Genomic DNA, 115343 nt, shown 5'->3' with positions numbered 1-115343 from the left:
GCATTCAAGGAATACGGTCCATTATTGATAACATCTTGCAATTGGGTCAAGGCATTGGCCCATTCAGATTGGTACAAATATGTTTTACCCAAAAAGGCTGTTGCCGCCCATGAAGTTGGTCTTCCAACATCTGTCTGGGAATCTGGCAGATTGCCAGCTGCATATTGAAAATCAGCTTCAATCTGATCCCATATAGGTCCTGGATTGGGCTGATTAAATTCCGTGGCAGCATAGTTCTCTTCAGAAATGTAAGCAGGGTTACCGAACATTTTTTGAAGTTCAAAATTGAAATAGCCTCTCAAAAATCTAGCTTCAGCCAATTTCTCAGTAAAATCACCTTCTGTAATAGTTGCAATCAACGCAATAACCGCATTTGATCTATTAACTCCGGCGTACAAAGCCAACCATCTACCCAATACATAAGGGTTACTTGTTTGAATATCATATGTTTCCAACTGAAACAATTCGACCTGATCACTATCAGTACTTCCTTTGTGAGCATCATCAGACATTACATCCAACCACCAGTTATCTGGGCTATATGAAAACCCGTTCCCTGTTTGGTTGAGGCGAACTCCATCCAAAGCGGAATAAGCCCCTGTCAGCAATAAATCTATACCCGTTTCATTGGCTATGGCATCATCTGTTAAAGCTCCTACAGCCGGTTGGACGGTAAATTCCTCATTACACGACAATGTTAGTGCCAAAAATACTATTAGACTTAATATTTTCTTTTTCATCTCTTAAAATTTAAAATTAGTGCCAAAGGTGAAAATCTGTGTCAATGGAGTAGCAGAAACATCTACGCCTTGAGTAAGGTTATCCACAGCGCCATTCCTAATAATAATTGGAATTTCAGGGTCTAGCCCATTATAGTCAGTAATAGTAAACAAATTAGAGGCTTGCACATAAAGCCTAATATTGTCCACACCTATTTTTTCCAAAATGGAATCTGGTAAAGTGTAACCAATCTGTATATTCTTCAACCTTAAATAAGAAGCATCTTCAACAAAATAAGAATTGGGAGATGTTTCGTTATTGACAATGGTTGAACTTAAGGCAGGTAATATGGCATCCGTATTGTTCGGTGTCCAAGAATCTAAAACCCGCGTACTCCTATTGGCATTAAAAAAAGTAGGGAAATCCTGGAAAATTTTACTGTAGTTATAAGCATCTTTTCCTGAAACTCCTGAAAGGAATGCTGAAAAATCCCAGTTTCTGTACCCTAAGTTCAAATTGATCCCATAAGTGAAATCTGGGTGGGGAGAACCTATAAATGTTCGGTCATCATCATTGATTTGATCATCCCCATTAACATCCCTATATCTAAAACGGCCCACACCATCAGCAGCGGTTTCAAAACCTTGATCTGGAGCACTACTGACCTCAGACTCGCTAGAGAAAATACCATCTACCTGTAGTCCGAAAAAGGAAGATATAGGTCGGCCCACTTCTGTTCGAGTCATAGCTCCACCTCTAAACCTTGTATCCCCAACTTGGAAATCCGAACTCAGATTGGTGACCTCATTTTTATACGTTGAAACATTTACATCTATTCCATAAGAAAAACCTGAATCGGTTTGATTCTGATATCCCAAAGTAATATCAAAACCAGTATTTTCAATATTCCCTAAGTTTACAAATGGTGCATTGGCATCAATTGCAGTAGTGCTTATTACACTTAAATCTTGTGCAATCAAGTCATTGGTCGTGATTTTAAAGTATTCAATCCCAAAACTTAAAGCGCTATCTAAAAAGCCAAACTCCGCTCCTATATTTGTAGATTCTGAAGTTTCCCATCTTAAATCTGGATTACCTATTGCGCCTACTATGGCACCGGTAGTGGGTCCTGAACCATCAAATGCATAATTTGATTGTGCAGGATTAATATTTGACACATTGATGGTTGGATTTGCGGCAGGCACAGCCTGATTACCCAATTCACCCCAAGATGCCTTTAATTTGAAGCGGTTAATAATTCCATCTGTATTGAACCAATCTTCAGCACTTACCAACCACCCGGCACTTACAGCAGGGAAAATATCGCTTCTATTATCCCCTAAAAAATTCGATGATGAATCCCTTCTCAAGGTAGCTGTCATTAAATACTTGTTGTCAAAAGAATAGTTTAGGCTTCCAAACACCGAAAACAAAGAGTTTGTAACGTCCCCAACAAATCCAAAGTTGGGAGTTCCAGAACCTCTATCCAATAGATAGAAATCAGGATCCTCGAACAAAAAGCCAGTAACATTAATGGTTTTTTGTTTTACTCTGGTCTCAACAGCTTCCAAACCAGCCAACACATTTACAGAATGTTTTCCGTAAGTTTTATTGAAGTTAAGTGTATTGGTCCAAATCCAATTATAAGAATCATAATCAAATTCGGTGAGGGTATTAGTGGTCCTAGGCTCTCCATGTTCAGGGTTGGTTGCCAAAAACTGTCTGGAATTCTGCAATTCCAAATCACCCCCTATAGAAGTCTTAAAGGTTAAGCCGTCCAAAAATTCATATGAGGCATAAATATCCCCTAATATTCTAATTGTCTTGTAAAAATCATCGGATGCGCGAGTCAAATCAGCAACCGGATTTGTGGGGTTTGACAACCCTAATGCGTTCGAATAAGTTCCGGCAAAACTACCATCATCAGCCCTAACAGGAAGCAATGGACTGCTTCTTTGCGCCAATGATAGTGGGTTACCTCCTAAATCAGCATTACGAAATTTTGGGGTGCTGCTATTTGCAAATGAAACATTTAAGTGCTCACCAACTCGTATTTTATTGCCTACTTTAAACTCAGAATTGGCTCTTAGCAACCCTCTTCTAAAGAATGATTTCAACTGAGCACCTTCCCTGTTCAAATAACTTAAGGAAACGTTGTATTTGGCTCTTTCTGTTCCATTATCCATACTCATTGAAATGTTTTGGGTAGGAGCATTTCCAAACACATCATCCAACCAGTTGCCACTTGTCCGTGTAGTCACTGGCACTGGTGCGCCTATTATACTAGATGGTACCACAGGTGTTGGCCCGTCCCCATACTGAGGATGACTTGGAGTAAGACCGTCATTAGTCAAACTTTCAAAAATCATTTCGCCATGTTGCTGTGCATTTAAAACGCTAGGCAGATTGGAAGCTCGAGAAAAACCAACATACATATCCAATGAAATGTTAGCTGAATCTTGATTGTATCCTCCATTTTTGGTGGCAATTATAACTACACCATTGGAGGCTCTTGCACCATAAATGGATGCGGCTCCATCTTTCAAAACATTCATCTGGGCTATATCTTCCGGATTTATGGCATTAAGAATAGAGGCATCTGTTGTTTGTACACCGTCAATAATAAAAAGTGGGCCATTGGCATTTGTGGACCCAAAACCCCTGACCCTAATTGTAGGTGCAGTACCTGGGTCACCTGAGTTGATTACCGAGACACCTGTTACACGACCTTCAAGTGCTTCAGCGGCATTTACCAACGGTGCTTTTGTAGCTTCGGACAAGTCTACTGAAGCAACAGAACCTGTCAAATCTCCTCTTGTCTGTGTTGAATATCCCAGAACAACCACTTCTTCCAAAAGACTCGCATCTTCCATCAACGTAACATTTACAGTTGTCTGCCCATTTACCGGAATCTCTTTTGCGGCAAATCCAACATAACTGAACATTAAAACAGCATTAGAACCAACCGATATGGTATAATTTCCATCAAAATCTGTTTGGGTTCCATTGGTTGTTCCTTTTTCAATCACGTTTGCTCCAGGAAGCGGGTCTCCATTTTCATCGGTTACCGTACCACTTATACTGACTTGTTCAACTTTTACAGAATTGTCTTCCGACTGAATCTGTTTCTCTGTTTTTTTTACAACAACCACCTGACGGTCGTCAATTTTATAACTTAAATCGGTACTGCTAAATGCCTTTCTTAGTATTTGTGACAGTTTCGCATTTTTCAAATCCAGTGAAACCCTTTCATTTGGGTTAATAATATCATCTTTATAAAAAAAGATGTATTCACTTTTAGATTGAATCTCTTTAAAAAGATCTTCTAGGGTAACATCATTGACGTAAATGTCAATTTTTGTTTGTGCATAGTTTGAATTAGCGTAAACTGAACTAAGACCTATGGCAATAAATAGAAGAAAAATTCTCATAATGGTCCAGAAATATGACCTCAAGGATATAATTCTCCCTAAAGGCTTAGGGTTAGTCATTTTATTCATAATTTAGTAGTTTAATTAGTTAATATTGCTGACAATCAGTCTTCAGCAATGTTTTTTGTACCACCAGAAGATGTTGGCGCATCTTCTGGTTTTTTGTTTTCGTGCTTTATATCATATGTGTTAGGTTTTAATGAATGATTAATTGGTTATCGTTAAAATTATAATCAAATTCTGTTGTTTTTTGTATCGTCCCAACCACACTTTCCACATCTTCCTTTAAATCCAAGTATCCTGAAAATGTCTGGGATTTTAGTTCTTTGTTCTCTACTGATATTTTTACATTGTAATACCTTGAGAGTTTTTTCATGATGTAGCCCAAATCATCATTTTTAAAAATCAATACCCCTTCACGCCATGAAAAGTATTTGTTCACATCAACCTTATTAGAAAATATTTTGGTGGAATTTTTATCATAAACCGTTCGAACACCCGGTGAAACCTTCATAACTTCTTTGTTCTTAAAAAAGGAATCGCTCTTATATCTAATTTGGACACTACCACTCTTTAATGTAGTACTGATGCTTGCATCATCTAAATAGTTGCTCACATTAAAAACAGTACCAAGAACTTCAACTTCATGGTTTTCGGACTTTACAATAAAGGGCTGCTCTTTGTTATGGGCCACCTCAAAAATGCCCTCTCCTTCTAAATAAACCTCTCTTCTTTCTTCTTGGAACGATACAGGATAAACCAACTTTGATCCTGAGTTTAGCCAAACCTTACTCCCGTCAGATAGTTGTATCTGTGCCCTTCTTCCATATGGAACCATCAGGGTATTAAAAACAATTTCACTGTTTTTTGTGTTGGATTGGGCCAATTCCCCATTTGTACCAATCTTGACTTTTTGCCCATTTTGGGAGTATGAAATGCTAGAGTTTTCTTCATCAAGATTAACACTCTTATTCTTTTCTAAAATCAAGGTAACATCTTCTGAGGCATCTACAACAACATTCGACGTAGCCTCTACATAATTCTCAATTGAAGAAGATTCCGAATAGTAGAAATACACTCCTATCGACAGTATAAAGACAACTGAAGCCATAGCTAATCCAATACCGCGTCGCATATTTACCCTACGACGTCGATATTTAAAAATCGAAGCTGAAATTCTTTTTTTCAAATGTTCCCGTTCCTTTGTATTCAACCTATCCTCTAAAGATTTTTTCTTCATTTTCTATGTTTTCTGATTGAATTACGCTTCCTAAAAAGAAATTTTATGCCAAAATCCAAGATAGGTCCGTAATATATAAAGCAGCTCAATTTTGTTTTATAGACAATTTTTTATGATTTTTTTTCACAAACATCAATTTTATCCTTAAAATATTGTCATTTTAGAATTGTGCAACAAAAACATTTAGCACCCAAAAACTCTTCTGACGAGTTTTTGCATGTACTTTTAACTATTGGCAAATGTTGCTATCCTATAAGAAATTCCATGAGAATTTTACCCAAGACCATAGTGGGTAGAATCATATTCTCCCTTAATGATTTAATGGCCCGGTATATAATTGTTCTTGAGGTCTCAACGGAAACATCCATGATTTCCGCAATTTCTTCATAAGGTCTTCCTTCCTTAAACCTGAGAATGATACCTTTTTGTTGTGTTTTGGTTAAAAACACTGTGGCTTTTTGCCAAATATTAGTCTTCTGGGCATCATTTTCAAAGGCTACCAAAACCTCTTCTGGAGATAAGTCTTGTCGTAATAGGGCATATTGGGCCTCAAAAGTTTCTTTGGAACAATGTACCAGTTTTTCCTTGTGCCTTCTATTGATTTTTCTTTTGATTGATCTTATCAAGTAATACTCAATATTGTCAACTTCAGAAAGTCTTCCCCTATACTTATAAAGATCTAAAAAAAGATCGTGTATACAGTCCATGGTGTACCCTTTGTCTTTGGATAATTGAAATCCATAGGAAAAAAGAGTATCTACATATAGGTCATATACCTTACCAAGGGCATTGACATCTCCTTGTATCATTTGGGACCACAGTAATTGCTTATTATTTTTTTGAGAGCTCAAAATCAATACATTTTTTGTTCAACAATAGCTGTAGATAGGCAAGTTGTCTTTTTCAAAGCACCGCCCATTATCGTGTTTCAATGACTTCCGAAAAATCATTTCAGAACAATCAATTGAAATTAGATGTTTCCAATTTGGATACGATTTACTATGGAGAAGAAATCAATATTTGATAGAGGTTCTCTTGATTAGCTATCATTTGATGAGTTTTGAATGTTGTTAGTTTTCAGATGCAATTGCATTGATAAAATGCACTGTATTAGGTTAAAATTATGTAAAAAATCAATAAATATTATTTGTTTTTTGTTAAAATATTAACAAGTAGATACTTAATGGATATGAAGAGTACTTCAGAAATGGTATGTTTTTGTGCTTTCTGTTCAAAAAATCGTTCAAGTCGGTAAGTAGGAAATTTTACAATTAACCATTCAATATGGCAATTGAAGGTTATAGGTATTTGAATTACTAGTTAAAAACAACCAGACATGTGATTTAACCAAAATATGTTGCTAAAGTTTTTCCTTTCTCAAGCAAACGCAAAAGCTTTTCGATATGTAGTTCGAGTAGAAAGTAGCTCTGAATTGTTTCAGAAATCCATCGTAGAATCCTTTAAGTAATCAGATTCCCATCTTCATCCCATTCGGCAACAATATTGCGCTTGCTTTGATCCACACATTTAGCCAACCATTCTTCTTCGTAAGCAACACCGTGTTGCTTCAAAACATCTTCTGGAACCCCATCCCAAACATTCGGCATGTTGCCTTTGTACCCTAATTCTTCTATTCCAATTTTTGAAGTATAGAATCCGGTCAGCGTCAAGTTTCTGACCAAGGAAAAGAAATTGACAGGGGCTGTCCTTTCTTCTTCAGGAACATCTGGGTCATAATATGCAATGTCATCTAAAATGGCATGATGTTGTTCTTGCTCCAAGGCCTTGAACTCTAAACCAAACCTTGAATTGGATTCGTGGTCCAACCACATAAGACCTCCTCGCAAATCTATTTGCATTTCAGGTAAATCTTTGGCCATGAATTCTATAAAACTGGGAACCTCTGCATCGGTTGCACTTTTAAACTGCTCGCTCTTTGGAAGAATTAAATCACAAAGCACCGTTAATGTAGCCATCTCATGCTCGCTGAAGAACTGCTCTTCTTGCAATTCTTGATCAAATTTTTTCTCTTCTGGTGTTCTTCCATAAAACACCTCAGCCTTTCCAACAACTTCTTCTACTTGTTCCTCTCCGGGTTTACATCCGTGTATGGCCAAACCACTTGCAACGGTACCCAAAACCATGGATTTTATACTTTTTCTTCTATCCATTTCTAAAGATTTTGTTTTTTCAATTGATCTACGATATAATCAGAAGCCCTCCAAGAGAGTGCTAGAATGGTCCATGTACAGTTTTTATCTGCTTGCGATACAAACGGACCTGCATCCACAACAAATACGTTATCTACATCATGCAACTGTTGATATTTATTGGTCACAGATGTTTTAGGGTCATCCCCCATTCGGGTAGTACCTACTTCATGAATAATCCTTCCGGGAGCCAACAAGCCATAGTCTTGGTCTTTCCCAGGCATATCACCCAAAGGTGTACCCCCCATATTGTGAATGATTTCCTCAAAGGTAGTTTGCATATGTCTGGCCTGATTCCTTTCCAAATCTGACCATTTATAATGAAAACGCAAGACTGGAATACCCCATTGGTCGACCGTTGTGGGGTCTATTTCGCAATAATTTTCTTTTCGAGCTATGGATTCTCCTCTTCCGCTCATTCCAACCAAGGCGCCGTAGTATTTTTTTACATCACTTCTTAGAACATCTCCATAGCCACCCACTTTAGTCCCAAAGAATTTATTGAATTCACTCACATTGAAGCCAAAACCATAACTTGGCATTCCCATACCTCCCCACATTTCTATGTGATATCCCCTAGGGAAGTCCAATTTGGAATTATCACCCCACCAAGGAGAATATACGTGCATCCCTCCTACACCATCTTCGTTGTAAGAGACTTTACGGTTCATGAGGTCTGGAATAAATCCTACCCTACCACCTCCAGTGGAATCGTGTAAGTATTTTCCAATATGGTCGCTGCTATTTCCTAAACCATTGGGGTGTTGAGGGCTTTTTGAATTCATCAATATTCGAGCAGAACTACAGGCCGAAGCACCAAGCACCACTACTTTACCCTTTAATTTATATTCTTTTCTATCTTCTTTGTTGATATATGACACACCAGTAGCCCGGCCTTCTTCATCAGTAGTCACCTCCCGTACCACACAATTGACAAAAAGGTCAACCTGTCCTCTACTTTTTTGTGCTGGGAAAATCAAACAAGTACCTGCTGAGAAATCAGCATAAACCTGACAAGCTCTGCTGCATTGTCCACAATAAAAACAAACACCACGCTCATTATTGATTCTTTTGGTCAACATGGACATTCGTGATGGGTAAACCGGCACATTACTTTTTCTTGCTCCTTTGATATAGAACAACTCATGCAAACGAGGTTTTGGCGGCGGCAAGAAGAAACCATCAGGATCGTTGGGTAATCCCTCATTGGTTCCAAAAACCCCAATGAGTTTATCCACCTTATCGTAATATGGTTTTACATCTTCATAACCAATAGGCCAATTATCACCATAACCATCCACGTCCTTATGCTTAAAATCCATTGGTCCAAAACGAAGCGAAATACGCCCCCAGTGGTTGGTTCTACCCCCTAGCATGTGGGATCTGAACCAATCGAATTTTGTGCCGTCTTTATGAGTATAGGGTTCTCCTTCTATTTCCCAACCACCGTAGGCAGCATCAAAATCACCAAAAGGACGAATTGTGGACGCACCCCTTCTTGGACTCTCCCAAGGCCATTTTAATTGAGTTTGTTGTTTTGGGTCTGCTGGGTCGAAGAATGGTCCCGCCTCTACAACAGCAACATTAAGACCTGCATCTGCAAGAACTTTTGTAGCCATTCCACCACCAGCCCCTGACCCTACAATTATCGCGTCATAGACTTTAGAATCTTCTATTATTTGCATAGTATTTTCAGTGTTCGTTTGGTTAGTCAATTTTAAAGCTTACTTCAATTCTATATTTTTGCTAGAGTTACTTAGCCATACAAATTACAGTTTTACAGGCAGTAACACTAGATTTTTTGGAAGATTGTTTCGTATAGTTTCCATAAAATTTTGAATACGTTCTTTTTAGCATTCAAAAAATTCCATAGTAAAGCCAGCTGATAACATTCTTGAACTTTAGTTCAATTTGAATTCCAATCGTTTCGCCTTTACCAACTCTTGATGCGTCACAAAAGGTTTTTTCAGTTTTTTACCATCCACCATAATATCTATACCGTTCTCACCATTACCTACCCCTATTTTTGATCTGACAATCTCTAATTTTTCATTGCCGTGATAATCCGCATCAAAATGCAGGGTCACCTTTTCAAAAATCGGAGAAGTCAATGTATATATTGGCTCTGCAGGGCTCACAGGGTATATGCCCATCATGGAAAATACTGCCCAGGCACTCATAGTTCCTGTATCATCATTCCCTGGCAGACCATCAGGCGAATTCCTGAAATATTTTTTGAGCAGTTCATCCACTGTCTTTTGGGTACGCCATTCTTCCCCTTTAACATAGTTAAAAAGATAGGGATAACCAATATCCGGCTCATTGGCCATATCAAACTGTTGTTTATCAAAAACATCCTGCAACTTTTGGGTGAAAGGTTTTGGTCCTCCCATGAGCTTCATCAAACCCTTTGTGTCATGGGCCACCATAAAGGTGTATTGCCAAGCATTGCCCTCAATGAAACCCAAGTTCTTGACAAAATTCGCCCCGGTTTCAGGATTATAGGGCGTTAACCATGAACCGTCGTCATTTTTGGGTCGCAATAGATTGAATTCTCTATCGAACAATTTCCGATAGGAGATGGATCGCTTTGAAAAGCGTTTGTAATCTTCTTTTCTGTTCAAGGCCTTTGCTAATTGGGCAATGGCAAAATCTGAAATATTGTATTCTTGGGTTGTAGAAACGGAACCACTATTCGTGGTTTTTGTGGTCAAATAACCTTTATCCAAGTAATCCTGGATACCGGGTCGCAATGGATTATCCTTCAATTGATCCGCACTTTTTACCATACCTTCGTATGCTTTTTCCACATCAAAATCACGGATGCCCCTCATATAGGTATCCGCTATGACAATACCTGCTGGATCGCCCACCATGGTCGTGGTCTCTGTTGCATTTAATTCCCATTTAGGCAGCCAACCAGATTCATCATAAATCTGCAACATGCTCTTGACCATATTAGATTGTTGCTTAGGGTACACCAAACTCATCAATTGATGATAATTTCTGTACGTATCCCAAAGGGAGAAAACTGTATATCGTGTACCCCCTGTCGTCAGGGTTTCCCGAGTTCGCATCTTTGGATATTCCCCATTGCCATCGTTCAAAGTACTGGGATGAATCAAGGTGTGATAAAGGGCGGTGTAAAAAATGGTCTTATCTTCTTCTGAACCTCCTTCAACTTCAATTTTAGAAAGATAATTGTTCCACTCGGACCTTGTTGCGGCAACAATTTCATCAAAAGACTTATTGGAAACTTCCCTTTTTAGATTTTCACGTGCATTTTCAATACTGACATAGGAAATTCCAACCTTTACCTCAACTGTAGATGATTTTTTAAAATCGTATTGCATGTAAGCCCCAATACTATCACCTACAACTTCTTTTGTGAATCCTTCCTTAATTCGAGGCTTTCCATTGTAGCCCATCCATTGCCCTTCAACGCCCTTATAGGTTGTAGGTTGTTTCCAAATTCCAAAGTTGGTAGCAGGCTCTGAAAATTGGGCCACAAAATAAACTGGATAACTTTCTTCAGGTTTGTAATAACAGAAGGCTCCAACTGTTCTGAATCCTTCAATTTCAGTTGGCGAAACCACTTTTACCTGTGCTCCCTGCTCATTCGTCAAGCCTAAGCCCAGATTCAACAATATATTGGCCTTTCCCTTTGGGAAAGTATATTTACTGACACCAACTCGAGTTGTTGCGGTGGCCTCAACCTTGATGTCATAGTTGTCCAACGTATTGGAATAATAACCCGCTTTGGATTCTTCATTTGAATATGAAGTGCCATATTGTAAATGGTCCGTCACTAATTCCCCAGTTGTTGGCATGGTGATGATTACTCCAAGCTCCGGGCATCCCACGCCGCTTAAATTTACGTGACTAAATCCAGTTAAAAATGTATTTTCATGTACATAAGGTGTGGACAACCATCTGCTATCTTTTTCTAAAGGAAGGTTTTCTGGGCCTGCCACATTAAATGGTGACACATTGGCCATGCCTCTTACCGCTACTGGACCAGGATTAGTCGTTCCAAAATTGGAAGACCCAATAAAAGGATTCACATAATCTACCGGTTTCTGTTGTGCCGATATGCCCAGAACAACAAAGAAGAAAAAGAAATATTGCAGTTTATTTTTCATTGGAAAGAGAATAAGGAATAGAAGTTTCTGAAACGCCCCAGTTGGTATTGGGTTCCGGCCCCATTTCAAAAGTTAAAGCACCTCCATTTTGAACAGCTTCAGTAGTAATATATGTTGCATCCCAAACTTGTTCATTTAAATGGGCATTTTGAATGTAGGGTTCGTTAGCACCATTATCTTTTGCCTTGATGGTAAAAGTGTTGCCGTTCTGCAAATGCAATTTAACTTCATTAAACAAAGGACTACCGATTACATATTGATTTGTAGCTGGAGCTACTGGATAGAAGCCCAATGCGCTGTACACATACCAAGCGGAGGTCTGTCCGTTATCCTCATCGCCACAATAACCATCTGGAGTAGGTTGGTACAATTTGGTCAGCACTTCTCTTACCTTTTTCTGTGCTTTCCATGGTTGTTTTCCATAATTGTACAGATAAATCATGTGTTGAATAGGTTGGTTTCCATGAGCATAATTCCCCATATTCATAATTTGCATTTCACGAATTTCATGGATAGTAAATCCGTAGTACGAATCATCGTATTCTGGGGGCATTCCGAAAACACCGTCCAACATGTTCACAAATTGGTTCTCGCCTCCCATAAGGTCGATAAGCCCCTGCACATCGTGAAAAACGGACCAGGTATAGTGCAGACTATTCCCCTCAGTGAAGGCATCTCCCCATTTTAAAGGATTAAAAGGTGCTTGAAATGTACCATCCTTATTCTTGCCCCGCATCAATTTGGTTTCTGGGTCGAACAGTTTTTTATAGTTCAAGGATTTTTGATAATATTCATCTGCAATATCATCCTTGCCCAAGGACTTGGCCATTTGGGCTATAGTAAAATCCGCATAGGCGTATTCCAAAGTACGCGCCGCATTTTCATTGACCCCAATATCATAAGGCACATAGCCCAATTTATTATAATAATCCAATCCTGCGCGGCCCACACTACTGACCGGTCTTCCATCGGCTACGGTAGCATTTTTGAGCATGGCCTCCAACAATAATTCCTTATCAAACCCATCAATTCCACTCAAATGGGCATCTGCAATAATCGGTGCAGAATTGGAACCGATCATACAATCCCGGTGTCCTGGACTGGCCCATTCTGGCAACCAACCGGATTCTTTGTAGGTATTGGCCAAGCCTTCCATGATTTCAGCATTCAAATCAGGATACATCATATTGAAAAAGGGGAAAACCGCTCGGAATGTATCCCAAAAACCATTATCCGTGAACATATACCCCGGAAGCACCTGACCATTATAAGGACTGTAATGCACTACATTGTTGTCCGCATCCAATTCATAAAATTTCCGTGGGAACAGCAATACACGATATAGACAAGAGTAAAAAGTACGTAGATGGTCCAAATTATTTGAAGTGACCTCTATTCTGGACAATTCATTTTCCCAAGCCTTTGAGGCTTTGTTTCTTGTTTCATCAAAGCTTTGTTCCCCTATTTCCCGATCCAAGTTTAATTGGGCCTGTTCTGGACTTATGAATGATGAGGCAACCTTTACGTGAACCTTTTCTCCTCTTTTTGTTTTGAAACCAATTATGGCCCCCACATGTTCGCCTTGGTTCCCCAAGGAGTTTTCTTTCAGGTTCCAGTTGTCTCCCCAAGTATGTTGCACCTCAAAAGGTTTATCAAACTCGGCCACAAAGTAGTTATGGAAATTTTCTGGGACTCCTCCACTATTATTTCTGCAGTACCCTACAATCTTGTTCTCTTCTGGAATAATCTTTACCATTGAGCCTTTGAAAAAAGCATCCAAAAGAATATAGGCATTATCCGCTTCAGGAAAAGTGAACCTAAAATGCGCTGCCCTATCAGTAGGTGTCACCTCAGCAATCACATCATAATCTGCTAAGTAAACCGAATAGTAGTCTGGTTTAACAGTCTCCGCTTTATGGGAAAAATGTGCAGCTCTTTCGTCTTCCTTATATTTCAACTCGCCAGTAACGGGCATTAAGGAAAAAGCGGCATAATCGTTTATCCAAGGACTGGGTTGGTGGGTTTGTTTAATACCTCGAATGGTATAATCATCATATTTATAAGTCCATCCATCTCCCATTTTGGAGGTCATGGGGGTCCAAAAATTCATGCCCCACGGTGCAGCTATTGCCGGATAAGTGTTTCCATTGGACAGACTGAAATCTGAATCCGTTCCCATCAGTGGATTTACGTATTCCAATAAAGAACTCTGTTCTTCCTGAGTGGTCCCCAATTCTTCTTTTTTTCCTTCTGAACAGCCTATTGCAATTGCTAAAAGGACTATTCCCAATAGCTTGTTAGTATTGATATTTATTTTTTTACACCACATTATTATTGATAAATTTTATTTGGATCTGGAAGTTCGTACCCTTCCTTTTCAATTTGGTCTGGGTCATGGGTCATCTTAAAAACCAGATGCCCTCCCTGCATTATTTCTTTATAGGTGATGAATCGGCGATTCAATGGTTTTCCGTTGAGAGTTACTTCCTCTACATACGGATTTGTATCACTGAAATTTTCAGTTTCTATTGTGAAGGATTTACCTTTAGGTAATTGGATGACTGCTTGTTCAAACATGGGCGCTCCCAAATCAAAAATACCTTGTGCTGGATTCACGGGGTATATGCCCAAAGCACTTAAAATAAACCACGAAGACATTTGACCGCAATCTTCATTGCCACAATGGCCGTTAGGTTCGTTTTTGTATTGTTCTGCCCTTATTTTTTTGACCAATTCCTGCGTTTTTTGAGGTTGACCCACATAATTGTACAAATAGGCAACATGATGACTTGGCTCATTGCCATGGGCGTATTGCCCAATCATTCCTGTACTGAAAATGGGCAATTTATCCCCTTCAACCGGATTTAACGTAAACATCGAATCCAATTTTTGTTCAAAACGGATTGGACCACCTGTTGCCGCTATCAATCCTGGAATATCTTGCTGTACCGACCAATAGTACTGCCATGCATTGCTCTCGCAGTAGTAGGGCGAGTATTCCTTCGGAGCAAAAGGGAAAACAAACTGCCCTTCTGGATTTTTTGGTTGCAACCACGAATTTTTGGAATTGTACAAGTTTTTCCAATTCTGGGAACGTTTTAGGAAGTACTCGTAATCCTCTTGTTTTCCCAAATCTTTTGCAAACATGGCAATGCACCAATCATCATAGGCATATTCCAACGTTTTGGAAACCGACCAATTTTCATGGTGTTCATCGATGGCTATATAACCTTCATTTTTATACTCCCCAATATTGCGTTCATCGACCATGGCAGATTGCTTGCATGCTTGATAGGCCAATTCGGCATCAAAATCAAATCCTTTAAAATAAGCATCCACGATAACCGGAACGGCATGATAGCCAATCATCATATTGGTTTCACTGCCCTGCATGGACCATACGGGTAAAATCCCTGTTTCCAAGTAATGGGCCAACAGGGATTTGACCATATCGGGGACTCTTTCAGTTTGTATCAAAGTATACAAGGGATGGGCCGCCCGATAAGTATCCCAAAGGGAAAAAGTATCGTATCTATCAAAATTTTTAACTTTGGCAATAGTATCCACATCCAACCTATATGCACCACTGGCATCATTGGCCGCTTTGTATGCGCCATTGCTATCGCTATAAAGTGTAGGAGCCAACATGGATTGATACATCATTGTGTAAAAAACACTTTTCTCATTTACATCCTCAGTACTGATCTTGATTTTTTGAAGCTCTTTTTCCCACGTTTTTTCTGCTGCTTCGCGAAGTTCATCAAAACTACCTTTTGCTTCAGCATCGATAGCCTTGCTTGCTCCATCAAAACTCGCAGAAGACAATCCCGTCTTTATCATAATTTGCTCCCCCTCTTCAGTAGCGAAATCCAAAATCACTTTTGAAACCCCACTTTTACTTTGAGATAAGTGAAAATCATTGAAAGCTTTGGAAAACCGCATTTCAAAATAAAGACGCTGATTTCTGGCCCAACCTGTGGACATTCGATATCCCCTGATGACGGAGTCATCCACAATTTCGATGTGTGTATCGATGGGTTTGTCCCAATTGAGGGTATACTCTAAATCCACATGAATTTGCGATGCCACATCTTTAGGAAATGTATATCGATGAACCCCTACTCGGGCCGTGGCCGTTAGTTCGGCCTTGATGTCATAATCCAACAAATCGACCCCATAATATCCAGGCAAAGCCCCTTCCCTATCATGATCAAAATGGGAGAAAGGTTTGAAATTGTTAGCCACTATCCTTTCTGAAAAACGGCTATTGGTGGGCATCACCAAGATATCATACAAATCTCCTGCGCCAGTCCCCGTTAAGTGGGTATGAGAAAATCCTGTGATGATGGAATCTGGGTAATAATAACCTGCAATCCTGTCCCAACCGGGAATTCCTATGTCTGGACTCAGTTGCACCATGCCAAAAGGAACGGTTGCTCCTGGATACGTATTCCCAGGTCCATCCGTCCCAATAAAAGGGTTGACAAAATTAGTCAGTTTTTCTACTGCATCTTCTCTCTTAGTCTTCTCGACACACGAAAGGGCCGAGAAAAAAAGCAAAACATATACTACTTTCATTCTTCCGGCCAACTTGTCCATTTCCTTACAGGCTATTTTCTTTGGTAAACTCTACAATTTCGGACAACTTCCCGTAAGCTAATGCGGTTACTGTATCCGCCGCGCCATAATAGACGGCCACTTTATCTTCTTCCGAAGAATGAAGTGCTGCACATGGAAAAATCACATTGGGTACGTCTCCAATACATTCATATTGGGTTTCGGGTGTCAATAAATAAGGTTGTGTTCTGTATTTTACTTGGTCTGGATTGTCTTTGTCCAAAATTGCAGATCCCATAGCATATCTGAATCCGTTGCAGGTATTGATCACCCCATGATAGAACATCAACCAACCTTCATCCACAAGAATTGGAATAGGTCCAGCTCCTATCTTGGTGCATTGCCATGCACTGTCCACAAAAGCGGTGGCCTTCATCACGCATCTATGCTCTCCCCAGTATTTCATATCTGGGCTATAGCTTATATAAATATCTCCAAAAGGAGTATGGCCATTATCACTAGGCCGGCTTAACATTGCATATTTTCCATTGATTTTTTCAGGAAACAAAACCCCATTTCTGTTGAAGGGCAAAAAGGCATTTTCGCACTGAAAAAACTCTTTAAAATCAAATGTATACCCAATTCCGATGGTAGGGCCATGATAGCCATTACACCAAGTAATCCAATATCTGTCTTCTATAAAGGTTACCCTTGGGTCATATTTATAATCGGACTCGATCATTTGGGTATTACCTTCTTTAAATTGTATGGGTTTATGTTCAATATCCCAGTCCAGTCCGTTCTTACTAAAACCGGCAAAAATGTTCATTTGAACGGCTTTATTATCGCAACGAAAGACACCGGCATACCCATCTTCAAAAGGAACCACAGCGCTATTGAAAATACTATTGGAGGTAGGAATCGCATTCCGCTCAATAATAGGATTTTCAGTATGTCTCCACATGACCTCTGTATGTCCATTAGGTCTATCTTGCCAAGGTATCTGTATTTTCTTCTCCAAAATATTCTCGCTCATTTTACATCTAAGTTTTTTAGTTGGGTATTTTCTTTACTCTATCTAACCAAGTGTATTTTAATATTATAGTTGTGATTAAAAAGACTATTAAAGCATAAATGGTTCGTGGATAATCCCTTACCAAAAGATATATTGGCATAAGAATCATACTGGATTGCCAGACAATACCAATCCCACAGTTTAACATATCGAGCCAAAAATCATTATTATGCTCAAATGAATTGTCTTCTTCTTTGATTTTACTATAAACAGGCTTCCACCAACCCCAAGGTTTTACATTTTTATAAAATGATTTCAGCACTTCCATATGTGTAGGTTGTGTGAAATACGTTCCCAAAAATGACCCCAATAGTGAGAAACCAAATATGATGGGAAAGAGATAAATGGCATGCATATGGGATAATTCATAAAGCCATGAATCTTGGGAAATCCCAGCTTTGTTATGGTCCAGAATGAACTGAAAAGTAGCTATAAGCAATCCCGCAAGCATACCCCAGAAGTAACCCCAGCCATTAAATCGCCACCACACCCATTTTAAAAAGTTGGCCGCAACATAGCCTCCGTATAATGCGCTGGTTATCCAGAGCGTAAGTGAGTTAATGGATTCTGCAAAAAAGCCCATAAAAACTCCGAGACCAACCACTAAAAAAGAAGCTATATGACTCGCTTTAATGTAGTGCTTACTTGAAGCTTCTGGTTTGAAATATTTCTTGTAAATATCATTGACGATATATGCCGGTCCTGAGTTTACAAATGCAGAGAAAGTGGACATAAACGCTGCCAACAAACCTGCCAACAGTAACCCTTTTATCCCTATCGGAATATGGTTGTTTATCACCTTTGGCAATATAACTTCCAAATCATTTCCGGTCAATGCAGGGTTTTGACTCATAACGGGGCCCAATACCACCAATGCAATAACTACAATACCAGCTATCAATAAATATCTTGGGATATAGAGTACCAAATTGGTAAACCCACTCATGTAAGCCGATTCCTTAACTGTTCTTGTAGATAATATCCGTTGAAAATCGAAACTTGGAACAGGGCCTGCAATACTTGCAAAAAAGCCTTTGAACAATGACATTCCTATAAAGGCACCAAACATCTTGTAACCTTCGGAATCAATCAAATCATTAAATGCCTGGTATTTTTCGCTCCAATGCGTGCCCAATTGACTTCCAAAGAAAATATTTCGCCATTCTTCAGAGATTATGGCATTGATTTCAATATCACTAATGGTTACAAATGCATACCCCGCCACAAGGATTCCTGCGATTACCATAATCACATATTGCAACACTTCCGTAGCCACTACGGAAAACATCCCTCCTTTTATCGTATAAATAGTGGTTAGAAATATGATGATCAAAGCATATGACTGTTCTGAGGTCAACAACAATACTTCACCAAACTGCAAAGGAATTCCCCATGGTAAAATAATGGCCATAAACTTGCCTACGCCTTCAAAAAAATAGGCGATAAACCCTACTGTGGAAACTATGGCAAAAATGGCAATGATCAAATGCGACGCTCTACCGGCCTTACCATCTCCAAAACGGGTAAGAATCCATTCAGAACCGGTCATAATATTGGAACGGCGAATCCAAACGGCCAAGAACATCATTACAAAAACCTGATTCCAAACAGGCCACAACCACATAAACATGAAGCTTTTTGCTCCATAGAGAAATAGAATTCCCACCATCCAAGCGGTTCCGGATACATCAAACATACCAGAGCCATTACTCAACCCCAGATAATACCATTTAATATTGTTGCCGCCCAAAAAGTAGGATTCAAGTCCCTTTGAGGCTCTTTTTGAAACCCAAATACCAACAACAAGTGTCAGTAAAATATAAGCTATGATGATCGATGCATCTATTATTTCCATATGCGATTTAGGCTCTAATGTCTTTTTTTATTTTACTGGTTCTGCTCCCATTTCAAATTCCAAGGTTCCTCCTTCCAGAAGTTCTTCATGAGTAATGAAAGTCCGATCCAGTAATTTTCCATTGAGTTGTACTGATTGAATGTATTTGTTGATAGTTGATGTATTTTCTGCAAGGATCACAAAGGATTTACCCCCTGGCAAAGCAATAGTTGCTTTTTCAAAAAGTGGACTTCCAAATTCATACTGTCCTGAAGCGGGGTTCATGGGATAAAGTCCCAATGAACTAAAAACATACCATGCCGACATTTGACCGCAATCTTCGTTACCGCTCAATCCATCGGGCTGGGTGCTGTATTGTGTATTTAAAATCTCCCTGACCCAATATTGTGTTTTCCATGGCATATTAGCCTTATTGAACATATATGCAATGTGATGACTGGGTTCATTTCCATGGGCATATTGGCCTATAAGTCCAGAAATATCAGCTGATGTATTATCCCCTGTAATTTCCGATGTCTCCGTAAAAAGCTGTTCCAATTTTTTCGAAAAGGCCTCATCGCCACCATGTAATTTGATAAATCCGGGAATATCCTGAAGCACAAACCAGCTATGCTGCCATGCGTTTCCCTCTGTATAATCTGTATGCTCTCGATGGTTGGAATGTTTAGGATCAAAAGGCTCTCGCCAATTTTTACCATCCGAGGACTTACCCCGCATAAAACCGGATTGGCTATCAAACAAATGTTGATATGCCTTGGAACGGTTCATAAAATAGTTGTAATCCTTTTCTTTTCCCAGAGACTTGGCCATTTGAGCTACACACCAATCGTTATAGGCAAACTCCAAACTTATAGTCACAGACTCATCCAATTTGTCATACGGAATGTATCCGTACTCCTTATACGGAGCCAATCCACGTTCCCCACCCATCATCGTGGTTTTTACGGCTTCATAGGCTTTTTCAACATCATACCCCCTTATTCCTTTGAGATAGGCATCAACCAAAACAGAAACCCCATGATTTCCTGTCATGGTATTGGTCTCATTTCCATACAATGTCCACACGGGAAGCCTTCTTTGCTCATCGTAATAAGCCAGAAGAGAATTGACCAGGTTATTGGCGAGTTCAGGATTCAATATATCCAACAAAGGATTTTCAGCTCTAAATGTGTCCCAAAGGGAAAGTGTGGAATATGCTTTCCAACCATCTGTTTTTGCGATTGAATCATTTTGTAAGCGAAATTCCCCCTTTACATCGCTGAACAAAGATGGGGCTACGTGCGTATGGTAGAGTGCCGTATAAAAAATAGTTTTGAGGGAGTCTATTGGGGTCTCTACTTTGATTTTTGACAATTGAGATTCCCAATTTTGTGAAGTTGCAGCCAGCGCTTCATCAAAAGAAATATCACCTCCTTTTTTATTTAGATTCTCCTTAGCATTTTCAATACTGACGGACGAAACTGCCACTTTTATTTCTACCGATCCAACATCTGGTTTAAAGAAAAATTGTGCCCCTGTTTTTGTCCCCAATACACCTGTACGATCAAGAATTTGTTTAGAGTCAACAACAAAATCACTTTTAACAATTGGTTTTGAGGATGTTATTGCAAAAAACACTTTTTGATTTTTGGCCCATCCGGTACTGTATCTAAAACCAGTGATTAAATGCTCATTTTCAAGAGCAATTTGGCTTTCCAAAGGAGCATCCCAATTCACTGCAAACCCTAAATCGATGATAAAGGAAGGCTCCTTTTGCTCCAGGAAAGTATACTTTTGAAAAGCCACATACTCATTTGCGGTCAATTCTACTTCAACCTTGTTTTTAGGCAAGACAACTTTATAGTAACCGGGCAAAGCTTTCTCATCCTTATGGGAAAAACTGGAAACATATGGTAAGCTATCCCTAGATTTTCCAAAAAGCCCTACATCTACTTTTTTATTGGTGGGCATGAGCAATATATCCACCAAATCCCCTATTCCAGTTCCACTTAAATGCAGTTGGCCAAAACCAGTGATCAACGAATCAGTAATATGATATCCGGAACACCAATCCCAGCCTCCTCTTCCGTTATCCGGACTGGGTTGTACCATTCCAAAGGGAGCTACTGCCCCAGGAAACGTATGACCGTGGCCACCTGTTCCAATGAAAGGGTCCACATAGGTTAAAACTTTTTCTGTTGTATTTGTTTCTATCTTTTGATTTTGGCATGAGGCACAAACCAAAAGAAATATTAGAGGTAATAGGTTTATTAGTCTTTTCATAATTCAACTTAGGCTACTTACTTTGATAAGCTGCCTGATTATTCATCAGCATTAAATAATCTAAAAATCAGTCTAGTGGAAGTCTATTTCCACTTGAAAAACTGAATTGCATCATTATTGTTGGCGACGGCAATGGTTGGTTTGCCGTCATGGTTGAACATTTCTATTTTTTTGGCATCGCCAGCGGCAAAAAATCCACTTTGGGAATGATGAATGGCATTGAACCCTCCTTTGCCATCACCCAACAAAACAGCTCCGATACCTGCATCATTTTTAGGTGTTTCTATTTCTGAAACAAAAAGATTTCCCACACAAATTGCATCTAGGAAGCCATCGCTATTAATATCTTCCACTAAAATGTCATTGATATTGGTCAATTGCGCATTGGTTGGCAATTGAGACAGTTTGAAAGTTCCATTGCCTAAATTCTCTATATAAACCGAGGCAAATGTGTCGGTCTCATAATGCAATGCTTTTTTTAAGTTCGAGGTTCCATACACCTCCTCTATTTCCATATCCGCAAAAATGTCGTACTTCTTAATCTGCTTTTTGAGTCCAGGAATCTGTTCAGAAGAACATGAAAATCCTCGAAGCGGGTAATGCTTTTCATCATTGTAATAACCCAAGACAATATCCCGGCTTCCATTATTGTCAAAATCTTCGTAGTAGATATCAAATGGCGCTTCAGGAGAAGTTTTGTACTTATAATTCAGCCCTAGGTTCCCAGCGATCATATCCATATCCCCGTCACCATCAAAATCACCTTTTTCCAAACTGAACCACCATCCTCTGGTCGACTGTAAGCTTGGAATATTTGTTTGAATGAGCTTTCCATTTTCATTGGAAAAGACAGTTATGGGCATCCATTCGCCCACTACAATTAAATCTAGGTCACTATCGGAATCATAATCCATCCAAACAGCATCGGTGACCATTCCTAAATTTTTAAAATCGGGGGCATAATCTTCATTGGCATTGACCAATTGCCCATCGGTGTTAACATAAAGAGTACTTGTTGCCGGTGATGGATAATTGTGCGGATTGTGTCTGCCTCCAACAAATATGTCTTCATCTCCGTCGCCATCATAATCTGCGGTAATTGCTTTTGAGCCACTCATTCGACTCGCATTAAGAATAGCGCCTTTTTTAAAGTTTCCTTGTCCGTCATTCAAATACAAACGATCTGTATAGTGCAAGTCAAAAGTGGAATATTCGTTACCGCCGCTAACCACAAATAAATCTTGAAATCCATCTCTGTTGATGTCCACAAAAATTGCATCTACATCTTCATAGGGTGCTTCTTTACTTAATATATCTTGGTTGGTTTGTACATAGTTACCCTTGGTTTCTTGCACAAAAAGAGCTCCTGGGTTTCCGGTAGATGCTCCGATATAAACATCATCGAGTCCATCATTATTGATATCCCCCATTGCCATTGCTGGTCCCATTTGAGACATTTTATGTGGCAACAATACCTGTACAGCAAAATCATCGAAGGTATTTTCTTGATGTTTATGTTTGATTTGAAAGTCTTCTGTTACTTCCATCAATATGGGCTCCGAAGTTTGTTTGGATTGGTACTGAGCGTTAGCTTCTTCTAGATTAGCCACTAACACTTGATTGGCCCCAACATTTTTAAAAACCTGTTTTTTTTGATTGGGCCAAATAACAACCAAGCTATCAGCATTTGTATGATGACCAAGTCCAAAGTGAACAAAGGGTTCGCTAGTGGAATAAATTCCACGCACATTGGTGGTCTCAATCATTTGAACTTCACCATCAACATATAGTTTTGCCCTTGTACCATATAAAGGTTGGTTTTTTTCATCTTTGAGAGAAACCCTTAAATAATTCCCTCCATCGATGGATTCCGAATTGTTTTGATAAATAAAGGCTTTTGCATTGATGTTGTTTACAACCAAATCTAAATCGCCATCATTATCCAAATCGCCATAGGCAGCACCATTGGAAAACGAAGTTTGATCCAAACCCCATTCCTCCATTACCTTTTCGAAATTTAAATCCCCTTGATTTTTGAATGAGTAATTCATTAGTGGCTGAGAAGGAATTAATTTTGCCACTTCATTTAAATCAATTATATCAAATATATTTTGAAGTTCTCCGCCATCTGGATGGTTTTGAAGCCAATTTAAACGTGTTTGATTGATATATTGTTCAACTGCTTTATCTGCATCTGTATTTCTAATATCTCGTAACAATCCATTAGTCACAAAAACATCCTTAAGGCCATCATTATCAAAATCGGCGAGTAAATTAGACCAACTCCAATCTGTCGCAGCCATCTCTGTAAATTGAGCTATGTCACTAAATGTAGTATTGCCATTATTCAATTGGAGTGTATTGAACATGTATTGGTAGTGCCCACCTTGATTGTATACATCCCAAAAAGATTGACGATCCATACCGCTCATATTGGATTTTAGGCGAAAATTGTCCTCGGCCACCATATCCAATACAAAAATATCCAGGTGTTCATCATTATCTATGTCTGCAACATCCACCCCCATACTATAGTAAGACAAGTGTTTAAATGCTTGATTAGCAACGTTAGTGAATGTCCCATCTTGGTTATTGATGAACAAAAAATCTGGCGCATAAAAATCATTGGCCACATAAATATCCGGCCAACCGTCACCATTATAGTCACTTGTAGAAGTAGCATTTGGAAATCCAGTTCTATTCAGTCCTGCAATTAGAGTCACATCTTCAAAGTAATCACCCTTATTTTTTAAAAGTCTAAGGCTATATTCTGGTTTTAAAAGTTCTGTGCCCATAAAGACCGACAAACTTCCAGGATTAGGAGGTTGGGTAAGTAGAAATAAGTCTAACAACCCGTCTTTATCATAATCAAAAAAGGACGCATGACGTGTTCTGTCATTATCGTCAACACCAAATTCTTCACCTTTTTCCAAAAAAGTCCCATCTCCTTTATTGATATAAAGCAAATTGGCTCTCCACTCAGGGTTTTCATCGTGTAATTCCCTACTTACATAAATATCCAAATGGCCATCATTATTAATATCTGCCAAGGTTACTCCAGTAGACCATCCACCATCATGAATAATACCTGACTGCTCAGTGACGTCTTCAAATGAGAGATTCCCTTTGTTCAAGTACAAACGATCAGGAACCAAATTTCCAGCAAAGAACAAATCTTGTAGACCATCACCATTAAAATCTCCAATCCCTACACCAGCGCCTCCATAGAAATTGGCATATTTTAAAATGTTATATTCTTTAGTATCATTAATCATATTTGAGAAATTTACTCCTGTATGAGATGATGTCAAAAGGGTAAATCTCGTTTTTGGATCTGCTGGATTGCTATTGGAACAGTTGAAAAAAAGAGAAGCTATCAACATTGATAGTATAGTCTGAAACTGATTTTTGTTTTTCATAGCTACCTTTTTAATTGGACATATAATAAGAAAAGTAAAGGAGAGTTTCCTCTCCCTTACCACTCGAATAAACTAAACTAACTCAAAATATCAACTATTTATGAGGAGTCTTTTCCAATCTTATTTTATTCAACATCCCACCATGCTTTGGTAACCCAATCATCACTACCTCCCATTGCACTAACAGCTGCTTGGTAATTATCCGTGTTATTGGTTCCTTCAGAAGTTGGATATGGTTGTCTAGATGGAATATTTCCACCAGAGAAATTACCGGTATAGTTGACAGGTGTAAGTACAGGATAATCAGATCTTCTCCAATTGTTCCATGCTTCCACAAAATTACCAAGTATCCCTACAGATGCCCATAACTGCTCGTTAATCATTTCCAAAGAGGCATCAGCACTACTTGTATCCAATGGATTTGCACTTGCATATGTAGTAGCATCGCCGCCTTCTATTTGTGTTCCTCCCATTTTATTCAATGTTTCCATTGCAGCTACAACACCAGCATTGTAATGATCTGAAGCATTACCAGAAGTAAAGCCTCTAACAGCTGCCTCCGCTAATAGGAACTGGGTCTCTGCATAGGTTAAAATGAACCAAGATGCATCTCTATCTCTATAAATTGCTGTAGGACGAGAATAATTACCTATTGGAGCATCAGAATCGTCTGAATTAGCGGCAAGTGTAGGACCAGGATAATCAGGATGATTGCTTATATCAGTGCTACTTCCCTTCAAATCATACCCATTAGGAAGACCTATTTGAATTGAGGGATCAGAATCTCCCACCACAATTCCATCCTTGTTGGCTTCCAATCCAGCTGGTGGTATCTCCGCAATAACAGAAACTCTAGGATCATCAGTAGACTTCAGGAAATCAATCAATGTTTTTGACCATCGTACTTCATAAATGTCATCTGTTACATTTAAGGAGTTAGCATTTGTATTGGCATACCCATTGGAATTGTCCATGATGGCCACGGCATCATCAGCAGAAGATTCAAAAATTCCTCCGGAAATAGCTGTATTTACATAGGTTTGTGCCGTAGAGGCATCCACTTTTGTCAATCTCATAGCAAGCTTGAGCATCAAACTATACCCAAATTTTCTCCATTGTGAGATGTCCCCTCCATACATAGTATCATTGGTAGGACTATCCCCTGAATTACTTAAAGCCGTTACGGCAGTTTCCAAATCCGCCAACATTTGTGGGTATAAAGATTCTTGCGACTGGTATGTAGGAAAATTAACCCCTTCATCCCCCAACAATGCTTCCTCGTATGGCACATCCCCATAAACATCAGAAATCATTGCAATATTCATTATTTGGAGCATCTTCCCGATGGCAGCAAGATTGGGCAATTCCTGTTCAATGGCCAATTTCTCCATCTGTCGAGCTTGTGAAGCAGCACTATACAATCCATTCCATAAACTTTGCTGATAAGATGTTGTGCTACCCGAGGCTACATATTTGTCTGCATTAGAGTAATAATTAGCCCCCCCAGTAGATGTAGATGCCATAATCTGCACCCACATGGACTGGAACAAAATAGCCCCACTATACCCTGTATTGTAATCTGAATAATCATAAATTATTGTAGGCAATATTAGATTCGGATCAAAAATATCCGCCCCCGCCTTGTTAGGATCCGTATTGAGTTCCGCAAAATCAGAATCGCACGAAACATACATAAGTGCCAATCCTACAAGCAATAGTCTTTTTATATATGAATACATCCTTATTTTATTTTAAAGTTAACATTTAGACCGATGGATCTTGTAGAAGGCAAACTTGTACCCTCAATACCCAAATAACTAACATTTGCACCAAAACCATTTTCAGGATCGATGTTCTCCGCTTTCCTCCATAAGATTGCAAGATTTCTAGCAACTAAAGAGATATCCACGCCTTCTAAAAAAGGTGTTCTTTCAAAAAGTTCAGAAGGGAGAGTATATCCCAAGGATAATTGTCTTAGTTTGATAAAATCCCCATCGACCACACTCGTACTTGTAACGTTTTGAGCAAGGCCTTGGTAATAATCCTGAGCAGATGCACTACCTACACCCGTTTCTCTTCCTTCTAGAGTAATTTTATTTAATCCTCTAAAGATTGAATAGAACTCGGTCGCAGACAATACTTTATTTCCATAGTTGAAATCAATCAAAAACGATAAGTTAAAGTTCTTATAGTTGAAAGTATTGTTCCAACCTCCATAAAAATCGGGAAGTACCGAACCAAAGTTTTTCAATTCACCACGCAATGGAATCCCAGATTCATCAACCTCAATGTTTCCAGAACCATCATAGGAATAATCGTATGCCATAATTTGAGGACCCGCCTCACCCACAACAAACGCAGTGACAGCATTACCTAATGTAGCTCTATTTCGTCCTAAATTGATTGGATTACCCGAAGTATCCGTTTTTAATACTTCGTTTTTAACTTTTGTGAAGTTAAAGGAAGTTGTCCAAGAAAAATCTTCTTTTTGAATTGGCACACCTGTTACCAAAAATTCTAATCCCGTATTTTGAATAGACCCAGTTGCAACCACCCCTTCTTGAAATCCGGAAGATCGACTATAGCCTGCAACTTGGATTTCATCTTTTGATTTCTTTTTAAAATAAGCAACATCAAAAGACAATCTGTTTTCAAAAAACTTTAAGTCTAAACCAAGCTCCAACTCAGAGGTCGTAAAAGGCTTCAAAGAGAAGTTGGGAAGCTTGGTCGGTGCAGAAGCAGCTGGTATTCCACCTAGAGAGCTTTCCGACGAATAATAAAACTGATTGGAATAAGGATCTTCTGGCTCACCACTAGTCACCGCATATGCAGCTCTCAACTTACCGTACTCCAAAGCTTCAATATTCAAGAAGTCATCAAAAATGAACGCTCCAGACACCGATGGAGAAAAAATACTGTTATCATCACTTGTAGGTGAGGTCAATGTTGAATAAACATCATATCTTCCTGTAGTAGTCAATGTAAGAATATCCTTGTAAGTAGCACCTAATGAGTAATATCCAGAATGAACTTCTCTTTCATTAAACTCATAATTCCTTCCAAAATTCACTACGTTATTATATGAATACAAATAAGGCAAAACAAAAGGCCCACCATTAACTGTGACCTTTTCATATTCATTTTTTCTGAGATTACCCCCTAATAAGGTACTCAACTCCAAATCTTCAGTTAAATCAAAGTCAGCGCCAAAAATAGCATCCGCATTAAATTCCAATCTACTTCCTTGACCCAGCTCAGCAAGACTTCCCTGCAAATCCTGAGAATATGCAAGGCCATAAGGATTAACTTTATAATAAGTATCGTTGATTTGATCATTACCTATTCTTGCCAATAAATAGATATTATCAGTAAAGTTGTATTTAGCTGATACTATGGAAATAGTTCTTTTCCTTGTTGGATCATTGACTCCTTGGTTAGTGACAAAATAAGGGTTAGTAACATAAATATCATCACTAAAAACAGTTTCAGCTCCTGACTCTGCATCAAAACCAGGTGCAAAAATAGATTCGCTCACATTAGGCGCCAAGAATAAAAAGTTATTAGGGTTTAATGGACCATCACTCAAAAAAGGCTGGTTATCATATCTCTGATCAGTGTAATTGATATTAGCCGAAACATTAAGTTTGTCTGTAATATCCTGACTCACTGCCAAATTAACCGTAGTCCTATCTAAACCACTATTGGGCACAATAGAATTTGAGTTCAAATCTGAAACCGAAAGCCTAAAAGAACCTTCTCCCCATCCTTTGGAAACCGCTATACTGTTAGTGAAATTAGTTCCCGTTCTATAAAAATCAATATATCTTGAAGATGCAGGACTATAAGCATATTGATTTCCATCATAACCAATAACTTGACTACCGTCCAATTGCGCTCCCCAAGCCAATCTATTTGTAGATTGTGCATCAGCAGCAGTCAATGGTTTTGCACCACCTGTACCCTGACCGTAAGTGTCTTGAAAATCAGTGAAGTCAACTGCTGATTCAGCTAAAAAGTTCGTATTAAAAGTTAAATCCCAATCACCTTGCTTACTTCCTTTTTTGGTAGTGATCAATATTACCCCATTTGATGCTCTTGAACCATAAAGTGCAGAAGCCGACTGTCCTTTTAAAACCGTCATTTTCTCAATATCATCAGGACTGAGGTTCCCAATACCATCACCAGCATCTGATCCTCCCCATTCACCAGCTGAACCGCCTTGTGTATTGTCCATCGGCACACCGTCAATAACAAATAAAGGGGAACCACTGCCGCTCAAATTTGAAACACCACGTAATAAAATTTTGGAAGAGCCCCCAGGACCGCTACTCGTACCCTTTACTACCAAACCAGCTACCTGACCCGTTAAAGAGTTAGCCACATTTACCTCCCTAGCTTTGTTTAATGATTCTCCTCCAACCTCAGTTACGGCGTAACCGAGTTTCTTTTCATCTTTTGAAATACCCAAAGCGGTCACTACCACTTCATCAAGCAGTTCGGTGTCTTCTTGCATCACTACATTTATAGTAGTGCGCCCATTAACAGCAACAGATTGGGCTAAATAGCCAATTGCCGAGAAACGCAGGGTTGCATCACCAGGAACATTAATGGTATAATTTCCATCAAAATCCGCAGAGGTTCCGTTTGTTGTACCGTCCTCAACGACAGTAATAGCCGGAATCGCCGCACCCGTCACAGCATCCGTAATGGTACCTGAAACGGTTATCTGCGCTTCAATCCCCTGAAATGCCACAAGGCAAACAAGGAACATAAAAACTTTCTTAATTTCTTTCATAAGTCAAGCGTTAGATTGTTTTTTTAGTTAGTTATACTAATTTTAAGATGATACTAAAATTACCTTATGATTACGTTAACAAAACTTTTTTCGACCAACGACAATTATGAAGAGCTAAATAGCAAACAGAAAAAGGATAAAAATTGATGGCTCTTTAACCTAATTTTAATCTATTGAATTTGGCTCTTATAAATAATTATCACAAAGAAAAACAGTAGCAACAACAGTATAGAAATAAGTTTATTTCGCCCTTGGCCATTGCTATTATTCTTAAATCCTTTCATGCTCTAATCAGAAGTATCTTTTAGTTTTTTAAGGACTTCAAAATGTTGATGGGGCATTTTTGAAGCATTAAATACGACCACTCCCTGAGCTCCTTTATTTTTTGCCTCAACTATTGCAGATTCAAATTCTTTTGTAGAAGGCAGAGATTCAAAGTTCCCCCCAAAAAATTTATTTTTATCATCTATTCCATTAAGCTCGTGCCCCACCCAATCCATATCCATCTTATCTGCTTGATTGAGGATTATTGAATATGTCCAATTTTCCAATTCAGTAGAACTATGGAGTATGTTTTTTCCGTGGGACATTACATATAAGGTAAGACCCTCTCTACGGGCAATTGGCTTTATTTGTTCCAAAACATCATAATCGGTCTCTGCTTCAATCAGAATCCCATCAATACCAATCTCATTAAATTTCTCCAGTTCTTTAATATAAGATGAAATGGTTTTATCATTATTAGAAGCAACAGATGCCCAATAAACAAAGTTGTCTTTTTTTTCATTGACAGGCTTACCCTTAGGTTCACCCACCATTTGATTGTCCAAAAATCCAACGGCCAATAGCGCCAAGATTCCTACAATCAAAAATTGACGCCCGGGTATTTTAACCTTATTCTTGGGAGAACCTTCCATCCTCAGCAATTATGAGTTTTTTTCCAGTAAATGGGCTTATACACCATAAATCCCAACCTGTAGCATGTTTTTGATAATTGAGGGGAATCTTTACTTGCAGAACACTTATTTGTTTAGGCAGATCTGAGTTTTCATCGTTTAACAACTTCCGATATTGCCCATACATGTCCCATTTGATGTATTCGTCCTTGGGAATTTCAAAATCAACCAATTGTCCTGGTTTTTTATCTAAAAAATATACATACCCCCAATGTTCGGGTTCATGCATATTAATGACACCTTGAGGAGACCAAACCCAATTATACTCTGGAAGATATTTACCATTTGAATCCTTTTTTCTTCCATATTTACCATCTTCCAGCTCAAACTGCCAATTAACCCTTGAAAAATTAATTCGCCAAAACTCATTAGCTGGAGGGGCATTATGATTTGATGCCTCTGTAATAACACTCCACGGAATTGCCATTTCCAAGATCCAACCTTTATCCACATCAGAGGCATTATTTAAAGTGCCATCTATATGGACCGCAGTTTTAAGTCCTTGAATATCCCAACTGTCCAAAACCTTTCCTGAATTTCTATAAGGCTTGGTCAAAAAAAGGTCCCATTGTGTATTGAGGCTATTTATTTCCAGTTCATAATAATTATGTGTATCACCATCAGGGTCAATAAAAACCTCAAAATCATTGTTATAGAAGATTACTGTATCTCTCTGCATTAAATTTCCCCAAACATGTGGTTCATCCATTTTGGCCAGCAAATAGAAATACTTCTCGTCCCAAAGCATCTTAACTTTGGTTTCGTACAATGGTTTTTCAATCCCTTCAATATCAATAAAACTGTCAGTCCATGAAGTTGCTTTCCACTGATCTTCCGTATCCTTTCCATCTACTAAAATGGGGGTAGATACTTTTTGAGCCACATGAAAACGTGGCGTCTTTTTGGTTTGTCCACAGGAAGCGAACACAAAAAACAAAGCAACTATTCTAATCAACATTTTTTAATCAATTTGGTTAGGAATTTGATCGCAAAATTGAGGGCTCAAGTCAGTTTTTCCAAGATTAAGCAAAAACATCTTTTCTAAACAATAATTTAATATTCATAAATTTATTCTTTAACATACGATCTTTTAGACCAACAACAATCCAGAATTGACCAATAACATATGAAAACTTCAGTCGACATATTAGCGGATAATCCTACAGATACCCAAACAAAGACATTCATCTCTGGAAAGTCCATAAGAAACTATCCCATCACTTATAAACACCACATTCTTTTCTGGTCTATATACTTTGTTTTCAATACCTTAAGATGGGGGAGCTATTATCACGACTATGACTATTCCTTAAAAAGCAACATGTTGGGGTTTCCAATTCATATGGCACTTACTTATTTTAACATCTATTTTTTGATGCCCAAATTCGTTTTCAAGAAAAAGTACATTACCTATGCCATATTGATATTGTTATCCTTATATGCAATGCTCAATGTCAAATTTTATCTTACTTATTACCTGCTCAGCACCAATGTATGGCCAGAAGGACCAGAAGCCATAGACACTCTCACTTTCAACTACGGTGTACAAATGATGCTTGGGGAGTTATATGTAATCTCATTTGTAACTGCCATTAAAATCACCATAGATTGGTTACGGGAACACAGTATGCTCCATGAACTGGAAAAAAGACAATTGGCCACCGAACTCCGCTTTTTAAGGTCTCAAGTTTCTCCACATTTCTTTTTTAATACCCTCAACAATATTTATTCGCTGTCACTGGCCAAATCTGATAAGGCCCCAGAGGTCATTCTTAAGCTATCAGAATTAATGCGATACCTCCTCTACGCAACTGATAAGCGAAAACAGAAGCTAAAGAAAGAAATAGAGTGCATTCAAAATTATATTGATTTGGAACGCATCCGTTTTGACAATTCTTTGGAAGTAAATGTTGAAATATCTGGAGACCTTGAAGAAAAAGTAATTGCACCCATGCTTTTAATGCCGCTTATTGAGAACAGTTTTAAGCATGGAGCTAGTCAAAATCTAGGGCAAATGCAAATCTCATTGAAAATCAATGTTGAAGGGGATTTCTTATATTTTGAACTTTCCAATAACATCCCAAAAGAGCAAGGAAAAAACAATATGCCCACCAGAAGTGGCGGTATTGGGCTATCCAACGTTCGAAAAAGGTTGGAGCTGGGCTATAAGCCCAAGGACTACGAATTGCTAATAGAAGAAAAAAACCATAACTTCAATGTTCTTTTAAAATTGAGAGTGACCAACTTATGAAGATTAAAACCATAATTGTAGACGATGAACCGTTGGCCATAAAGGTATTGGAAGACTATGTAAAAAAATTGGATCAACTTGATTTATTGGAAACTTTTTCCAACGCAGTCGATGCCAATAATTATGTACAAGAAAATAAAGTAGACCTCATCTTTCTGGACATTAACATGCCTGTTTTAGACGGTTTTGATTTCTTGAAATGCCTTAATTACGATCCTTGTGTGGTCATCACTTCAGCACATGAGGAATATGCCTTGAAGGGATATGAAGTGAAAGCACTGGATTATCTGGTAAAACCTATTCCATTTCCAAGGTTTTTAAATACAGTGAGTAGAGTTTCGGAAGTAATGTCCAAAAAAAACACCACTACTTCCAGTAATGAAAAACCCAATTTTTTCATCAAAATAGACAACAAAAAGCTCCAAAAGGTGTATTTAGATGATATTTTGGTTGTGGAAAGCCTCAAGGACTACATTCGCATTAAAACCACTTCGGATAAATACATCATTCACAAAACACTAAGTAGCTTTACCGAAGAGCTCCCCAACGATAAATTCATCAGAATACATCGTTCCTTTACTGTTGCACTGGACAAAATTGAGTCCATGGAAGGCAATAGCGTTGAAATTGATGGCATCAGGTACACTATTGGAAGAAGCTACCTTAATGAGGTAAGGGAAATTATCTTGAACAAATCCTTGAATTAAGGAATTTCAGCTCTTAAGGGAATCAATTATTGATTGTAACTCCTTCAATTCTTGTTGCAGTTGTTCTTTTTCATTGTTATTCTGCTGCTGCAATTGTTCTATTTTTCGCTCGAATTCATCTAAAGGAACGTATCTGGGCTCCAATAATGTATCCTTTAAAATACTGAACAGAGTAAACAGAAAACTTATGGTGATTGCTGTTATCAAAACTACAAGTAGCGTTCTTTCCTTTTTTAATCCTGGTGAATTTTTCTTGAGCAACTTTTTTTCGTCTTTGGATAGTTTTCGATTATTGGAAAGTTGGTTTACAAAAGCATCCCACTTCTCTTCCTCCTTTACATACATGTCCATAAATCCACCATCCTCCAAAAAAGCGCCTGTTGAGGGCGTAGAAGCCAACATAAAGATTTCCATTCCATTACCGCTCATAACATCTAAAAGCTCAGAATCGTAATCTTGGATTTCCCTGACCAATTTCACTGCAAATTCAAGACTATAACCAGGTCGAAGAAATTCATCATATAGTGTCTGAATCTCGAAATAGTCACTACGATCCAAAGCATATTCCAAAAAACGGTCTTTGAGTTCAGCCTTGAAAAATTCGCCCATTTCCCGGTAAGAAAATTATTGGTTTATATTAGTTGGTGTCTTCACAAATTTAGTGCAATCTGAGATTTGCCCAGATCATTTTAATGTAAAGAATTTATAATCAATGGAAAATTACCAATTACATAATCTCAGCGGTCAACCCAGCCTGGAGTAATTTGGAACATCTAGGTTTTAAATAGGAATACTCGCCCGTCTTCACCGTGCACTTGCCGTTATAATGAACAATTAGAGAACACTGCTCCGCCTGTTCAGGAGTATGTTCACAAACATTGATCAACGTCTCTATGACATGGTCAAAAGTATTTACATCGTCATTAAAAAGAATAATCTCATGTTGCTTAGTGGTTTCTTCTTCCAAAAGCAACTCTTCCAAGTCTTTCTCTCTGATTCCCATAGTTTTGGAATTTACACTTTCTAATTTACATATTTTGCAGAAACCCAATTGTTCTTTTGCAATTTTTTTTGAAATTCCAAACCATATCCTTCACATTTTGAGGAAATTGCATTCAAATCCTCCAAATAAAAGCCACTTAAAAAAAGTAACCCTTCAGGATTTAGGCATTGTGCATAAATGGGTATGTCATCCAACAAAATATTCCGATTGATATTGGCCAGAATGATGTCATATTTTTTTCCTGAAAGCAAGCTGCTATCGCCCTTAAAAACGTTAATGTCCGGACAATTATTTCTCTCTGCATTTTCCTTGCTGTTCAAATAGCACCATTCATCAATATCAATGGCCTCAACATCAATAGCTCCTTTCATTTTTGTTAAAATAGCAAGAACCCCTGTACCGCAACCCATATCCAATACCGTTTTATCCTCAAAATCAGTATCTAAAATGTGCTGTAACATCATGTGGGTGGTCTCATGGTGACCCGTACCGAAACTCATTTTAGGCTCTATGACGATATCATACTTGACCTTTTCAGGACTGTGAAACGGGGCCCTGACCCTGCAGCGGTCGTCCACAACAATGGGATGAAAGTTCTTTTCCCATTCGGCATTCCAGTTTTGTTGCTGTATTTCCTTTACAGTCCAAAAAACCGCAAAATCAGGATTTTGAACCACAAAAAGATTGTCCAGGCTTTTACTTTCGTTCCATTCGGATTTGAGAATATAGGCCAAAAGACCAGTTTGTGTCTCCACAAAACTTTCAAAACCAACTTCCCCCAACTCCGCAATCAAAATATCCGTGACGGGTTGAACAGGCTCCAGTTTGAAGTTGTATTCCAGATAAATCAAGAAATCAGGATTAAATTGCCTTGATGATGGCTATAAAATCATCTGCTTTAAGCGAAGCTCCACCAATAAGCCCACCATCAACATCAGGTTTTGAAAAAATATCCGAGGCATTACCAGGTTTTACACTACCACCGTACAAAATGGAGACTTCCTCTGCAATTGTAGCGTTATAAGCTTCTGATATTGTTTTCCTGATAAAGGCATGCATTTCTTGCGCTTGTTCTGGACTTGCAGTTTCACCAGTTCCTATGGCCCAAACGGGTTCATAGGCCAAGACAATGTTCTCCCAAGCACTGGCATCCAAATCAAAAAGTGCATTTTTAAGCTGGCTCTCTACCACAGCAAAATGGTTTTCAGACTTTCTCTCCTCCAACTCTTCTCCAAAGCAGAAAATTACCTTCATGTTTTTATCGATGGCAGTCTTTACTTTTTTGGCCAATAATTCATCGGTTTCACCAAAAAGAGAACGACGCTCAGAGTGACCTATAATAACCGTTTCCACTTCTATATTCAATAGCATATCGCTAGAGATCTCACCTGTATAAGCGCCACTTTCTGCAAAGTGCATGTTCTGGGCAGCAACTTGAATGGTAGATGATTGAAGGCTTCTCTTTGCAGCTACAAGATTTACAAAAGTAGGCGCAACAATAACATCTGCTTCTGTATCTGGCAATTTTGCTGAAAGCTCTGAGAGTAAAGCTTCTGTTTCACTCAAATTTTTATTCATTTTCCAGTTTCCAGCAACTATTTTGGTTCTCATGATAATGGTTTTCTAAAGGTTATTCTTGTTCTATTTAAAATTTTAATTTGTCAAAGTCATTAAAATGTACCTTTTGAAGGATTGTGCCTTTTTCCAAAACCAAAATAGCTGGGTTGGAGCGCACAATGGTCTTCAACGCGGTCTCATCTGTAAAGTAAAAGTCAAAATCGAGTCCGTATTTTTTAGCAATACGATTCTTCATCTCATCATTGGAAGCTGACATTCCAATTACCGTATAGCCTTTTGCTTTTGCATTGGAGGTTACCTTGGCCACTTCTTGAAAAACATCGTAGTTGCTCTTTGCCAAATCATAGGCTATGACCATAACAAGCTTATCTTTTTTCAAAAGTTCCTCAGCTGTATCCACTCCATCCTTTTCAATGGTAAAATCATGAATGGGTGGCTCATATCCTTTCTGAATCTCAGTAGTTTCAACACCTACAAATTCCCCATCAACCGTAGGGTAATCTCCATTGGTCACTACAATTTTATCTTCTCCGTTCACTTTAAAACGCCAAGCATATTCGTAAATAGGCTTTGGTGCATCCTCAGGAACAGTCATCCCTTCTTGAATATTGGCGCCAATTTTATAGGGTCTGAAATCAACTGATGGAAGGTGGTTCAATACGTGGTTGGCAAATAATGCACAAGCAACCAATGCAATCCCACCAATAATCCAGTTGATTTTTTCACTAAATAAGGGCTTGATGTATTTCCGGCCATAAAACAGAATAAGAATCAACACCAATAGAATCACATCCTTTGTAAACGATTCCCAAGGTGTAAGTTTTACAGCATCTCCAAAACAACCACAATCAGTTACTTTATTGAAATAGGCCGAGTAAAAAGTGAGGAACGTAAAGAAAACTATCATCAATAAAAGACTCCATACCGTAAATTTTGGTTTAAAGCCAATGAGCAATAAAACCCCTAAAATCACCTCCACAATGACCACAAAAATGGAAATCCCCAACGCCAATGGCATTAAGAAGGGTAAATCTAAAACTCCTTGGCTAAAATATTCTTCCAGTTTGAAGGAAAACCCAACTGGATCGTTCAACTTAATCAGTCCACTGATGATGAACAACACACCAACAAAAATTCTTGAAAACCAGACCAAATACTTCATTCTTGTTCGCTTAAGTGAATCATTGCAAAAACCGCATAATTGATGATGTCCTGATAATTTGCACCAATACCCTCACTCACCAAGGTTTCTCCTTGATTGTCCTCAATTTGCTTTACTCTTAGGAGTTTCTGTAAAATTAAATCGGTGAGAGAGCTTACCCGCATATCTCGCCATGCCTCTCCATAGTCGTGGTTTTTGTTCTCCATCAACTTTTTGGTGATAGCTACTTCTTCATCATAAAGGGCTATGGCTTCCTTTGCCGTAAGATCAGGTTGCTCAACCACACCTTTCTTCAACTGAATCAAAGCCATGGTAGCATAATTAATGATGCCAATGAACTCAGATTGCTCTCCCTCATCCACTTTTCTCACCTCGTTTTGTTGAAGACTCCTAATACGTTGTGCCTTTATGAAAATCTGATCCGTAAGGGAAGGTAGTCGCAAAATCCGCCAAGCGGTACCATAATCCTGTGCTTTTTTCAGAAACAATTCCCTGCAGGTATTGATCACTGCATCATATTGTTGGGAAGTCTGCTGCATGTATTCTTGCTAATTTGCGTAAATTTCGAATGTTTAAAAAAGTGCCTTGAAGCACTTCGCCAAAGATAAACAAACCCAGCAAAGCACGTATTGTTTATGACCATAAACTGTAAAGGTGAACTGATCAATTTATGCTCCCCAAAAATAATGGGCATTCTCAACCTTACTCCCGACTCTTTTTTTGATGGAGGGAAATACAAGGATGAAACATCCATTTTGTCCCAAGTGGAGCTAATGTTGTCCCAAGGTGCCTCTTTTATTGATATGGGCGCTTACAGCTCTAGACCAGGAGCCGAGCATGTTCCTGAAGACGAAGAGTTGAAACGCCTACTTCCCGTTTTAGAATTGATATTGAAAAACTTTCCTGAAACACTTGTTTCCGTTGATACTTTTAGAAGCAATGTTGCCTCAAAAAGCTTGGAAAGGGGCGCGGCCATGATCAACGATATTTCTGCAGGGAATTTGGATCCTGATATGTTTTCCGCAGTGGCCCAATATCAGGTTCCTTATGTAATGATGCATTTGAAGGGAACTCCCCAATCCATGCAAAAGGAGGCACACTATGATGATTTAATGAAAGATCTGTTGTTTTATTTTTCCGAAAAGGTCAATGAGGCCAATGCAAAAAAAATCAATGATGTCATCATAGATCCTGGTTTTGGCTTTGCCAAGACCACAGCGCAAAATTACACACTGCTCAATCATCTGGATTTTTTCCAAACCTTCAATACACCCCTATTGATTGGGTTGAGCAGAAAGTCCATGATTTATAAAATATTGAATTCATCCGCCAAAGAAGCTTTAAATGGCACAACCGCCCTTCATACCATTGCTCTTTTGAAAGGGGCCAACATTTTAAGGGTTCACGATATAAAAGAAGCCATGGAATGTGTTAAGTTAGTTGAAGAACTCAAAGCAAATTCGCTTTAATTTTTGGTTCTGCTATTTTTGCTAATTTTACAAAAACACTGCGGTTGGATTTTCTAAATTTTCTTGAATTTAAAATTACTGATGTCATTGACATTGTACTTGTTGCCGCCCTACTCTACTACATATATAAATTAGTTAAAGGAACAGTGGCCATCAATATTTTTATTGGTATTGTAATTGTTTGGGCCTTATGGAAACTTACTGAGCTTTTGCAAATGAAAATGATTAGCAGCATGGTCGGTGGTTTTATGAACATTGGCTTAATTGCTTTGATCATTGTTTTTCAGCAAGAAATACGGAAATTTTTATTGATGATCGGATCCACAAATTTTGCCGCCAAGAGAAATTTTACCCGCCACTTCAAATTTTTGAAACAAGAGGCCATGCCAACTACCACGAATGTGGATGCAGTAATTGGAGCCTGTGAAAAAATGGCAGTGACCAAAACTGGGGCCATAATTGTCATGGAGCGCACCAATTCGTTGGATTTTGTAAAGTCAACTGGGGATTCCATGAACATTGAGATTACGCAACCCATTTTGGAAAGTATCTTTTTTAAGAACAGTCCTTTACACGATGGAGCTGCTGTTATCCAAGATAATTACATCACAGCAACCCGGGTTATCTTACCCGTTTCCAATGACAGGAACATTCCTCTTCGTTTTGGATTACGACACCGTGCCGCCGTTGGAATTACCGAAAAAACTGATGCCGTTAGTTTGGTCGTAAGCGAGGAAACAGGATCCATATCCTATATAAAAAATGGTGAGTTTGTCCCCTTTAAAGGATTGAAGGAACTTGGAAATCTCATCAAAAAGGATTTGGAATAATGGAGTGCAAAAACTGCCAGGCCAGTCTAAGGTCAGATTTTGACTATTGCCCCAACTGTGGTGCAAAAGTCATACGAAATCGGCTTACACTCAAAAACATCTGGCAGGATATCAGTTTTCAGGTCTTCAATGTTGATAATACGTTTGTAAAGACTTTCCGACACCTATTTACTATACCCCATCTTGTTATTGAAAGTTACATTTCCGGGACTCGAAAAAAATACATGAACCCCATTAGTTATTTTGCTATAGGCATTACTTTATCGGGTATTATGTTTTTTGTCCTTAGAAACATCTACCACATAAATCTCACCAATAGCAGCTTTACCGATAAACAGCCCACAAATATGGATTTTGTCTTTGACTACCAAGGACTTTTATCCTACGTGATTATGCCAATATATGCTTTGATGACTTGGCTACTTTTTATAGACAAGAAAAAACTCAACTATACGGAACACCTGGCAACAAACGCTTATATAACCGGACAAACCTCATTTGTGCAGGTTATAGCATGTTTATTGCTCTTTGGGTTTTTCGACATAAGATATGATCTCTTCAATTGGTCTTTCCTGTTGGTAATTGTAGTCTACCAATTTTACGTATTGGGAAAAATTCACCAAACCAAATTCCTCAGTACTTTTTTTCGAGGATTGGCCTATTTGCTATTATTTGGAATTGTAATGTTGGGCATAGGAATTTTGGTCGTGGTCTTAGCCTTATTATCCAAACAAATGACGCTCGAAGATTTTAGGGCACAATAGATTATTAGTTTAGGCTACTTCTTCCGCTAAGAACTGGGCTTCATACAAATCATTGTAGTACCCGCCTTTTTTCAGCAGTTCTTTATGGGTTCCCATTTCTACAATCTGACCGGCATCCATTACAATAATTTTATCAGCCTTTTTTATCGTGGCCAAACGGTGGGCAATAATAATGGAAGTCCTTCCTTCCGTAATTTTATCAGTTGCCTTTTGAATCAATTGCTCAGAATAAGTATCCACAGATGAAGTAGCCTCGTCCAATATCAAAATACTTGGATTGCTAACATAAGCACGCAAGAAAGCTATTAATTGTCGCTGACCACTGGATAACATCGTTCCCCTTTCTTTTACATTGTATGCATAGCCGCCAGGTAGGCTTGAGATAAATTCATGAACCCCTATTTGTTTCGCAGCAGCTTCGATATCGGAAATAGAAATGATCTCATCTCTAAGTGATATATTGTTTGCGATAGTATCTGCAAATAGGAAAACATCCTGCAATACAATAGCAATATGGGAACGTAGTGATTTTAGGGTATAATCCCGGATATTGAAATCATCAATCAAAATTTCTCCTGAATTGATTTCATAAAATCTATTGAGCAAGTTGATGATGGTTGATTTTCCAGCTCCCGTAGCACCCACAATGGCCACAGTTTCCCCTGCATTAACCTTAAAGGAAATTCCATGTAGGACTTCTTCATCTTGAATGTAACCAAATCGCACATCTTTAAATTCAATCCCCCCCTGGACATCTTCTTTAACCAAGTTTCCATCATCAGCAATATGGCTATCAGTATCCAAAATCTTAAAGACCCGGTTGGCAGCAACCATTCCCATTTGAAGGGTATTGAACTTATCCGCAATCTGACGTAATGGACGAAACAGCAAATCCATCAGGAAAAAGAAGGCAAAAATGGAACCAGTATCATTCAACCCAACATTTTCAATGTTTTGGACAACCCCAAAATAAACAACCAGACCAATTCCAATGGAATATGAAATTTCAGCTACTGGAAAAAAGATAGAGTTGTACCATACCGTTTTTAACCAAGCATTTTGATGTTTTTCATTGATGGTCCTAAATTTTTCCTTTTCAATTTCCTCTCGGTTGAACAATTGCACGATTTTCATGCCAGCAATGCGTTCTTGCACAAAGGAATTGAGGTTGGCAACTTGGGCCCTCACCTCTATAAAGGCCACTTTCATAGCTTGTTGAAACAAGCGTGTAGCTACCAATATTATTGGTAAAATGGCAAACACAATCAAAGCTAGCTTCCAACTGGTATAAAGCATAATAGCTGCCGCCAATAACATCTTTAGCGTATCTGCTACAATGACAAAAAAACCTTGACTGAAAATTTCCCCGATTCGCTGCATATCTGCTACAGCCCGCGTGACCAACACCCCGATGGAGGAGTTATCAAAATAGGTCATTTTAAAACCCATCATTTTTTTAAAAAGGCGTACCCGAATATCCTTGATGACAGATTCCCCAAGTAGGTTGGCAAAGTAATTGAACATCAACTGACTGATTACTTGACCTAACAATACACCCAACATCAACAAAACAAGGGTAAGAAGTTGCTGTGCATCTTTATTTTCCAAAGCCTCGTTGATGACCTTACGTACTAAAATTGGAATTTCCACCGCAAAGGCCGCTGACAAAACCGCGACAAACGCCACTAGCCAAAATATGTTCCGGTAAGGTTTGGTATGGGCAAAAACCCTTTTGAACAAGCCAAAATCAAACGCTTTCCCTATATCATCACTTTTGCTCATCAAAAATATCTTTTGGGTATAAAACCTTAGTCAAATATAATCCTTTTGCGGGCACGGAAACACCAGCTTCACTCCTATTCTTACTTGCAATAATAGTGTTGATTTTGTCTGGTTTTATTTTACCAAAGCCCACATCCAATAATGTCCCAACAATGGCTCTTACCATATTACGTAGGAACCTATCAGCAGCAATGGTAAAAACCAATCTATTCTCCACTTCTTTCCATTCAGCATAGCGCACATCGCAATTAAAAGTTTTAACATCCGTATTGGATTTGGAAAAGCATTCAAAATTGGTGTGCTCCAGAAGCAAGGCTGCAGCTTTGTTCATGGCCTCAACATCCAAAGGCTGTTTCACAAAATGGGCAAAATCACTATAAAAAGGATTCTTTTGCCGTACAATCCAATATTCATAAGTTCTTTCAGTAGCATCAAAACGAGCATGGGCGTCACTTTTCACCGAAAAAATCTCTACAATCGAAATATCCTCCGGAAGAAAAGCATTGAGTCTGTACACCAGTTCCGCTGTTTCACGAATGGTTTCATGGTCAAAATGCGCGTACATCTCCTTAGCATGAACCCCTGCATCTGTTCGTCCTGCCCCTACAACTTCAACAGTAGTTCGCAATAAGGTGGACAACGCTTTTTCCAATACTTCTTGTACTGTTAGCGCATTAGGTTGGTTCTGCCATCCGTGGTAAGCCTTTCCGAAATAGGAAAACCGGATAAAATATCTCAATTGAATGGTTTGCTTTTAAGTTGTTAAAGATAATTGAATCCCTCCCAACTGCTATGTCACCCCATTTTTTTAGCATATTTTTAGCGTTATGACCAAAGTTTTGCTGCTCTCCGACACCCATGGCCATATGGATTCCACAATTTTAAAGTATGCCGACCAAGCTGATGAAATTTGGCATGCCGGTGACATAGGAGATTTACAGGTAACTGACCAATTAAAAGCGCTCAAACCTGTAAGAGGAGTACATGGAAATATCGACAGTCACATCATCCAAAGGGAATTCCCAGAGCACAATAGGTTTTTCTGTGAAGATGTGGATGTATGGATTACGCACATTGGCGGTTATCCCAACCGTTATGATGTTAGGATTAGGGAAGAAATCAAAATAAAACCACCTAAATTGTTTATCTGCGGGCACTCACATATTTTAAAGGTTATGAACGATAAAAAGCTGAATCTGCTCCATATGAACCCTGGTGCTTGTGGAAAACATGGGTTTCATCAGGTCCGCACTATGCTCAGGTTTACCATTGATGGCAGTAAAATCTCTGACTTGGAAGTTATTGAATTAGGTAAAAGGTGATATGAAATACTTTGTATTTATCGGTTCCATTTTGATGCTTTCTTGCTTAGGAAAAGACAACAAGAGGGCTTCAACCAATGCAAATACGTCCTTTATTGAAAACAGTGAGGTTTCACTTTATGTATTGGGCACCGTTCAAGATGGGGGAAGTCCGCATATTGGATGTCAAAAAGAATGTTGCGCTGATTTGTTCAACAACCCTGACCCCTCCAGAAAAGTGGTTTCCTTGGGTGTTATCGATCATCAAAATCAACAAACCTTTCTTTTTGAAGCTACCCCAGATATTACATCCCAAATGAAACTATTGAAGAATTATGCAGAGGAAAATAAGGAAACTCCAGATGGCATTTTTCTCACTCATGCACATATGGGACATTATTCTGGATTGATGTACTTGGGCCGGGAAGCTTTGGGAGGAAAACAGATACCTGTTTACGCCATGCCCAAAATGAAGACGTTTTTGAAAAAAAATGGTCCTTGGAATCAACTGTTGGCATTGAAAAATATTGTTATCAGACCCATCAAAAACGGCGATACAACAAAACCCAGCCAAAACCTTCAGGTTATTCCGTTTACTGTACCTCACCGAGATGAATATTCTGAAACAGTGGGTTTTAAAATAGTTGGCCCCAATAAATCTGCCCTTTTTATTCCAGATATTGATAAATGGTCTAAATGGAAGAAAAATATTGTAGCTGAAATCCAAAAAGTGGACCTCGCTTTTTTGGATGCAACATTTTATGACGGATTCGAAATCAATACTCGTAACATTTCAGAAATCCCTCACCCTTTTGTAATTGAAAGTATGGAATTGTTCAGCCATCTACCTCTAAAGGAAAAAAACAAAATTCACTTCATTCATTTTAATCATACCAACCCATTGCTGAACCCAAAAAGCAAGGCATCTCAAGAGGTTCTGGAAAAAGGATACAACATTGCCGATTTCGGACAACGGTTCTCGCTTTAAGTTATCAAAAAATAAGACAACACCTTTGTAAGCTTCAAATAGAAAACCGTCTAAGTAAGCCAACAATTAAGCTACACCGAAATGAAAACAATGTATTTGCAAACACTTATTATCCTTGGACTATTGCTCACAGTCGCTTGTCAACCAAAAGCAAAAAAAGAAGCGCCCAAGATGATGGAAACGACCGAAGTTAAACCTCAAGAGCCTGTTTATGATACCAATAAACCAGAATCTATCTTAAAGGCCATTGCCCATACACATGGTGGATGGAATGATTTGTGGAAAAAACATGATGTGGAATATACTTACCACTACGAATACCCAGAAAATGGAAATGCCGATATTTCCATTGAGCGATATATTTTTGGCACAGAAGAGTCATTTGCCAAGTACACCCAGCACCAAATCAATGTAATGCCTAATGCCGAAGGGGAAATCACACAATTCTTTGACGGCAAAAGTACCATTATAATGAAGCATGATGGAAATGAAGTAAATGATGAAAAAAACTTGAACATGGCGGATTTTCTTCGTAAGACCAATTACTATTGGTTTACTATGCCCTATAAATTAGGCGATAAAGCTGCTACCGCAAAATATTTGGGCACTGAAGAACATGATGGTAAGGTTTATGACAAGGTTGAAGTTTCCTATAACGCAGAAATGACTGGAAAAGCACAGAATGATGTTTACATTGTGCTGGTAAATCCAGAAACCAAGCTGGTTGACAGGTTTTATTTTTCTTTGCCATTCTTTGGAATTGAGGAACCAGTAATTTTAGCTCATTATGAGTATGAGAATGTAGATGGACAATTAATCTCCACCAAAAGATCTTATTATATCCCTAGTGAAGAAGGTTATGGTGAGCAACCAAGTATTGTTCAAACCATGTCAAATGTCAAATTCAATAACGGATTTACACCAGAAACCCTGACGCAGTAACATTTTGAATTCTAAGATATATTAAAAAGTAAAAGCCCCAGCAAATACTGGGGCTTTTTCGCACTAATACTACTAAGATGTTAGGTTCAACGCAAGCGATCAACAGATTTTACAAGATCTTCATCCTTTTTGATAGCCCTGTTGGCCAGGACAAGAAAAACGATAGAAAATACAGGAATCAGCATCCCAATACCCTTCTCAGAAATTTGCATTTCTCCGGATAAGCTTAGCGATCGATAAACGAAAAATCCTAGTAAAAAAAGGTTCAATATCATATTCAATCTGTTCACCACAAATTGATTTTGTCTTTTCTTATACATAAAAATTGAAATGACGGCCAAAACCGCCGAAACAACAAAAGCAATACTGATCCAAAGAACGTCTTTTGCAAAAATTTCCACTCCATCCTCATCAGTCCACAAACTTAGAAAAAAAGGCAATGCTCCTGCTATAATTGCAACAATTACCAAAAAAAACGTCTGAATTCGCTGAATCATTGTGCAAATAAATTTCAAAAAGCAAAAATAGGCGTCTTTTTGATAAAAATGCCCTTATTCCTAAAAAATAATTTGTATACTTGTGGCGTTATTAGCGAAGCTCTTACCCAAAGGAAATCTTTCCTCCAGTAGTTCCCCGATAACCTTTACTTCAATATTTTTCAGATTAGACAGTTTAACTTATTCTTTACTTAATGTTCGAGATTTCAGATCTAAAAGCTAAAAAGCTTCCTGAGTTGCAAGAAATTGCAAAAAACCTTAATGTTCCCAAATTTAAGTCCCTAAAAAAACTTGATTTGGTCTATCAAATACTCGATGTACAGGCATCCAACCCAAAGGTCGTCAAAGAAAAAACCTTAGATACTGGAGAACAAAATCCTCCCAGGCCTAAAAGAACCAGAACAGCAAAGCCAAAAAGCGAAACAACAGCCCCAGCAACCGAAACAACCTCTGAAAACGTTCCTCAACCGGAACAAAAGGAAGAATCCAAAGGGCAACCTAGAAAAAAGGATCCAAAGCAAAACGGCTACCAAAAGCACCAAAACAGCCCTAGAAGAAATGGTCCGCAACAACATCAAAAAGGTGGTGGGCACGACAAGAAAAACAGCAATTTTGACAAAGACCTAAAAAACAGGTATAAAGAGCCTGAGTTTGAGTTCGACAGCATTATTGAAAGCGAAGGTGTATTGGATATCATGCAGGATGGATACGGTTTCTTGCGCTCTTCCGATTACAATTACCTTTCCTCTCCTGATGATATTTATGTTTCGCAATCACAGATTCGTTTATTTGGATTGAAAACCGGGGATACTGTGCTAGGAAACATTAGACCCCCCAAGGAAGGAGAAAAGTATTTCCCACTTATTAAAGTCAATAAAATAAATGGTTTGGATCCCCAGGTAGTTCGAGATAGAGTATCCTTTGAACACCTGACGCCTTTATTTCCGAAGGAAAAATTTAAATTGGCAGAACTGCAAAGCACTATTTCCACAAGGATTATGGATCTGTTCTCCCCTATTGGAAAGGGGCAACGTGGCATGATTGTTTCCCAGCCAAAAACAGGTAAAACCATGTTGTTGAAGGACATTGCGAATGCTATTGCCGCCAATCATCCAGAGGTTTATCAAATTATTCTGTTGATTGACGAACGTCCTGAAGAGGTTACGGATATGCAACGTAATGTACGTGGCGAGGTAGTGGCCTCAACATTTGACAAAGAAGCCACAGAACACGTTAGAGTCGCCAATATTGTACTGGAAAAAGCAAAACGTCTAGTGGAATGCGGACACGATGTAGTTATCCTATTAGATTCCATTACCCGATTGGCCAGAGCCTATAATACGGTGCAACCTGCCTCTGGTAAAGTATTGAGTGGTGGTGTTGATGCAAATGCCCTGCACAAACCAAAACGTTTCTTTGGTGCAGCCAGAAATATTGAAAATGGCGGATCCCTATCAATTATAGCAACTGCTTTAACGGAAACAGGCTCCAAAATGGATGAAGTTATCTTTGAAGAATTCAAAGGAACCGGCAACATGGAACTTCAGTTAGATCGTAGAATCTCCAACCGTAGAATTTTCCCAGCCATAGACTTGATTTCATCTTCTACTCGTAGAGATGATCTCTTATTGGATGAAAATACCATTCAACGTATGTGGATCATGCGCAAGTATTTAGCAGACATGAACCCTGTTGAGGCCATGGAATTTATGGAGCAACGCATAAAACAGACCAGGAACAACGAAGAGTTCTTGTTAACTATGAATGAATAGTTTAAGTTTTAATTAACTGAAAAACAATAATATAAAGCCCTTCAAAAAATTTTGAAGGGCTTTTTTGTTGACCTATTTTAAAGAAATGCCATATCTTTAAACAGTTCCCCCAGAACTATCAACTAAAAACACTTATACAATGAAAAACACCAGAAAAGCAGCCCTTATTTTTTTGGGCTCGTTGTTACTCATGCTAGGATCATGCAAACAGGTCCAAAAAGAAGAAACCTCTGAACCAGCTCTAGAAAAACCAAGAGAGGAAAAAGTAGCACCACCTCAAGGCATTATATCACTGGAAGAATCAAAATCACTTTACGACAATTATTCCAAAAACAGAGTCGAAATTATTCAAGCCTTTGAACTAGAAACCAATGATGATGAAAATTTTAAGGCGGCACGTTTCTCCTCATTTGGCTATGAAGAAATCAAACAATACATGGCTTTCATTGAACAAGAAGCCAAAGGAGCTGGTGTAGACATTTCTTCGCTTCGATTGTATTTTGCCAACTACCCTAATAAAAAAGACTTTCCTGATGGAAAGAAAATTGTACACCCTAGACAAAATTCAATTTTTATTGTTCCAACCATGAAAGTTGATGGACATGAATATGGATTCTACATTGGAGAAGATGGTAAGGCCAAATTGATTAAAAATGCAGTTGGCGCAAACGAAATTGGAAGTACCCAAAAAACCAAACAAAGGTCTTACGCAAGTTTTGCCCCAACAACTTCTGCTCCAGCCACGTATGCATCTCAAAGTCTGACTTTGAACCGCGGTTCGGCAGGACCACCGCCTGATGCTGATTATTAATTATGAACGAAGAATTCATCATATTCTTACAAAATCATTTTTACATACCCCTATATCTGCTTACATGGATTGTTGCCGTAATCAGATATAGGAGGTATTATGATACTGTATTGAAATATTTTCCAATATTTATCATTTACACCTTTTTTACTGAGCTTTTGGGGTATTTTATAAAATACCATGAATTTCAATTCATTTTTGTCGCGAAGTACTCTTGGTATAATATTATCATATACAACATCTATCAAGTTATTACTTTTCTCTTTTTTTATTGGATTTATTATAAAACAGTTCAATCCAAGACTTATAAAAAATGGATAAAATATGGTGTAATCACATCCATACTCAGCTATGTCATTAGTCTTTTCTTTCAGAACCCATTCTACACCAGTCTATATTATGCAGATATTGTAGGGGCATTGGTCTTATTGACCTCTATTTTCTTCTATTTTAAAGAAAAAAAAATGGAGTTAAACCCATATCCTATCAAGTACAATCTTTTATATTGGGTTAGCATAGGCACGTTTATTTTTTATTTATTTGCCCCCAATATTTGGTTGATGAGTTCTATTAATTATGGCGTTTGGGTCTCTTATAAGTTATATTACATTCTTCTAGCTCTTATAGTCCTAATGTATTCACTTTTCATTATAGGCCTCTTGATTGGTAAAAGAAAAGCATTCCGCTAATAAAAAAAACCTACTTCTTCATTCTTCTCAGCATCGTTTTAATTGGCAATTACAACATTTCCAAGTATTTCGTCGAGTAATTATATTATTTTGTAGGTTTTTTCGTTCATAGTAAAAACTAATAATACTACTCCTTTTAACTAGCCTACATATCGATTAATCGATACACATGCGCTATCCGACCAGCAACTAAATAATTGACAAAGTCAAAAATCTAATTTTAACAGAAAATCCGGATTTATATCCAAAAAACTGATACAATGAAAACTCCCCGAATTCTTTTGACCACTATAGGAATCATGATCATGTTTACGTACTCTTCGTGCGTTAAGGATAGTTTAGAAAATCCGACCGAACCCGATGCACAAAGTGATACTGATGATTCGCCTACTGAAGAAACTCCTATTGACGAACTTGCAATAACAGAATTAACCATTCCAGCAGGATTTGATTTTAACACAGAAAGTAAAGTTCAATTGGTTATAAACGATAATACTTCAAACGTAAAGTACGACGTTTATGCCTATAATGACCAAATTTTTATTGGCGAAGAAATCACCTATATCAATGAAGAAAATGAAGAAGAGACTGACAACGATATTTCGGTTGATAATCTAAACCACATTTTATTTAGCGGAATTCCCTCAGGAGGCAAAATAGAACACACTTTTGCCGTACCAGATTATTTTGATAAACTATACATCCGAAGAAAAGAAGGCTTAAAATATTCTTCTGCAATAGTCAACATCACGGAGCCGGTCACCACTTATACTTATTCCCCCGAAAGTGGAAAAAAAGCATCCTTCAACAAGTTAATGACAGAAGATTATCTATACTGCGTAAATGGTAGTGCGGAATTGTTTCAAGTTGATCCATTGACAGGTGATTACACATTCATTTCGGATATGCCCATGGGAAGCTATACCGCCGCAATAGACCTTTCAAACAAAATGTTGTATTCCATTGGAAAAAGTAGACCTCACCCTTTAATGAAATATGATATCGTCAATGATACTTGGACTACTGTAGGGGATTTGGGCATTGGGGGTCCAAGACTGGATTATAATACAAATGATGGATTATTATATTTTTCCAAACATGGCAAACTATACAGCATTGACCCTCAGAATGCTAATATCTTATCTAACTGGGACATTATAGGTCTTCACAATACAGGTGGGGGAGATTTGGCTTTCGCACAAGATGGCACCATTTTTCTCTGTTCATTTTCCGGATTGTATAGATTGGACTTTAACGCTGACGGAGACTACGATGCCATTAGAATCAGTGGAGAAGACCTTCCTTTCCAACCCACTTCAATGACTTTTGATTCCAACAATGAATTATGGTTGGCCAACAATTCAAACAACAGCAACCTAATTGTTATGGATACACAAACAGGTGGCTGGGAATATCGGTATGGCCCTAATTCAACATCCGGAATTTCTTTTGATAGAACCATCAATGACCTTACAACATTTACAATAACCGATGAAAATGCTGTAGACCCAGATACAGATGGGGATGGTGTTACCGATAGCAATGACAAATACCCTGAAGATGCTGATAAAGCTTTTGAACAATTTACTCCAAGTAAATATGGATGGGGTACCGTAGCATTTGAAGATTTATGGCCGTTTATGGGGGATTATGATTTTAATGATACCGCCGTTAATTATAGATTCGTAGCGGTATTAAATTCTGATAACATGGCGGTTCAATTGGACATTCATTTTGAAGTTACTTCAGATGGAGCAGGTCTTATCAATGCCTTTGGGATTGAAATGGAAAGTATAGCTCCCAACCTAATTGAATCTGTTACTGGCACAGTATTAACGGAAGGATATATTAATGTAGCTTCAAATGGCGTGGAAGAAGGGCAAGATAGAGCAGTAATCATATTATTTGATAACAATGAGGCCATGTTGAACATTCCCACTTTAGTGACCGTAAAGTTCTCCACCCCGATTACCACCAATCAATTAGGTATCGCTCCTTTTAATCCTTTCTTGATAGTGAACAAGGAAAGAGGTCGAGAAATTCACTTACCCAACAGATTTAAAACCTCATTGGGTGAAAATGACACAGAGGTAGAAGGTGTAAACCAAGATGTTGATGGCAATTACAAAACTGATAGTGGTTTGCCTTGGGCAATCAACATTATGCACAATTTTAAACCACCTAAAGAAAGAGTTCCGGTTAACCGAGCTTACAACTTTTTTAACCAATGGGCAACTTCAGGAGGCACAGTATTCGAAGATTGGTACAAAGATTCCACAGGTTACCGTAATGAGTCAGACTTAAAGGATTAACAAAATTCCCTGCCAAACATAGATTAAAAAAGCCCCATTTTATGGGGCTTTTTTATTTATAATAATGGGCTCTATAGATTCAAGCAAAAAAAAAGCTCCAATAGATGGAGCTTTTTTTCTATTTTTTCTAAACAATATTACATTGCTGCAACCTTGCTCATCAATTTGCTCTTAAGGTTAGCCGCTTTGTTGTTATGAATGATGTTGCGCTTGGCCAACTTATCAATCATACCAACAACCGTAGGCAATAATGCTTCAGCAGCTTTCTTATCTTCCTCGTTACGTAATTTTTTGATAGCATTACGCACAGTTTTGTGCTGATACCTGTTACGCAAACGTACCGCTTCGTTTCTTCTAATTCTCTTTAATGCTGACTTATGGTTTGCCATTGTCTTAATTTATACTTTCAAAATTCTTTTCGTAGCCCGTAGGGGAATCGAACCCCTGTTACCAGGATGAAAACCTGGCGTCCTAACCCCTAGACGAACGGGCCATAATCAATAAAATTTCAACTCAATGACAAAAAAACAGTCATTTCATTGAACTTTGTAGCCCGTAGGGGAATCGAACCCCTGTTACCAGGATGAAAACCTGGCGTCCTAACCCCTAGACGAACGGGCCTTAAGGTTGCACAATTGCGGATGCAAAAATACAACTATTTTTAAGTCTTGCAACAGTAAATTTTATTTTTTGCGCCCTGTTTAGTAGGCCTTTGCAAACAATACCCTTTGGGCAGATAGTTTTCCAGTAACCATACACTTCCCTTCCTCTTTTTCTACGTTCCATGGAATACATCGAATGGTGGCCTTGGTTTCTTCCTTAATCATATCTTCGGTCTCCGATGTTCCATCCCAGTGAGCAGATACAAAACCTCCTTTTTCTTCAAGTATTTTTTTGAATTCTTCGTAAGAATCGACATTTGTAATATGCTCTTCCCTAAAATCCAATGCCTTTTGGTAGATATTCTCTTGAATTTCTTTTAAAAGCGACTCTATTCTTTCAACAACCTCAGTATCTTTCATGGATTCCTTTTGCAAAGTATCACGTCTGGCCACTTCATAAGTGCCATTTTCCAAATCCCTCGGCCCTATGGCAATTCGTGCCGGCACTCCTTTCAATTCGTACTCGTTAAATTTGAAACCAGGTTTATGGGTATCCCTTTTGTCATATTTAACCGAAATTCCTTTAGAACGCAACTCCTTCACTAAAGGTTCTACCTTTTCTGAAATAGCATCTAACTGGTCCAATCCTTTGTAAATAGGAACAATTACAACTTGAATAGGAGCAAGATTAGGTGGAAGCACCAAACCATTATCATCACTATGGGTCATCACCAAAGCTCCCATCAATCTTGTGGAAACACCCCAAGAAGTTGCCCAAACATGCTCTTGCTTCCCTTCTTTATTGGCAAACTTCACATCAAAAGCCTTGGCAAAATTTTGCCCTAAAAAGTGCGATGTCCCAGCCTGCAATGCCTTACCATCTTGCATTAAAGCTTCAATACAATACGTTTCCTCTGCCCCTGCAAAACGCTCACTTTCCGTCTTGGTACCCTTGATTACGGGGACCCCCATATAATTTTCAACAAAATCAGCATAAACATGCATCATTTGCTCAGCTTCCTCTACCGCTTCCTGCCGTGTAGCATGTGCTGTATGTCCTTCTTGCCATAAAAATTCAGCAGTACGAAGAAACAAACGTGTTCGCATTTCCCAACGCACCACATTGGCCCATTGATTGATCATAATAGGTAAATCTCGATACGATTGTACCCATTTACGGTATGTATCCCAAATTATGGTTTCAGAGGTTGGACGAACAATCAGCTCTTCCTCCAACTTAGCATCTTCATCTACAACTATCCCACTTCCATCCTCTGCATTTTTCAGTCTATAGTGGGTAACTACAGCACACTCCTTCGCAAACCCCTCTACATGGCTTGCCTCTTTACTTAAATAGGATTTCGGAATGAATAATGGGAAATAGGCATTCTCATGTCCCGTCTCTTTGAACATTTTATCCAGCTGGGCCTGCATTTTTTCCCATATGGCAAACCCATAAGGTTTAATTACCATACAACCCCTTACGCCTGAGTTTTCAGCTAAATCTGATTTTACGACAAGTTCATTATACCATTTGGAATAATCCTCGCTCCGACTCGTTAAATTTTTACCCATCTACTGTAGTTTGGCACAAAACTTGTGACTTTATTAGCAAAATAATTCGGTAAAACTAGTTATTTTTAATATGTCCAACAATAAAAATTGTGTGATGATAAAGTCTATACCCCTCTCCAAATTCCAACTTCTGACCTCCGTGATATCAATTGCATTCTTAGCAGCCTCTTGTGGTTCATACCAACAAGCTTCTTACTATGATGATGACGGTATTTATTCCAACGGAAACCGTACGGTAAGCGTTGAAAAGAAATCAGCCGAAGCAGTGCGAATTGAGAATCAGGAAAACGACATATATGGTGATTATTTTGGTCAGAAAGCCAACGAATACAGTGAAATTTTAGACGAAGAAATCTTTACGGATATTGATAGTTACTCCAGCAATATTGAAAATGACAGTATTCCGCTAGGGGAGCAAACGGACTACTTTGCCTACAATAACAACTATAATGGAAATCCAGGCTGGGGAGACAATCCAACTAGCGTAAACATTAATGTTTATGATAACTGGGGCTGGGGAGCTGGCTTCGGCTGGGGCTGGAACGACCCATGGTTATGGAATGGCTGGGGCTGGGGAGGTTACGGCTGGGGCTGGGGCTGGAACAATCCTTGGAGATGGAACCGATGGGGCTGGGGAGGCTACGGCTGGGGCTGGGGCAACCCATATTGGGGCTATGGCTGGGGTGGACATTATGGCTACGCTTGGAACAGACCTTATTACAATAGAGGATACCGCAACTATGGTTATTCCTATAATAGAAGTAGAAGAGGTTATTCAAATTCCGTCATTCCTGGCACTACCCTTCGTGGAAGATCTAATTTAGCCTCCAGAAGAAGTGGTTACTCATCTAGATATAGTGGTAATACCGGGCGATCTAATGTTAACCGAAGTGCCACAGGCAGAAGTTCAAGAACATACAGAAGTGGCTCAACAACTGCCAGAAGGTCTGTCAGTGCAGATGCTATTTCAAGAAACAGAAATTACAGAACCAGCAGAAGTACCAGATCTGTTCCCAACTATCGCAGCTCAAGAACATATCGCTCTTATGGCACTTCGCCTTCCACTAGGAGCAGTGGAACCTATAGAAGTAGCGGTAATACAAACAGAAACTCTTCAGGATATAGGTCTTCTTCGAGCAGAAGCACCAGAAGTTATCAATCTTCTGGAAGAACGGCACCAAGAAGCAGCAACTATAGAAGATCCTCAAGCAGTTCCAGAAGTTCTGGAAGTTACAGAAGTGGATCATCAAGAAGTTCCAGTAGCAGAAGCTATAGTAGACCTTCCAGTAGTTCTAGAAGCTCAGGAAGCTATAGAAGTTCAGGAGGCTCAAGTAGGTCATCGGGATCTAGATCATCATCTTCCCGAAGAAGTGGAAGACGCTAAATCCAAGTTAAAAATTCATATAAACTAAATCAAGGAAAATGAAACGGATATCAACTTTCATTATGGTATTGGCATGCGCTGTTGCAAATGCCCAAAACATTGATGATGTATTGCGCTATAGCACCGAAAATATTCAAGGGACAGCCAGATTCCAGGCCATGGGTGGTGCTTTTGGAGCCTTGGGCGGAGATCTATCATCACTGAATGTGAACCCAGCTGGCTCCGCAGTTTTCAATTATAGTGAACTTTCCATAACCGGTTCCAATTACAACCGGAACAATGATGCACTCTTTGGCAACAGCACCCGAAATGCAGAAATGAATTCAGTGGAATTGAATCAAGTAGGTGGAGTTTTTGTATTTAAATCCAACAATAGTAATTGGAAAAAAATGGCCTTGGCCTTCAACTATGATATGGTTCAAAACTATGATAATGAGTTCTTCGCTGCCGGAAATACATCATTGGGGATAGACAATTACTTTCTAAACTTTGCACAAGGGCAAGCTTTGGGGCCATTGCGAGTACAGCAAGGTGAATTTATAGAGAATGCATATTTAGATATTGGTTCATCCCTTGGTTTTGGTGCTCAACAAGCCTTTTTAGGATTTCAGGCAGGGCTTATTGAACCTACTGAGGACGATGATGCCAACACCTCTTATTTTTCCAATGCGCAATACGGAGTTTTAAACCAAGAATACACACAACGCACTACAGGGTATAACAGTAGGTTTACTTTAAACTTTGCTGGGCAGTACCAAGACAATCTCTATCTTGGCGCATCCTTAAACTTCCACAGTGTACTTTATGAAAGACTTACTTTATTGGATGAAAGTGGTTATGACCAAGAATCACCTGTACAGTTTACCACCTTTGATAATTTTTTACATACAGAAGGTTATGGTTTCTCATTTAGTGTGGGAGCAATTGCAAAGCTAAACGACAATATTAGGGTTGGTGGTAGTTACCAATCCCCTACATGGTATGAGTTAACGGATGATACTTCCCAAAGCATCAATTCATCTTTGGCTGTTTCCGATATTGGTTTTATAGATTTCGGCATTGTAAATCTCTTTGAAGAATATAGAATAAAAACTCCAGCTAAACTCACAGGAAGTGTGGCAGTTGTCTTTGGGAAAGATGGTTTATTAAGTTTTGATTATGGTTATCAAGATATGTCCGAAGCAGAACTTCGACCTACTTCAGACCCAAGCTTTGCTTCAGAAAATGATTTCATTGCGAGTCAACTGGGTGTTGTAAATACATACAGATTGGGTGGTGAGGTACGAATTGATGAAGTTAGCCTACGAGCTGGATATCGCTATGAGGAAAGTCCATACGAAAATGGCGACTTGGTTGGAGATCTAACAGGATTTTCTGGAGGAATTGGATATAATTTTGGTGGAAGCAGATTGGACTTGGCTTTTAGCAGAACCGAACAAGACGTTAACACCTTTCTATTTGATTCTGGCATTAACAGTGCTGCAATGATAAATAGAATCAATACCAATGTAACCCTAGGGTATACCTTAAAATTTTAGATTCATTTCTTTTAACGGGAAGGTCGGGAAGATTATTTTCCGGCCTTTTTTATTATCGAACCAAAGAGAAATGACGCCTTACAGAACGGGCCACCAAAACACCTTGATCATCCCTGTCGTAATCCAATCGGAACCAATAATCTGAAGAAGGCAGCTGACGGCCGTTGAAAGTTCCATCCCATCCCGATGTATTATCCAATTGCTTCAATAACTTACCATACCTATCAAAAATAAAGATGGTCGCATTGGAAAGTGTTTCAATACCCTCTACATTCCAGGTATCATAAAAACCATCTCCATTAGGAGAAAAAAACTTTGGGTAACCTACAACCAAAAAATCCATCTCCAACATACCACACCCATTTGTATCATTAACAATTACGGTATTCATCCCTGGTGGCACATCCAAAAATATTGGGTTATCTTGAAATTCCCCACCATTTAATGCATACTCATAATTACCATTGTTCTGAGGAACAAACTCCACATTATAAGGGTCGGTTTGGTCACTATTGACAAAATCATCCAAAACCACAACTTGTATATCATCTGTAGTAGGTGCCGCAAAAAATGTAATCAGAATATCATCTGTTATCGTATTTCCAAATGTAGACTCGATGGTAACCCTATAACGACCTGAGTTTGGACTTGATACTGTCAATTCTGTCTGGCCAGCCCCAGTAGCCAAAACAGCTTCATAAGTTCCATCATCTTCAGCATCCAACTCCCATGTAATGTTGGCTATGTTGGGGCCCACTGGCGAATTCAAGGCGCTTAATACAATATCCGGATCGCCTTCACAGGCAATGATATCCAAACCTAAAAATTCATCCCTAAGCGTACAATCCAACGCTGTATTTTGGTCAGCCTCTACAGAAGTTCCCGTAAAAGTGAGCATAAAAGACTCAGGATCCCCATCAAAATTGGTATTGTAATTATTGATGAACAAGTAATAAATTTCCCCCGCAGTTACATCCAACCACTCATCATAGGTATTCTGACTTCCCTTTACAAATGGCGCCCCTAGCCTGCCATCTCCGGGGTTTACCCCTATGCCGGTGAAACCTGTATCATTATATTCGTAATTACATCTAATGGGCTGGGCTGTGCCATCACCAACCAATCCGCAGAAATTCTGACCAGAAGTTTCATCAAATGGGCCATACAGTGCAAAATCCCATTCTGAAGTGACTACTCCTCCAGGTATAATTGGAAGTGCTTCAATGTCAAAGCCTATTTGTCCATCGGTACCCGCCCTAAATACATACCAAGCCGTGTTATTTTCGAGATTGGCAGAGCTCACACTCCCTTTTTCCAGACATCCGGATTGTGTAATCACCTCTGGATCAAAATCATCAATATCCCCACCACCATCCGTGGTACCCATAATGGGAGCATCCGCACATACGGGAATAGCTGTTCTACAATCTGGTGAATTTTGGGCTTTTGTTTTGCAAACAAAAAGAAAAAGACAACAAATAGCGCAACATAGGGCTCTCATAGAATCTTGGGGCTAAGGGGTTATTCTATACTATAACCAGTATAACTCCATAAACCCTACTTTTAGTATGATTTCAACCCAAAAATTGTACAGTTAATCGATAAAATGCACGATACACTATCTCCTCAATGAAAAATGGCTTTGTAAATATTTGGCAAATACCCTGTTGCCCGCACTATCTAAATAGGATAATTTGAACCAATAATCCGTAGAGGGCAAAGGCCTTCCATTAAAACTACCATCCCAACCTCCACTAAACTCGGTCATTTGCTTGATCAACTTTCCATAACGGTCATATATGGTAACTATTGGCGAGTTTAGTTCAGAAAGACCCTCTATTTGCCAACTCTCATTGAGGACATCGCCATTAGGTGAAAATATGGCTGGAAATCCGACCACAACAATATCTCTAGCTATTTCTCCACAGCCCTGTGTATCTCTAATGTATACGGTATGCTCACCAGGTAGCACTTCCGTCAATACATTACTTGATTGATACTCTCCATCATCCAATCTATATTCAAAATCCCCAGTAATATCCATTTCAATAGTAACCGTATTACTTGCCTTGAAACCATCAATATCCACAGCAGTGATTTCTGGAGTATTGGAAATGGTTGTGGCAACGGTCCTTGTTGCCTCACAACTCATTCCGTTGGAGGTATTGGTAACAGTAAGAGTATATTCGCCTTCATCTGAAACACTTATACTTGGAGTTGATTCTCCGGTACTCCAGAGATAAGTATAATTTGGATTTGGCATGGTCTCACCAATAATCATACTTCCCGCACTTTCGCAAATAACCACTTCCTGTGAAAAAGTCAATTCAGGAGTCTCAATAGCATCTAAAAGAAAGCTTTGCGATGCGTCATAACAATTAGGATTGGCCAACGAAGTGGTTCTAACATAGACAATTTCTTGACCTGAACTCTTTGCATATTGCTTTGATAAAGGATTGATTCCCAAGTCAGCATCACTTTGTGTTGCATGGTAACTCACAATGAATTCGTCAGGACTTTGAATTCCCAATGCTTGATAATCAATGGCCTCTAAATCAAAAATCATATCTGTGGAATGACAGAAAACCACATCACTCATCACTTCTGTAGTTGGTGAAACATTAAAACCAACTTGAACATCGCTTACAATGGCACCTGTTCCCGTGATTACAACTACCCGATATGTAGCAGAACTCGTAACATTTAAGGTTGCATTACTTTCTCCTGTAACCAATTGAAATCCACTGCCATCATCCCTATACCACTCATAACCTGTTGCTCCAATGGTTGTTGCGTCAAGTGTCACCGAGTCACCTTCACAGGCAGATATTGGAGAACCCAATAAATTGTTCACTATGGAGCAATCTAATGCTGTATTGGGGTTACTTGTCCAAATGTCACCAGTAAATTGAATGGAAAAACCAGAATTTATATTACTAAAATTATTGATGAATAAAATATAATCCTCTCCAGAATTAACCTCTAACCAATCTTCATAATGCACGGAATTCGCATCTCCTGTTGGATCCACGCCAACTCCAATAAAACTGACATTGTCACTATTGTCAAAGAAATTACAACGGATAGGTTCGCCCAAGTTAGTACAATCGCTAGATCTGTACAGTGCAAAATCCCAATCTTCATTGCTATCATGACCTATATTAAAACCCAATTGTCCAGAAGCAGCAGTCCTAAATCTATACCAACCAGAATTGGATTCAATAGCTCCAGAGGTGGTTTGCTCTAGACAACCACTGGATGAAGCTCCACTAAAATCATCCACTCCAAAACCATTGGTTCCTCCATTTATGGGTGTATTATTACAAATGGGAATTGCTCCACCGCAATCCTCAGCAACTTGAGAATGGGCAACTTGACATAGGAAAATGACGAATATGGCCTTTGCCAAATTTTTTACCATATAGAATTGTAGGTTTTGGGCAACATAAAAATACTGACCCCCCTGCCTTAACAATAATTTATGTTGTCAAACAAAGCGTAGCAGATGTTAAATAGGGCATTAATGTATATCTTTGCTGTCTTGAAGCAGAAGCTATGAAACTAGAACAGGCATTGGAAAAACATTACGAGGAAATGGGAAATGATCATATTGGATCATCTTCTGAAACCCCTTTGAGGGAAGATGCGTTTGTGTTGAGTGATGAAGAAAAAATTGAACGCATTCAAAAAAGTGTGCGTGAAATTATGTTGACCCTTGGACTTGATTTGGATGATGATAGCCTTAAGGGAACCCCAAACAGGGTTGCCAAAATGTACGTCCAAGAAATCTTCGGTGGATTGCATCCAAAAAGAAAACCCAAATCATCTACATTCGAAAACAAGTATAAATATGGAGAGATGTTGGTGGAAAAGAACATTGTGGTCTATTCCACTTGTGAACATCACTTATTGCCCATAATCGGTCGCGCCCATATTGCCTATATCTCCAATGGGACTGTCGTGGGCCTTTCCAAAATGAACCGTATTGTGGACTACTATGCCAAACGGCCACAAGTACAGGAACGTATGAATATTCAAGTTGTGAGGGAACTACAAGAAGTACTGGGCACAGAAGATGTGGCATGCGTCATAGATGCCAAGCACCTTTGTGTAAATTCGCGTGGCATACGTGACATTGAAAGCAGTACAGTTACAGCGGAATATGGCGGTAAGTTCAAGGATGAGGCCGTGCGAAGGGAATTTTTGGACTATATCAACCTAGATACAGATTTTTAATCCTAAATTTTTCAATGCAGCTCTACCAAACCCAAAAGCTAAGAGTTTACAATTCACTTACTGGAAAAAAAGAACCTTTTGAGCCTATAAAAGAAGGACATATAGGGATGTATGTCTGCGGGCCAACGGTCTATAGTTATGTGCACTTGGGAAATTGTCGCACTTTCATGTCTTTTGATATGATTTTCCGCTATTTCAAGCATTTGGGGTATAAAGTCCGCTATGTACGTAACATTACAGATGCCGGGCACTTGGAAAATGATGCTGATGAAGGTGAGGACAAAATAGCCAAAAAGGCAAAATTGGAACAAATTGAACCCATGGAGGTTGTCCAGAAGTATACCGTGGATTTCCACAACACCCTTCAAAAATTCAATTTTTTACCTCCAAGCATAGAACCTACGGCAACTGGTCATATTATTGAACAGATAGAAATCATTAAAGAAATCCTTGAAAAAGGATACGCCTATGAAATCAATGGTTCTGTTTATTTTGATGTGGTCAAGTTCAATGAAGAAAATGATTATGGCAAGCTAAGTGGAAGGAAGTTGGAGGACATGATTGCCAATACCCGTGAGCTCACCGCACAGGATGAAAAACGAAATCCACAGGATTTTGCACTTTGGAAAAAAGCAGAACCACAACATATTATGAGATGGCCTTCTCCATGGGGTGATGGTTTCCCAGGATGGCATTTGGAGTGTACTGCCATGAGCACCAAATATTTAGGCGAAACCTTTGACATACATGGTGGTGGAATGGACTTAAAATTTCCGCATCATGAATGTGAAATTGCCCAAGCTGAAGCCAGTTCGGGTAAATCTCCGGTAAAATATTGGCTCCATGCCAATATGCTGACCCTCAACGGAAAAAAAATGTCCAAATCAACAGGAAACAACGTTTACCCTGCCGAGATGATCAGCGGAGATAATGATATTCTAAGCAAACCTTATGCCCCTGCAGTTGTACGTTTTTTCATGATGCAAGCCCACTATACCAGCATTTTGGACCTTAGTGACGATGCTCTTCAAGCTTCAGAAAAGGGGTACAATAGGCTAATGGAGGCTTTAAATGGTTTTGATGCAGTAAAAACTGGTCAAGAGTCCAATTTTGATGTGGAAGCATGGCGTCAAAAATGTTATGATGCCATGAATGATGACTTCAATACCCCTATTCTTATTGCACATCTTTTTGATGCCGTAAAACGTATCAATTTAATTAAAGAAGGTAAAGAGAGTATTACCGAAGCGGATAAGACATTGCTCAAAACCACGCTTGAAACCTTTGTGTATGATATCTTGGGCGTTGAGAACCAATCTGCGGTCAAAGATGACTCCAACACCTTGAATGGGGTGATGGAATTATTGATTGAACTGAGAAATGAGGCCCGCTCCAATAAGGATTTTGCCACATCGGATAAAATCAGGGATGAATTGAATGCCCTTGGGATTCAAATCAAGGATGGTAAGGACGGCACCACTTTTACCTTAAACTAATCAAGACGGGTATTCCTAAATTTTGATTGATATTCCCCCGGAGATACTTGTATCTTTCGTTTGAACAATCGGTTAAAATACGAACGATTCTCAAACCCACACTCCAGATAAATTTCCTTGATTTTTTTGTTGGGGTTTCTTAAAAGTTTAATAGCCAACTTTATCCTTTGATTATTAATATAATCAATGGGCGTCATTCCCAACTCCTCTTTAAAGGTCTTGTAAAAATGTGATTCACTCATACATGCCTTTTTACTCAGCTCTCCTACAGAAAGTGTTTCATGAAGATGAGTGGAAATATGTTCTATTACATAAGCCAATCGATTGGAAGATGCCAATCTAGATGCATTTTCCTCTAAGGTCTTCTTCATATTTCCTTGAAGAATGCGCACAATCAGCTCTTGCAACATGTTGTCCACAAAGAAATCTTTTGACGGGTGATTTTCAGTAAAGAGATACAACAATCTTCTAATAATTCCATGGATACCTGCATCATTGGTAAAATGAAAATTATAATCCATCAGCGCCCATTCAGAAGCATCATTTTTGGGCATGGTTTCATTCATTAAAGCAACAACTCTATTAATTTTTTCTTCAGAAATAGCCATGGCCAAACACCGGGTAGGATTATCTTCATTTGCTTCTGGAAAGTCTATGCACATCATTTCATTTGAAGGTAAAATCAATGATTCCCCAGGTAAAAAATCAAAAGCCTTTTTTTCCCGAAGGTGCATGACCTTCTTACCAATCAACATAGAAGCCAAAACCGGTTGATCAAACTGCAACAATACTTTTTCTACCTGTAAATGGGTTTCAAAAACATGCATTGCAGCATTATTGAGCGTATACGAAGTTTGGTTTTCTACCAAATGCTCCAATTTTCGTTCTCTAAAAAATTTATCTGAAAGCTGCATACGATTAATTACTTCCTAAAGTATTTCACAAATACTTATTAAATATAAAAAATAACGATTCAAAAATTGTTAAAAATTCAAAACAAACAGAATTGTTCATTAGAATAATAGTATACGTCAGATGCTCGGCATACGAAATCAATACTTTTAAAATCAGCTACTTGGACGACTGTGTCCATCACTGCTAAAATTAACTGTAACAAATAAGTATGTATTATGAGCAATGTGCAAACAACGGAGCGCAGTGTTTTGGAAAAACCTGTGTTCAAAAATCAGTATGAAAATTATATTGGAGGAAAGTGGACCGCTCCCACCAAAGGTGAGTATTTTGAAAACATATCCCCAGTTGATGGCAATGCCTTTACCAAAATTGCCAGATCAACATCAGAAGATATTGAAAAAGCAATTGATGCTGCCTGGGAAGCCGCTCCAGAATGGAACAATTCATCAGCTACCTACAGAAGCAACCTTCTTTTGAAGATTGCCAACATCATGGAAGAAAACCTTGAGGTTCTAGCTAGGGCAGAGACTTGGGACAATGGTAAACCTTTGAGAGAAACCCGTGCCGCCGACCTCCCATTGGCCATTGACCATTTCAGATATTTTGCTGGAGTCATCAGAGCTGAAGAAGGTACCGTCAGCGAATTGGATTCCAATACAGTATCCATGAATATTCTGGAGCCTCTTGGTGTAGTCGGTCAAATTATTCCATGGAATTTTCCCTTACTAATGGCCGCTTGGAAAGTGGCTCCCGCCCTTGCAGCCGGTAATTGTGTAATACTTAAACCCGCTGAACAAACCCCTGTGGGCATTTTGGTTTTCATGGAACTTATAGAAGATATCCTTCCCGCTGGAGTGCTCAATATTGTAAATGGATTTGGAGTAGAAGCTGGCAAACCATTGGCATCCAGTCCAAGAATCAACAAAATTGCCTTTACAGGTGAAACCACTACTGGACAATTGATTATGCAGTATGCTTCCAAAAACATCACTCCAGTAACATTGGAACTTGGCGGCAAGTCCCCAAATATTTTCTTTGAAAGTGTTATGGATGCTGATGATGATTTTTTCGACAAATGCTTGGAAGGTGCTGTGATGTATGCCCTCAACCAAGGAGAAGTATGTACCTGTCCATCAAGAATGTTGGTACAAGAAAGCATCTATGACAAATTCATGGAACGGGTTGTAGAACGCACCAATGCCATTAAACTAGGTCACCCTCTTGACCCAGATACTATGATGGGCGCCCAAGCATCAAACGACCAATATGAAAAAATACTGAACTACATCAATATTGGTATAGAGGAAGGTTGTGAAGTACTAGCTGGAGGCGAAGCAGCTTATAATGAAGGACTGGAAGGCGGTTATTACATTCAACCCACCATTTTGAAAGGAAATAACAAAATGAGAGTGTTCCAAGAGGAAATTTTTGGACCTGTGGTCTGTGTTACCACTTTTAAAGATGAGGCAGAAGCTTTGGAAATTGCCAACGACACCCTTTATGGCCTGGGTGCAGGAGTTTGGACTCGAGATATGCATCAGGCCTACAAGATTTCGAGAAGTGTTGAAGCTGGACGTGTTTGGGTGAATTGTTATCATGCCTATCCGGCCCACGCCCCTTTTGGAGGTTACAAAAAATCAGGTATTGGTAGAGAAACCCATAAAATGATGCTCAATCATTACAGACAGACCAAAAACATGTTGATTTCCTATGATAAAAATCCCCTAGGCTTTTTCTAAAATTAGAAGATTATGATAAAACGTGTTTTGGTTTCGGAACGGGCAATTAAAATTATTGATCAACTTAAGGAACGCCATGGGGAACTTATGTTCCATCAAAGTGGAGGGTGTTGTGACGGATCATCACCCATGTGCTTTCCCAAAGGAGAGCTTATGCTCAATGAAACTGATATATGGCTAGGCGCTATCCATGGTTGTGATTTTTACATGAGCAAGGACCAATTTGAATATTGGCAACATACGCAGCTTACTGTGGACATCACTACTGGGCGAGGCTCAAGCTTTAGCTTGGAAATACCCATGGGAATACGTTTTATTATAAAATCAAGAATCTACAAGGAGGAAGAGCTGGATAATTTGGAACCTGTTCATCCAGCTACCCAACAAATTTAGAGTAAGGCCTCGACTAAAATCGGGGCTTTTTTATACCTTGCATAGGATTACCTATGGCTATGATAAAACGAATTTTAATTGCCCCATTTGTGTTTTTGGTAAGGGCCTACCAACTGCTCATCTCTCCCTATACCCCTGCTACCTGTAGATATTCCCCTACCTGTTCCGCTTATACTTTGGAAGCACTTAAAAAACATGGTCTATTTAAAGGAGGGTGGTTGTCCATCAAACGGATTCTTAGTTGTCATCCCTGGGGAGGAAGTGGTTACGACCCAGTCCCCTGATAAGAAAACCAACCTTTATTTTATCTCAAATCTAACATCTAAAAATGTAGCGGTCTAACATCTTTGGTTATCTTAGTCCAAAAATTTAGCAGATGTATTTTCTTGGCTTTAATTGGAACCCGGAGGGCACCTTGTTCAAATTGGGTTTCTTACAGATAAAATACTACAATTTACTATGGATTGCTGCCTTTGTGCTTGGTTGGTTCATTATGAAACGAATCTTCCAAAATGAGAAAAAATCCATGGAAAAACTGGATTCTCTTTTCATCTATACTGTAGTTTCCATAATGCTCGGTGCACGTTTAGGTCATGTTTTCTTCTACGATTGGGATTATTACCAAAATCATTTAGTGGAAATTTTGCTGCCGATAAGGGAAAGTGCCGATAGTACTTTATTTGGCTTCATAAATGGATACGAGTTTACCGGATTCACAGGACTTGCCAGCCATGGTGCCACTATTGCCGCAATTATTGGAATGTGGCTGTATTGTCGCAAATGGAAAGATATTAAAATACTTTGGTTGTTGGACCGATTGGTGGTTCCTTCGGCTATTGGAGCTTGCTTTGTTAGATTGGGCAACTTTTTCAATTCCGAAATCAACGGAAAAGAAGTTAAAGAATCCTTTTTTATGGCCACTAGGTTTATAAGAGATTCTGATGACATGCCATCGTATAAAGCAATGGCTCTGACTGGAGAAAAAACTGAAAATGCTGCATACAAAGCCATTGAACATAACCCAGAATTTGCCAATATTTTAGAATCCATCCCTTTTAGGCATCCTGCTCAGCTATACGAAGCCATATGTTATGTTTTTGTTTTTGTTACACTTTACTTTTTATATTGGAAAACTGATAAAAAAGATAAACCAGGGTATCTTTTTGGGCTATTTATGGTGTTTTTGTTCGCAATCCGTTTTGTTATAGAACACTTTAAAAAGAGTCAAGGTGGTTTTGAGGAATCCCTAGGACTCCTCTCCACAGGTCAATGGTTAAGTATTCCCATGATTCTTATAGGGTTATATTTTATGTTCAGGCCTACACCAAAAGGTTCGGCAGCATGAGAAATATTACTTGTGCAGTATTTCTTGTTTTGTTGTTGACTTCCTGTAAAAACGAGGTCAAGAAGGAAATCAAGACTGAAGCAATTACCTTTACCAAAGAAGGTAGTTTGACCATCATGCAATCTGAAACGGATTCTGTTCTAGTTCAATTTGATATAGAAATTGCAGAATCTGATTATGAAACGCAGACTGGATTGATGTATCGGGAGTCTATGGAGGAAAATCAAGGCATGCTGTTCATTTTTCCAGATGTGGCCATGCATTCTTTCTATATGAAAAATACCCAAATCCCCTTGGACATCATCTACATTGATGAAAATCAAAAAATTGCCAGTTTTCAAAAAAATGCCAAGCCATTTGATGAAAGTGGACTTTCATCCCAAGTACCTGTAAAATATGTCCTAGAAATCAATGCCGGACTTTCTGATGCAAAAGGGATTCAAATTGGTGATCGTATTTCTTTTACCAAAAACTAATGCCCAAATACCTTCTTGAAAATCAAAGTTCGGAACGTTTGTTATTCCGAAAAATACAAGCTTCAGATTTTGAGACTTGGCTTCCCTTTTATCACAATCCGAAATCCACACAATTTTGGGAGGGGCTTCCCACTGACCCTAAAGAAGCCTGCGAAATACAATTTTCCAGAATTTTTGAACGCTATGAAAAGGATTTGGGAGGAATGAATGCCTTAACACTAAAAACCACCGGGGAATTGGTCGGAATCTGTGGACTTTTAGTTCAAATTGTAGACGGAATTGAAGAATTGGAAATCGGCTATTCCGTTTTGCCCAAATTCTGGCTACAAGGTTTTGCCATAGAAGCTGCCCAAAAGTGCAAAACCTATGCTTTTGAACAAAATTTCACCAAATCCCTGATTTCCATCATCCATATAGACAATGTCCCTTCTCAGAAAGTTGCCTTAAAAAATGGCATGCATTTGGACAAAACGACCAATTACAAAGACAATCCTGTTCATATTTTTAGGGTGAATCAAGGATAATATTTATTTTCCGCCATAAATAATCCTCCAACGACAACTTCAATGGATAAACCAATAAACATTGCTGTTCTAACCACCAATACATCCCATGTAACTAGGTTTGTGCAAAACCTGTTTGAAAAAAATGAAATCAAAGGTTTTGAGGCTCTGCAAGAAAAAACAGGCTTACTTTTTTCTAAATCTGAAATTGTCCGCTACATGGATGAAGAAGAGCGTCATGACATCAAGGTACTTACTCAAAATACGCAACAGTCCTTAAAATCCATGAGCAGCGGCGAGCAAAAAAAGGCACTTCTCCAACATTTACGGGAGCAAAACCCAGATTATCTGGTTTTGGTCAACCCTTTTGATAATCTGGATTTAGCTTCTCAAATCAACTTAAAAGAAGAGTTATGCCTGCTTTCCAAGGATACTATTTTGGTACAATTGGTAAGTCGTTTAGATGATATTTTACCCGTGACCACTGATTTTTTCAGTTTGGACCAAAATGAATTGATCAGTTATTCTTCACATGAAGCCTTTTTGGAATCCAATACGATGGACTCTTCCCCATTTAGCAGTATTATTCCAAGACCCATTGAACCATTGGAAATAGACTTCCCTGAGTTGGTAAATTTTAAAAAAGTCTCTGTAAGTTTTGAAGGACGTCAAGTGCTGGACAATATCAATTGGACTGTAAAAAAAGGGGAGTTTTGGCAATTGATAGGCCCCAATGGCAGCGGAAAGACCACTTTGCTTTCCATGGTAACCGGGGACAGCCATAAGGGATACGGACAAGATCTTACGCTTTTTGGCAAAAAGAAGGGAAGTGGTGAGAGTATTTGGGAACTGAAGCAAAACATTGGTTACTTTACCCCTGCCATGATGGATAAATTTGGGGGCTATCACACCCTTGAGCACATGATCATCTCGGGACTTTATGACTCCATCGGGCTATATGTGCTACCTACAGAAATTGAAAAACGCTTGGCTAATCAATGGCTGGACGTGCTACAATTCACTTCAAGAAAAAATACATTGTTCCGAGAACTCAATGCAGGTGAAAAAAGACTGCTAATGACGGCAAGGGCCATGATAAAATACCCTCCCCTGTTAATTTTGGACGAACCGACTGCGGGTTTGGATGATGCGGGAGCTGCTTTGTTTGTATCCCTGGTCAATAAGATTGCGCAAGAAACAGATAGCGCCATTATCTTTGTGTCACATAGAAATGAAGTTGGGCTACACCCCCACTTCAATTTTGTTTTGGAAATGAAAGAAAGCGGTTCCATAGGAAAATCATCCTATAATGACAATCAATAAAGCCACAATATCAGATGCAGTGACCATAGCACTTTTAGGCAGGTTTACCTTTACGGAAACCTTTGGACATCTTTTTAGTGACAAAACTGATCTACTGAACTACTTTGAGCAAACATTCAATGTGGAAAAGCTTTCAAAAAGCATCGAAAAACCCAACAATCTGTATTGGCTGGCATCTATCAATGGGCTGCCCGTGGGTTATGCCAAACTTAAACTAGACTCACCTTCTTCTTTTATTGATTCTAACAGTATTTGTCAATTACAAAAAATATATGTCTTAAAGGACTTTTTAGCACAAAAAGTAGGGTTGGCACTTCAAAATAAACTCCTGGAAAAGGCCAATGATTTAGGGTTCAAAAAAATATGGCTATCCGTTTTAAAAGAAAACCTAAGGGCCATTACTTTCTACGAAAAAAATGGCTTTACTGCTATTGGCAATCACAACTTCCAAATTGGAAAGGAGCATTTTGACTTTCAAGCCATGTCCAAAAATCTTTAGAGATATAACAAAAGTGCCAAGCATACACATTGTCCTTAAACAATCGATTGCTTACCTTTAAAGAGCTAACATCCAACAACTATGTATCGTCAACTTCTTTTGGCAGCATCCCTGCTGTCTTTCACGCTGCTTTGTGCACAAAATCAACTTAAAATCAATGACAAAGGGTATTTTGAAATGCCCGGACTCAATGTAACCGTTTTTAGCGATATCTATCCAGATGGACATCAAACAGGAGTTACGGTCATTCAACATGGGAGTCGTGTAGCTGCCAATGGAGATTTAAGACTTGAGGCTTCACCTGGGCAATGGTCACCTGTTCCTAAAGGAGGCAAACTCTCCATTGATGAGGAGAACCAAACCATAAAGCAACGCTTATGGTATCCAGATAGCACAAAAAATAAGAAAGGATTCAATCCCATTGATTATCCAGACTTGGTGTTTTCTTACGATGTGGAAGTCAAAGCAGATAAGGGAAGTAGTTTTTTGGTTTCTGTGAATTTAGATGAGCCATTACCCGAAGAATGGATTGGCAAAGTAGGTTTCAATTTTGAAATATTCCCATCAGAGTTTTTTGGAAAAAGTTGGATCATGGATGCTGCGCACGGTATTTTTTATCAGCAACCCAACGGACCTATCATTTCAGAAGATGGTGAACATCTTGGAGCGGTTTTGGCTTCAGGCAAAAAGTTGACCATTGCGCCGGAAACGGATCTGCAGCGAATGACCATCGTTTCCCAAACTGGAACAATGGATTTTCTAGATGGCAGAACCAACCATAACAACGGATGGTTCATCGTCCGCGAAAAAGTGAAATCAGGAGCTACAAAAAATGCTGTTCAATGGAAAATTACCCCCAACGCAATTTCTACATGGCAGTATCAGCCTGTAATTCAAGTTTCTCAATTGGGTTACCATATTGATCAAGAAAAAAAGGCCATTATCGAAATGGATGCCAATGTTTCTGATATGCATGAAATGCATTTGTTCAAATTGGCAGAAAGTGGAAAAACTTTGGTAAAATCGGACACTCCAAAATCTTGGGGCAACTTCTTACGGTACAAATACGGTACTTTCGATTTTAGCGAAATCAATACCCCAGGAATGTATATGTTAAGCTACGGAACTGTTGAAACCCACCCTTTCAAGATTGGCAAAGATGTGTATGATCGGCATGCATGGCAGCCTGTGCTCGAGTATTACCTACCAGTGCAGATGTGCCATATGAGGGTTAATGAGAAATATAGGGTTTGGCATGACTACAGTCATTTGGACGACGCCCGCATGGCTCCAACAGACTATAATCATTTTGATGGATATGTACAAGGCAGTTCCACCCTAACCAAATATAAATCAGGGGAAACTGTCCCGGGATTGAACAGTGGGGGTTGGCATGATGCCGGGGATTATGACCTCAGAGTAGAATCCCAGGTAGGAACCATTTGGAATCTTGCATTGATGATCGAGGAATTTGGGCTAGACTACGATGCCACTTTTATAGATGCCAAGAACAAACTGGTTGAAATACACCAACCCGATGGGAAATCTGATGCAATACAACAAATTGAACACGGCTTGGCCTCCGTACTTGGTGGATATCGCTCCTTGGGGAGATTGTATCGGGGCATTATCTGCCCAACATTACGCCAATATGTGATGTTGGGTGACGCATCCTCCATGACAGACAACCTTATATATGATCCGACATTGGAAGAAGGGACAAAAACAGCAACCAGCTCTTCCTTAAAGGATGACCGATGGGTATTTACAGAGGAAGATCCGTTTCGTGAACTTCACGCAGTAGCCGGTTTGGCAGCTGCCTCAAGAGTATTGAAAAGCTCGAACCCAAGTTTATCTGCAGAAGCTTTGAATGCAGCAATATCAATTTACAACAATGCCAAACTTAATGATAGAACCGATGCTTCCAAAATCATTGCCCTTTCCGAATTGTTATTGGCGACGGATGATACCACATATACTGATATGCTTCTGGAAAGTCAAGAAAAAGTAGTTGCAAATTTTGAGCGTTGCGGTTGGGCCTTGGGTAGGGTAATGTACAAGATAAAAGACAAAAAATTCCATAAAAAAATTGAAGAAGCTGTGGTAGCTTATCAAACGAAGCTTGAGGAAGAACAAAAGATGGATTCACCCTATGGAGTTCCCTATAAACCCAATATTTGGGGAGCCGGTTGGAATATACAACGATTTGGTGTGGAAAAATACTTCTTGCACAAAGGTTGGTCGAAACAGTTTAGTTCTGACTTTTTTATCAACTCTCTAAATTTTGTATTAGGAGTGCATCCTGGTATCAATACCCAGTCCTTTGCTTCTGGAGTAGGCTCAAATTCTGTAACAGTGGCGTATGGGGTAAACAGGGCGGATTGGTCTTTTATTCCAGGAGGAGTTGCATCAGGAACGGCATTGATTCGCCCAGACTTGCCTGAACTCAAAATCTGGCCCTTTTTCTGGCAACAAACTGAGTATGTCATGGGAGGTGGCTCCACCAATTATATGTTCTTGGTATTGGCCGTGAACGATTATTTTAAGAAAACCAATCCGTAATAATTGTACTCTAAAATGTTTAAAATAAAAAAGCCGACCATAAATGGTCGGCTTTTTACTATAATTCTAAAAATAGGTTATGCTGTTTCAGCAGGTGCTATTTTCTTTTTCAAACTATCAAACATAATTGGAGTTGCAATAAATACCGAAGAATAAGTACCTATCAAAACACCGACAATCATAGCAAACATGAACCCTCTTAGACTTTCTCCACCGAAAATAAAGATGGCCAAAAGTACAATCAAGGTGGTCAATGAAGTGTTTAATGTACGACTCAAAGTACTGTTCAATGCTTGATTTATGTTTTCTCCATTTTTCCAGCCTTTTAGGTTGACTATCTCACGGATACGGTCAAAAACAACCACGGTATCGTTCAAGGAATACCCAATAACTGTCAAAATTGCAGCGATAAAGGCTTGGTCAATTTCCATGTTGAAAGGCATAATCTTGCCAGTCAGAGAGAAAATCCCCAACACAATCATTACATCGTGGAATACCGCAATAACAGCTCCTAAAGAGAACTGCCATTTTCTAAATCGCAGTAAAATATATAGGAAAACTACTGCCAGTGATCCCAAAATGGCCAAAAAGGCATTATTTTTAATATCATCAGCAATGGTTGGCCCTACTTTTACAGATTGTAAAATTCCAATGGATTTTTCTGAAGCTCCTACAGTGAAATCTTCAAAAGAAGTTCCATCTGGCAAGTATTTTTGAAGCGAAGTATACAATTTGGTCTGAATCTCGTTATCAACTTCAATTCCTTCCACATCCACTTTATAAGGAGTGGTTACTTTAATTTGATTAGCTTCCCCAAAAGTTTTTACGTTGGTCCCGCTACCAAAAACCGTGTTTAATTCCGATGCAATCTCAGATGGATTAACGGCTTTCTCAAAGCGAACTTGATAGGAACGTCCTCCCACAAAATCAACCCCTTGTTGTAATCCGCTGGTGAACAATGAAAAGACACTCACACCTACCAAAATAGCAGAAACCACATAGGCTATTTTACGTTTGCCCAAGAAATTGATATTCATGTTAGTGAAAAGGTTCTTGGTGATTGCCGTAGAGAAATCCAATCTTCTTCCTTTTTTGGACAAATACGTATCAATCATCAATCTAGTTACGAAAATGGCCGTAAACAAAGAAGTAACAATACCTATCAATAATGTAGTGGCAAAACCTTTAATCGGCCCTGAACCAAAAATGAACAGGATAATCGCAGTAAGGCCCGTTGTAATGTTGGCATCCAAAATAGAGGACAAAGCATTGCTAAAACCATCAGCTACAGCTTGTGCCTTACCTTTTCCTCGTGCCAATTCTTCCTTGATCCGTTCAAAAATAAGTACGTTGGCATCCACAGACATACCTATGGTCAATACAATACCGGCAATACCTGGCAAGGTCAAAACAGCGCCAAGGCTTGTCAATACACCAAAAATCAATAATATATTGAAAATCAAAGCGATATCGGCAAAAATACCAGCCTTACCATAGTAGAAAACCATCCATACCAACACGAATGCCATTGCAATCAAGAAAGACATAAATCCACTATCAATGGCTTCTTGTCCTAAGGAAGGTCCTACCACTTCAGATTGAATGATTTCTGCAGAAGCAGGCAACTTTCCAGCACGCAATACGTTGGCGATATCCTTAGTCTCGTTTACGGTAAAAGTTCCTGTAATTTCGGAACGACCACCAGAAATTGGTCCAGAAGAAACACCAGGTGCCGTATAAACTTTATTATCCAAAACAATGGCAATACCTGTTTGGTTATTGTAGGCATCACCTGTCAACTTTTCCCATTCTTTTGCTCCACGTGTATTCATGGTCATACTCACCGCAGGCTTATTGTACTGGTCAAAAGTATCTTGAGCATCTGAAACAACGTCCCCGCTGATTCTCGGAACAGCATCCCTGTTGGATTTTAACGCATACAATTCTGCTACTTCAGAATCCTTTGCCGGCCTTTCCCACAAGAACTTGGTAAACTGCACATCATTGGGCAGCAATCTTCTGATTTCCGGCATATTCAAATACCCTCCAATTTCAGCAGTATCTGTGACTAAAGCTCTAGCAATTGCATGGCTTCCAGGATTTGCTGGAATCAATTTGCTCAACAAAGGATTAACTTGAGGAGTCAAATCCAAAGAGTCTTGAGCAACATCAGAAAGTAAGGAATCAATTTCTGATTCAGGTGTAGCTGTTTCCTCTTCGACTTGGACAGGCTCCAATATTTCTTTCAATCTTTCATTGGCGCTTACAAAAAAGCTTCCCAAACTTTGGTTCCCTTGTGAATAAGTCTCCCAAAATTCCAATTGGGCCGTACTGGACAATAACTCCTGAGCTCTGGCAATATCACGCGCACCTGGCAATTCTACCAAAATACGCCCAGAATTTCCCTCTCTTTGAATATTAGGTTGGGTAACTCCAAAACCATCAATACGTTCACGAAGCACCTCAAATGCAGAAACAATGGATTCATCAATTTTTTTCCTGATGATAGGTTTTACCTCATCATCTGTCATTTGAAAATTAATGTCATCACTTAAACCTTTGTTTGCAAAAATGTCTGGCGAGGCCAATTTGGTCTCTCCTTTAATAGCATCAAAAGCATCGAAAAACAAATCCAGATAAGTATCCGGGCTATTTTTGGAAGCCTCATCAGCATCAGCCAATGCTTTATTGAAAACTGGGTTTTTAGTATTGTTGGCCAAACCTTTCAAGATATCCTTTACGGAAATCTGTAGGGTAACGTTGATACCTCCCTTAAGGTCCAATCCCTTGTTCAACTCTTTCTTCTTAGCATCATCATAACTGGTGAAGCCCAAAACGGAATTACTTCCAATGGAATCCAAATATGATGTCTCTAAAGCCTCACGCTTAGCCACATAGTCCTCCTCAGCTTCCGAAATTTGGCTGATGGCATAGGTTTCAGCATCCTTTTCCAACTTACTTGCAATGAAAGTATAGGATAGCTGATAAATGCTCACCAATCCAAAAAGGAGCGCGAAAAGCCTTATTAGTCCTTTATTTTGCATTGATTATTAAATTTTTAGATGTTTTCTTAAACAGCGTGCAAATATATCATTTCCCTCAAGATTTGCCAATAGAAATTGCGGGAATTGCAACTGAAAACCATCGTGATAGCATAAAACAAAAATGCCACTTCCTAGGAAGTGGCATTTTGTCAACTATTTATGTTGGTTTACAATTGCAGTAATCCGTTGGTTTTCTTAACCCCTTCGGCACTTTCCTGCATTTTTGCTTTTTCGGCATCGCTGAGTTCAATTTCAACTACTTTTTCGATACCATTTCTACCCAAAATCACGGGAACTCCGATACAAATATCATCAAGTCCGTACTCTCCTTCCAATAGAGAGGAGCATGGAAACATTTTTTTCTGATCGCAAGCGATGGCCTGTACCAATCCTGAAACTGCTGCTCCTGGTGCATACCAAGCACTGGTTCCCAATAACTTGGTCAATGTGGCTCCACCTACTTTAGTCTCTTGCACAACGTAATCCAACTTTTCTTCTGGCAAGAATTCAGAAACTTTTACGCTGTTTCTGGTAGCATGTCCAATCAATGGCACCATTCCCTTGTCACTATGTCCTCCGATTACCATACCGTCTATATCGGATATTGGAGCCCCCAAAGCTTCTGCCAGTCTATATTTGAAACGGGCACTGTCCAATGCTCCTCCCATACCAATAATTCTATGCTTTGGCAAACCAGTGGTCTTGTGCACCAAATATGTCATGGTATCCATAGGATTGCTCACTACAATAATGATAGTGTTTGGAGAATGTTCCAGCAAACTGGAAGATACCGTTTTTACAATTCCTGCGTTGATTCCTATAAGTTCTTCCCGGGTCATACCAGGTTTACGGGGAATACCCGAAGTAATCACAGCGATATCACTATTTGCAGTCTTGGCATAGTCACTGGTAGATCCTGTGATTTTGGTATCAAAACCATTCAAGGATGCCGTTTGCATCAAATCCATGGCCTTACCTTCGGCATAACCTTCCTTGATGTCCAGAAGTACTACTTCTGAAGCAAAATTTTTCATGGCGATATACTCAGCGCAGCTTGCCCCAACTGCACCTGCTCCTACTACGGTTACTTTCATTTTTATAGGTTTAAATTTTAATCGATCAAAAATAAGGCATTTACAAGAGATAAAACCTGACTTTTACCCATTTTGACCCCAGTTTTACAAAGAAATCACATAAAAGTGCATCTATGGCAGAAATACAGTTTCTTCCGAAGAAAAAATCACTTTATACATATCATCGATTTTAAAACAATAAAATGTTGTGAAATGCCGTTATAATAGTCCCAAAATCTGTTTTAACCTACTTAACTATGAAAAAGTTCTTTTCATTGTTGTCCATTGTATCTATAATTGCAATCAGCAACTGTACCAGTATTCCAGAGAACAACGACCCTATTTTAGGTATCTGGGCAAAAAGCGAATCTTCAACAAACGACAACAAAAATGCGGACATTACCCGTGAGGAATGGATCTTTAATGATGTATATCTGGGTAGATACCAAAATTATTCAAATTCTAAATTAGTTTTTTACACCGACTTTAAATGGTCTGAAGAAAATGGAGTGTACACCATTACTTATGGTGATTCCCAAGTTTCTGATGTAACCGTAAGTCTGGAGCAAAATAACGACCCCGAAACTTTGACCCTGGGAAATGGTTCGGTCTTCGCCACCAGGGAGTAGGAAGACCCACTTATGAAAATAAAAGGCCCCAACTATGTTGGGGCCTTTTTAGTATGGTTGGTTAGTTCAATTTATTATCTAAAACCGAAGTGCATACCAAAAGTAAAGGTGTTGAACTCGGAAATATTGTACTCAGCATTTAATCTAAAAAAGCCCAACTTTATTTTGGTTCCAAGATTTGCAGAAACTCCACTGGCATCAGTTGCAACCGTAAAAGGATCTGTATAGGTGGCCTGCACAGGGCCAGAAGTTACCTCGTATGTTCCCAAAAGGTCAATGTCTGACTTTCCTGTAATGTATCCTATTCCTCCATAAAAATTGATAACTGGAATTTTTCTGGTTGAAACCACAGCGCTAAAATTCCAAGTCTTGAAAGAAGCATCCAGTTTTTGGTCACTTCCATCAATAGTACTGGAATCTGTAAAATCATATTCCCCTGAAAGGTTGGTATATCCAATAACTGCAGAAATTGCAACAGGAAGCAGTTTATCCGCCGGAAGTAGTTTGGTAAATTCATATTGTAGACCTGCTCCAAAAAGTCCCAACTCTGCATCATCATCAAACTTAATTTTAGGCAGGAAACGTGCTTTTACTTCCAATCCTTTGACCAATCCAACACTTCCTTGGATATAACCTGATGGAACAAAACTCAAGTCGTCACCAAGCCCAGTCGGAAGTTCAAATTCCTCACGAAACACACCCTCTCCAACAAAAACATTAACACCTTCAATATCACCCAAAGCAGTGGAAACTTGCCTCGCTTGACCTGGATTATCCACGAAATCTAGATTTTCATAGTCATTAGGGTCAAGAATGAAGGTCTTCTTCTCGTCTTTGTTCTTAAACCCTGTTATATTTCCCACAATAGAGATTTCAAAACCTCCAAGTGGTTTAGCGTCGGCAGTATTGTACCATCCATTGGAGATACTATACATTGCCGCTTCGGATACCGGCGCTAAGTATGCGTTGGCAAAACGCTCTGCATCATTTAGTCCCGAAACAAATAGGTCATTCAAATCTTGCGACTTACCCATAGTGATGGATAATAACGCTAGTAAAGGAATTATTCTTTTCATTTTTGAGAATTTTTCCTAAAACTAAAAAACTCGCCCTTTTGGAGCGAGTTTTTGTTGTGAACAGTCATTATCTATGCGTCTATGTTCGCGTAGACGGCATTTTTCTCTATAAATTCTCGTCTAGGTGGTACTTCATCACCCATTAACATCGAGAAGATTCGGTCTGATTCTGTAGCATTTTCAATGCTCACTTGTCGTAACGTTCTAAACTCTGGGTTCATGGTGGTATCCCAAAGTTGTTCGGCATTCATTTCTCCCAAACCTTTGTAACGTTGTATGCTTGCACCACCTTTCATGGATTCCACAATCTCATCACGTTCTGCATCATTCCATGCGTACCTTCTTTTTGTTCCTTTCTTTACAAGGTACAACGGCGGCGTGGCAATGTAAACGTGACCGTTTTCTATCAATTCTCGCATATATCGGAAGAAAAAGGTGAGTATCAAGGTCTCAATATGACTACCATCCACATCAGCATCACACATGATGACAACCTTATGGTATCTTAATTTCTCCAGATTAAGTGCTTTGCTGTCCTCTTCGGTACCAATAGTAACCCCTAGCGCAGTATACATGTTTTTGATTTCTTCATTTTCAAAAACCTTGTGCTGCATGGCTTTTTCCACATTCAATATTTTACCTCTAAGTGGCAAAATAGCCTGGAAGTTACGGTCACGACCCATTTTGGCCGTACCACCCGCAGAATCCCCCTCAACCAAGAAAATTTCACAGTTTTCTGGGTCTTGATCGGAACAATCGGACAATTTCCCTGGAAGTCCGCCACCGGTCATCGGGTTTTTTCGTTGAACCATCTCACGTGCCTTGGCAGCAGCATGTCTGGCTTGAGCAGCCAGTTTCACTTTTTCAACGATTTGCTTGGCGTCATCTGGGTGTTCTTCCAAATAATCGGTCAACATCTCAGAAACAGCTTGACTTACCGCACTGGTCACCTCACGGTTACCGAGTTTGGTCTTGGTCTGACCTTCAAACTGAGGCTCAGCCACTTTTACAGAAACTATAGCTGTAAGGCCTTCACGAAAATCGTCTCCGGATATCTCAAATTTTACTTTATCCAGCATTCCGGAGTTATCCGCATACTTTTTCAAAGTAGTTGTAAGTCCCCTTCTAAAACCGGACAGATGCGTACCTCCTTCGTGGGTATTGATATTGTTTACATAGGAATGTAGATTTTCAGTATATCCGGTGTTATAGACCATAGCCACCTCAACAGGAATACCGTTTTTCTCGCCTTCCATAGAAATGACACTTTGAATCAAGGGCTCTCTATTGCCATCCAGAAAACGGATAAATTCCTTCAATCCCTGTTCAGAATAGAAAGTTTCACCTATGAATTCCCCTTTTTCGTCTTTATTACGTTTATCCGTAAGCTTTATGGTCACGCCTTTGTTCAAATAGGACAGCTCTCGCATCCTATTGGCAAGGGTATCATAACTATATTCTGTTGTTTGGGTAAAGATGGTCTCATCAGGAATAAAAGTAACCTCCGTACCTGTTTCCTTGCTATCTCCAATACTTTTTACAGGATACAAGGTCTTACCTCGTTCATATTCCTGTTCCCATATTTTTCCATCTCTATGAACCGTAGCCTTTAGATGGCTGGAAAGTGCATTTACACAGGAAACCCCAACACCATGGAGTCCACCAGAAACCTTATAGGAATCTTTATCGAACTTTCCACCAGCACCAATTTTGGTCATTACCACTTCCAAAGCAGAAACCCCCTCTTTTTTGTGCAATCCAACAGGAATACCCCTACCGTTATCTTTAGTAGTAATGGAGTTATCCTCATTGATGGTTACCTCAATGGTATCACAGTAGCCCCCCATGGCCTCATCGATGGAATTATCTACCACCTCGTACACCAAATGGTGCAATCCTCTGACACCTACATCTCCAATATACATGGAAGGGCGCATACGCACGTGCTCCATACCCTCAAGGGCCTGAATACTATCCGCTGAATATTGGTTTTTCTTAGCTTCTTCGCTCATATATTTTAAATATTTGCCTTGAAATTTTCAAATCTTACAAATATAAGAAATCCCTAGTGAAATTAGGTGGTTGGAGCCCTTCTGAAGGTTCAAGTTATCAACAAAAACATGTGGAAAAACCAGGCCGGTAATTCAGCTGGTTTATACTCCCTCCCACATAACAAAAAGCCCCTACACGTAGGGGCTTTTCCGACTAATTGAAAATGAAACAAAACGTCATCTTCCTGCTCTAAAAATTAAACACTGGTTGGTTATTTGATATAAGCATCTTCATGCACGTTGGCAACAGCCCTTCCAGAAGGGTCGTTCATGTTTTTAAATGCTTCGTCCCACTCCAGTGCTATTTTGGTGCTACAGGCCACGGATGGCTCTTGCGGAACACTTAATGCTGCAGCATCCGAAGGAAAATGACCTTCAAAAATGGAACGGTAATAATATTCTTCTTTTGTTGTTGGTGTTTGTATTGGGAATTTGAAGTGCGCATTTTTCAATTGTTCATCACTAACCTCTTTTTCCACCAATTCTTTTAGAGTGTCTATCCAACTATACCCAACCCCATCAGAAAATTGTTCTTTTTGTCTCCAAGCTACACTTTCGGGCAAGTAAGATTCAAATGCTTTGCGAACCACCCATTTTTCCATACGTTCTCCATTGATCATTTTATCTTTTGGGTTGATGCTCATGGCCACATCCATAAATTCTTTGTCCAAAAATGGAACACGCCCTTCAATTCCCCAAGCTGCCAAAGATTTATTGGCCCTAAGACAATCGTACATATGCAATTTATCCAGTTTTCTCACCGTTTCTTCATGGAAATCCTTTGGACTTGGCGCCTTATGGAAATAGAGGTATCCACCGAAAAGCTCGTCTGCACCTTCACCTGAGAGCACCATCTTAATCCCCATGGACTTGATCACCCTTGCCATTAGATACATAGGCGTAGAGGCCCTAATAGTGGTTATGTCATAGGTTTCCAAGTTATAGATAACATCTTTGATGGCATCCAAGCCTTCTTGGATGGTAAATTTTATTTCATGGTGAATTGTTCCGATGTGATCCGCAACTTTTTGGGCAGCTGCCAAATCAGGAGAACCTTCCAATCCAACTGAAAAGGAATGTAATTGCGGCCACCAAGCTTCCTTGGTGTCTCCAGACTCAATCCGCATTTGCGAATACTTTTTTGCTACTGCTGAAGTTACTGAAGAATCCAATCCACCTGAAAGCAGTACTCCATAGGGAACATCAGACATTAATTGACGGTGAACGGCAGCCTCCAAAGCATCTTTGATTGCTTCAATACTGGTTTCATTTTCCTTAACGGCATCATACTCCATCCAGTCTCTTTTATACCATCTTTTAAACTCTCCATCCGGACTATGCAAATAATGTCCGGGAGGAAAAAGCTCAATTTTGGCACAAGTGCCTTCCAATGCTTTCAACTCTGAAGCCACATAAAAAGTTCCATTTTTATCCCAACCAATATAGAGAGGAATAATACCCATATGGTCACGAGCAATAAAATATTCGTCCTTTTCGCTATCGTAAATGGCAAAACCAAAGATTCCATTCAAGTCATCCACAAAGTCAACACCTTTTTCCTGATAAAGTGCCAAAATCACTTCACAATCGGATTGCGTTTTGAATTCATATTTTCCTTCAAATTGTTTTCTTAGCTCTCTATGATTATATATTTCTCCATTTGCGGCCAACACCAGTTTTCCATCTGCACTAAATAGAGGCTGCTTTCCAGAAGCAGGATCCACAATGGCCAAACGCTCATGGGCTAAAATAGCCTTATCATCAGCATAAATTCCACTCCAATCCGGACCACGGTGCCTTACTTTTTTGGACATTTCCAACAACTGCGGCCTTAATACCTCAGTACTTTCCTTTACATCAAACGCACATACAATTCCACACATAATAGTAGTTTATAACAATTTTGATACAAATAACATCTTAAAACCTATAAAGTAAAATACTTTGTTTAAAAACAGTATCAAATTTAAATACTAAATAAGGTTTTTAGAATTAATTGTAATTGACATTAAGTTTTAACACTTCATATTTGAACACATTGTAAGGTTCACAAAATTTAACGTCTCTTTATAAAAACAACACCCAATTACATCCTAGTTTTGGGAAGAACTAAAATCACAATCATGAAAAATGTTTTCTTATTTACTTTTTTAACCTTGGCGTTGGTTTTCTCCACTGAAGCAACCGCCCAAAAATTCAGTGGTCTTGACAAAAGCCCAGCAGACATTGCTTCATACCCTTCTAGTTACAGGGTATCTGACAAGACTGTACGCGTAATTTATAGTCGTCCCCAATTAAAGGGTAGAAGCCTTGCCGAGCTTGCCCCAGATGGTAAAGTTTGGAGAACTGGCGCCAACGAATGCGCAGAGATAACTTTTTATAAAGACGCTACTATTGGTGGTAAAACTGTTAAGGCAGGAACCTATTCCATGTTCACCATTCCAGGAGAAGGTGAATGGACCGTTATTTTGAATAGCAATTTGAACCAATGGGGCGCTTATTCTTATGATAGTGCTGCTGATGTAGCTAGAGTAAATGCTAAAGCCAGTACAGACAGTGAATCATTGGAAGCATTTTCTATTGCTTTTGATGATGATGGCGCTATGGTTATGGGTTGGGGAACCACTCGTGTTTCTTTACCTATCAGCTTGTAAAAACATAATTACAATAGATAAAACGGGCCTTTTAGGCTCGTTTTATTTTACTTGAACACCTCCCACGAAAACCTGCTCTGCCTTTAATACAGGAACACTATCCAAAGGCATTGTCATAATATTATCACTCAGGATTACAAAATCGGCAAGTTTGCCTACTTCTATACTCCCCTTTTCATTTTCTTCAAAATTGGAGTATGCTGCCCAAATGGTCATACCTTTTAGCGTTTCTTCACGAGAAAGGGCATCTTTCATTTGAAAGCCTCCTTCAGGGTATTTTTCCAAATCCTGACGACATACGGAAGCATAAAAAGTAAGGAATGGGCTTACCCTTTCAACGGGAAAGTCAGTTCCCAAGGCAACAACTCCAGCCTTGTCCAATAATTTTTTATAGGCATATGCGCCTTTTACACGTTCGGGCCCTAAACGGTCTTCTGCCCAGTACATATCACTTGTAGCATGTGTAGGTTGTATGGATGGAATTATCCCATTTTCAAAATAGTCAAAGTCATTTTCCGAAACTACTTGGGCATGTTCAACTTTCCATCTCCTATCTTCTTTTCCTTCCAAAGCCTTTTGATATGCCCTCAAGATAACCACATTGGCAGAATCCCCAATGGCATGGGTATTCATTTGATAATCAGACTCTGCAATGCGTTCCGCTATGACCCCAATTTGGTCTACCGGTGTCACCATCGCACCAAAATGCCCATCTTGATCAGAATAGGGAGCTTTTAATGCGGCACCACGGGAACCCAAGGCGCCATCTCCGTAGACTTTTATGGAACGGACATTGAGCTTATCTGTTTTAATGATTCCCTTGTTCAAATAATAATCCAAATTCTCTTTTGAGTTGCTTACCATGGCATAAATCCTAATGGACATATTACCTGCTTGCTGAAGACTATCTATAAGTTCAATGGTATTGCGATTAAGGCCTGCATCATTGACTGTTGTCAGGCCGTAATCAAGACATATTTCCTCAGCATCCTTTAGCGCCTGGATTTGTGTTTTTTTATCAGGTTTTGGGATAACGGCATCTATCATTCTCATGGGACCATCCACCAAAACCCCTATGATCTTGCCCTCCTTTTTTACAATTTCTCCTCCTTCCACTTGTGTTTCAGAAGTAATTCCAGCCAAATCCAATGCTTTTTGATTCACCAAATAGGCATGGCCATCTATTCTCTCCAAGGCCACGGGAGTGTTTGGGAACAATTCATCCAACTTTTCTTTGGTTGGAAATTCCTTGACCTCCCAATCGTTCTGATCCCATCCCCTGCCCAATACAAAGTTGGACGGTCGTTCTTTCTGAAAAGCGACAACTTTATTTAAAATCTCATCATAACTTGTCGTTCCCACCAAATCCACTACTTGTTGATTAAGCCCCAATCCATAAAAATGACAGTGGGCATCAATTAATCCTGGGATTAAAGTCTTCCCTTTGGCATCAATTTGCTGTTTCGATTTGAATTTTTGATAGATATCCGCTGTTTCTTCAACCGCAACAAATTTTCCATCTTTAACAGCCAAACAGCAAGCTTTGGAAAAGTCGGCATCAACCGTGTAAATGTTGGCATTATAGATGATGAAATCTACCTCTTCTTTTGGATTGCATGCTACAAAAAATAAGAGTACCGAAAAACAGAGGAAACATTTTTTCATGACATGAAGGTTTCCTCCAAAAATAGAAAATGTGAATGAAAGGATGTGTGCTAATCGTCCACAAACTCGGTCATCACGAACTCGATTCGGCCATCTTCAAAGTCTTTGGCCTTTATTTTTCCATTGCGAAGTGGTTTGGTATCTCCAACACCCTCCCAAACAATGCGGTCATCATCTATACCCAATTTCTTTAAGTGTAGCGCTACCGCCCTAGCCCTTAAAGAAGACATGAACTTGTGGTATTCTGGGCTTCCGATATTATCAGTATGTCCGGTAATCTTCATTTGCACCTCTGCATTTTCCTTAAGGAATTTGAAGATTTTTTTAATATCCGCCAGTGCTTTTTCATCCAATTCATGCCCTTTTGGTTCAAAAGGATTGTTTTCCAAGACGTAGATTTTGTCCTTTTCGTAATTTACCCTTGGCAATTCTTCCAACACGAAATTATCCAAGTAGTAATATGAGAAATCACTGGATAAAGGGAGCTTTTCTGATTGTAAAAGCTGTGTGTTTTCGTTGGTCGCAAAATTCCCAACTATAATTTGACTTTCAAAACCTTTGGCATCAAATTCAGCAGTTAAGGTAACCCAGCCGTCTTTATCCGCCATTGAATTATTGGCTTTCAACTGTACTTCGTGAAATTCTATACCCTCTTGCAAATCCAGTTTGGATTGGGTCAAGGCAGAACTGTTGGGCATCTTTATTTTTTTATTCGTCAACACGATTGACATATTTTTCAGGGCCAGTTTGGAGGTTTCAGCCAAGCTTACCTGAAAAGAAATTTTATACGGATGTTTTTCACGTAGTTTTTTAGTGGTATTCAATTGAATGTATTCGCGATAATCATTCAGCGCATAAAAATAAAGTCCAACGTAACCTGAACCTTCGGCACTCTTTTGAATCCCTTTAAAATTCGAAGGAATGCTAAAATCCTCTGACCCACATTGGTGAAAATAATCCCCCGAGCTAGAAGTTGGCAAAGAGACATCTTGAAGCAATACATCCATATTAACAATATTGGATGGACATTGATCATGATTTTCGAATCCCGGATTTAAAATCAAGTTTTGTGCAGAAAGTGCTGTGCACAATAACAAACTGAAACTGAAAAAAGAAAATTTACGGTACCCCATTTTAAACTATGTTTATTTAGGTTCCCGCTCATGCATAAAAACGTGTCTTTTGCTATTATATTGCTATACTGCCATATTTACCAGTATTATTTTCACTCCTATTTTCTATACTAAATTCTGATAAAAAGCGTTACATAAGTCCAAATCTTACTGTAATGCGCATAGTAACCGTTATGCTCGTACTGTTCTCTTTTCCTTTTTTGGGAATGAGTCAAAATGTTGTTACGGGGAAAATTATTGATGAATTGGGGCTTCCCATATATTCCGCTACTGTGGAAATCAATAATACCAAGGATATCACCTACACTGATTTTGACGGTGCTTTTACATTGGAAAGCAAAAAAGATTTTCACTGGAAAATAAAGATTAGCTCCAAGGGCTATAAAACTGAAGCTTTCTTTGTATTAAGTGGTGGCAGTGCCGGTGAGATTATTTTGGAATATAATGAGGAAATGAAGAAGTTATTAGAAGGGAAATAAGCAGACTTGCCCATCATCAATCATCCACAAACTCCGTCATCACAAATTCCACACGTCTGTTCTTTCTTCTTGCCTTATCGGTAAAAGTGCTATCCAATGGTATTTTGTTTCCATACCCTTTTGAACTGATACGCTTTTTTTTCAAACCTAAAGCCATTAGATATTTTGCAACGGTATTGGCCCTTTGCTTGGACAATACATTGTTGTATTCATCTGAGCCTAAATCATCTGTATGCCCACTTATTGACACTTGAAGGTTAGGATGTTTCTTTAGGTACTGATACACACTCTTTAGGTTCTTTTTGGCCTTAGGTTGTAAATCAAACTTATCAAAATTAAAATTGACATGATTCAACACATAGACCTCATTGGGTTTATATTCAGGACCCAGATAGGTTAGAGAAATATCATCTATATAGTAATAGGAATAGCCTTCTGGATTACCGGGCATCTTTTTGAACGGCAAATAATGTGTACCTCCATTACTTTTGAAATTACCCAAGACCAGATTACTTTCAAAACCTTTGGCCACTATCTCCAAACTCAGTTCCATCCATTTACTCTTATCATTATAAAAACTGTTTGCCGGAAATTGTTTGGCATGGGTAGCTTTAATACTCTGAGAAGCCAAAGCGGCATTGGAAAGTTGTCTTTTGGTATGAATGGACAATGGTTTTTCAGAAAGAACAGCTCCTAAATCCATAACAGCGCCATCTGATTTTTCTGCAAGACTCAAGGATAGTTTTAGCTCATACCTATGCCCTTTTTCCAGTGTCTCCGTCAAGGGAACCTGAATATATTCTCTATAGTCTTTGGGTGCGAACAAGTAGAGCCCTGCATAAGCACTTCCTTCAAAAGCTTCTTGCTTACCTTTGAAATTCATGGGTATGCCCAACTTTGTTTTACTGCATTCGTTAAAATAATCTGTGGTGCCCAAAGTAGGTGCATTCCAATATTCGGCATCCCTATTTAGGTTGCTCATTTTCACAGGGCACTCTACAAAATCTTCGAATCCACCGTTGCGAACAAGATTTTGGGCACCTGCAGCTGTTACAAACAGTATGAGCGTGAGGTTGGTTAATATGTATTTGAACCGTAATCGCATGATTTCCAATCCACGTGGTTTCCACCAATCCATTGAAAACAATAGGATTGAAGGTCATGTAATAACGATTTCACTAGTATTTTATTGTATTTTCCTACATATCAGAAGTCGAACTTATAGGAAACACCTGCCAATGCTTGAAACCCCTGCACCCTAAAGTTGGTCCAGTGCTGATAGTCATTGTTTGCAATGTTAGAGGCCTTTACAAAAATTGAAAGTTGTTCGTTGAAGTGGTAACCCACATGGGCATTCGCATCAAAAAAACCATCTAAGGTAACTATGGTAGCCGGAAATTCTGAAGGAGTGGCATTTTGGATAGCCTGGGACACTAAATCATCCCGTTCCCCTACATAAAATAGATTGCCTCCCAAGTACCATTTTTCATTAATTTGATAGTCCACAAACAAAGATCCTTTTATAGATGGCAAGTTCCACGCTGGATTATCCGTCTCTGTATCATAGTCATAAAACTCAGCATTCACTCCCAAAGTAAAGTTTCTGTTGATATCGATATTCAACTCTCCAAAAACACCCAAGGTCTTTACATCATCATAAAAGACTTGGAAAGAATTTCCATAGTAATAGCTTTTTTCATCATCCCGAAAAAGGTTTTGCGGGTTCAAAAAGAAGAGTGGTTTACGGTTCTCCGCCGTATAAGAACCTTTAATGTTGTAGCCCACATTGGACAACAATTGCCCTTTCAACCCCAAATAACCTTCATATTGCTGGTCTGTAGGTTGAATGGTCAGCGTTGGGGAAACATATGGGTTTTCATTGACAAAATCATGATATGAATTTTGTTTCAACTGACCTTCTATTCCGCCATAGGCGATAACATTTTCATCCAACAACCGATAAGATGCGGTCACAGCCGGATAGATATAAAAATTGCTGTCACTATTTTCCGTATCCAATCCATACACAAAACTAGCTCCCAGATTCAAGGTCAAATCATCCCGAAGTACCAAAAGACTCGGGGTCACTCCCGCTTGAAACTGACTGTAATTGATTTCACCATCATTGACGGTATTGTTCAGCGATGTGTTTTTAAAATTCCCATTGACAAAATCCAGTTTTGCACCAATGGTCACCAACTCTTCCGTAATGGGCAATTCTATGGTAGGATTGATCACCACTCGATTTTCCCCTGATTCCGATGAATCCCAAAAACGCCTCAACAATATATTTCCTTCCTTAAAAAAGGAATCTTCCAAATGTATATGAGCCTTGGCTTCCGCATTGAAATAGTTTTGCTGTTCATCCATTGCAGCAATAACAGCCTCATCAAAAACACCATTTTCAATGCCGTACCAATTGTACAGTTGATGTTGCAACCCAATATTGGCTCCCCAATCCATATCTCTATCCTTTTTGGCATAGGAAGCATCCAAGTGGGTATTATAAAAATCAGCGTCCAAGGGCGTTGAATCAATAGCACCTCTAGAGGAATGATGGGTTAATCCAAAATCCAAAAGATCCTCTCCACGGTTAAACTCACGACTGGTATAGAAATCCACCAACGCATTATTGTAATTTCCCAAACCTACAGAAGCGTAGGAATTGTACAATGTGGGAGGCGGTGTCTTTTTAACTCTGGATGCCTTGCCTTTGGCCGGCGTGAAAGTGGAAGCCACAGGTACCGAGAATATATTATAATCAATTTCTTTTTTCTGAAGCACAATGGAATCGTTAAGGTTAGGTGCCGATTTAATTTTAAAGGCATCTGAAACGGTCGGGGAATAGGGTTTGACCACCGTGACCGTTTCAGTACCTATATCATCGGTTTCCTGCGCAATTGCAGTTCCTAAAAGGCTCAAAAATAATAGTGAAAATATATGGATGTTCTTTTGCATTGCTCGTGTCAATTTAGTTGCCGTTAGGATCTACAGATGAATTGCTCTGGGCTTCCTTGGCCTTGATCACTGAAAGCTCTCCTTTAGCCTCGGCCACAATCTCTTCGTATTCTGAAAAATTTGAAATCACACTTTCCAAAATATAGGTGGCCTGAAAGGCATCTCCCAAATTGTAAAAGTTTTTGGCCATAATAACCAATCCCTTGCCTCCCCATTCCTTATAGGGTGCATAATCCTTCGCCAACTTTTGTACTGATGTGTTAGACCCTTCAAAGTCTTGATTTTTATTTTTGAAATATGCATCAAAATACCAAGCCTCTGCAGCCAATTCCCCAGTAGCAATCTTTTTCACTTCCTGATAGGCCGTTTCAGCCAAAACTTCATCATTGGTGGCCATGGCAGATCTAGCAATCATAATCTGTGCATCACTTTTAATCCGATTATCAATATTTGTTGCTTGCAATACTTTTTCGGCATAATTGATGGTCTTGCCGTAATCTTTTTGACCATAATAGCCTTTCATGAGGTTAGATTGCGCAAAGGTTCTGTTCTGAACAATTTCCGCACTGTTTTCCAAACGCTCCAAATAGGGTATAGCTTTTTGATAATCCTGTTTTTCCACATAGATTTCGCAGACCCTCGTTAATGCCTGCTCGGTATATTCTCCGCTACCACTACTGGCAACAACCTGATACTTTGGTAAAGCCTCATCTTTCATACCTTTGGAAAAATAGAGCTGCGCCAGATTAAAATTGACCTCCAAGGCATGGATTCCGTTGGGAAATTCCTTCAAATAATCCTCATAGGCGCGCATTGCCGCATCTGATTTACCCTCTACGTATTTTCGTTCAGCGGCTTCAAAACTTGCATTGTCCAATTCAGCATCGGTCACTTCCACAAAATCTAAATTTCTTGCCCAAGCAGCATATTCACTCACCCTGCCTTCATCAACATAAATTAATTTGGCCGTTGCCACCGCTTGTTTGGACTCCTGTGTACTTGGATATTTTTGCACAACTTGCTTTAGCTTATCCAAAGCTTGATCGTTTCTACTGGCATTGTAGTGCACCAACCCCTGCCTTAAAAGCGCCCTAGGAGCAAACTTACTTCTGCTGTATTCTGAAATTAACTGATCATACATTTGCAATCCCATGCTTTCCTGACCAGTTTTAACATAAGTGTTCCCCAGTTCAAAAAAAGCGTCATCCCGTAAGCTCGATTTAGGATAACGTGTCAAAAATTGGTTCAATTCATCAATTTTAGCAGTATTACTCCCCAAAAATCCAGCACACAACGCCTTTTGAAAAGCAGCATACGCCCGCTCTGGACCATTTGTTTTTGAAGCTTCGTCATAAGCCGATTGCGCTTGACGATATTTACTGGTTACAAAATAACTGTCCCCTAACCTTACATATCCATCATTACGTTTTTCTGCTTCAATGGAACTCGATGTAACAACCTTTTTAAAATGTGTGATGGCATTGCCATAGGCCTTCAATTTGAAATAGCAATAGCCCATATTATAATCCAATTCTTGATATTCTTCCATGTGTTGAGCACTCGGCAATCCTTGAAAACGGGTAAAATCAGTTAAAGCATCATCAAAACGATTCATTCTATATTCAGATTCAGCTTTCCAGTACTGCGCTCTAGCTTCAAAATCTTGATTTTCTGCACTTTTTAGCGATTTGGAGAATCGTGCTGCAGCTTCCTCATATTTTCCATCAATGAACAGTTCCACACCACGATAGTACGCTACCTTTTGATACGTTTCCTTGCTAGCGTAGCCCTTGTTTTCTTCCAAAAGTTGCATGGCCCCTTCAAAATTCTTGGAAGTTATATAAGAATCCACCAAGAGTTCTTGTATCTCCTGTTGATGCTCATCTTTGGGGTATTTTTCCAAATATGCTGCCATTACTTCGGGGACAGGCTCATACGGATTTCCTATTTCATAGCTTAATCTGGCATAATTGAGCAAAGCATCTTTTTGAATCTCCGCACTAAAATCCATTTGCGAAGCATTTCGGAACGCATTTAAGGCTTCGGATTTCTTATCGAGCTTTAAATAGCACTCCGCCAAATGATAATAGGCATTTTGCGAAACACTATTGGTACCGCCAATTATTTTATTGAACTGTTGAATGGCACCTTCAAAATCACCTTGTTTGTAATGACTATAACCCAACAAATAATAATCCGTGTTGCTCATCTTGCCTCTTTTGCCCTTGTATTTTTGCAGATAGGGAATGGCCTCACTGTACTGTTTTAGATTGAAATAACTCTCTCCAATGATTTTATTGAGTTCCGACTTTTCTTTACGGTCAGATTTGGGCAATTGTTTTTTGGCCATGGCAATGGCTTCTTCAAAATTTCCCAGCTTAAAGTTCAGGTCAGCTTGATAATAGGACAGTTTCTCATTGAGTAATTCTGGGTCAGTGATTTGGTCAAATCGAGCGCTTGCTTCATTATAATCATCTTGTTCATAGGCGATATAACCCAAATAGTATTTGGCCTGCGAACCATATTTTGGCGAATTGCTCACCTTGCTTAAATACCGCTCCGCTTGTTTGGGTCGTTTAGAAGCGTATAGAGCATATCCATTATTAAAATTGAATCGTTCTTGATCCGCATTGGACATAGAGGATTCGTCAACTTTTTTGTACCACTTTAATGCATATGGATATTTTCCAGTCTCAAAATAATAATCGGCCACATCCAAAAAAGCTGAATTACGTTTGGTGGAGGTAGGATAACGCTCCACGAAATCCTCCATCATTTTATCAGCACCACGTTGATTTAAACGTATGGCAGCATTGGCAGCATAATATGTGCTGTTGGCCTCAGTTTCATAATTCTTGGTGTTGGCCTTAACTTTTTCAAAAATGGTTTGGGCGGCCTGATATTGCTGATTATTGTAGAGAGCCAGAGCATCTTGAAATGCTTTATCCTCATGTGAATAAATTTGGGTTTCCTGACCGGATAAAATACAAATAATTCCCAAGAAGAAGGGAAAAACAAGGAGGTTCTTTCGATTCATAGTGTTCTACGCTGTTCTCGATTGACTGTTACCATAACGTCAAAATTTAAGCCAAAGTATAATTTCCTTTTAAGAAGAAGAATTTAAAAAGACATTATGAGGTATAATTTTAGAACTTAGTACCTTTACTTTTCAAAGCAACATTATGCCCGAAACTGTCGTAAAACTAAAAGATGCCGCCGTTTTTCAAAACGAGAACCTTATTTTGAACCATATTGACCTAGAGGTGAAGAAAGGGGATTTTGTTTACGTAATAGGTAAAACTGGAAGCGGTAAAAGTAGTTTTATGAAGACCTTATATGCCGATCTTCCCCTAAAGCAAGGCTCAGGAAATGTAGTGGATTTTGATTTGAAGGGACTTCCCGAAAAAGACATCCCTTTTTTACGAAGAAAGTTGGGCATCGTCTTTCAAGATTTTAAGTTGTTGCCCGATCGCAATGTGAACAATAACCTTAGGTTCGTACTCAAAGCTACGGGTTGGACCGATGCATCCAAAATGGATTCTAAAATTGAAGAGGTCTTGGACAAAGTGGACATGAAAACCAAAGGTTTTAAATTTCCGCATGAGCTATCTGGAGGAGAACAACAACGTATAGCAATTGCGCGTGCCCTACTCAACGACCCAGAGCTGATACTAGCTGATGAGCCAACCGGAAATTTAGACCCCCAGACGAGTGTAGAGGTCATGAAGGTCTTGCAGGATATCAATCAAAATGGACGGACCATTATCATGGCCACACACGATTATGCCTTAATTCTGAAATACCCCCATAAAACATTGAAATGTGATGGCAGTAAAGTTTTTGAGGTGATTCAAAAAGCTGTTTAATTCTTTTTGAAAAGCCTCGTTGACAACTATTGAATATTGATTGTAAACCAGCGCTTTAACCACCCCAAAGTTTTTTGTTTCTTTGCCAAAACAAAACTAACATCCCATTTATGGAAATTTTAGGTATTGATATTGGTGGCACTGGAATCAAAGGTGCCTTGGTGAATGCAGAGACAGGAGAAATGTTGACTGAGCGCTTTCGTATCCCCACCCCAAGTTCCAGAAAACCTGAAGAAATGGCTGAAGTGGTCGCCCAAATTGTGAAACACTTCAATTATAGTGGTCCTGTGGGTTGCGGATTTCCTTCTATAGTAAAAAATGGCGTGTGCCTGTCTGAGGGCAATTTGCATCCGAGCTGGGTCGGTGTTAACATTGACGAATTGTTCACCAAGGCAACCGGTAACGAATTCACTGTATTGAACGATGCTGATGCTGCCGGCTACGCATCCATGAATTACGGCATTGGGAAAGGCCAAAAAGGTTTTGTGGTCATGATTACCATTGGTACCGGACTTGGCAGTGGCGCATTCTTCAACGGTGTTCTTATTCCAAATTTTGAATTGGGGCAAATTCCCTATAAAAAATACAAGAAAATTGAAAAATGGGCTGCAGCTTCCGCTAAAGAACGAGAAAATCTTAGTTATGAAAAATGGGGCAAGCGCTTCAACAAATTTCTTAGATTGGTAGAACTTATTGTATCTCCAGACCTTATCATAGTTGGTGGAGGAACTTCAAAAAAATGGAAGGAATTCAACCATTTGATAGCTATTGAAACCAAAGTGGTAAAAGCCGAACTAATGAACCATGCAGGTATCATTGGTGCTGCGGTTGCCTGTCTACGGGAGCAACACCATGGCCATTTGGACTAAAATGAACTAAAATTATCTTATTAGTGAAAAATGACCTTTATGGATTCTTCCATTTTGCCGGGTCACCACAAACCAATAGTCCGAAGATGGCATGCGCCTCCCCATAAAGGTTCCATCCCAAGAAGCACTGGAATCCATTTGCACCAGTAATTTTCCATATCGATCATAGATACTGATCAACAAATCCGGTTCGGTCTCGGAAAATTGTATCAACCACTCATCATTCTTACCATCGCTGTTAGGGGTGAAAAATTTCTGATAATTAAGGATATAGACCATCTGATTGGTATACCCACACCCACTTTTCTCGCGTACATAAACTGTGTACTCCCCTCTTTCAAGATCCGTAAAAATATTACTGTCCTGATAGTTGATTCCATCAATGGAGTATTCATAATCCCCCACACTGGCATTGGACAGGTATACCTCAATGACATTTTCCGATTCTGTCCAATCCTCAATATCAATACTGGTGATTATGGGTGCATTTGCCAGGGAAACCTCAATATCTTGGGTGGTATTGCATAGCAGGCCATTGGTTTCTTGGGTCACCGTTACCCAATAAGATCCAGGTTCGTACAGTATGACAGAGCTGGTAGTTTCCGAAGTAGACCATAAATAAGAATCAAAGTCCGGGCCTGCATCAAGAATTAAGACCTCATCTTCACAGATGACGGCATTTTCATCAATCTCAATGATTGGAGATGCCTGTAAATTTATGGCCACCTGTGCTATTTGGGAGCAATTGTCCGAAGATTCGATACGCACAAACACCTGAGTATCCAACGAGGTCCATTCGTAATTTGATGGTTCATCGATGCCATCGTCCTCCGTTGCACTTTCGGCCCCGCTCTGGGTTGTATAATAGCTATAGATGCAATCGGCACAGGCGGTTATCTCGCTTTCGTACTGGGTAAGGTCCACAATTTCCACGCCATCGTTCAAATCGTCACAAATGATATCTGTTACATCTTGAAAAGCCAGTGTTGGCTCCACAATAGTAATCAAAACAGGTATCCTCACATCGCTTACACAACCGTTTGTTGTCTCCAATGCCCCATAATATGTCTCTCCGTCCACCAGTTCAGTATCGACCCCCAGTTCATTTCCGTCCGTGGCCGCATCATACCACAAAGCATCTCCTGTGACCTCAATATCTGATACGGTGGCATTCTGTGTGGTACAAAATGTTTGTTCCGCCTCTCCCGTCAAAGGCTCTGGGGTCTCCAAAATTTCAATAGTGAACACATCTGAAACGATTCTACAGGAGATAGTGTCTATATTATCGCCACTGGCTATGGAAACACGGAATAGAAAAGTACCTGACTCGCCATCATTGCTAAATATATAGGAAGAAGATGTTTCCCCGGATATATCCGTCCAGGTTACGCCGTTATCGTTGGAATACTGCCATTGATATCGAGGATCCGTATAACCGGATGAAATAGTACTTTCAAAAGTATAGCTCACCGACTCATCTTCACAAATGGTCAAGCTAGTACTGGTCTCGTTTTCTATAGTAGTTGTAATGATCGGACCACAGGGACTAAATGCAATATCGTCCAAAGCAATATCGTTCCCGGGTCTGGCACTGGGCGCAAAGTTCAACATGGTGATGATGACTTCCGTTTCATCTGCCGTAGAAAAATAAAAACCATATTGAATCCATGTAGGTGAAGATGATTGCTCAATATCCCCTGTATTGTAGGAACCCAGAACATTTCCTGATGTATCACTGATGCGAAAGGTCACATCTGGACTGTATTGATCTGTGGTAGAAGTATCCAATACATTCATGACCCAAGCGGAAAACTCGTAAGTGGTATTTGCACATAGTCCCGTTACGGTTTGGGTATAAAATACGCCTTCATCCGCCAATACGGCACTGTTGATGACCATCATGTATCCATTGGTATCGCCTGTATGATCGGTAGTGGTAAACCAATTCCCCTTTAGGCCGCTTGTTGTATTGGCAATGGTATATTCGCCTTCCCCCAACTGACCGGAAGATACATAGGTAAAGGCCGTTACATCTGAACCAAGGGCATCTCCCCTTCCGGTTCCTGATCCAAAATCGATTTCAACTACGGGGTCGCCCAAACTGCCTTCGCACAACTGGGCCTTGAGTCCCAACGTAGAGCAAGTAAGGATAAGTAAGCAGTATAACTGTTTAGTGTGCAATTTTTTATATTCAATTTATTGCACACCAACAACAAATTCAAAACCGCTATACCATATTGAAAAATGTATCTACCAACCCAAAAAAATCATCTACCAAAGTATGTGGGTCCCTTACTTTGCTTTTGTGATTTCCCAAAAAATCATCCAATTTTATTGCGCTTCCGATCTACTTCCTTAAGGAAAATCTTGCGCAACCGAAGATGGTTAGGGGTTACCTCAACATATTCGTCCTTTTGGATGTATTCCAAAGCTTCTTCCAATGAAAACTTAATGGCGGGGACTATTTTGGCCTTATCATCTGCTCCAGCTGATCGCACATTGCTCAGTTTTTTGGTCTTGGTCACATTGATGGTCATATCATCACCTCTGGAGTTTTCACCAATCACCTGTCCTTCATAGATGTCTTCCCCTGGATCAATAAAGAATTTCCCTCTTTCTTGTAATTTATCGATAGAGTAAGGAATCGCTGTTCCATTTTCCATGGATACCAAAGATCCATTTTGTCTTTGGGCAATTTCTCCTTTTAGGGGTTGGTATTCCAAAAATCTGTGCGCCATAATGGCTTCTCCAGCGGTTGCGGTCAATAATTGGTTTCGCAAACCTATAATCCCTCTTGAAGGAATTACGAATTCACAGATCATTCGGGAACCCTTGGCTTCCATACTGGTCATCTCCCCTTTTCTAATGGAAACCATCTCCACAGCCTTACCGGATACTTCCTCAGGTAAATCAATGGTCAATTGCTCTACTGGCTCACATTTTACCCCATCAATTTCTTTAATGATCACCTGGGGCTGACCTATTTGAAGTTCATATCCTTCACGGCGCATGGTTTCAATCAGAACAGAAAGGTGCAATACACCTCTACCAAAAACCATGAACTTATCTGCACTATCTGTTTCTTGTACACGCAGCGCCAAGTTCTTTTCCAGTTCTTTTTCCAGTCTTTCCTTAATATGTCTTGAGGTAACAAATTTACCATCCTTTCCAAAAAACGGGCTATCGTTAATGGTGAACAACATACTCATGGTAGGTTCATCAATAGCAATGGTCTTCAGTTGCTCGGGATTTTCAAAATCGGCTACGGTATCACCTATTTCAAAGCCTTCCATACCCACTATGGCACAAATATCTCCAGCAACTACTTCTTCCACTTTCTGGCGACCCAATCCTTCAAAAGTGAAGAGTTCCTTCACTTTCGTCTTCACAATGCTTCCATCTCTTTTGACCAAGGAAATCTGCTGGTTCGTTTTAAGAGTACCACGTTGCAATCTTCCAATGGCAATTCGTCCAGTAAAAGAAGAAAAATCCAAGGAAGTAATCAGCATTTGTGTGCTTCCCTCTTCTGGCTTGAATTCAGGAACATGCTCAATGACCATATCCAAAAGCGGCTCTATATTCTCTGTTGGTTTTTGCCAGTCCTCACCCATCCAATTGTTCTTCGCTGAGCCATAAACGGTTGGGAAATCCAACTGCCATTCCTCGGCTCCGAGCTCAAACATCAAATCAAAAACCTTTTCATGAACCTCATCCGGGGTACAGTTTTCCTTATCTACCTTGTTGATGACCACACAGGGCTTCAAGCCAAGGTCAATGGCTTTTTGCAATACAAATCGTGTCTGCGGCATGGGTCCTTCAAAGGCGTCCACCAATAAAAGAACTCCATCGGCCATATTGAGGACCCGTTCTACTTCGCCTCCAAAATCGGCGTGGCCAGGGGTATCAATAATATTTATTTTGGTGTCTTTGTAGACTACGGAAACATTCTTGGAAACAATGGTGATTCCCCGCTCCCGCTCCAAATCGTTATTATCCAGAATAAGTTCTCCTTTGTTCTCATTGTCCCGAAACAAACGGCAATGGTACATGATCTTATCCACCAAAGTAGTTTTACCGTGGTCAACGTGGGCAATGATTGCAATATTCTTGATTTTGGACATAACCTGATTTTTAAGCCCGCAAAGATACTGCTATTTTCTACTTGTCAAATGCCTTGAACGTTATTTTTATCTTATTGATTTTGAAGACGTTCTCTTTTATCTCCTTTTACTGACTACCCAACTGTAAATCTTCAACTAAAAGTGGACCAACTCTAGTTTAAAGTTAAGTGATGGTTTTACTATCTTCAAGGCTAGCCTTGGAGATAGATTCATTAACCTTTAAAATCACTTAAAAATGACAAAGAAGAAGAACACGGAATCAATCGTAAAGGACATCAAGAGAAAGACAAGGCGGAAGTTTTCCGCTGAGGAGAAGATACGTATCGTACTGGAAGGCGGGTAGGGTTCTTATCAAGGAATATTTAGAAGATTATCCAAATCTTGTACTGATTGCTGAGGTCAATAACGGTGTAGATGCGATTACAGAAATCAATAGATTTAAACCTGATTTAGTTTTTTGGACATTCAAATGCCTGGCAAAACAGGTTTTGAAGTACTCAATCATTTAGAAGAAATTCCGAAAATTATCTTTTCCACCGCGTATGACGAATATGCTTTAAAAGCTTTTGAGGTGCATGCCGTTGATTATCTTTTAAAACCCTATACCAAGGAGCGATTTAGACTTGCTGTTGAGCGGTTGAATACCAGAAATGATACAATTGAGGCCTTGGCCAAAAGTATTTTTATGGAAGAGTCTTCTTATCCCAATAGGGTGCTCGTGCAATACAACAAAAAACTCATCACCATTACCTGTGAGGACATCCTATGGATAGAAGCCTATGGTGATTACTCCAAAGTTCACACGAATGACCAAGTGTATCTCAGCAATTTTGGCATATCAGATTTGGAAAAGAAATTGAATCCTCAACTATTCCTTCGTGTACATCGTTCATCCATTATTAATTTGGACAAAGTGAAGGAATTGGATAAATATGGAAAAAGTTATGATGTAACTTTGGTCAATGGAGATGTGGTACGGGTAAGCAGAGGCTATATGGATGCCATTAAACGTATTATTATCTAACTTACTTGTTCTAGAAAACTTGAAGTAGTACAAATCCCTTTACAAAATCGTAATTTTGCCAAAAAAGGATTTTGATGCAACTAGACGCAATACCCCAAATAAAGCATACGGATAGCAATAACTTTTTTCTATTGGCCGGGCCCTGCGCAATTGAAGGCGAGGAAATGGCATTGAAAATAGCAGAAAAGGTTGTTGCAATTACGGATAAACTTCAGATTCCTTATGTTTTCAAGGGGAGCTTTAAAAAAGCCAACCGTAGCAGAATTGATTCCTTCACTGGAATTGGGGATGAAAAAGCACTTAAAATCCTTAAAAAGGTATCGGAAACCTTTGAAGTTCCAACCATTACAGATATCCATGAAATTTCTGATGCCACAATGGCCGCTGAATATGTCAATGTCCTTCAAATACCAGCGTTCTTGGTTCGGCAAACAGATTTGGTAGTTGCCGCTGCAAAAACTGGAAAAGTGGTCAATCTTAAAAAAGGGCAGTTCATGAGCCCTGAAAGCATGCAACATGCAGTAAAAAAAGTAACTGACTCTGGAAATAACAACGTTTGGGTTACGGACAGGGGAACTATGTTTGGCTATCAAGATATGGTGGTTGATTTCAGGGGAATCCCAACTATGAAACAATATGCTCCAGTGGTTTTGGATGTCACACATTCATTGCAACAACCCAATCAATCTTCAGGCGTAACGGGTGGCCGACCTGCCTTAATAGGCACTATGTCTAGAGCTGGTATAGCCGCTGGCGTTGACGGTTTGTTCATGGAAACCCATTTTGATCCATCCAATGCCAAAAGTGATGGAGCCAACATGCTAGATCTAAGCCTTTTGGAAAAATTGCTTACCGATTTGGTGGCTATCAGAAAAACGATTAACAGTCTATAAAGTTCCCTGTTTCCTATTTAACAATTCACAAGGATCTCATTATCATTTAGTTAACAATATTATTTGTAATTAATCTAAATAAAATTTGTATCGGATAAATGTCTGATATACATTTACGACATCTATTTAGAATAATTTTAAATAACCGATTGATAATGAAGAAATTCTATTTTTTGTATCTCCTTTTTTTTGGATTAAGTTCGATTACCTATGCACAGCAGGGATCCATTGCAGGAAAAGTGACCACATCTGATAACAAACCTTTATCTGATGTAAACATTCAAATTTCTGGCACATCTAACGGAACAGTAACTGACAAAAAAGGTAATTATCTATTTTCCCAAGTGCCTCAAGGTACCTATACCTTGATTTTTTCATCCGTTGGGTTCTCTTCCAAAGAGATTACGGTTTCTGTTAGTGCTGGGAGAACCACCAAACAAAATATAAGTCTTAATGAAGTTCAACAACAGTTGAACGAGGTAGTATTGGAAGGACAACATACTAAATATGTATCTCGTGACCCTTCCACTTCACTCAGACTTAAAACCGAATTAGTAAAACTTCCACAGAACATTCAGGTTGTGAGTACAGAATTGCTCAATGACCAACAAGCAACTAGTATCATGGAAGGTGTAATTAGAAACGTAAGTGGGGTTACGATGTTAGAACACTGGGGACATTTTGCCCGGGTGAACATGAGAGGGTTCCGTTTACCTGCATTTAGAAATGGTGTTAATTTTCAGGATACATGGGGTCCTCTTTCAGAAGATATGGCCTTTGTGGAGCGTATTGAATTTGTAAAAGGACCTGCTGGATTCATGATGTCCGCTGGTGAGCCTGGTGGATTTTATAATGTCGTCACCAAAAAACCTACTGAAAACTTTATTGCCAATGCATCCATAACTGGAGGTAGCTTTGATTTCTATCGTGGTACGGTAGATGCTAGTGGAAAATTGACTGAAAATGGAAAATTATTGGGTCGCATCAACGCTATGTACCAAAGCGGAGATACACACAGAGGCAATGAGGTCTCCACCCGTTATGGTGTAGCACCATCATTTACCTACAATATTTCAGAAAACACCTCATTAACTGCTGAAATGAATCTTCAGGAAGCTGAAGTATTTATTGGCTCAGCTTATGTTTTTGGTCCTGTTTCCGAAGGCTACGGCAGTTTGGACAGAGATTTCAAATATACTGATGACAACTATCGCCCAACTGACATTGAAGAATTGACACTCTTTGCTAATTTTTCTCATCAATTTTCAGATAACTGGGGCATTGAAGGGCAATTTTCCCACATGAGATATGATCAAGAAGGAAATTCTACTTGGCTATGGTCATTTGATGGAGATACTGGTGATGCCGTACGTTACGCAAGTGCTTGGGATGCACTCTCATTGGGCACCTACGCTCAAGCTTACCTCAATGGTAGTTTTAATACTGGCGCCATAACCCACAAAATTATGGGAGGCTTTGACTTTACTGATAAAGAATATTGGGCCGATTTCAACCAATTTGGTCTTATTGATGACCCTGCACAACCTTTCAATATTTACAATCCGGTTTATGGTAATACAGTATTTCCAGAATTTGACCGTTCCGTAGATGTTAGAAACCGTGAAAATGCCTACAACTATGGTTTTATCAACCGTTCTTACTACGCGCAGGATGAAATAAACTTTTTGGACGGAAAAGCTAGACTTACCTTGGCAGGAAGATATACCCATCTGAGCACTAATGGGAAGGGGGAAAATGATACCAAAGTGACACCAAGAGCGGGGCTTAGTGTTGACATTATACCATCATTGACCGCTTACGCACTTTATGATCAATCTTTCCTTGCTTCCGCAGGAATTGATAGGAATGGAAACACATTTGACCCGGTAGAAGGAAATGATATTGAAGGAGGAATTAAAAAGTCATTCTTTGATGGTAGATTAAGGACCTCTTTGGGTGCCTACTTGATTACCAAACAGAATGTTTTGGTTGCTGACCCAGAAGATCCCAATTTCTCTATTCAATTAGGAGAAGTACAGTCCAAAGGAATCGAATTTGATATGCAAGGACAGATAACTCCAGAACTTAGCGTGGTACTCAACTATGCCAATACCAATGTTGAAATCACAGAGGATACCAATCCTGATAATATTGGCACCAGAGTGGCAGGTCATGCCAAGCATATGACCAACTCATGGTTCAATTACAATTTTAATAACGCATCAACTCTTAAAGGTTTTGGATTGTCTCTTGGATACCAATACCAAATAGAACGTTCCACTTGGGCATGGGGTGCTGATAATGAATCTGAACTGCCCAACTACTTTAGATTGGATGGTGCCCTTTCATGGCAAAACGACCATTTTAGAGTGCAATTGAACGTGAACAACATTCTGGATGAATATTTATACTCGGGTTCCTCCTACGCCAACTACCTATACTGGCAATCTGAACCGGGCATCAATGGAAGACTTAAGGTTACATATTCCTTCTAATATGTTGTTAGTTTCAGTTTTGAGTTAGTTTTTTTAATTATTCCCTTGGGGATTTTTCTCCAAGGGTTTTCCAATAACATAATCAACCATGAAAAATCAATTTTTAACTATCCTGATGTTCTTTTTTGCCTGTATTTCGGCCCAGGCACACTATTTATGGATTGAAACCCAAGGAACTGGAGTTTTAGGAGAAAAACATGAAATGCGAGTACATTTTGGAGAGTATACTTATGGAGTCATTGAGAAAGTAAAAGGTGAAGCCTTTCCTGCAGTCTCCAAATTTCAATTATGGGTAATCGCTCCAGATGGCTCCAAAACCAAACTTACCCCTGAAGCCAAAGATGATTACTATTCCACTTATTTTGTTCCTAGGGAAAATGGTATTTATACGGTTGTCCTCAACAATGATGAAATTGATGTCATAGACTATACTCAATACGACTTTGGTATTTTCAAAACCCACTACCATGCCACCGCCAAGGTGAAAATCGGAAAAAATGAAGCGGATACCCAAGCACAAAACCCCAATGGTATTGCCATTAAACAAATACCCGATGAAGAAAATATCAAACTACAGATTTTATATAAAGGAACTCCCATTGCCAATCAAGAGGTTAAGATTTATGTGAGTGACCTATGGTCAAAAACGTTGCATACAAATGAAGAAGGCCAGGTATCATTCGCTTTGCCATGGGAAACAAAATATATTGTGGAAACCACTAAAAAGGAGGAAGTCCCTGGAACTTATAATAAAAAAGATTATCAATTTGTCTGGCATTGTGCCACTTATTGTATCAAATAAAACACCATGATAACTGGTATTGCTTTTCTAATCTTTATTTCTTTTTATCTCCTATATGCCACTTCACAAAAAATGGCATTCGTAGGGGTATTAGGTTTTGAAAAATGGGTGAACAACCATATTAAACCATCAAAATATATAGGTTTGGCCCTAATGGTCCTTGCCTTGATACTTAGTTGTTGGTTGTGGGGTCTTGGAGCCGGCACACTCACTTTTTTTATACTGCTCATGACCTTTTCCAGTTTAATAGTCTTATTGGCCCCTTTACGGGTATTGGGCTATAAAACCCTATCATTGGCCTTCTTTTTTGTACTTATTTGTGAAACCCTATTGTTTTAATCCCATGCCAGCTAACAAAAAATATTTGACCACATCTAAATGGCAACGAACCGCTAAAATAACTGCAGCTATCTTGGGCGGTTATTTGGTGGCGGTTATGTTTCACTTGGCCTTGGCCAGTTGGTACAACCATGTCAACATTATCATTACCAGCACTTTTTCTGCTTTTATTTTATGGGCAATTATGATGGTACTTGCTTTTCTGGGCAAAAACGGTTGGAAAACTTGGGGCATCTATCTTTTGATATCATTGGGGTTAGGTATTATCTACTATTTCGGCAACCAAATCAATCCAATACTATAACCATGGGAAATCGTAGCTATAATATTCTTTTCCATACTCATACGGTAAGTGGCATCGTAATAAGTGTTGCACTATATGTCATCTTTTTTGCAGGCTCTTTTTCTTTTTTTAGGGATGAAATTGCCAACTGGCAAAAAGGCCATCATGTTTCACAATCCGATGCTATCAAGGGAAGTGTAGACCAATACTTGACAGATATTTCAAAAAACTACAATCTACATGGCAGGGATGTTGAAATTCGGCATTACTTCAATGAGCGTAATGTAAATGTCAATTTGGGTGCTTCCAAGGATTCTTTGGCTTCTGAAAAGGACCAAGCACGTGTTTTCTTTTACATGGATACGGAAGACAAAACTGAAAAAGACTATGCAAGCTCATATCACTTGGGCGAGTTTTTGTACCGACTCCATTTTTTAGACCAAATCCCCTACCCTTATGGTCGGTATCTAGCTGGGTTTGTTGCTTTTTTCTTTCTTTTTGCGATCATAACCGGAATTTTAGTCCATTGGAATAAAATTGTATCCAACTTTTTTGTGTTTCGACCATGGGCTAAAATCAAGGCGCTATGGACCGATGCGCATACGGCTTTAGGAGTCATAGGATTTCCTTTTCAATTTGTTTATGCGGTAACGGGGGCATTCTTCCTCCTCAAAGGTATTTTAGTTCTTCCAGTGGTGATGGGATTGTATGGTGGTGATGCAAATAAACTATATGATGATTTGGAATACACCCACCCCGAATACGCATATCAGCACGAAAAATTGGAGCAGCCCATTTCCATAGACCCCTTCATCATCCAAATGAAAGAAGAATGGCCAGATTTTAATGTGACCGAAACACATATATTCAATTACGGGGATCAGAATATGCACGTATCCATTAGTGGTTACTTGGGGTATTCCTCCAAACTGAACGGGCTGGGACATCGTATTTACAAAGTCTCGGATGCTTCGATTGTAGAAGAGAAAGTGCCCCTTACCAACAACTCGTATTTGGATGCTGCCAAAAATCTAATGTTTCGACTTCACTATGGTGATTATGCAGGATATGGACTAAGGGTTGCCTCATTTATACTTGGTTTGATTTCCTGTTTTGTCATTTTATCCGGTATCATGATTTGGTTGGTGGCCCGTGATAAAAAAAATATCCCTGAAAAACGGCGACGCTTTAACCAACAAGTGGCCAATATTTATATGGCCATTTGCTTAACAATGTATCCCGTAACAGCTCTAGAATTTATTTTGGTAAAATTAGTACCTCAACCAGATATGGTCTTTTTCTTTCGCACCTATTTTCCGATTTGGTTGGTTGGTTCTATTTTCTTTATAGTGAAAAATAACATTGCCTTCACCAATAAATGGACCCTAATTTCTGGAAGCATTTTAGCCTTGTTGGTTCCGATTGCCAATGGATTGACCACTGGAAACTGGTTATGGAAAAGTTATTTGGACGGACACCACCATATGCTCTTGATAGATCTACTATGGCTTGTCCTTGGGCTTGTGACTCTTTGGGTTTCGCTTTTTAAATTGGGAGAGAAGAAAAAAGACCTCAACCCATCCAAAGGTTAAGATTATTTCCAAAAACCTTTGTGATTAACGGATTGAGCATCTTGCAAAACCTCCATTAGAACTTTGGCATCAATATCAACTAATTGATGGTAACGTAGCGATTTCATGACCTTTCTACCTTCGGTGACCATTTTGTCCAAATGAACTGTAAGGTGGGCAGAACTCCAAAATCCCACATCCACGTACTTTTTTTGGGAGGAAACATTCAAATAACAAAATGGTTTTCCGTCTAAATAATAATAGGGAATCCTGTACTTGAACTTTAGTTCCAAATCTGGAATAGAGGTTTCAATAAAAACCTGTAGTTGCAATGAGATGCTTTTAAAAGGTTCGGGCTGGTTTAGAATATAGTCCTCTGCTGGGTTCATAGGTCAAATAAAAACTTTTCTGTTGATTTTTTTTTTGATATCAAAAAGTATTAACTTTGAAATTCAAAGTACTTTAAAAATGGATTCAGAAAAATACTTGGAAGATATCTCACAAATCAAAGATATGATGAAACGGTCTTCCCGTTTTATTTCGCTCAGTGGGCTATCCGGGATAATGGCAGGTATCTATGCAATAACAGGGGCTACCATTGGTTATTTGTTTTTTCTCCCTAAAGAAGATTATGTTGTTTTACATAGCTGGAACTTTAGAATGACCATAGTTATATTGATAGGTGTGGCAATTTTAAGCGTGGTGACAGCCTTTCTCCTGACCAATAACAAGGCTAAGAAGAATAATGAAAAAATTTGGGATGAAACTACAAAACGACTTTTGTTCCATTTTCTAGTTCCACTTATTACGGGTGGAATATATATACTCATCAAATTAAACAGTCGACATTATGGCCTTACCGCTTCTTTAATGCTTATCTTTTATGGGCTTGCCCTATTGAATGCTTCAAAATATACCTTGGGCAATGTCAAATACCTTGGAATGGGCGAAATCATTTTAGGATTAATCTGCGCAGCTTTTCCCGGGTATGGATTTTGGTTTTGGATTATAGGTTTTGGGGTATTCCACATAATTTATGGAAGCCTTTTATATGCCAAAGAAAAATAGAATTTAGTGGGCATCATTGACAATATAAACAAACTTTTTGACCATAGAATACGTCTAGGTATCATGTCTATCCTTATGGTCAATGAAAATGTTGATTTTAATAGGTTAAAAGAACTACTGGAAGTAACCGACGGCAATCTTGCCAGTCATACCAAAACCTTGGAAAATGCCAATTACATTAAAATTGAAAAATCTTTTATTGGCAAAAAACCCAATACTAAGTATTCGGCAACCAAACTCGGCAAAGTATCATTTAAAAAACATATTGAGGCTTTAGAACAAATCATTAGAAATCAAACATAATTTTTTTATTCATACACTTTGAATTTCAAAGTACTTTTAATTAAACATCATGCAACAAAAAAGACAAAAATTCGGAAACTGGTTCAGAACATCAATTTCAGCCAGAATGCTGCTAGTAGGATTTATTCTATTAATTCTTTTAATACCCCTATCCTTTGTAAAGGATTTAATTAAGGAACGCGGATACAGGCAAACTGAGGTCATTGAAGAAATAAACACCAAATGGGGAAGTCAAGTAGTGCTCAACGGACCTATTTTAAAAGTTCCTTATAATATTTATATTGAGGAAAAGGTATACGACGAAAAAACCAAGACCTTCATAACCTCCCAGAAGCCTCAAAGACATATAGCCTACTTTTTTCCATGGGAACTTAACATCGTATCTGAAGTAAAAACACAGCCTTTGGAACGGGGGATCTATGAATCCGTGGTCTATTCTTCGGAAAATCAAATTAAGGGAAAATTTGCACAGATTGACTTTTCTTCTAAGGAAATCAAAGCTGAAGACATCCTGTGGGACAAGGCCACCCTTCTATTCAAAACCAGTAACTTGAAGGGTATCCGTAATACAGTCAAGGTGACCCTTGGAGATAAAACCTATGTCCTAAAACCCAAATTCGACAAATTATACATGAACACCTTGGAGTCAGGTCATCTAACTAATCTGAAAGAAATACAAGAAAAAACACTTTCCTTTGAATCCAATATTACCATAAATGGGAGCAGTACTTTACAATTTATTCCCATTGGCAAGGAAACAAGGGTATCCATGAAATCCAACTGGCACTCTCCTAGTTTTAATGGCAATTTTCTACCTGAAACAGAAGGCAAAAAAATTACAGAAAATGGGTTTGAGGCTCAATGGATAGTTTTAGAAACCAATCGAAGGTTTGGACAATATTTTTTTGATGACCTTCCAGACTTAACCAATTTTTCTTTTGGCACTGAATTTTTGGTTCCCATTGATGATTATCAGAAAACAGAACGCACCAGTAAATATGGGTTAATGATCATAGGGCTTACACTTCTAGTATTTTTGCTCATTCAGATAAGTAGTAAAATTGCTATCCACCCATTTCAATATTTGATGATCGGATTGGCCCTGGTAATGTTCTATACCTTGCTTATATCAATTTCTGAACATCAAAACTATTTGGTGGCTTACCTGATTTCAGGAATATCCGTGGTCACCCTGATTACCACTTACTCCCGTTCCATTTTAAAGCATCCAAAGTTTACATTGTTAATCTTAGGTTCTATGTTCAGTTTATATGCCTTCATTTTTGTAATCATTCAATTAGAAGACTACGCCTTATTGGTTGGCAGCATTGGACTGTTCATCATTCTGGGCGTTATCATGTTCACTTCAAGAAAAATTGATTGGTCTGATTCCCAACAACCAGTTTAGTATAATTATTGCACCGCTACTTTCACCAAAAAGGGCGGTGCTTTTTAACCTGTAAATCTTTCAGATGTTTAAAATTAAATTTTTAATCCGTTTTATTTTACAATCATACTATCCTTTGATTCTTTTGCTAGGTTTTCTGGCTTTATTGTTAGGTCTACGTATCATAATTACAGGAACTTTTTTCTATTCCTTTTTGGTATGGAACCTTTTTTTAGCAACCATTCCATACACCATAACTCAGCTTGTCTTGTTCCATGAAACAATTGGCATTAAACGGCCTTCCAAATACATCATATTTATTTTATGGTTATTGCTACTGCCAAATGCACCTTATCTCATTACGGATATCATCCATCTACACAATCTATATTCTAATTGGACCTGGTTTGACCTATTCATGGTATTCGCCTTTGCAAGTAATGGACTCTTACTTTTCACACTCTCCCTTACAGATTTCGTAGAGCTCTTAACTCCATACTTATCTAAAAAGCGCATCCAACCCATTGTTTTGTTCATATGCATTCTGAGCGGATATGGAATTTATCTGGGACGATTTTTGCGTTTCAATTCATGGGACATTTTATTCAATCCCAAACATCTTTTATCGGGAATCCTTGGAAGTCTTGACCATCCTTATGCTTATTTGATGACCTTGGCCTTTGGATTGTTTTTATGGATTATCTTTATGATTTTCAAATGGATAAGGCAATGATATCATCTTAGATGTATTTTCCTTTTTATTCCCGTTTGAATCACGCTACAGAAAAGAACGGAGATCCGTTGATTGCTTGATGAAATTCAGCTTGAAGTTTATCGATATACTCTTTTGGAGTTTTTTCTGATATGGAAACCCATTGATTATCCATATCCACATCAAAATGGAAGCAGGAAAAATCACCACAACACTCACTATCCAATTTGGAAAGGAGGAACTTGGTAATTTTAGGCCTAAGATGGTATTCTAGATCTATACAGGCCTTTTTAACGGCTGGATTGGTGTCTCCAGATATTAACCAATTGAATTTCACAAGTTTGGCGCTAATAGGAAAGTCCAAGATAACAAAAAAATAACATACCGAAGAGGTCTGAACTTAACATTTCGACTAAGAGCTGTTATTCAAGCCCATCCACAAAATCCCGAAGGTAGGCGTAGCGTTCGGTCAACTTCCCATTTAGGGTCATTCTGGCACGTTCCAGGATACCATCCTTGTCATTATTGAAAAAAGCTGGAATCACATATTTGGCAAAGGCCTCCCCAAAACCATCACTTGCATCCCTTGGCAGTTCTGCTGGAAGGTTATCCACTGCCATTACGGCTACGGCATCTTTATCCTTAAAATCAATCTCTTTTTCTGATGCGGCATGGTACCCATAAATGGGATCGGCAATGGTAGACGGGCGAATGGTGGTAGCAACAGGTCCATCTATATCGCAACTTATATCAGCCACAACCTTTATTTTAAAATCTGGATGTTTGGCATCTTCCCGGGTATACAGATAGGGCGCACCATCTCCATAAAAATGACCTGCTATGTAGAAATCTGTTACTTTGGCAAACCGAAAGAAATTGGATTTATATTCTTCTGGGTGGGCAAAAAAATTGGCCTTATTTCCACGAACCCCATCTTTTCTTTTATTGTATTCTGAAGCATCAATCTGGCAATAAACAGGTTCATCAAATGAGTTTTGAAGAAATTCTGAAACTGTCACCCTCTTAATGTCCATTGCGTCCAACATTTCTCGGGCTCCATTGCCCACACGGCCCCTACCGGTAAGCAAAATCTTAATATTTGGCAATTGAACTTTCCTTAATTCCCCAATCAAGGCTTGTTGGTCCTTTAGGGTCTCTGCCTTGGGCAGATCAAACAGACCATACTTTAAACCATAGGTTCTTACTCCATTGTAAGCTCCAACAATTCCCGCATAGCGGCCAAAGGCCACCAATCGTTGCCCCTTTGGGTTGGTAATGACCTCATGATCGTACAACTCTATTTTTTTGTCCAAAATTGCCCTTAATAAATCCCGATTATAAGGTTGTTTTTTTATGGTGTGTGAAAAGAAAAAATATTTTTTGCTGGGAACCAAAGCCTCAATCGGCACCTCCTTTACGCCAAGTAGCACATCGCAAGAGTTTATATCCTCTACCACAGAAAACCCCTCTGCTTTATATTCTTCATCTTTAAAGACCCTTATTGGAGAAGTCTCCACTATAATCTGTGCTTCTGGGAACTTGGCAAGGACATTTTGGCACATGGCCGGCGACAACACCACTCTACGGTCTGGGGGGTTCTTACGCTCTCGTATGATTCCGAATTTCATCAATTTTATAACTTTTTATTTATCTTTTGTGACAAACATAACATTTAAGCTTTGGTATGCAAAACTTTTTTCGGAACAGTTTTTGGAATACCTTTGCAAGCTGCGTTAGGGATAGAGGCAAGTACCGTGTACAGCCGATAGCCCGACCCCTTGAAGTTGTAAACGAAAAGGGGCAACGCCCGCAAAAATACTATTGTTCTTTGATAAAAAAATGAGAAATGGGTTATGAGGTCCCGAAACACATTCGGGACGTAATTCGATTACGCAAATCAACGATTTGCTATCTCATTATGGGGCCGACTGGTTTTGACAGCAAGACCAATTGAATTGTAAGCATGTCGAGCTATGAAATTAATGCTCGTAAATCTCTATTTCAACCTTTTTAAATGGCGAAAATAACTACGCTTTAGCTGCCTAATTGACTGAATTATAGTAAGTCCTGGCCTAGTCCCGCAAGGCGGGAAAGCTGAATGTCCCTTGGTAGCCCTTGTTGATGGCGACCTTTTTAGGGGCACCATAAAAGTCAACATAGCACTTTTACAGCTTCGGTAAGGGTGTAAAACTAAAGAAGCTAAGGGTATGGTAGGCGGTTTTTGGTCAGCCATACCACAAAAACCGAACAAAAACTAAGCATGTAGAAAGCAATAAGATTGCTTGTTTGGACGAGGGTTCGAATCCCTCCGGCTCCACTACAAAAAGCTACTCTTAGGGTAGCTTTTTGTTTTAAAAATCTAGTAATTCGGATAGTCTTACTTCCAGAGCTTTGGCAACCTCAAGTAACGTATACAATGTTGGGTTTACCTTACCATTTTCTAGTTTCTCCATAGCTTGGCGGTCTTTCCCGCAAGCTCTGGCCAAATCTGATTGACTCCACCCCTTGCGAGCGCGTAATTCAACAATACGCTCGCCTACTTTTTGTTTAAGTTCCTCTTTAGTCACAAAACAAATGTCAACTTATCGTGTGACATTTTTGTCATACAAAAGTTTGACAAATTGTTTTTTTTAGATACATTTGTCGTATAAAAAATTGACAATGCGTGATAAAAAACAAGATTTCCACAAAGTACTGGTAGAAAACCTAGACCTCCCTCTACAAGCTTATTTTGGTTCGTTAACTGCCCAGAAAAGGGATTTTAGTGCTACCCACCTAAAGTTTAAAGGCTATCGAGACCTACTTTTTAAGTTGGAGTCGCTCATCAACGTTTGTATTTTGGCCTTGGACAATCCTAACTTGGGCAACCACGGAGACATTGTTGAGCCCGATGTGAATATCCTTTCTGTTCTGGAAATGGCCGCACAACTAATTCCACACGAAGAGGCGGAGTTTTTGGATAAAGTAAAAGAACAAATTTTGGATAAAGCCGGTTTATCTTAATATCACCTTGGCAGGTTATTCTTGCCATATTTCCTAACCTGTGTTTAAACTCCATCACTATTAAGTTCTACACCAATAAATTGTAAAAAAGATTTATTCTGATATTTGGAGAATCCGTCAACATAGTACCAGTATGTGGTAACAATCTATTTTAATCGGGTAGAGAATGTTGATATATTGAAGCAACAATTTAGAAAAGCCTCCTATACCATTATGAAAAATTTTCTATTTGCCTTTTTCTTGTTTTTGAGCTTAACTTGTATCGCCCAAAATACATCCCCAAAAAACATCGATAATTATGAACCCTTACAATATGACACTTCAGAACCCCTTGTATCTGCCGATATAGTTTTGAGAAGTACCAATACATATCTTAAATCTGGATTGGGATTTGGCAGCAATACTTTTGATGGTTCTTCTGGCAACAATGACCTTTCCAAACAGAATTTTGTGGAACAAACCTTTCATGGAAGTAAAAATCCCCCAAAACTATTAACTAGTTTTGATGGTCTTGGGTTTGGTTTTAAAGGACCCCATGGGGAAGCCAACCTACGAAATCCCTCGGACAACTCGCTGGCTGTTGGCCCCAACCATATTATGCAAACCGTAAATGGTAGGATGGCCATTTTTGCCAAAAAAGGTAAAAAATATGATACTTCAGGAAAAGTACTTTACGGTCCCGTGAACACCAATACAGTTTTTAAAGGTTTTGGTGGCCCCTGCGAAAGAATCAATAATGGGGATGCGGTGGTTCGTTACGATCAGTTGGCCGATAGATGGCTTATTGTTATGCCCACATTTAGGCGTATGCCTTCAAGAACTGATCGTATTGCGGCACGACTAGATCAGCCCGGAAAGGCTGCTCAGCTTTATGTTCCATCCAAAAATTACGAAGAAGAAAGACAAAAGCCATCCAAACTTGATGGTTCATTTTGTATGTGCTATGCCATAAGCACTAGTTCCGACCCGTTTGGCACCTACTATCGTTACGAATTTAAACGAGATTTATTTCCAGATTATCCACGCCCAGCAGTATGGCCCAATGGGTATTACACCACAACCAGCACTGGAGACCACGTAAATGAGCGACATGCCTATGTAGTAGATCGAGAAAAAATGCTCAAAGGAGAAAAGGCCACCGAACAATCTTTTATACTTCAGGATATAAATTTTGTTATCAATGCCGATCTCGATGGAACGCAAACCCCTCCACTTGGTTCACCCAACATTATGATGGGCACCGGCGGCACCCAATTGGAAGGGATTTTGGAAGATGACGGTATTTATGTTTGGAAGTATCATGTGGACTGGGAAGACCCTACAAAAACGAAGCTTGAGGGTCCAGAGAAGATTACTGTGGAACCCTACAGTTATCTTTGTGGCGGGCAGTTGACAAGTTGCGTTCCCCAACCGGGAACAGAGGTACGATTGGATTCCCAAGGAGACAAAATCATGTCACGTTTAGTGTATCGGAAAATTGGCGATAGGGAGTCCATCGTTGCTGTACATTCGGTAAATACTGAACTTAGTGGAGGAGTGCGCTGGTATGAATTTTGGTTGGATGATAAACGAAATGTAAAACTCTATCAACAAGGTACTTTTGCTCCAGATGTGGCATATAGATGGATGGCGAGCCCGGCCATGGACGCCAAAGGAAACATTGGTATTGGTTATTCCTATGGAAGTGCATCAGAATTTCCCGGGCAACGTTTTGCAGGACGACTTTCTGGGGATAAACCCGGAGTTTTAACCATGAAAGAGGTTATCCTTGTAAACGGAGAAGCATCCCAAACCAACACACTCCGATGGGAAGACTATACGCAGACAGCCATAGATCCAAGCGATGATATGACCATTTGGTATGTTGGCGACTATTTTAAAGAAAATGGAGATAATTATTCCACAAAAATAGGTGCCTTTCAATTGGAAAAGTAAGGAGTAAAGACAACTTGGAATTTGGAGGTAAAATATTTCCATATCAACTTGCGCATGGATCCTGTTTCGATTTTATAACGTACCGGTAGCTAAGCGTAAAGTAAAATCGAATTAGGGCGCACTTTCTCTGTATTTACTGTAATCTTTCCATTTCAATTTTTTCTCACTACACTCTTCAAATAGAAATAAACACTATCAAATTAAATCCGTTCAAAAAGACCTTTCAAATGGAAACAAATTGCAACAAATAATATTTTTTACAGTAAACTTTTTCAGTGTTTACTGGGCTTCTCAAGGTTTTTACAGTAAAAACTTTTTCTCAAAACTTTTTTAATTTTCATAATCAGTTGAAAACCAATTAACTAAAAAACGTAGCCTCGCTTTAGCGTGTTACCCTCTTGCTTTACCTTCTTCGTCCTGCTCGCAGGACAAAAAATGTAAACCCTGAGTGCTTTTGGAGTTCACTAAATTCTACTAAATCGACTCATCTAGAATGAATTCTTAAATTTTATGAAAAACGAACCTTTGGTCATTCTACATAGAGCTATTTAATATCAAATAGAATCATATTAGTTTGTCATAGAGATTATCAGCACAGTAGTAAAACTTAACCCAAATTCAACGAAACTTGGGTTGTGTCAGGTATGATAGGGGTAATATGGTTTGATAAAATAAATGAAAATGCGCAATCGCTTGGATAAAATGCATAGATTTTGCATATATTCTATATTCGAATATAGAATATTTTTTCATACACAATTGATTTATAGATAAATAATTTATAATATTACATATTCGAATATAGAATATATAATAGTGAGAAGTTCTAAGCAAGTTATGAGTCCCCATGACATCGTAGTATTACTCAAGATATCTACGTATGAAGACGAATCATGGCATCAAACATCCATGGCCGACAACCTTCATATCAGTCAATCTGAAATCAGTAAGTCGCTGGCGCGTTCCAAGTATGCTGGTTTATTGGATATGTCCGGCAAAAAAGTATTCCGTCTTGCACTTATGGAGTTTTTGCAATATGGCATACGCTATGTATTTCCGCAGCAGCCAGGCCCTATCGTAAGAGGAGTTCCAACAGCACATTCTGCACCACCGCTAAAAGACTTGATTCGAAGTAATGAAAATTATGTTTGGCCGTCTGGCAGGGGAACTGCACGTGGGCAGAGCATCATACCCTTATATTCCTCTGTAACCAAGGCCGTGCAAAATGATTTGATGCTTTATGAACTATTGGCATTGGTGGATGCAATAAGGGTGGGAAGGGCGCGCGAAAAAGAAATTGCAATAAAAGAGCTAAAAGCCAGAATTTTAGATGGAAAATAAAGTCATAAATATTGCGATTGTTGCAGAAGTAGCAGAGGCACTAAAAGAACTCAACGAACAGATGGTATTTGTAGGTGGTGCGGTTGTAAGTCTATATACAGATGATCCATCATCGGATGAAATACGACCTACTGCCGATGTCGACCTTACTATAAACCTGCTGAATTATGCTGATTGGGTAAAAATGCAGGAACGCTTAGCGGAATTAGGGTTTAGCCCAAATCCAGAAGGAAAGTCGATTTGCAGCTATCTATATAATAATATCGCCATTGACATTATGCCTGCGGAAGATAGTTCCATTGGCCCTTCAAATACCTGGTATAAAATTGGTTTTGAAAACTTACAACATATCGAGGTTAAAGGACAACAAATTACTGTTTTTTCTGCACCTTGTTACTTGGCCACAAAATTTGAGGCCTACAACGATCGTGGTACGGATTATAGAACCAGCCATGATTTTGAG

91 protein-coding genes, 2 tRNA genes and 1 other RNA gene (1 of these 94 running past the window's edge) are annotated in these 115343 nt (G+C 39.1%); 45 read left to right on the top strand and 49 right to left on the bottom strand.

Translation table 11 applies throughout. The features are described 5' to 3' along the window. The 17 genes from HJC33_RS17020 to HJC33_RS16940 form a co-directional block, all read right to left on the bottom strand. Positions 1–740, bottom strand: partial view of a RagB/SusD family nutrient uptake outer membrane protein gene (locus HJC33_RS17020; RefSeq protein WP_171660046.1) — the start only. Its footprint begins 952 nt before the window's first position; only the first 740 of its 1692 coding nucleotides appear in the window; its start codon is at positions 738–740; the stop codon falls past the left edge of the window. A gap of 3 nt (positions 741–743) precedes the next feature. Further along, positions 744–4220 carry a TonB-dependent receptor gene (locus HJC33_RS17015; protein WP_171660045.1) on the bottom strand — a complete coding sequence of 1159 codons (3477 nt, stop codon included), beginning with the start codon at positions 4218–4220 and terminating at the stop codon, positions 744–746. A 127-nt stretch (positions 4221–4347) separates the two neighbouring features. Next, on the bottom strand, positions 4348–5391 hold the full coding sequence (locus tag HJC33_RS17010) for a FecR family protein (RefSeq protein WP_171660044.1): 1044 nt from the start codon (positions 5389–5391) through the stop codon (positions 4348–4350). 245 nt (positions 5392–5636) lie between these two features. Next, positions 5637–6200: an RNA polymerase sigma factor gene (locus HJC33_RS17005; protein ID WP_171660043.1), complete on the bottom strand. Its 564-nt coding sequence runs from the start codon at positions 6198–6200 to the stop codon at positions 5637–5639. A gap of 651 nt (positions 6201–6851) precedes the next feature. Further along, a complete protein-coding gene (locus tag HJC33_RS17000) occupies positions 6852–7562 on the bottom strand; it encodes a gluconate 2-dehydrogenase subunit 3 family protein (protein ID WP_171660042.1) in 711 nt (236 codons plus the stop codon). A 2-nt stretch (positions 7563–7564) separates the two neighbouring features. After that, on the bottom strand, positions 7565–9286 hold the full coding sequence (locus HJC33_RS16995; protein ID WP_171660041.1) for a GMC family oxidoreductase: 1722 nt from the start codon (positions 9284–9286) through the stop codon (positions 7565–7567). A gap of 216 nt (positions 9287–9502) precedes the next feature. Further along, on the bottom strand, positions 9503–11743 hold the full coding sequence (locus tag HJC33_RS16990) for a GH92 family glycosyl hydrolase (protein WP_171660040.1): 2241 nt from the start codon (positions 11741–11743) through the stop codon (positions 9503–9505). After that, positions 11733–14072, bottom strand: a complete 2340-nt coding sequence (locus tag HJC33_RS16985; RefSeq protein ID WP_171660039.1) for a GH92 family glycosyl hydrolase — start codon at positions 14070–14072, stop codon at positions 11733–11735. Before HJC33_RS16985 ends, HJC33_RS16990 begins: the two co-directional genes overlap by 11 nt. A 2-nt stretch (positions 14073–14074) precedes the next feature. Next, positions 14075–16321, bottom strand: coding sequence for a GH92 family glycosyl hydrolase (locus HJC33_RS16980; RefSeq protein WP_171660081.1), 2247 nt, complete (start codon positions 16319–16321; stop codon positions 14075–14077). A gap of 25 nt (positions 16322–16346) precedes the next feature. After that, positions 16347–17336: a glycoside hydrolase family 130 protein gene (locus tag HJC33_RS16975; protein ID WP_171660038.1), complete on the bottom strand. Its 990-nt coding sequence runs from the start codon at positions 17334–17336 to the stop codon at positions 16347–16349. A gap of 16 nt (positions 17337–17352) precedes the next feature. After that, the gene (locus HJC33_RS16970) at positions 17353–19230 is read right to left on the bottom strand and encodes a sodium:solute symporter family protein (RefSeq protein ID WP_171660037.1); all 1878 of its coding nucleotides are present in this window, start codon (positions 19228–19230) and stop codon (positions 17353–17355) included. 27 nt (positions 19231–19257) lie between these two features. Then, positions 19258–21492 carry a GH92 family glycosyl hydrolase gene (locus tag HJC33_RS16965; RefSeq protein WP_171660036.1) on the bottom strand — a complete coding sequence of 745 codons (2235 nt, stop codon included), beginning with the start codon at positions 21490–21492 and terminating at the stop codon, positions 19258–19260. A gap of 83 nt (positions 21493–21575) precedes the next feature. Beyond that, complete coding sequence (locus HJC33_RS16960; protein WP_171660035.1) at positions 21576–24767, bottom strand: VCBS repeat-containing protein; 3192 nt, start codon at positions 24765–24767, stop codon at positions 21576–21578. A gap of 269 nt (positions 24768–25036) precedes the next feature. After that, positions 25037–26650, bottom strand: coding sequence for a SusD/RagB family nutrient-binding outer membrane lipoprotein (locus HJC33_RS16955; protein WP_171660034.1), 1614 nt, complete (start codon positions 26648–26650; stop codon positions 25037–25039). A 2-nt stretch (positions 26651–26652) separates the two neighbouring features. Then, positions 26653–29706, bottom strand: coding sequence for a SusC/RagA family TonB-linked outer membrane protein (locus HJC33_RS16950; protein ID WP_216366728.1), 3054 nt, complete (start codon positions 29704–29706; stop codon positions 26653–26655). Between the two features lie 287 nt (positions 29707–29993). After that, positions 29994–30623 (bottom strand): hypothetical protein, encoded by a 630-nt coding sequence (locus HJC33_RS16945; protein WP_171660033.1) that lies wholly within the window; start codon positions 30621–30623, stop codon positions 29994–29996. Then, complete coding sequence (locus HJC33_RS16940; RefSeq protein WP_171660032.1) at positions 30601–31620, bottom strand: carbohydrate-binding family 9-like protein; 1020 nt, start codon at positions 31618–31620, stop codon at positions 30601–30603. Before HJC33_RS16940 ends, HJC33_RS16945 begins: the two co-directional genes overlap by 23 nt. A 168-nt stretch (positions 31621–31788) precedes the next feature. On the opposite strand from HJC33_RS16940, the gene HJC33_RS16935 reads away from it, so the two are divergent. Continuing rightward, a complete protein-coding gene (locus HJC33_RS16935; RefSeq protein ID WP_171660031.1) occupies positions 31789–32913 on the top strand; it encodes a sensor histidine kinase in 1125 nt (374 codons plus the stop codon). After that, positions 32910–33620, top strand: coding sequence for a LytR/AlgR family response regulator transcription factor (locus HJC33_RS16930; protein WP_171660030.1), 711 nt, complete (start codon positions 32910–32912; stop codon positions 33618–33620). Before HJC33_RS16935 ends, HJC33_RS16930 begins: the two co-directional genes overlap by 4 nt. A 6-nt stretch (positions 33621–33626) precedes the next feature. Here HJC33_RS16930 and HJC33_RS16925 read toward each other — a convergent pair whose 3' ends face one another. From HJC33_RS16925 to HJC33_RS16900, 6 genes are all read right to left on the bottom strand, one after another. Continuing rightward, the gene (locus tag HJC33_RS16925) at positions 33627–34229 is read right to left on the bottom strand and encodes a hypothetical protein (protein WP_171660029.1); all 603 of its coding nucleotides are present in this window, start codon (positions 34227–34229) and stop codon (positions 33627–33629) included. A 118-nt stretch (positions 34230–34347) separates the two neighbouring features. Continuing rightward, positions 34348–34623, bottom strand: a complete 276-nt coding sequence (locus HJC33_RS16920; RefSeq protein WP_171660028.1) for an ATP-dependent Clp protease adaptor ClpS — start codon at positions 34621–34623, stop codon at positions 34348–34350. 20 nt (positions 34624–34643) lie between these two features. After that, positions 34644–35474 carry a 50S ribosomal protein L11 methyltransferase gene (gene prmA / locus HJC33_RS16915; RefSeq protein ID WP_171660027.1) on the bottom strand — a complete coding sequence of 277 codons (831 nt, stop codon included), beginning with the start codon at positions 35472–35474 and terminating at the stop codon, positions 34644–34646. Between the two features lie 10 nt (positions 35475–35484). Continuing rightward, entirely contained in the window at positions 35485–36234 is a 750-nt protein-coding gene (gene tpiA, locus HJC33_RS16910) for a triose-phosphate isomerase (RefSeq protein ID WP_171660026.1), read from the bottom strand. A 34-nt stretch (positions 36235–36268) separates the two neighbouring features. After that, positions 36269–37363, bottom strand: coding sequence for a BT_3928 family protein (locus HJC33_RS16905; RefSeq protein ID WP_171660025.1), 1095 nt, complete (start codon positions 37361–37363; stop codon positions 36269–36271). Then, positions 37360–37902 carry a DUF1599 domain-containing protein gene (locus HJC33_RS16900; protein ID WP_171660024.1) on the bottom strand — a complete coding sequence of 181 codons (543 nt, stop codon included), beginning with the start codon at positions 37900–37902 and terminating at the stop codon, positions 37360–37362. Before HJC33_RS16900 ends, HJC33_RS16905 begins: the two co-directional genes overlap by 4 nt. A 96-nt stretch (positions 37903–37998) precedes the next feature. Here HJC33_RS16900 and folP point away from each other — a divergent pair, with 96 nt between their 5' ends. From folP to HJC33_RS16885, 3 genes are read left to right on the top strand one after another with little or no spacing between them, the layout of a single operon-like run. Next, on the top strand, positions 37999–38832 hold the full coding sequence (gene folP, locus HJC33_RS16895) for a dihydropteroate synthase (RefSeq protein ID WP_171660023.1): 834 nt from the start codon (positions 37999–38001) through the stop codon (positions 38830–38832). A 44-nt stretch (positions 38833–38876) separates the two neighbouring features. Next, complete coding sequence (cdaA, locus tag HJC33_RS16890) at positions 38877–39662, top strand: diadenylate cyclase CdaA (protein ID WP_171660022.1); 786 nt, start codon at positions 38877–38879, stop codon at positions 39660–39662. Beyond that, the gene (locus HJC33_RS16885) at positions 39662–40426 is read left to right on the top strand and encodes a DUF3667 domain-containing protein (RefSeq protein WP_171660021.1); all 765 of its coding nucleotides are present in this window, start codon (positions 39662–39664) and stop codon (positions 40424–40426) included. The genes cdaA and HJC33_RS16885 overlap by 1 nt, the downstream gene beginning before the upstream one ends. Positions 40427–40435: 9 nt before the next feature. Here HJC33_RS16885 and HJC33_RS16880 read toward each other — a convergent pair whose 3' ends face one another. Together HJC33_RS16880 and truA are read right to left on the bottom strand one after the other, a co-directional pair. Continuing rightward, the gene (locus HJC33_RS16880) at positions 40436–42208 is read right to left on the bottom strand and encodes an ABC transporter ATP-binding protein (RefSeq protein ID WP_171660020.1); all 1773 of its coding nucleotides are present in this window, start codon (positions 42206–42208) and stop codon (positions 40436–40438) included. Continuing rightward, positions 42195–42947 carry a tRNA pseudouridine(38-40) synthase TruA gene (truA, locus tag HJC33_RS16875; protein WP_171660019.1) on the bottom strand — a complete coding sequence of 251 codons (753 nt, stop codon included), beginning with the start codon at positions 42945–42947 and terminating at the stop codon, positions 42195–42197. Before truA ends, HJC33_RS16880 begins: the two co-directional genes overlap by 14 nt. 88 nt (positions 42948–43035) lie before the next feature. On the opposite strand from truA, the gene HJC33_RS16870 reads away from it, so the two are divergent. From HJC33_RS16870 to HJC33_RS16860, 3 genes are all read left to right on the top strand, one after another. Continuing rightward, entirely contained in the window at positions 43036–43530 is a 495-nt protein-coding gene (locus HJC33_RS16870) for a metallophosphoesterase family protein (protein WP_171660018.1), read from the top strand. Between the two features lies 1 nt (position 43531). Beyond that, on the top strand, positions 43532–44497 hold the full coding sequence (locus HJC33_RS16865; protein WP_171660017.1) for an MBL fold metallo-hydrolase: 966 nt from the start codon (positions 43532–43534) through the stop codon (positions 44495–44497). Positions 44498–44578: 81 nt separating this feature from the next. Beyond that, the gene (locus tag HJC33_RS16860) at positions 44579–45439 is read left to right on the top strand and encodes a DUF6503 family protein (RefSeq protein WP_171660016.1); all 861 of its coding nucleotides are present in this window, start codon (positions 44579–44581) and stop codon (positions 45437–45439) included. Positions 45440–45525: 86 nt separating this feature from the next. On the opposite strand, the gene HJC33_RS16855 is transcribed toward HJC33_RS16860, so the two are convergent. Then, positions 45526–45936, bottom strand: coding sequence for a DUF4293 domain-containing protein (locus HJC33_RS16855; RefSeq protein ID WP_171660015.1), 411 nt, complete (start codon positions 45934–45936; stop codon positions 45526–45528). 194 nt (positions 45937–46130) lie between these two features. Here HJC33_RS16855 and rho point away from each other — a divergent pair, with 194 nt between their 5' ends. The 3 genes from rho to HJC33_RS16840 all read left to right on the top strand — a co-directional run bounded on the left by rho (position 46131) and on the right by HJC33_RS16840 (position 51520). Beyond that, complete coding sequence (rho, locus tag HJC33_RS16850; RefSeq protein WP_171660014.1) at positions 46131–47708, top strand: transcription termination factor Rho; 1578 nt, start codon at positions 46131–46133, stop codon at positions 47706–47708. 139 nt (positions 47709–47847) lie between these two features. After that, complete coding sequence (locus HJC33_RS16845; RefSeq protein ID WP_171660013.1) at positions 47848–48519, top strand: hypothetical protein; 672 nt, start codon at positions 47848–47850, stop codon at positions 48517–48519. 949 nt (positions 48520–49468) lie between these two features. Continuing rightward, positions 49469–51520, top strand: coding sequence for an LruC domain-containing protein (locus tag HJC33_RS16840; RefSeq protein WP_171660012.1), 2052 nt, complete (start codon positions 49469–49471; stop codon positions 51518–51520). A gap of 137 nt (positions 51521–51657) precedes the next feature. Here HJC33_RS16840 and rpsT read toward each other — a convergent pair whose 3' ends face one another. From rpsT to proS, 4 genes are all read right to left on the bottom strand, one after another. Continuing rightward, positions 51658–51909, bottom strand: a complete 252-nt coding sequence (gene rpsT / locus HJC33_RS16835) for a 30S ribosomal protein S20 (protein WP_116182725.1) — start codon at positions 51907–51909, stop codon at positions 51658–51660. 32 nt (positions 51910–51941) lie between these two features. Continuing rightward, positions 51942–52013: transfer RNA gene (locus HJC33_RS16830), tRNA-Glu, on the bottom strand. Positions 52014–52069: 56 nt separating this feature from the next. Further along, positions 52070–52141: transfer RNA gene (locus tag HJC33_RS16825), tRNA-Glu, on the bottom strand. A gap of 80 nt (positions 52142–52221) precedes the next feature. Further along, the gene (gene proS / locus HJC33_RS16820) at positions 52222–53697 is read right to left on the bottom strand and encodes a proline--tRNA ligase (protein ID WP_171660011.1); all 1476 of its coding nucleotides are present in this window, start codon (positions 53695–53697) and stop codon (positions 52222–52224) included. Positions 53698–53836: 139 nt separating this feature from the next. Here proS and HJC33_RS16815 point away from each other — a divergent pair, with 139 nt between their 5' ends. Beyond that, positions 53837–55081 (top strand): hypothetical protein, encoded by a 1245-nt coding sequence (locus HJC33_RS16815; protein WP_272621371.1) that lies wholly within the window; start codon positions 53837–53839, stop codon positions 55079–55081. A 38-nt stretch (positions 55082–55119) separates the two neighbouring features. Next, a complete protein-coding gene (locus HJC33_RS16810) occupies positions 55120–56619 on the top strand; it encodes an OmpP1/FadL family transporter (RefSeq protein WP_171660009.1) in 1500 nt (499 codons plus the stop codon). A gap of 52 nt (positions 56620–56671) precedes the next feature. Here the strand turns inward: HJC33_RS16810 and HJC33_RS16805 are convergent, their stop codons facing one another. Further along, entirely contained in the window at positions 56672–58120 is a 1449-nt protein-coding gene (locus tag HJC33_RS16805; protein ID WP_171660008.1) for a T9SS type B sorting domain-containing protein, read from the bottom strand. A gap of 117 nt (positions 58121–58237) precedes the next feature. After that, on the bottom strand, positions 58238–60040 hold the full coding sequence (locus HJC33_RS16800; protein ID WP_171660007.1) for a T9SS type B sorting domain-containing protein: 1803 nt from the start codon (positions 60038–60040) through the stop codon (positions 58238–58240). 134 nt (positions 60041–60174) lie between these two features. On the opposite strand from HJC33_RS16800, the gene folE reads away from it, so the two are divergent. Beyond that, complete coding sequence (folE, locus tag HJC33_RS16795) at positions 60175–60855, top strand: GTP cyclohydrolase I FolE (RefSeq protein WP_171660006.1); 681 nt, start codon at positions 60175–60177, stop codon at positions 60853–60855. A 14-nt stretch (positions 60856–60869) separates the two neighbouring features. Continuing rightward, on the top strand, positions 60870–62351 hold the full coding sequence (gene cysS, locus HJC33_RS16790; protein WP_171660005.1) for a cysteine--tRNA ligase: 1482 nt from the start codon (positions 60870–60872) through the stop codon (positions 62349–62351). Here the strand turns inward: cysS and HJC33_RS16785 are convergent. Next, complete coding sequence (locus HJC33_RS16785; protein ID WP_171660004.1) at positions 62348–63265, bottom strand: AraC family transcriptional regulator; 918 nt, start codon at positions 63263–63265, stop codon at positions 62348–62350. The two genes, cysS and HJC33_RS16785, sit on opposite strands and share 4 nt — an antisense overlap. Before the next feature lie 216 nt (positions 63266–63481). Between HJC33_RS16785 and HJC33_RS16780 the strand changes: the two genes are divergently transcribed. The 9 genes from HJC33_RS16780 to HJC33_RS16740 all read left to right on the top strand — a co-directional run bounded on the left by HJC33_RS16780 (position 63482) and on the right by HJC33_RS16740 (position 72106). Further along, positions 63482–65005 (top strand): aldehyde dehydrogenase family protein, encoded by a 1524-nt coding sequence (locus HJC33_RS16780; protein ID WP_171660003.1) that lies wholly within the window; start codon positions 63482–63484, stop codon positions 65003–65005. Between the two features lie 12 nt (positions 65006–65017). Continuing rightward, the gene (locus tag HJC33_RS16775; protein WP_171660002.1) at positions 65018–65398 is read left to right on the top strand and encodes a DUF779 domain-containing protein; all 381 of its coding nucleotides are present in this window, start codon (positions 65018–65020) and stop codon (positions 65396–65398) included. Between the two features lie 59 nt (positions 65399–65457). After that, complete coding sequence (gene yidD, locus HJC33_RS16770; protein WP_171660001.1) at positions 65458–65682, top strand: membrane protein insertion efficiency factor YidD; 225 nt, start codon at positions 65458–65460, stop codon at positions 65680–65682. A gap of 92 nt (positions 65683–65774) precedes the next feature. Then, positions 65775–66743 (top strand): prolipoprotein diacylglyceryl transferase, encoded by a 969-nt coding sequence (gene lgt, locus HJC33_RS16765; protein WP_171660000.1) that lies wholly within the window; start codon positions 65775–65777, stop codon positions 66741–66743. Then, the gene (locus HJC33_RS16760; protein WP_171659999.1) at positions 66740–67219 is read left to right on the top strand and encodes a DUF192 domain-containing protein; all 480 of its coding nucleotides are present in this window, start codon (positions 66740–66742) and stop codon (positions 67217–67219) included. Before lgt ends, HJC33_RS16760 begins: the two co-directional genes overlap by 4 nt. Next, the gene (locus HJC33_RS16755; protein WP_171659998.1) at positions 67219–67743 is read left to right on the top strand and encodes a GNAT family N-acetyltransferase; all 525 of its coding nucleotides are present in this window, start codon (positions 67219–67221) and stop codon (positions 67741–67743) included. The genes HJC33_RS16760 and HJC33_RS16755 overlap by 1 nt, the downstream gene beginning before the upstream one ends. 42 nt (positions 67744–67785) lie before the next feature. Continuing rightward, positions 67786–69045: an ATP-binding cassette domain-containing protein gene (locus HJC33_RS16750; RefSeq protein ID WP_171659997.1), complete on the top strand. Its 1260-nt coding sequence runs from the start codon at positions 67786–67788 to the stop codon at positions 69043–69045. Then, entirely contained in the window at positions 69032–69544 is a 513-nt protein-coding gene (locus HJC33_RS16745) for a GNAT family N-acetyltransferase (protein ID WP_171659996.1), read from the top strand. Before HJC33_RS16750 ends, HJC33_RS16745 begins: the two co-directional genes overlap by 14 nt. 81 nt (positions 69545–69625) lie before the next feature. Further along, the gene (locus tag HJC33_RS16740; protein WP_171659995.1) at positions 69626–72106 is read left to right on the top strand and encodes a glycoside hydrolase family 9 protein; all 2481 of its coding nucleotides are present in this window, start codon (positions 69626–69628) and stop codon (positions 72104–72106) included. Positions 72107–72183: 77 nt separating this feature from the next. Here HJC33_RS16740 and secDF read toward each other — a convergent pair whose 3' ends face one another. Together secDF and mdh are read right to left on the bottom strand one after the other, a co-directional pair. Then, positions 72184–75150 carry a protein translocase subunit SecDF gene (gene secDF, locus HJC33_RS16735; protein ID WP_171659994.1) on the bottom strand — a complete coding sequence of 989 codons (2967 nt, stop codon included), beginning with the start codon at positions 75148–75150 and terminating at the stop codon, positions 72184–72186. Positions 75151–75317: 167 nt separating this feature from the next. Continuing rightward, a complete protein-coding gene (mdh, locus tag HJC33_RS16730) occupies positions 75318–76244 on the bottom strand; it encodes a malate dehydrogenase (protein ID WP_171659993.1) in 927 nt (308 codons plus the stop codon). Positions 76245–76480: 236 nt separating this feature from the next. Between mdh and HJC33_RS16725 the strand changes: the two genes are divergently transcribed. Continuing rightward, positions 76481–76852 carry a hypothetical protein gene (locus HJC33_RS16725; protein WP_246245591.1) on the top strand — a complete coding sequence of 124 codons (372 nt, stop codon included), beginning with the start codon at positions 76481–76483 and terminating at the stop codon, positions 76850–76852. A gap of 74 nt (positions 76853–76926) precedes the next feature. Here the strand turns inward: HJC33_RS16725 and HJC33_RS16720 are convergent, their stop codons facing one another. The 3 genes from HJC33_RS16720 to asnB form a co-directional block, all read right to left on the bottom strand. After that, positions 76927–77928, bottom strand: coding sequence for a DUF6588 family protein (locus HJC33_RS16720; RefSeq protein ID WP_171659992.1), 1002 nt, complete (start codon positions 77926–77928; stop codon positions 76927–76929). Positions 77929–77999: 71 nt separating this feature from the next. After that, a complete protein-coding gene (gene gyrB / locus HJC33_RS16715; protein ID WP_171659991.1) occupies positions 78000–79940 on the bottom strand; it encodes a DNA topoisomerase (ATP-hydrolyzing) subunit B in 1941 nt (646 codons plus the stop codon). Positions 79941–80191: 251 nt separating this feature from the next. Next, positions 80192–81862, bottom strand: a complete 1671-nt coding sequence (asnB, locus tag HJC33_RS16710) for an asparagine synthase B (RefSeq protein WP_171659990.1) — start codon at positions 81860–81862, stop codon at positions 80192–80194. Between the two features lie 240 nt (positions 81863–82102). On the opposite strand from asnB, the gene HJC33_RS16705 reads away from it, so the two are divergent. Then, complete coding sequence (locus HJC33_RS16705; protein WP_171659989.1) at positions 82103–82633, top strand: DUF2911 domain-containing protein; 531 nt, start codon at positions 82103–82105, stop codon at positions 82631–82633. A 42-nt stretch (positions 82634–82675) separates the two neighbouring features. On the opposite strand, the gene HJC33_RS16700 is transcribed toward HJC33_RS16705, so the two are convergent. Together HJC33_RS16700 and HJC33_RS16695 are read right to left on the bottom strand one after the other, a co-directional pair. Continuing rightward, a complete protein-coding gene (locus HJC33_RS16700) occupies positions 82676–84298 on the bottom strand; it encodes an amidohydrolase (protein WP_171659988.1) in 1623 nt (540 codons plus the stop codon). A gap of 50 nt (positions 84299–84348) precedes the next feature. Continuing rightward, positions 84349–85431, bottom strand: a complete 1083-nt coding sequence (locus tag HJC33_RS16695) for an OmpA family protein (RefSeq protein WP_171659987.1) — start codon at positions 85429–85431, stop codon at positions 84349–84351. A 155-nt stretch (positions 85432–85586) separates the two neighbouring features. Between HJC33_RS16695 and HJC33_RS16690 the strand changes: the two genes are divergently transcribed. Continuing rightward, positions 85587–85910, top strand: coding sequence for a carboxypeptidase-like regulatory domain-containing protein (locus HJC33_RS16690; protein ID WP_171659986.1), 324 nt, complete (start codon positions 85587–85589; stop codon positions 85908–85910). A gap of 16 nt (positions 85911–85926) precedes the next feature. On the opposite strand, the gene HJC33_RS16685 is transcribed toward HJC33_RS16690, so the two are convergent. From HJC33_RS16685 to HJC33_RS16675, 3 genes are all read right to left on the bottom strand, one after another. Beyond that, a complete protein-coding gene (locus HJC33_RS16685; RefSeq protein ID WP_171659985.1) occupies positions 85927–87048 on the bottom strand; it encodes an OmpA family protein in 1122 nt (373 codons plus the stop codon). A gap of 68 nt (positions 87049–87116) precedes the next feature. Further along, positions 87117–88868 (bottom strand): TonB-dependent receptor, encoded by a 1752-nt coding sequence (locus HJC33_RS16680; protein ID WP_171659984.1) that lies wholly within the window; start codon positions 88866–88868, stop codon positions 87117–87119. A gap of 13 nt (positions 88869–88881) precedes the next feature. Then, a complete protein-coding gene (locus HJC33_RS16675) occupies positions 88882–91905 on the bottom strand; it encodes a tetratricopeptide repeat protein (protein WP_171659983.1) in 3024 nt (1007 codons plus the stop codon). Positions 91906–92050: 145 nt separating this feature from the next. Here HJC33_RS16675 and HJC33_RS16670 point away from each other — a divergent pair, with 145 nt between their 5' ends. Together HJC33_RS16670 and ppgK are read left to right on the top strand one after the other, a co-directional pair. Then, entirely contained in the window at positions 92051–92734 is a 684-nt protein-coding gene (locus HJC33_RS16670; protein WP_171659982.1) for a cell division ATP-binding protein FtsE, read from the top strand. Positions 92735–92844: 110 nt separating this feature from the next. After that, complete coding sequence (gene ppgK / locus HJC33_RS16665; RefSeq protein WP_171659981.1) at positions 92845–93603, top strand: polyphosphate--glucose phosphotransferase; 759 nt, start codon at positions 92845–92847, stop codon at positions 93601–93603. A 12-nt stretch (positions 93604–93615) separates the two neighbouring features. On the opposite strand, the gene HJC33_RS16660 is transcribed toward ppgK, so the two are convergent. Beyond that, positions 93616–95736, bottom strand: a complete 2121-nt coding sequence (locus HJC33_RS16660) for a T9SS type B sorting domain-containing protein (RefSeq protein WP_171659980.1) — start codon at positions 95734–95736, stop codon at positions 93616–93618. Between the two features lie 188 nt (positions 95737–95924). Beyond that, positions 95925–97724 carry a translational GTPase TypA gene (gene typA / locus HJC33_RS16655; protein WP_171659979.1) on the bottom strand — a complete coding sequence of 600 codons (1800 nt, stop codon included), beginning with the start codon at positions 97722–97724 and terminating at the stop codon, positions 95925–95927. A gap of 457 nt (positions 97725–98181) precedes the next feature. Here typA and HJC33_RS16650 point away from each other — a divergent pair, with 457 nt between their 5' ends. The 7 genes from HJC33_RS16650 to HJC33_RS16620 all read left to right on the top strand — a co-directional run bounded on the left by HJC33_RS16650 (position 98182) and on the right by HJC33_RS16620 (position 105152). Then, entirely contained in the window at positions 98182–98748 is a 567-nt protein-coding gene (locus tag HJC33_RS16650) for a LytR/AlgR family response regulator transcription factor (protein ID WP_216366727.1), read from the top strand. Positions 98749–98822: 74 nt separating this feature from the next. Further along, positions 98823–99641 (top strand): 3-deoxy-8-phosphooctulonate synthase, encoded by an 819-nt coding sequence (gene kdsA / locus HJC33_RS16645; RefSeq protein WP_171659978.1) that lies wholly within the window; start codon positions 98823–98825, stop codon positions 99639–99641. Between the two features lie 155 nt (positions 99642–99796). Further along, entirely contained in the window at positions 99797–102136 is a 2340-nt protein-coding gene (locus HJC33_RS16640; protein WP_171659977.1) for a TonB-dependent receptor, read from the top strand. 88 nt (positions 102137–102224) lie between these two features. Beyond that, a complete protein-coding gene (locus HJC33_RS16635; RefSeq protein WP_171659976.1) occupies positions 102225–102938 on the top strand; it encodes a DUF4198 domain-containing protein in 714 nt (237 codons plus the stop codon). A 6-nt stretch (positions 102939–102944) separates the two neighbouring features. Then, on the top strand, positions 102945–103277 hold the full coding sequence (locus HJC33_RS16630) for a hypothetical protein (RefSeq protein WP_171659975.1): 333 nt from the start codon (positions 102945–102947) through the stop codon (positions 103275–103277). A 4-nt stretch (positions 103278–103281) separates the two neighbouring features. Continuing rightward, positions 103282–103581 (top strand): hypothetical protein, encoded by a 300-nt coding sequence (locus tag HJC33_RS16625; protein ID WP_171659974.1) that lies wholly within the window; start codon positions 103282–103284, stop codon positions 103579–103581. Between the two features lie 2 nt (positions 103582–103583). Further along, positions 103584–105152 (top strand): PepSY-associated TM helix domain-containing protein, encoded by a 1569-nt coding sequence (locus tag HJC33_RS16620; protein ID WP_171659973.1) that lies wholly within the window; start codon positions 103584–103586, stop codon positions 105150–105152. Between the two features lie 2 nt (positions 105153–105154). Here the strand turns inward: HJC33_RS16620 and HJC33_RS16615 are convergent, their stop codons facing one another. Beyond that, entirely contained in the window at positions 105155–105520 is a 366-nt protein-coding gene (locus HJC33_RS16615; protein ID WP_171659972.1) for a DUF1801 domain-containing protein, read from the bottom strand. A gap of 79 nt (positions 105521–105599) precedes the next feature. On the opposite strand from HJC33_RS16615, the gene HJC33_RS16610 reads away from it, so the two are divergent. The 4 genes from HJC33_RS16610 (at position 105600) to HJC33_RS16595 (ending at position 108622) form a co-directional block, all read left to right on the top strand. After that, positions 105600–106199 (top strand): hypothetical protein, encoded by a 600-nt coding sequence (locus tag HJC33_RS16610; protein WP_171659971.1) that lies wholly within the window; start codon positions 105600–105602, stop codon positions 106197–106199. A 6-nt stretch (positions 106200–106205) separates the two neighbouring features. Further along, positions 106206–106502: a winged helix-turn-helix domain-containing protein gene (locus HJC33_RS16605; protein WP_171659970.1), complete on the top strand. Its 297-nt coding sequence runs from the start codon at positions 106206–106208 to the stop codon at positions 106500–106502. A gap of 49 nt (positions 106503–106551) precedes the next feature. Next, positions 106552–107910: a cell envelope integrity protein CreD gene (gene creD, locus HJC33_RS16600; protein ID WP_171659969.1), complete on the top strand. Its 1359-nt coding sequence runs from the start codon at positions 106552–106554 to the stop codon at positions 107908–107910. A 64-nt stretch (positions 107911–107974) separates the two neighbouring features. Further along, positions 107975–108622, top strand: coding sequence for a DUF1361 domain-containing protein (locus HJC33_RS16595; protein WP_171659968.1), 648 nt, complete (start codon positions 107975–107977; stop codon positions 108620–108622). A gap of 40 nt (positions 108623–108662) precedes the next feature. Here the strand turns inward: HJC33_RS16595 and HJC33_RS16590 are convergent, their stop codons facing one another. After that, entirely contained in the window at positions 108663–108938 is a 276-nt protein-coding gene (locus HJC33_RS16590; protein ID WP_171659967.1) for a hypothetical protein, read from the bottom strand. Positions 108939–109023: 85 nt separating this feature from the next. Then, entirely contained in the window at positions 109024–110229 is a 1206-nt protein-coding gene (locus HJC33_RS16585; RefSeq protein WP_171659966.1) for an NAD(P)-dependent oxidoreductase, read from the bottom strand. Between the two features lie 292 nt (positions 110230–110521). On the opposite strand from HJC33_RS16585, the gene ssrA reads away from it, so the two are divergent. Further along, positions 110522–110921, top strand: a transfer-messenger RNA (tmRNA) gene (gene ssrA, locus HJC33_RS16580). A 31-nt stretch (positions 110922–110952) separates the two neighbouring features. On the opposite strand, the gene HJC33_RS17405 is transcribed toward ssrA, so the two are convergent. Further along, a complete protein-coding gene (locus tag HJC33_RS17405; protein ID WP_171659965.1) occupies positions 110953–111168 on the bottom strand; it encodes a helix-turn-helix transcriptional regulator in 216 nt (71 codons plus the stop codon). A 94-nt stretch (positions 111169–111262) separates the two neighbouring features. On the opposite strand from HJC33_RS17405, the gene HJC33_RS16570 reads away from it, so the two are divergent. The 4 genes from HJC33_RS16570 to HJC33_RS16555 all read left to right on the top strand — a co-directional run. Next, positions 111263–111604 (top strand): hypothetical protein, encoded by a 342-nt coding sequence (locus HJC33_RS16570; protein WP_171659964.1) that lies wholly within the window; start codon positions 111263–111265, stop codon positions 111602–111604. A 213-nt stretch (positions 111605–111817) separates the two neighbouring features. After that, positions 111818–113539, top strand: coding sequence for a hypothetical protein (locus HJC33_RS16565; RefSeq protein WP_171659963.1), 1722 nt, complete (start codon positions 111818–111820; stop codon positions 113537–113539). Between the two features lie 909 nt (positions 113540–114448). Further along, a complete protein-coding gene (locus tag HJC33_RS16560) occupies positions 114449–114880 on the top strand; it encodes a hypothetical protein (protein ID WP_246245590.1) in 432 nt (143 codons plus the stop codon). Continuing rightward, positions 114870–115343 (top strand): hypothetical protein (locus HJC33_RS16555; RefSeq protein ID WP_171659961.1); only part of this gene is annotated, 474 nt, incomplete at its 3' end. The genes HJC33_RS16560 and HJC33_RS16555, both read left to right, overlap by 11 nt.

Source organism: Flagellimonas amphidinii, from assembly GCF_013090115.1.
GTDB classification, from domain to species: Bacteria; Bacteroidota; Bacteroidia; order Flavobacteriales; family Flavobacteriaceae; genus Flagellimonas; species Flagellimonas amphidinii.
Note: the sequence above shows the minus strand (reverse complement) of the source record. Positions and strands in the feature narration are given on the sequence as shown.

Bases quoted from the DNA above. Each gene is read 5' to 3' on its own strand.
- HJC33_RS16625 (WP_171659974.1), top strand. From the start codon at position 103,282: ATGCCAGCTAACAAAAAATATTTGACCACATCTAAATGGCAACGAACC.
- HJC33_RS16630 (WP_171659975.1), top strand. From the start codon at position 102,945: ATGATAACTGGTATTGCTTTTCTAATCTTTATTTCTTTTTATCTCCTA.
- HJC33_RS16980 (WP_171660081.1), bottom strand. From the start codon at position 16,321: ATGAAAGTAGTATATGTTTTGCTTTTTTTCTCGGCCCTTTCGTGTGTC.
- HJC33_RS16700 (WP_171659988.1), bottom strand. From the start codon at position 84,298: ATGAAAAAATGTTTCCTCTGTTTTTCGGTACTCTTATTTTTTGTAGCA.
- HJC33_RS16755 (WP_171659998.1), top strand. From the start codon at position 67,219: ATGCCCAAATACCTTCTTGAAAATCAAAGTTCGGAACGTTTGTTATTC.
- HJC33_RS16780 (WP_171660003.1), top strand. From the start codon at position 63,482: ATGAGCAATGTGCAAACAACGGAGCGCAGTGTTTTGGAAAAACCTGTG.
- HJC33_RS16725 (WP_246245591.1), top strand. From the start codon at position 76,481: ATGAAAAAGTTCTTTTCATTGTTGTCCATTGTATCTATAATTGCAATC.
- HJC33_RS16810 (WP_171660009.1), top strand. From the start codon at position 55,120: ATGAAACGGATATCAACTTTCATTATGGTATTGGCATGCGCTGTTGCA.
- HJC33_RS16690 (WP_171659986.1), top strand. From the start codon at position 85,587: ATGCGCATAGTAACCGTTATGCTCGTACTGTTCTCTTTTCCTTTTTTG.
- HJC33_RS16560 (WP_246245590.1), top strand. From the start codon at position 114,449: ATGGCCGACAACCTTCATATCAGTCAATCTGAAATCAGTAAGTCGCTG.
- HJC33_RS16865 (WP_171660017.1), top strand. From the start codon at position 43,532: ATGAAATACTTTGTATTTATCGGTTCCATTTTGATGCTTTCTTGCTTA.
- HJC33_RS16680 (WP_171659984.1), bottom strand. From the start codon at position 88,868: ATGCAAAAGAACATCCATATATTTTCACTATTATTTTTGAGCCTTTTA.
- HJC33_RS16760 (WP_171659999.1), top strand. From the start codon at position 66,740: ATGAGAAATATTACTTGTGCAGTATTTCTTGTTTTGTTGTTGACTTCC.
- HJC33_RS16585 (WP_171659966.1), bottom strand. From the start codon at position 110,229: ATGAAATTCGGAATCATACGAGAGCGTAAGAACCCCCCAGACCGTAGA.
- creD (WP_171659969.1), top strand. From the start codon at position 106,552: ATGCAACAAAAAAGACAAAAATTCGGAAACTGGTTCAGAACATCAATT.
- HJC33_RS16615 (WP_171659972.1), bottom strand. From the start codon at position 105,520: ATGAACCCAGCAGAGGACTATATTCTAAACCAGCCCGAACCTTTTAAA.
- HJC33_RS17015 (WP_171660045.1), bottom strand. From the start codon at position 4,220: ATGAATAAAATGACTAACCCTAAGCCTTTAGGGAGAATTATATCCTTG.
- HJC33_RS16930 (WP_171660030.1), top strand. From the start codon at position 32,910: ATGAAGATTAAAACCATAATTGTAGACGATGAACCGTTGGCCATAAAG.
- HJC33_RS16985 (WP_171660039.1), bottom strand. From the start codon at position 14,072: ATGTGGTGTAAAAAAATAAATATCAATACTAACAAGCTATTGGGAATA.
- HJC33_RS17010 (WP_171660044.1), bottom strand. From the start codon at position 5,391: ATGAAGAAAAAATCTTTAGAGGATAGGTTGAATACAAAGGAACGGGAA.
- HJC33_RS16620 (WP_171659973.1), top strand. From the start codon at position 103,584: ATGGGAAATCGTAGCTATAATATTCTTTTCCATACTCATACGGTAAGT.
- HJC33_RS16610 (WP_171659971.1), top strand. From the start codon at position 105,600: ATGGATTCAGAAAAATACTTGGAAGATATCTCACAAATCAAAGATATG.
- HJC33_RS16940 (WP_171660032.1), bottom strand. From the start codon at position 31,620: ATGTTGATTAGAATAGTTGCTTTGTTTTTTGTGTTCGCTTCCTGTGGA.
- folP (WP_171660023.1), top strand. From the start codon at position 37,999: ATGACCATAAACTGTAAAGGTGAACTGATCAATTTATGCTCCCCAAAA.
- HJC33_RS16595 (WP_171659968.1), top strand. From the start codon at position 107,975: ATGTTTAAAATTAAATTTTTAATCCGTTTTATTTTACAATCATACTAT.
- HJC33_RS16845 (WP_171660013.1), top strand. From the start codon at position 47,848: ATGAAAAACACCAGAAAAGCAGCCCTTATTTTTTTGGGCTCGTTGTTA.
- asnB (WP_171659990.1), bottom strand. From the start codon at position 81,862: ATGTGTGGAATTGTATGTGCGTTTGATGTAAAGGAAAGTACTGAGGTA.
- cysS (WP_171660005.1), top strand. From the start codon at position 60,870: ATGCAGCTCTACCAAACCCAAAAGCTAAGAGTTTACAATTCACTTACT.
- HJC33_RS16720 (WP_171659992.1), bottom strand. From the start codon at position 77,928: ATGAAAAGAATAATTCCTTTACTAGCGTTATTATCCATCACTATGGGT.
- HJC33_RS16935 (WP_171660031.1), top strand. From the start codon at position 31,789: ATGAAAACTTCAGTCGACATATTAGCGGATAATCCTACAGATACCCAA.
- kdsA (WP_171659978.1), top strand. From the start codon at position 98,823: ATGCAACTAGACGCAATACCCCAAATAAAGCATACGGATAGCAATAAC.
- HJC33_RS16705 (WP_171659989.1), top strand. From the start codon at position 82,103: ATGAAAAATGTTTTCTTATTTACTTTTTTAACCTTGGCGTTGGTTTTC.
- folE (WP_171660006.1), top strand. From the start codon at position 60,175: ATGAAACTAGAACAGGCATTGGAAAAACATTACGAGGAAATGGGAAAT.
- HJC33_RS16745 (WP_171659996.1), top strand. From the start codon at position 69,032: ATGACAATCAATAAAGCCACAATATCAGATGCAGTGACCATAGCACTT.
- HJC33_RS16570 (WP_171659964.1), top strand. From the start codon at position 111,263: ATGCGTGATAAAAAACAAGATTTCCACAAAGTACTGGTAGAAAACCTA.
- HJC33_RS16635 (WP_171659976.1), top strand. From the start codon at position 102,225: ATGAAAAATCAATTTTTAACTATCCTGATGTTCTTTTTTGCCTGTATT.
- HJC33_RS16565 (WP_171659963.1), top strand. From the start codon at position 111,818: ATGAAAAATTTTCTATTTGCCTTTTTCTTGTTTTTGAGCTTAACTTGT.
- HJC33_RS16805 (WP_171660008.1), bottom strand. From the start codon at position 58,120: ATGAGAGCCCTATGTTGCGCTATTTGTTGTCTTTTTCTTTTTGTTTGC.
- HJC33_RS16675 (WP_171659983.1), bottom strand. From the start codon at position 91,905: ATGAATCGAAAGAACCTCCTTGTTTTTCCCTTCTTCTTGGGAATTATT.
- HJC33_RS16695 (WP_171659987.1), bottom strand. From the start codon at position 85,431: ATGGGGTACCGTAAATTTTCTTTTTTCAGTTTCAGTTTGTTATTGTGC.
- proS (WP_171660011.1), bottom strand. From the start codon at position 53,697: ATGGGTAAAAATTTAACGAGTCGGAGCGAGGATTATTCCAAATGGTAT.
- HJC33_RS16975 (WP_171660038.1), bottom strand. From the start codon at position 17,336: ATGAGCGAGAATATTTTGGAGAAGAAAATACAGATACCTTGGCAAGAT.
- HJC33_RS16920 (WP_171660028.1), bottom strand. From the start codon at position 34,623: ATGGGAATCAGAGAGAAAGACTTGGAAGAGTTGCTTTTGGAAGAAGAA.
- rho (WP_171660014.1), top strand. From the start codon at position 46,131: ATGTTCGAGATTTCAGATCTAAAAGCTAAAAAGCTTCCTGAGTTGCAA.
- HJC33_RS16990 (WP_171660040.1), bottom strand. From the start codon at position 11,743: ATGAAAAATAAACTGCAATATTTCTTTTTCTTCTTTGTTGTTCTGGGC.
- ppgK (WP_171659981.1), top strand. From the start codon at position 92,845: ATGGAAATTTTAGGTATTGATATTGGTGGCACTGGAATCAAAGGTGCC.
- HJC33_RS16965 (WP_171660036.1), bottom strand. From the start codon at position 21,492: ATGAAAAGACTAATAAACCTATTACCTCTAATATTTCTTTTGGTTTGT.
- HJC33_RS16925 (WP_171660029.1), bottom strand. From the start codon at position 34,229: ATGGGCGAATTTTTCAAGGCTGAACTCAAAGACCGTTTTTTGGAATAT.
- HJC33_RS17000 (WP_171660042.1), bottom strand. From the start codon at position 7,562: ATGGATAGAAGAAAAAGTATAAAATCCATGGTTTTGGGTACCGTTGCA.
- HJC33_RS16905 (WP_171660025.1), bottom strand. From the start codon at position 37,363: ATGAAGTATTTGGTCTGGTTTTCAAGAATTTTTGTTGGTGTGTTGTTC.
- HJC33_RS16880 (WP_171660020.1), bottom strand. From the start codon at position 42,208: ATGAGCAAAAGTGATGATATAGGGAAAGCGTTTGATTTTGGCTTGTTC.
- typA (WP_171659979.1), bottom strand. From the start codon at position 97,724: ATGTCCAAAATCAAGAATATTGCAATCATTGCCCACGTTGACCACGGT.
- HJC33_RS17005 (WP_171660043.1), bottom strand. From the start codon at position 6,200: ATGATACAAGGAGATGTCAATGCCCTTGGTAAGGTATATGACCTATAT.
- HJC33_RS16775 (WP_171660002.1), top strand. From the start codon at position 65,018: ATGATAAAACGTGTTTTGGTTTCGGAACGGGCAATTAAAATTATTGAT.
- HJC33_RS16800 (WP_171660007.1), bottom strand. From the start codon at position 60,040: ATGGTAAAAAATTTGGCAAAGGCCATATTCGTCATTTTCCTATGTCAA.
- HJC33_RS16640 (WP_171659977.1), top strand. From the start codon at position 99,797: ATGAAGAAATTCTATTTTTTGTATCTCCTTTTTTTTGGATTAAGTTCG.
- HJC33_RS16950 (WP_216366728.1), bottom strand. From the start codon at position 29,706: ATGAAAGAAATTAAGAAAGTTTTTATGTTCCTTGTTTGCCTTGTGGCA.
- HJC33_RS16960 (WP_171660035.1), bottom strand. From the start codon at position 24,767: ATGATTAATGATACTAAAGAATATAACATTTTAAAATATGCCAATTTC.
- rpsT (WP_116182725.1), bottom strand. From the start codon at position 51,909: ATGGCAAACCATAAGTCAGCATTAAAGAGAATTAGAAGAAACGAAGCG.
- HJC33_RS16885 (WP_171660021.1), top strand. From the start codon at position 39,662: ATGGAGTGCAAAAACTGCCAGGCCAGTCTAAGGTCAGATTTTGACTAT.
- secDF (WP_171659994.1), bottom strand. From the start codon at position 75,150: ATGCAAAATAAAGGACTAATAAGGCTTTTCGCGCTCCTTTTTGGATTG.
- HJC33_RS16945 (WP_171660033.1), bottom strand. From the start codon at position 30,623: ATGGAAGGTTCTCCCAAGAATAAGGTTAAAATACCCGGGCGTCAATTT.
- mdh (WP_171659993.1), bottom strand. From the start codon at position 76,244: ATGAAAGTAACCGTAGTAGGAGCAGGTGCAGTTGGGGCAAGCTGCGCT.
- yidD (WP_171660001.1), top strand. From the start codon at position 65,458: ATGATAAAACGAATTTTAATTGCCCCATTTGTGTTTTTGGTAAGGGCC.
- HJC33_RS16900 (WP_171660024.1), bottom strand. From the start codon at position 37,902: ATGCAGCAGACTTCCCAACAATATGATGCAGTGATCAATACCTGCAGG.
- tpiA (WP_171660026.1), bottom strand. From the start codon at position 36,234: ATGAGAACCAAAATAGTTGCTGGAAACTGGAAAATGAATAAAAATTTG.
- lgt (WP_171660000.1), top strand. From the start codon at position 65,775: ATGTATTTTCTTGGCTTTAATTGGAACCCGGAGGGCACCTTGTTCAAA.
- HJC33_RS16685 (WP_171659985.1), bottom strand. From the start codon at position 87,048: ATGGATTGGTGGAAACCACGTGGATTGGAAATCATGCGATTACGGTTC.
- HJC33_RS16955 (WP_171660034.1), bottom strand. From the start codon at position 26,650: ATGTATTCATATATAAAAAGACTATTGCTTGTAGGATTGGCACTTATG.
- HJC33_RS16870 (WP_171660018.1), top strand. From the start codon at position 43,036: ATGACCAAAGTTTTGCTGCTCTCCGACACCCATGGCCATATGGATTCC.
- HJC33_RS16785 (WP_171660004.1), bottom strand. From the start codon at position 63,265: ATGCAGCTTTCAGATAAATTTTTTAGAGAACGAAAATTGGAGCATTTG.
- HJC33_RS16970 (WP_171660037.1), bottom strand. From the start codon at position 19,230: ATGGAAATAATAGATGCATCGATCATCATAGCTTATATTTTACTGACA.
- HJC33_RS16740 (WP_171659995.1), top strand. From the start codon at position 69,626: ATGTATCGTCAACTTCTTTTGGCAGCATCCCTGCTGTCTTTCACGCTG.
- HJC33_RS16670 (WP_171659982.1), top strand. From the start codon at position 92,051: ATGCCCGAAACTGTCGTAAAACTAAAAGATGCCGCCGTTTTTCAAAAC.
- HJC33_RS16995 (WP_171660041.1), bottom strand. From the start codon at position 9,286: ATGCAAATAATAGAAGATTCTAAAGTCTATGACGCGATAATTGTAGGG.
- HJC33_RS16860 (WP_171660016.1), top strand. From the start codon at position 44,579: ATGAAAACAATGTATTTGCAAACACTTATTATCCTTGGACTATTGCTC.
- HJC33_RS16855 (WP_171660015.1), bottom strand. From the start codon at position 45,936: ATGATTCAGCGAATTCAGACGTTTTTTTTGGTAATTGTTGCAATTATA.
- gyrB (WP_171659991.1), bottom strand. From the start codon at position 79,940: ATGAGCGAAGAAGCTAAGAAAAACCAATATTCAGCGGATAGTATTCAG.
- HJC33_RS16750 (WP_171659997.1), top strand. From the start codon at position 67,786: ATGGATAAACCAATAAACATTGCTGTTCTAACCACCAATACATCCCAT.
- HJC33_RS16840 (WP_171660012.1), top strand. From the start codon at position 49,469: ATGAAAACTCCCCGAATTCTTTTGACCACTATAGGAATCATGATCATG.